99 protein-coding genes, 1 tRNA gene and 2 pseudogenes (1 of these 102 running past the window's edge) are annotated in these 115,343 nt (G+C 47.0%); 53 read left to right on the plus strand and 49 right to left on the minus strand.

All coding sequences use genetic code 11. The features are described 5' to 3' along the window. The 8 genes and pseudogenes from K7R11_RS05010 to K7R11_RS05045 all read left to right on the plus strand — a co-directional run. Positions 1 to 1,393: pseudogene (locus tag K7R11_RS05010) on the plus strand (hypothetical protein); the annotation flags it as partial. 78 nt (positions 1,394 to 1,471) lie between these two features. After that, on the plus strand, positions 1,472 to 3,451 hold the full coding sequence (locus tag K7R11_RS05015; RefSeq protein WP_224489149.1) for an Ig-like domain-containing protein: 1,980 nt from the start codon (positions 1,472 to 1,474) through the stop codon (positions 3,449 to 3,451). Between the two features lie 11 nt (positions 3,452 to 3,462). Beyond that, entirely contained in the window at positions 3,463 to 4,425 is a 963-nt protein-coding gene (locus tag K7R11_RS05020) for a PorP/SprF family type IX secretion system membrane protein (protein WP_224489151.1), read from the plus strand. Between the two features lie 144 nt (positions 4,426 to 4,569). Then, positions 4,570 to 5,100 carry an isopentenyl-diphosphate Delta-isomerase gene (gene idi / locus K7R11_RS05025; RefSeq protein ID WP_224489153.1) on the plus strand — a complete coding sequence of 177 codons (531 nt, stop codon included), beginning with the start codon at positions 4,570 to 4,572 and terminating at the stop codon, positions 5,098 to 5,100. After that, a complete protein-coding gene (locus K7R11_RS05030) occupies positions 5,097 to 5,507 on the plus strand; it encodes a 6-pyruvoyl trahydropterin synthase family protein (protein ID WP_224489156.1) in 411 nt (136 codons plus the stop codon). The genes idi and K7R11_RS05030 overlap by 4 nt, the downstream gene beginning before the upstream one ends. 42 nt (positions 5,508 to 5,549) lie before the next feature. Next, on the plus strand, positions 5,550 to 6,530 hold the full coding sequence (locus K7R11_RS05035; RefSeq protein WP_224489158.1) for a type I phosphomannose isomerase catalytic subunit: 981 nt from the start codon (positions 5,550 to 5,552) through the stop codon (positions 6,528 to 6,530). A gap of 31 nt (positions 6,531 to 6,561) precedes the next feature. Further along, on the plus strand, positions 6,562 to 6,831 hold the full coding sequence (locus K7R11_RS05040; protein WP_224489160.1) for a hypothetical protein: 270 nt from the start codon (positions 6,562 to 6,564) through the stop codon (positions 6,829 to 6,831). A gap of 56 nt (positions 6,832 to 6,887) precedes the next feature. Further along, positions 6,888 to 6,961, plus strand: a tRNA-Thr gene (locus K7R11_RS05045). 215 nt (positions 6,962 to 7,176) lie between these two features. Here the strand turns inward: K7R11_RS05045 and K7R11_RS05050 are convergent. The 5 genes from K7R11_RS05050 to K7R11_RS05070 form a co-directional block, all read right to left on the minus strand. Continuing rightward, entirely contained in the window at positions 7,177 to 7,941 is a 765-nt protein-coding gene (locus K7R11_RS05050; protein ID WP_224489162.1) for a DUF4369 domain-containing protein, read from the minus strand. A gap of 49 nt (positions 7,942 to 7,990) precedes the next feature. Next, entirely contained in the window at positions 7,991 to 9,256 is a 1,266-nt protein-coding gene (locus K7R11_RS05055; RefSeq protein ID WP_224489164.1) for a DUF819 family protein, read from the minus strand. An 86-nt stretch (positions 9,257 to 9,342) separates the two neighbouring features. Further along, positions 9,343 to 11,205: a M61 family metallopeptidase gene (locus K7R11_RS05060; RefSeq protein ID WP_224489166.1), complete on the minus strand. Its 1,863-nt coding sequence runs from the start codon at positions 11,203 to 11,205 to the stop codon at positions 9,343 to 9,345. Positions 11,206 to 11,244: 39 nt separating this feature from the next. Continuing rightward, a complete protein-coding gene (locus tag K7R11_RS05065) occupies positions 11,245 to 12,069 on the minus strand; it encodes an HAD family hydrolase (protein ID WP_224489168.1) in 825 nt (274 codons plus the stop codon). A 1-nt stretch (position 12,070) separates the two neighbouring features. Next, positions 12,071 to 13,393 (minus strand): serine hydrolase domain-containing protein, encoded by a 1,323-nt coding sequence (locus tag K7R11_RS05070; RefSeq protein ID WP_224489170.1) that lies wholly within the window; start codon positions 13,391 to 13,393, stop codon positions 12,071 to 12,073. 134 nt (positions 13,394 to 13,527) lie between these two features. Between K7R11_RS05070 and K7R11_RS05075 the strand changes: the two genes are divergently transcribed. Beyond that, entirely contained in the window at positions 13,528 to 14,313 is a 786-nt protein-coding gene (locus tag K7R11_RS05075) for a S1/P1 nuclease (RefSeq protein ID WP_224489172.1), read from the plus strand. A 32-nt stretch (positions 14,314 to 14,345) separates the two neighbouring features. Here K7R11_RS05075 and K7R11_RS05080 read toward each other — a convergent pair whose 3' ends face one another. Beyond that, a complete protein-coding gene (locus K7R11_RS05080) occupies positions 14,346 to 15,215 on the minus strand; it encodes an AraC family transcriptional regulator (protein ID WP_224489173.1) in 870 nt (289 codons plus the stop codon). A gap of 169 nt (positions 15,216 to 15,384) precedes the next feature. Here K7R11_RS05080 and K7R11_RS05085 point away from each other — a divergent pair, with 169 nt between their 5' ends. After that, positions 15,385 to 15,807 carry a hypothetical protein gene (locus tag K7R11_RS05085; RefSeq protein WP_224489174.1) on the plus strand — a complete coding sequence of 141 codons (423 nt, stop codon included), beginning with the start codon at positions 15,385 to 15,387 and terminating at the stop codon, positions 15,805 to 15,807. A gap of 1,405 nt (positions 15,808 to 17,212) precedes the next feature. Here K7R11_RS05085 and K7R11_RS05090 read toward each other — a convergent pair. Beyond that, positions 17,213 to 17,836, minus strand: coding sequence for an alpha-ketoglutarate-dependent dioxygenase AlkB family protein (locus K7R11_RS05090; RefSeq protein ID WP_224489175.1), 624 nt, complete (start codon positions 17,834 to 17,836; stop codon positions 17,213 to 17,215). Further along, positions 17,833 to 18,711, minus strand: a complete 879-nt coding sequence (locus tag K7R11_RS05095; RefSeq protein ID WP_224489176.1) for an AraC family transcriptional regulator — start codon at positions 18,709 to 18,711, stop codon at positions 17,833 to 17,835. Before K7R11_RS05095 ends, K7R11_RS05090 begins: the two co-directional genes overlap by 4 nt. Before the next feature lie 210 nt (positions 18,712 to 18,921). On the opposite strand from K7R11_RS05095, the gene K7R11_RS05100 reads away from it, so the two are divergent. Continuing rightward, positions 18,922 to 19,329, plus strand: a complete 408-nt coding sequence (locus tag K7R11_RS05100) for a T9SS type A sorting domain-containing protein (RefSeq protein WP_224489177.1) — start codon at positions 18,922 to 18,924, stop codon at positions 19,327 to 19,329. Positions 19,330 to 19,397: 68 nt separating this feature from the next. Here the strand turns inward: K7R11_RS05100 and K7R11_RS05105 are convergent, their stop codons facing one another. The 4 genes from K7R11_RS05105 to htpG all read right to left on the minus strand — a co-directional run bounded on the left by K7R11_RS05105 (position 19,398) and on the right by htpG (position 23,052). Then, positions 19,398 to 19,748 (minus strand): DoxX family protein, encoded by a 351-nt coding sequence (locus K7R11_RS05105; protein ID WP_224489178.1) that lies wholly within the window; start codon positions 19,746 to 19,748, stop codon positions 19,398 to 19,400. A 29-nt stretch (positions 19,749 to 19,777) separates the two neighbouring features. After that, on the minus strand, positions 19,778 to 20,218 hold the full coding sequence (locus K7R11_RS05110; protein ID WP_224489179.1) for a hypothetical protein: 441 nt from the start codon (positions 20,216 to 20,218) through the stop codon (positions 19,778 to 19,780). A 45-nt stretch (positions 20,219 to 20,263) separates the two neighbouring features. Next, positions 20,264 to 21,076, minus strand: a complete 813-nt coding sequence (locus K7R11_RS05115) for a hypothetical protein (protein WP_224489180.1) — start codon at positions 21,074 to 21,076, stop codon at positions 20,264 to 20,266. Between the two features lie 95 nt (positions 21,077 to 21,171). Further along, positions 21,172 to 23,052 carry a molecular chaperone HtpG gene (gene htpG, locus K7R11_RS05120; protein WP_224489182.1) on the minus strand — a complete coding sequence of 627 codons (1,881 nt, stop codon included), beginning with the start codon at positions 23,050 to 23,052 and terminating at the stop codon, positions 21,172 to 21,174. Positions 23,053 to 23,421: 369 nt separating this feature from the next. Here htpG and K7R11_RS05125 point away from each other — a divergent pair, with 369 nt between their 5' ends. Both K7R11_RS05125 and K7R11_RS05130 read left to right on the plus strand, forming a co-directional pair. Then, entirely contained in the window at positions 23,422 to 24,090 is a 669-nt protein-coding gene (locus K7R11_RS05125) for a TetR family transcriptional regulator C-terminal domain-containing protein (protein ID WP_224489183.1), read from the plus strand. Positions 24,091 to 24,107: 17 nt separating this feature from the next. Next, positions 24,108 to 25,418 (plus strand): annotated as a pseudogene (locus tag K7R11_RS05130) (ABC1 kinase family protein). A 75-nt stretch (positions 25,419 to 25,493) separates the two neighbouring features. On the opposite strand, the gene K7R11_RS05135 reads toward K7R11_RS05130, so the two are convergent. Next, the gene (locus tag K7R11_RS05135) at positions 25,494 to 27,935 is read right to left on the minus strand and encodes an alpha/beta hydrolase family protein (protein WP_224489185.1); all 2,442 of its coding nucleotides are present in this window, start codon (positions 27,933 to 27,935) and stop codon (positions 25,494 to 25,496) included. A gap of 195 nt (positions 27,936 to 28,130) precedes the next feature. Between K7R11_RS05135 and K7R11_RS05140 the strand changes: the two genes are divergently transcribed. Continuing rightward, complete coding sequence (locus tag K7R11_RS05140) at positions 28,131 to 29,144, plus strand: 3-oxoacyl-ACP synthase III family protein (RefSeq protein WP_224489187.1); 1,014 nt, start codon at positions 28,131 to 28,133, stop codon at positions 29,142 to 29,144. Positions 29,145 to 29,225: 81 nt separating this feature from the next. Here the strand turns inward: K7R11_RS05140 and K7R11_RS05145 are convergent, their stop codons facing one another. The 5 genes from K7R11_RS05145 to K7R11_RS05165 form a co-directional block, all read right to left on the minus strand. Further along, positions 29,226 to 29,573 carry a four helix bundle protein gene (locus tag K7R11_RS05145; RefSeq protein ID WP_224489188.1) on the minus strand — a complete coding sequence of 116 codons (348 nt, stop codon included), beginning with the start codon at positions 29,571 to 29,573 and terminating at the stop codon, positions 29,226 to 29,228. Between the two features lie 97 nt (positions 29,574 to 29,670). Continuing rightward, the gene (locus tag K7R11_RS05150; protein WP_224489190.1) at positions 29,671 to 30,726 is read right to left on the minus strand and encodes an HAD family hydrolase; all 1,056 of its coding nucleotides are present in this window, start codon (positions 30,724 to 30,726) and stop codon (positions 29,671 to 29,673) included. A gap of 81 nt (positions 30,727 to 30,807) precedes the next feature. Beyond that, positions 30,808 to 32,376 carry an arylsulfatase gene (locus K7R11_RS05155; RefSeq protein WP_224489192.1) on the minus strand — a complete coding sequence of 523 codons (1,569 nt, stop codon included), beginning with the start codon at positions 32,374 to 32,376 and terminating at the stop codon, positions 30,808 to 30,810. 719 nt (positions 32,377 to 33,095) lie between these two features. Beyond that, positions 33,096 to 34,673 (minus strand): arylsulfatase, encoded by a 1,578-nt coding sequence (locus K7R11_RS05160; RefSeq protein WP_224489194.1) that lies wholly within the window; start codon positions 34,671 to 34,673, stop codon positions 33,096 to 33,098. Positions 34,674 to 35,451: 778 nt separating this feature from the next. Next, on the minus strand, positions 35,452 to 37,935 hold the full coding sequence (locus K7R11_RS05165) for a TonB-dependent receptor domain-containing protein (protein ID WP_224489196.1): 2,484 nt from the start codon (positions 37,933 to 37,935) through the stop codon (positions 35,452 to 35,454). A gap of 111 nt (positions 37,936 to 38,046) precedes the next feature. Between K7R11_RS05165 and K7R11_RS05170 the strand changes: the two genes are divergently transcribed. Next, a complete protein-coding gene (locus tag K7R11_RS05170) occupies positions 38,047 to 38,406 on the plus strand; it encodes a CoA-binding protein (protein ID WP_224489198.1) in 360 nt (119 codons plus the stop codon). Here the strand turns inward: K7R11_RS05170 and K7R11_RS05175 are convergent. Next, positions 38,400 to 39,857, minus strand: coding sequence for a sodium:solute symporter (locus K7R11_RS05175; protein ID WP_224489200.1), 1,458 nt, complete (start codon positions 39,855 to 39,857; stop codon positions 38,400 to 38,402). The genes K7R11_RS05170 and K7R11_RS05175 overlap by 7 nt on opposite strands. Before the next feature lie 84 nt (positions 39,858 to 39,941). Between K7R11_RS05175 and recR the strand changes: the two genes are divergently transcribed. The 10 genes from recR to ftsY all read left to right on the plus strand — a co-directional run bounded on the left by recR (position 39,942) and on the right by ftsY (position 46,920). Beyond that, on the plus strand, positions 39,942 to 40,559 hold the full coding sequence (gene recR / locus K7R11_RS05180) for a recombination mediator RecR (RefSeq protein ID WP_224489202.1): 618 nt from the start codon (positions 39,942 to 39,944) through the stop codon (positions 40,557 to 40,559). A gap of 105 nt (positions 40,560 to 40,664) precedes the next feature. Next, entirely contained in the window at positions 40,665 to 42,011 is a 1,347-nt protein-coding gene (locus tag K7R11_RS05185; protein WP_224489204.1) for a dihydrolipoamide acetyltransferase family protein, read from the plus strand. A 98-nt stretch (positions 42,012 to 42,109) separates the two neighbouring features. Continuing rightward, positions 42,110 to 42,886 (plus strand): 3'-5' exonuclease, encoded by a 777-nt coding sequence (locus K7R11_RS05190; RefSeq protein ID WP_224489206.1) that lies wholly within the window; start codon positions 42,110 to 42,112, stop codon positions 42,884 to 42,886. A 12-nt stretch (positions 42,887 to 42,898) separates the two neighbouring features. Then, positions 42,899 to 43,510, plus strand: coding sequence for a fumarylacetoacetate hydrolase family protein (locus tag K7R11_RS05195; RefSeq protein WP_224489208.1), 612 nt, complete (start codon positions 42,899 to 42,901; stop codon positions 43,508 to 43,510). 2 nt (positions 43,511 to 43,512) lie between these two features. After that, a complete protein-coding gene (locus tag K7R11_RS05200) occupies positions 43,513 to 43,848 on the plus strand; it encodes an Hpt domain-containing protein (protein WP_224489210.1) in 336 nt (111 codons plus the stop codon). A gap of 3 nt (positions 43,849 to 43,851) precedes the next feature. After that, complete coding sequence (locus K7R11_RS05205; protein ID WP_224489212.1) at positions 43,852 to 45,090, plus strand: competence/damage-inducible protein A; 1,239 nt, start codon at positions 43,852 to 43,854, stop codon at positions 45,088 to 45,090. Between the two features lie 84 nt (positions 45,091 to 45,174). Then, positions 45,175 to 45,411 carry a 50S ribosomal protein L28 gene (gene rpmB, locus K7R11_RS05210; RefSeq protein WP_136336969.1) on the plus strand — a complete coding sequence of 79 codons (237 nt, stop codon included), beginning with the start codon at positions 45,175 to 45,177 and terminating at the stop codon, positions 45,409 to 45,411. 28 nt (positions 45,412 to 45,439) lie between these two features. Continuing rightward, the gene (gene rpmG / locus K7R11_RS05215; protein ID WP_224489214.1) at positions 45,440 to 45,622 is read left to right on the plus strand and encodes a 50S ribosomal protein L33; all 183 of its coding nucleotides are present in this window, start codon (positions 45,440 to 45,442) and stop codon (positions 45,620 to 45,622) included. A 30-nt stretch (positions 45,623 to 45,652) separates the two neighbouring features. Further along, positions 45,653 to 45,805 (plus strand): DUF4295 domain-containing protein, encoded by a 153-nt coding sequence (locus K7R11_RS05220; protein ID WP_224489216.1) that lies wholly within the window; start codon positions 45,653 to 45,655, stop codon positions 45,803 to 45,805. A gap of 161 nt (positions 45,806 to 45,966) precedes the next feature. Beyond that, positions 45,967 to 46,920: a signal recognition particle-docking protein FtsY gene (gene ftsY / locus K7R11_RS05225; RefSeq protein WP_224489218.1), complete on the plus strand. Its 954-nt coding sequence runs from the start codon at positions 45,967 to 45,969 to the stop codon at positions 46,918 to 46,920. Positions 46,921 to 47,637: 717 nt separating this feature from the next. Here the strand turns inward: ftsY and K7R11_RS05230 are convergent. The 3 genes from K7R11_RS05230 to K7R11_RS05240 all read right to left on the minus strand — a co-directional run bounded on the left by K7R11_RS05230 (position 47,638) and on the right by K7R11_RS05240 (position 53,675). Next, complete coding sequence (locus K7R11_RS05230) at positions 47,638 to 48,456, minus strand: hypothetical protein (RefSeq protein ID WP_224489220.1); 819 nt, start codon at positions 48,454 to 48,456, stop codon at positions 47,638 to 47,640. 674 nt (positions 48,457 to 49,130) lie between these two features. Continuing rightward, positions 49,131 to 51,011, minus strand: a complete 1,881-nt coding sequence (locus K7R11_RS05235; protein WP_224489222.1) for a DUF3604 domain-containing protein — start codon at positions 51,009 to 51,011, stop codon at positions 49,131 to 49,133. 777 nt (positions 51,012 to 51,788) lie between these two features. Beyond that, positions 51,789 to 53,675, minus strand: a complete 1,887-nt coding sequence (locus K7R11_RS05240; RefSeq protein ID WP_224489224.1) for a DUF3604 domain-containing protein — start codon at positions 53,673 to 53,675, stop codon at positions 51,789 to 51,791. 110 nt (positions 53,676 to 53,785) lie between these two features. Between K7R11_RS05240 and K7R11_RS05245 the strand changes: the two genes are divergently transcribed. Next, on the plus strand, positions 53,786 to 53,989 hold the full coding sequence (locus K7R11_RS05245; protein ID WP_224489226.1) for a hypothetical protein: 204 nt from the start codon (positions 53,786 to 53,788) through the stop codon (positions 53,987 to 53,989). Between the two features lie 261 nt (positions 53,990 to 54,250). Here K7R11_RS05245 and K7R11_RS05250 read toward each other — a convergent pair whose 3' ends face one another. The 3 genes from K7R11_RS05250 to K7R11_RS05260 are packed head-to-tail and all read right to left on the minus strand — an operon-like array spanning position 54,251 to position 56,734. Further along, on the minus strand, positions 54,251 to 54,970 hold the full coding sequence (locus K7R11_RS05250; RefSeq protein ID WP_224489228.1) for an outer membrane beta-barrel protein: 720 nt from the start codon (positions 54,968 to 54,970) through the stop codon (positions 54,251 to 54,253). A gap of 24 nt (positions 54,971 to 54,994) precedes the next feature. Continuing rightward, entirely contained in the window at positions 54,995 to 55,666 is a 672-nt protein-coding gene (locus K7R11_RS05255) for a hypothetical protein (RefSeq protein WP_224489230.1), read from the minus strand. A 24-nt stretch (positions 55,667 to 55,690) separates the two neighbouring features. Continuing rightward, on the minus strand, positions 55,691 to 56,734 hold the full coding sequence (locus K7R11_RS05260; RefSeq protein ID WP_224489232.1) for a hypothetical protein: 1,044 nt from the start codon (positions 56,732 to 56,734) through the stop codon (positions 55,691 to 55,693). A 55-nt stretch (positions 56,735 to 56,789) separates the two neighbouring features. On the opposite strand from K7R11_RS05260, the gene K7R11_RS05265 reads away from it, so the two are divergent. Then, positions 56,790 to 56,936 carry a hypothetical protein gene (locus K7R11_RS05265; RefSeq protein ID WP_224489233.1) on the plus strand — a complete coding sequence of 49 codons (147 nt, stop codon included), beginning with the start codon at positions 56,790 to 56,792 and terminating at the stop codon, positions 56,934 to 56,936. A gap of 401 nt (positions 56,937 to 57,337) precedes the next feature. Here K7R11_RS05265 and K7R11_RS05270 read toward each other — a convergent pair whose 3' ends face one another. The 5 genes from K7R11_RS05270 to K7R11_RS05290 all read right to left on the minus strand — a co-directional run bounded on the left by K7R11_RS05270 (position 57,338) and on the right by K7R11_RS05290 (position 63,117). Further along, entirely contained in the window at positions 57,338 to 58,183 is an 846-nt protein-coding gene (locus K7R11_RS05270) for a metal ABC transporter substrate-binding protein (protein ID WP_224489234.1), read from the minus strand. A gap of 88 nt (positions 58,184 to 58,271) precedes the next feature. Next, on the minus strand, positions 58,272 to 59,450 hold the full coding sequence (locus tag K7R11_RS05275; RefSeq protein ID WP_224489235.1) for an ABC transporter permease: 1,179 nt from the start codon (positions 59,448 to 59,450) through the stop codon (positions 58,272 to 58,274). After that, a complete protein-coding gene (locus K7R11_RS05280) occupies positions 59,440 to 60,183 on the minus strand; it encodes an ABC transporter ATP-binding protein (RefSeq protein WP_224489236.1) in 744 nt (247 codons plus the stop codon). Before K7R11_RS05280 ends, K7R11_RS05275 begins: the two co-directional genes overlap by 11 nt. Continuing rightward, the gene (locus tag K7R11_RS05285; protein WP_224489237.1) at positions 60,117 to 62,273 is read right to left on the minus strand and encodes a hypothetical protein; all 2,157 of its coding nucleotides are present in this window, start codon (positions 62,271 to 62,273) and stop codon (positions 60,117 to 60,119) included. The genes K7R11_RS05280 and K7R11_RS05285 overlap by 67 nt, the downstream gene beginning before the upstream one ends. Then, positions 62,266 to 63,117, minus strand: a complete 852-nt coding sequence (locus K7R11_RS05290; protein ID WP_224489238.1) for a peptidyl-prolyl cis-trans isomerase — start codon at positions 63,115 to 63,117, stop codon at positions 62,266 to 62,268. The genes K7R11_RS05285 and K7R11_RS05290 overlap by 8 nt, the downstream gene beginning before the upstream one ends. A 220-nt stretch (positions 63,118 to 63,337) precedes the next feature. Here K7R11_RS05290 and K7R11_RS05295 point away from each other — a divergent pair, with 220 nt between their 5' ends. Then, complete coding sequence (locus K7R11_RS05295) at positions 63,338 to 63,913, plus strand: hypothetical protein (protein ID WP_224489239.1); 576 nt, start codon at positions 63,338 to 63,340, stop codon at positions 63,911 to 63,913. Here the strand turns inward: K7R11_RS05295 and K7R11_RS05300 are convergent. The 7 genes from K7R11_RS05300 to K7R11_RS05330 all read right to left on the minus strand — a co-directional run bounded on the left by K7R11_RS05300 (position 63,910) and on the right by K7R11_RS05330 (position 75,027). Next, a complete protein-coding gene (locus K7R11_RS05300) occupies positions 63,910 to 65,442 on the minus strand; it encodes a GH3 family acyl-acid amido synthetase (protein ID WP_224489241.1) in 1,533 nt (510 codons plus the stop codon). The two genes, K7R11_RS05295 and K7R11_RS05300, sit on opposite strands and share 4 nt — an antisense overlap. Positions 65,443 to 65,643: 201 nt before the next feature. Further along, positions 65,644 to 67,224 (minus strand): glycoside hydrolase family 3 protein, encoded by a 1,581-nt coding sequence (locus K7R11_RS05305; protein WP_224489243.1) that lies wholly within the window; start codon positions 67,222 to 67,224, stop codon positions 65,644 to 65,646. Beyond that, positions 67,214 to 68,518, minus strand: coding sequence for an MFS transporter (locus K7R11_RS05310; RefSeq protein WP_224489246.1), 1,305 nt, complete (start codon positions 68,516 to 68,518; stop codon positions 67,214 to 67,216). The genes K7R11_RS05305 and K7R11_RS05310 overlap by 11 nt, the downstream gene beginning before the upstream one ends. Then, entirely contained in the window at positions 68,490 to 68,969 is a 480-nt protein-coding gene (locus tag K7R11_RS05315; RefSeq protein WP_224489249.1) for a GNAT family N-acetyltransferase, read from the minus strand. Before K7R11_RS05315 ends, K7R11_RS05310 begins: the two co-directional genes overlap by 29 nt. 10 nt (positions 68,970 to 68,979) lie before the next feature. Then, positions 68,980 to 70,491: a glycoside hydrolase family 10 protein gene (locus tag K7R11_RS05320; protein ID WP_224489251.1), complete on the minus strand. Its 1,512-nt coding sequence runs from the start codon at positions 70,489 to 70,491 to the stop codon at positions 68,980 to 68,982. A gap of 67 nt (positions 70,492 to 70,558) precedes the next feature. Beyond that, the gene (locus K7R11_RS05325) at positions 70,559 to 71,845 is read right to left on the minus strand and encodes a RagB/SusD family nutrient uptake outer membrane protein (RefSeq protein ID WP_224489252.1); all 1,287 of its coding nucleotides are present in this window, start codon (positions 71,843 to 71,845) and stop codon (positions 70,559 to 70,561) included. Between the two features lie 11 nt (positions 71,846 to 71,856). Next, a complete protein-coding gene (locus K7R11_RS05330) occupies positions 71,857 to 75,027 on the minus strand; it encodes a SusC/RagA family TonB-linked outer membrane protein (protein WP_224489253.1) in 3,171 nt (1,056 codons plus the stop codon). A gap of 297 nt (positions 75,028 to 75,324) precedes the next feature. Here K7R11_RS05330 and K7R11_RS05335 point away from each other — a divergent pair, with 297 nt between their 5' ends. Together K7R11_RS05335 and murQ are read left to right on the plus strand one after the other, a co-directional pair. After that, entirely contained in the window at positions 75,325 to 76,074 is a 750-nt protein-coding gene (locus K7R11_RS05335; RefSeq protein ID WP_224489254.1) for a DeoR/GlpR family DNA-binding transcription regulator, read from the plus strand. Positions 76,075 to 76,087: 13 nt separating this feature from the next. Further along, on the plus strand, positions 76,088 to 76,906 hold the full coding sequence (murQ, locus tag K7R11_RS05340; protein ID WP_224489255.1) for an N-acetylmuramic acid 6-phosphate etherase: 819 nt from the start codon (positions 76,088 to 76,090) through the stop codon (positions 76,904 to 76,906). Between the two features lie 270 nt (positions 76,907 to 77,176). On the opposite strand, the gene K7R11_RS05345 is transcribed toward murQ, so the two are convergent. Next, positions 77,177 to 77,320, minus strand: coding sequence for a hypothetical protein (locus K7R11_RS05345; protein ID WP_224489256.1), 144 nt, complete (start codon positions 77,318 to 77,320; stop codon positions 77,177 to 77,179). 324 nt (positions 77,321 to 77,644) lie between these two features. Between K7R11_RS05345 and K7R11_RS05350 the strand changes: the two genes are divergently transcribed. From K7R11_RS05350 to rimO, 3 genes are all read left to right on the plus strand, one after another. Continuing rightward, on the plus strand, positions 77,645 to 79,294 hold the full coding sequence (locus tag K7R11_RS05350; RefSeq protein WP_224489257.1) for an amidase family protein: 1,650 nt from the start codon (positions 77,645 to 77,647) through the stop codon (positions 79,292 to 79,294). Positions 79,295 to 79,300: 6 nt separating this feature from the next. Continuing rightward, positions 79,301 to 79,597: a hypothetical protein gene (locus tag K7R11_RS05355; protein WP_224489258.1), complete on the plus strand. Its 297-nt coding sequence runs from the start codon at positions 79,301 to 79,303 to the stop codon at positions 79,595 to 79,597. A 177-nt stretch (positions 79,598 to 79,774) separates the two neighbouring features. Continuing rightward, positions 79,775 to 81,097 carry a 30S ribosomal protein S12 methylthiotransferase RimO gene (gene rimO / locus K7R11_RS05360; protein ID WP_224489260.1) on the plus strand — a complete coding sequence of 441 codons (1,323 nt, stop codon included), beginning with the start codon at positions 79,775 to 79,777 and terminating at the stop codon, positions 81,095 to 81,097. Positions 81,098 to 81,131: 34 nt separating this feature from the next. Here rimO and K7R11_RS05365 read toward each other — a convergent pair whose 3' ends face one another. Further along, complete coding sequence (locus K7R11_RS05365; protein WP_224489262.1) at positions 81,132 to 82,745, minus strand: tetratricopeptide repeat protein; 1,614 nt, start codon at positions 82,743 to 82,745, stop codon at positions 81,132 to 81,134. A gap of 218 nt (positions 82,746 to 82,963) precedes the next feature. On the opposite strand from K7R11_RS05365, the gene K7R11_RS05370 reads away from it, so the two are divergent. After that, positions 82,964 to 84,262: a DUF418 domain-containing protein gene (locus K7R11_RS05370; RefSeq protein WP_224489264.1), complete on the plus strand. Its 1,299-nt coding sequence runs from the start codon at positions 82,964 to 82,966 to the stop codon at positions 84,260 to 84,262. A 27-nt stretch (positions 84,263 to 84,289) separates the two neighbouring features. Here K7R11_RS05370 and K7R11_RS05375 read toward each other — a convergent pair whose 3' ends face one another. Both K7R11_RS05375 and K7R11_RS05380 read right to left on the minus strand, forming a co-directional pair. Next, positions 84,290 to 84,832 (minus strand): DUF4136 domain-containing protein, encoded by a 543-nt coding sequence (locus tag K7R11_RS05375; protein ID WP_224489266.1) that lies wholly within the window; start codon positions 84,830 to 84,832, stop codon positions 84,290 to 84,292. Positions 84,833 to 84,843: 11 nt separating this feature from the next. Then, positions 84,844 to 85,866: a hypothetical protein gene (locus tag K7R11_RS05380; protein ID WP_224489268.1), complete on the minus strand. Its 1,023-nt coding sequence runs from the start codon at positions 85,864 to 85,866 to the stop codon at positions 84,844 to 84,846. A gap of 172 nt (positions 85,867 to 86,038) precedes the next feature. Here K7R11_RS05380 and K7R11_RS05385 point away from each other — a divergent pair, with 172 nt between their 5' ends. The 6 genes from K7R11_RS05385 (at position 86,039) to K7R11_RS05410 (ending at position 90,154) form a co-directional block, all read left to right on the plus strand. Next, on the plus strand, positions 86,039 to 87,205 hold the full coding sequence (locus K7R11_RS05385) for a hypothetical protein (RefSeq protein WP_224489270.1): 1,167 nt from the start codon (positions 86,039 to 86,041) through the stop codon (positions 87,203 to 87,205). Between the two features lie 73 nt (positions 87,206 to 87,278). Beyond that, the gene (locus tag K7R11_RS05390) at positions 87,279 to 87,824 is read left to right on the plus strand and encodes a hypothetical protein (RefSeq protein WP_224489272.1); all 546 of its coding nucleotides are present in this window, start codon (positions 87,279 to 87,281) and stop codon (positions 87,822 to 87,824) included. After that, positions 87,821 to 88,678, plus strand: a complete 858-nt coding sequence (locus K7R11_RS05395) for an ABC transporter ATP-binding protein (RefSeq protein WP_224489273.1) — start codon at positions 87,821 to 87,823, stop codon at positions 88,676 to 88,678. The genes K7R11_RS05390 and K7R11_RS05395 overlap by 4 nt, the downstream gene beginning before the upstream one ends. Next, on the plus strand, positions 88,662 to 89,504 hold the full coding sequence (locus K7R11_RS05400; protein ID WP_224489274.1) for an ABC transporter permease: 843 nt from the start codon (positions 88,662 to 88,664) through the stop codon (positions 89,502 to 89,504). The genes K7R11_RS05395 and K7R11_RS05400 overlap by 17 nt, the downstream gene beginning before the upstream one ends. Then, entirely contained in the window at positions 89,501 to 89,773 is a 273-nt protein-coding gene (locus K7R11_RS05405; RefSeq protein ID WP_224489275.1) for a hypothetical protein, read from the plus strand. The genes K7R11_RS05400 and K7R11_RS05405 overlap by 4 nt, the downstream gene beginning before the upstream one ends. Positions 89,774 to 89,830: 57 nt before the next feature. Further along, positions 89,831 to 90,154, plus strand: coding sequence for a hypothetical protein (locus tag K7R11_RS05410; protein ID WP_224489276.1), 324 nt, complete (start codon positions 89,831 to 89,833; stop codon positions 90,152 to 90,154). Between the two features lie 46 nt (positions 90,155 to 90,200). Here K7R11_RS05410 and K7R11_RS05415 read toward each other — a convergent pair whose 3' ends face one another. Next, the gene (locus K7R11_RS05415) at positions 90,201 to 92,639 is read right to left on the minus strand and encodes a M14 family metallopeptidase (protein WP_224489277.1); all 2,439 of its coding nucleotides are present in this window, start codon (positions 92,637 to 92,639) and stop codon (positions 90,201 to 90,203) included. A 209-nt stretch (positions 92,640 to 92,848) separates the two neighbouring features. Between K7R11_RS05415 and bshC the strand changes: the two genes are divergently transcribed. After that, positions 92,849 to 94,459: a bacillithiol biosynthesis cysteine-adding enzyme BshC gene (bshC, locus tag K7R11_RS05420; RefSeq protein ID WP_224489279.1), complete on the plus strand. Its 1,611-nt coding sequence runs from the start codon at positions 92,849 to 92,851 to the stop codon at positions 94,457 to 94,459. Between the two features lie 22 nt (positions 94,460 to 94,481). On the opposite strand, the gene K7R11_RS05425 is transcribed toward bshC, so the two are convergent. After that, complete coding sequence (locus K7R11_RS05425; protein ID WP_224489282.1) at positions 94,482 to 95,030, minus strand: pyridoxamine 5'-phosphate oxidase family protein; 549 nt, start codon at positions 95,028 to 95,030, stop codon at positions 94,482 to 94,484. 76 nt (positions 95,031 to 95,106) lie between these two features. Between K7R11_RS05425 and K7R11_RS05430 the strand changes: the two genes are divergently transcribed. Further along, complete coding sequence (locus K7R11_RS05430; protein WP_224489284.1) at positions 95,107 to 96,477, plus strand: pyridoxal phosphate-dependent decarboxylase family protein; 1,371 nt, start codon at positions 95,107 to 95,109, stop codon at positions 96,475 to 96,477. A 56-nt stretch (positions 96,478 to 96,533) separates the two neighbouring features. Here K7R11_RS05430 and K7R11_RS05435 read toward each other — a convergent pair whose 3' ends face one another. After that, positions 96,534 to 97,952 (minus strand): hypothetical protein, encoded by a 1,419-nt coding sequence (locus K7R11_RS05435; RefSeq protein ID WP_224489286.1) that lies wholly within the window; start codon positions 97,950 to 97,952, stop codon positions 96,534 to 96,536. Positions 97,953 to 98,137: 185 nt separating this feature from the next. Beyond that, on the minus strand, positions 98,138 to 98,479 hold the full coding sequence (locus tag K7R11_RS05440) for a hypothetical protein (protein ID WP_224489288.1): 342 nt from the start codon (positions 98,477 to 98,479) through the stop codon (positions 98,138 to 98,140). Between the two features lie 196 nt (positions 98,480 to 98,675). On the opposite strand from K7R11_RS05440, the gene guaA reads away from it, so the two are divergent. From guaA to yidC, 7 genes are all read left to right on the plus strand, one after another. Then, complete coding sequence (gene guaA, locus K7R11_RS05445) at positions 98,676 to 100,205, plus strand: glutamine-hydrolyzing GMP synthase (RefSeq protein WP_224489290.1); 1,530 nt, start codon at positions 98,676 to 98,678, stop codon at positions 100,203 to 100,205. Positions 100,206 to 100,218: 13 nt separating this feature from the next. Beyond that, positions 100,219 to 102,201 carry a LysM peptidoglycan-binding domain-containing protein gene (locus K7R11_RS05450; protein ID WP_224489292.1) on the plus strand — a complete coding sequence of 661 codons (1,983 nt, stop codon included), beginning with the start codon at positions 100,219 to 100,221 and terminating at the stop codon, positions 102,199 to 102,201. Further along, entirely contained in the window at positions 102,158 to 102,565 is a 408-nt protein-coding gene (locus K7R11_RS05455; protein ID WP_224489294.1) for an OsmC family protein, read from the plus strand. Before K7R11_RS05450 ends, K7R11_RS05455 begins: the two co-directional genes overlap by 44 nt. A gap of 10 nt (positions 102,566 to 102,575) precedes the next feature. Next, complete coding sequence (locus K7R11_RS05460) at positions 102,576 to 103,100, plus strand: DUF922 domain-containing protein (protein ID WP_224489296.1); 525 nt, start codon at positions 102,576 to 102,578, stop codon at positions 103,098 to 103,100. Positions 103,101 to 103,113: 13 nt separating this feature from the next. Next, on the plus strand, positions 103,114 to 103,320 hold the full coding sequence (locus K7R11_RS05465) for a DUF3820 family protein (protein ID WP_317196469.1): 207 nt from the start codon (positions 103,114 to 103,116) through the stop codon (positions 103,318 to 103,320). Positions 103,321 to 103,509: 189 nt separating this feature from the next. Next, on the plus strand, positions 103,510 to 105,144 hold the full coding sequence (locus K7R11_RS05470; protein ID WP_224489298.1) for a CTP synthase: 1,635 nt from the start codon (positions 103,510 to 103,512) through the stop codon (positions 105,142 to 105,144). 104 nt (positions 105,145 to 105,248) lie between these two features. Beyond that, complete coding sequence (gene yidC, locus K7R11_RS05475) at positions 105,249 to 107,129, plus strand: membrane protein insertase YidC (RefSeq protein WP_224489299.1); 1,881 nt, start codon at positions 105,249 to 105,251, stop codon at positions 107,127 to 107,129. A gap of 75 nt (positions 107,130 to 107,204) precedes the next feature. Here the strand turns inward: yidC and K7R11_RS05480 are convergent, their stop codons facing one another. After that, the gene (locus K7R11_RS05480; RefSeq protein WP_224489300.1) at positions 107,205 to 109,067 is read right to left on the minus strand and encodes a fasciclin domain-containing protein; all 1,863 of its coding nucleotides are present in this window, start codon (positions 109,065 to 109,067) and stop codon (positions 107,205 to 107,207) included. Positions 109,068 to 109,278: 211 nt separating this feature from the next. Continuing rightward, positions 109,279 to 111,174 carry a fasciclin domain-containing protein gene (locus K7R11_RS05485; RefSeq protein WP_224489301.1) on the minus strand — a complete coding sequence of 632 codons (1,896 nt, stop codon included), beginning with the start codon at positions 111,172 to 111,174 and terminating at the stop codon, positions 109,279 to 109,281. Positions 111,175 to 111,546: 372 nt separating this feature from the next. Between K7R11_RS05485 and mnmA the strand changes: the two genes are divergently transcribed. After that, positions 111,547 to 112,734, plus strand: coding sequence for a tRNA 2-thiouridine(34) synthase MnmA (gene mnmA, locus K7R11_RS05490; protein WP_410528191.1), 1,188 nt, complete (start codon positions 111,547 to 111,549; stop codon positions 112,732 to 112,734). Positions 112,735 to 112,747: 13 nt separating this feature from the next. Next, a complete protein-coding gene (locus K7R11_RS05495) occupies positions 112,748 to 113,689 on the plus strand; it encodes an NAD(P)H-dependent flavin oxidoreductase (RefSeq protein ID WP_224489306.1) in 942 nt (313 codons plus the stop codon). Here K7R11_RS05495 and K7R11_RS05500 read toward each other — a convergent pair. Together K7R11_RS05500 and K7R11_RS05505 are read right to left on the minus strand one after the other, a co-directional pair. Next, positions 113,686 to 114,264, minus strand: a complete 579-nt coding sequence (locus tag K7R11_RS05500; RefSeq protein ID WP_224489309.1) for an NUDIX domain-containing protein — start codon at positions 114,262 to 114,264, stop codon at positions 113,686 to 113,688. The genes K7R11_RS05495 and K7R11_RS05500 overlap by 4 nt on opposite strands. Beyond that, positions 114,261 to 114,704 carry a VOC family protein gene (locus tag K7R11_RS05505; RefSeq protein ID WP_224489312.1) on the minus strand — a complete coding sequence of 148 codons (444 nt, stop codon included), beginning with the start codon at positions 114,702 to 114,704 and terminating at the stop codon, positions 114,261 to 114,263. The genes K7R11_RS05500 and K7R11_RS05505 overlap by 4 nt, the downstream gene beginning before the upstream one ends. 62 nt (positions 114,705 to 114,766) lie before the next feature. On the opposite strand from K7R11_RS05505, the gene K7R11_RS05510 reads away from it, so the two are divergent. Beyond that, positions 114,767 to 115,138, plus strand: coding sequence for a glyoxalase superfamily protein (locus tag K7R11_RS05510; RefSeq protein ID WP_224489314.1), 372 nt, complete (start codon positions 114,767 to 114,769; stop codon positions 115,136 to 115,138). Between the two features lie 60 nt (positions 115,139 to 115,198). Then, positions 115,199 to 115,343 carry the 5' end (the start) of a hypothetical protein gene (locus K7R11_RS05515; protein ID WP_224489316.1) on the plus strand. The gene runs 437 nt beyond the window's last position, so the window shows 145 of its 582 coding nt (coding positions 1-145); the start codon lies at positions 115,199 to 115,201; its stop codon lies beyond the right edge, outside the window.

The raw sequence follows: 115,343 nt of genomic DNA on the forward strand, positions 1-115,343 counted from the left end.
TGCAGCTGATGGTACAGAAACACTAGTGCAGTCCGGCAATGCCAATGTTACTGTAAGCGGTGATGGTTCATCTGCCACCCCATATTTAATTAGTTCTGTAGACACAGATGATCAGGTTGCCTCCGAGGTGGGTATTACAGCGATAACAGGTATAACTGCAGCAGACGTACAGGGGGCCCTGGAAGAACTGAATACTAACAGTACCGACGACCAGACTGCTGCGGAAGTAACTTATGACAACACGGCTTCGGGTCTTACAGCAACTGAGGTACAAGATGCGATTGATGAAGTAGCTGCCGGAAGTACCGATGACCAAACTGCTGCCGAGGTTAGTTTTGATGATACCACAGCCGTTTTAGGAGTAGCTGATACCCAGGCTGCGATCGAGGCTCTGGCTGCAAGTAATGCAGCGGATGGGGATACCAATTCCTCAAATGAATTGAATACTGGCTTTGCAGTAAATGGAACAAACCTAGAGATCACCGATGCTGGAGGTACCCTTCAGGTAGCACTGAATGATATTGGAACCGACGACCAGACTGCTGCCGAAGTAACTTATGATAATACTGCTTCAGGTCTTACAGCAACTGAGGTACAGGCTGCGATTGACGAAGTAGCTGCCGGAAGTACCGACGATCAGACTGCTGCCGAAGTAACTTATGACAACACGGCTTCAGGTCTTACAGCAACAGAGGTACAGGCTGCGATTGATGAAGTAGCCGCAGGAAGTACAGACGACCAGACTGCTGCTGAAGTGACTTATGACAATACTGCTTCAGGTCTTACAGCGACAGAGGTACAGGCTGCGATTGATGAAGTAGCTGCCGGAAGTACGGATGATCAAACGGCTGCTGAAGTGACTTATGACAATACTGTTTCAGGTCTTACAGCAACAGATGTAAAGGCCGCAATTGATGAAGTAGCTGCCAACAGTACCGACAACCAGGCCACCAATGAGGTGTTTATCTCTGATGGGACCGACGCCGATACCGACGGGGAGCCGGATTCCACCGGACTTGATGTGGATGGGGATAACGTTCTTGAGAATACCGTACAGGAGGCTCTGGTGGATATGACCAAGGTTACATCAATGGCAGGGAGGATTTTCTATCCGCCTTCCATTGCTATCAATGCTGCGTCTATTGGGCCAGGCCCGCAGATCGACTTGTACCAACTATACGTTGATGAGTTCTCCAATCCTGCAGTAAGAAGTGCAGGGGCGCCAGCTCTTCCGGTGTACGCAGCGAATGAACTTTATTATTACGTTACCAGGTATGATACCACTGTATTCAGTGGGGTGACAATCTCCGATGACGGGAAGTTGAATTATAATGTTATTGACACTCCCCGCAATTACAATGCGATTATCAATGTAGTGTTCATGGTAAAGTAAATACTCTGATATGAAGTAACAGGGGGATACTGTGAAAAGCGCAATCATAAAATATTTAACAAGCAGGTCAACTAAGAATTGAAATTATTACAAAAACATATCTGTATCTGGTTCACCCTGGGTCTTCTGGCCCTGGGTGTTCCCGTTCATGCCCAGTTCATCCTGCAGGCGCCTAACGGTACCGATGAGACCAACTACCGGTGGTATGAGGCTCAGGACCCGGCAACGGTTCTGGGAACCGACGCCACCTATGAGGTATTTACTCCGGGAGTGTATTTCGCTACCTACGACGGTACCCTCTGCGGGAAGAATGCCACCAGTTACTTTATTGTTACCTGGTGCGGTACCCCCGACGATCAGGTGACTCTGGACATCTCTCAGAGTGTGCCCTCTGCGGCCACTGTGAGCTGGAGCCCCGCTGTAGCCGGTGATCCGCTCAGGCCTACGGTTACGGCCCTGTACGGACAGAATAATATTGAGAAATATACCCCGACGGTAAGTATTCTGGGTAATGCAAAGGCATTGCCGTCCTTCACGGTGATCTGTCTTCAGAAGCCCTTTGTACTTGTTGATGATGTCGTAACCACCGATGAGGATGTTCCTGTAAACATCAATATGCTGGCCAATGATATCGATATTCCAAACGTAGGGGTGATCAGTTTTACCAATCCTTCAAATGGTCAGGTGGTCCTCAATGATGGGGGTACCCCTTCTGATCCGAGTGACGACACCTTTACCTACACGCCCAATCCCGATTATTTTGGTCCGGACAGCTTTACCTACAGCCTCACCATGATTAATTCAGACGGGACAACGGTAACCGAAACTGCTACGGTAAATATTACTGTAAATAATGTTAATGATACTCCCGTGGCTGTGGATGACTTCGTTTCCACTGAGGCCGGGATTCCGGTTACCATCAATATGCTGGCCAACGATTACGATCCTGATGGAGATGTGTTAACCGTTATCAATCTCACCCAGCCCGGCAACGGTACCCTGGTGAGTGACGGAAACGGAAACTTTATCTATACGCCAGCCCCCGGGTTCTCCGGAAGTGACGTGTTTACTTATACCATTTCCGACGGAAACGGTGGTACGGATTCTGCCTATGTAACCATCGTGGTAACGCCACCGGATGTGGTGATCAGGGATTACGCTGTAGACGATGAGGCCATAATAGAAGAAGATACCTCGGTTACTTTGGCGGTGCTGGATAACGATAATGTTCCTGCGAATGCTACAGTAGTCCTTATTTCTGATGTAGAGCAACCTCTTACGGCCACCGTAATAGTGAATGCAGATAATACCATAACGGTGATCCCTGAGCCTGATTTTGTAGGGACACTGATCATCGGATACGAGATCATGGTTACGACTCCGGACGAGGTGTCGGTAAGCCAGGCAGTAATGATCATTGAGGTAACTCCTGTTCGGGATGTGGTTACCGATATGGTTACCATCAATTCGTTCGACCCCCAGCCAGTGGTCATCAATGTATTCGATAACGATAGTTTTGATCCGAATTCCACCCTGGTAATTATAAGCACTTCGGAGCCCTTGAATGGTACCGTGACGGTGAATGCCGATGGTACTATCACCTATCTCATTAACCAGGGCTTTGAGGGTACGGATATATTTACCTATACGGTGAGTGTGATCCACTCTGACGGTACGTATAACAATGAACAGGGTACAGTACAGATCAATGCCTTCAGTGAAGGAGAGATCGTGGATCCTCCGGAGGAGGAAGAAGAAGATGTTTACGTGCATCAGTTGGTAACGCCCAACGGGGATGGCGAGAATGATTTCCTTCGAATATACGGGCTTGAGACCTATCCGGATAATACGGTAAGGATCTTTAACCGCTGGGGGGTAATGGTTTTTGAAACCAACGGATACGATAATAACGCCAATGTTTTCCGGGGCATGTCGGAAGGGCGTATGACCATTGGACAAAGTAATATGCTGCCTTCGGGCACCTATTATTATACCATTGATTATACGGGTAACGGAATCAAGAAACACATGGCAGGGTTTTTCTATATAAACAATTAAAGACCGGAGGAATGAGAATGCGATATCTGAGTTGTTTTATCCTGGTGCTTTTAGGCCTCACCTTCTCCATGGAGATGAGGGCGCAACAGGATGCGCAGTATACCCAGTATATGTTCAATACCATGAGTGTGAATCCGGCCTATGCCGGAAGTCGCGGACTGATGAGTATGACCGGTTTGTACAGAAATCAATGGCTTGGCCTGGACGGAGCTCCGGAGAGTCAGACCCTGAACGTTCATACTCCCCTGAAGCGGAGCAAGGTAGGATTGGGACTGTCGGTGATCAATGATAAGATCGGAAATGGGGTAAACCAGCAAACGTATTTCGACGGGGCGGTTTCCTATACCATACAAACTTCTTATGAAGGCAAATTATCTTTCGGACTGAAGCTGGGGGCTAGTTTGCTTAATATCGATTTTACCCGGCTGAACCAGTATGAGGATGTGGAATTTACGGCTGCCGAGAATATAGAGAATAAGTTTTCGCCTAATATTGGTGCCGGATTGTACTATCGCACCAACCAGTATTATGTGGGCTTTTCGGTGCCGAACCTTCTGGAAACAGAACATTTCACAGATTCTGATAACAGTAATACCGAGGTCTCGTCTTATGTGTCCAAGGAGCGCATTTCCTATTATCTGATCGGGGGCTATGTTTGGGATATTGATTACCGCTGGAAATTTAAACCGGCCTTCTTGACCAAGGTGGTTGCCGGAGCACCTCTTCAACTGGATCTCTCAGCTAATTTTATGTATGATGAAACGGTGACTATGGGACTGGGCTATCGTCTTGATGCGGCCTTTACGGCTATGGTAGGATTCCAGCTCAACAGGGCGCTAAATATCGGACTGGCTTATGACCGGGAAATTACCAGGCTTGGCGGTACGGCCTTTAACAGCGGAACCTTTGAGTTTTTCCTCAGGTATGAGCTTAGCCGGAATTACAGCCGGGTACAGACACCGCGATTTTTTTAAAAAAGCACTAGCCTCCCTGCCGTACCCTCGTACCTCTGTACCTCTGTACCTCCGTACCCACGTCCCCCCGTACCTCCGTACCTCATAACCAATTTATGATTTCCTTAATTCATTATTCATCCTGAACTCGTATTTTTACTTTCTATGAAAGAAGAAAAAGTTATACTGGTAAACGAACGCGATGAGCCCGTTGGTACCATGGAAAAGATCGAGGCTCATGAAAAGGCATTGCTGCACAGGGCCTTCTCTGTATTCGTCTTCAACGAAAAGGGAGAAACCATGATTCAGCAAAGAGCACTTCACAAGTATCACTCTCCCGGACTGTGGACCAATACCTGCTGCAGTCACCAAAGGGAAGGGGAGTCTAATATTGAAGCCGGGAAACGGAGGCTCATGGAAGAGATGGGCTTCACCACTGAATTAAAGGAGGTGTTCTCTTTTATTTACAAAGCTCCTTTTGATAACGGCTTAACCGAACATGAGTTCGACCATGTTATGGTGGGTAAATATGAGGGTGAGCCGGAGATCAACCCGGATGAAGTTGCGGCATGGCAATGGATGTCACTGGAGGATATCAAAGCGGATATGGAGGAACATCCCGAAAAGTATACGGCATGGTTTCGTATTATCTTCGAAAAGTTCTATTCGCACATCAGTAAATCAGAAGTGCTATGAGGGTTAAGGTAAGCAGAAAAGCTCATTTTAATGCGGCCCACCGTTTGTTCCGTAAAGACTGGTCCTTTGAAAAGAACCAGGAGGTCTTTGGGAAGTGTAATAACCCGAAGTATCACGGTCATAATTACGAGCTTGAAGTTAGCGTAACCGGAGCGATAGATCCTGAAACAGGTTTTGTTATTGACATGAAAGTGCTGAAGGACCTGATCCGGGAAAATGTGGAAGAGTATATGGACCACAAGAATCTCAACGAGGAAGTGGCTGAGTTCAGGGATCTTAATCCGACAGCCGAAAATATCGCAGTGGTGATCTATAACCGACTGCGGCCTGCCCTCAAAAATGATCTGGAACTGGAGGTAGTGCTCTATGAAACCCCCAGGAATTTTGTCACTTATTCCGGGGAGTAGTATCTTGCAACAGATTTAATTGATTTCTCAAACACTATTTTCTTGAAAGAGAACGATGCGCTTTATCCCTTGAGGTTCAGCCCCGTGCTAAAGGACTATCTCTGGGGAGGAACCAGGCTGAAGGAAATTCTGAACAAAAAGGTTTCTACGGAAACGGCTGCCGAGAGTTGGGAACTTTCCGGGGTGGAGGATAGTATTTCCGTAGTTCAGGAGGGGCCGTTAAAAGGGCGCAGTCTTCAGGAGCTCATCGATATCTACAAGGAAGAAATCCTCGGAGTACATGTACTGAAACAATTCGGAGAAGAGTTTCCGGTACTCATCAAATTCATCGATGCCGAAAAGGATCTTTCCGTCCAGCTGCATCCGGATGAGCAGTTGGCCAGGCAGCGTCATAATGCTCATGGGAAAACCGAGATGTGGTATGTGATGCAGGCCAGAAACCAAGCTGAGCTTATTATTGGATTCCGGGAGGATACAAATAAGGAAGCCTTTCGTCGCAGCCTGGATGGGGGAAGGGTGTTGGACCTCCTGCATAAAGAGAAGGTGCAGCCCGGAGATGCCTTTTTTATTCCTCCTGGTAAAGTACATGCTATCGGGGCGGGTATTCTCCTGTGCGAGATCCAGCAAACCTCTAATATCACCTACCGGGTTTATGACTACGACCGCAGGGATAAGGAAGGAAAAACCCGGGAGCTGCATATCGACCTGGCCGAGGATGCTATTGATTATTCCTGTAAACACGATTTTAAGATCGCCTATTCCCGCGAAAGCAATACGACAAATGCTCTGGTGAAGAGTCCGTATTTCAAGGTTAATTTCCTGAACCTTGACCAAACAATGGAAATAGACGTGAGCCGGAGAGATTCATTTCATGTATATGTGTGTACGGAGGGCGAGGCCCGTCTTATCTGGCAGGAAGAGTCTTATGAGCTTAAGATGGGACAAACGCTTCTGATACCTGCCTGCATACATCGGTACAGGATTGAAACCACCGGGGCAAAAATATTAGAGGTGCATCTTTAATTTAATTAACTTTGCTGCTAAAATCACTACCATGGCAAGTATAAGAGACCTGAAAAAAGATATTAATTATGTTCTTGGAGATATTATCGAAGCGGTGTATATCTGGGAAATGACAGCTGATAAGAAAGAAACCGGAAAGGGAGATGAGATCATCGATGAAACCATTGAGCATTTTGACCGGCTTATAGCCAAAGTCAATGACCATAGTGTTGAGCATCGTGCAGCCCACCTTAAAGAGGTGAACAAGGAGCTGGAGGAAGTGGCCAATACCTTGGTGGACAAGATCAATAAACTTTCCTGAAAAATTATTTGCAAATTTCGGATGCAATAGTATTTTTGCATCCGAAATTTAAAGTTGCCGATGTAGCTCAGCTGGCTAGAGCAGCTGATTTGTAATCAGCAGGTCGTGGGTTCGAGTCCCTCTATCGGCTCTTGGAACCTCCCTTTTTTGGGGAGGTTTTTTTATGCACTTCAGTTACAACCTTGGTTATACGCAGCCATAGGATACATCCTGGTTGAGAACCACAGATCCCCTCCATTTGCCTATGGGGTAGGGCAAGAGACCGGCATAGCAGTCCTGGATTAGAAATGATTGGATACAAAAAAGCACCCCGAAGGAGTGCTTTAATAATGTATAAATGGTTCTTTAAGATGCTGAATCTGCTTCAGAAATGTTTTCTGACTCCACAGACTTGGCCTCTTCAGTATTCCCGGTCTTTTTGATTTCTTCTACGAACTCGGCGAGTTGTTTCCCGTATTTCGACTGTGCTACCTCCGGGGCGATGCTGTTATTGATCGAGTCGAGGTATTTTTCGTTTAAGGCGCTGAGTTCTGAAAGCACCAGGTAAGGGGTCACGAAAGATTCCCTGTTGTTAAATACGAAGTTTACCGTATACAGATATCCTCTTTGGTTGTTCTTTTCAATGGCCGAATTTAAAGAATCCAGCAACGCCTGGTTTCCTTCTTTTTGGGCTTCCAGGCTCTCTTTTATAAGATTGAGATTCTTGCCTGAAAACTGCCCCATCATCGTGCGGTACTCCTTCAGTTTCTTATGCGAATCAGATCCTTCAACCCGGGCCTCATGTGCAAAGAAGTCGTGGGTGGTATGAATGGTGATTTCCCCGGGCTCTCCAAAGAACTCCAGTTGATCGTTCATATCATTCCCATCTGCCTTATCCAGGTAGAGGTAAAACATTTCCGGGGATTCAATGTCGGTTGAAAAGCTGAAGTCAGGATTCCCGTTAATTTCAATAGAATCCAGGGTAACCAGGGCAGTGTCTTCCACTTTTTGAAAATAAAGCGTCCCTTTTTTCAATCCTTCAATGGTTCCCTTCACGACCATGTTGTCGTTCGTATCGGCACAGGAAACCAGTAACAATCCGCATAAAAGCGAGGCAAAAAGTCTAGGCATAATTTGAGTTTTTAAATCGGGCAAATATCAAAAAATCTTTCATTAATAACTACACATGGGATGCGATTTCCATGAGATAGGCACAAAACAGGGCGGCATAGGTACCCACCACATAGCCAAATACAGCCAGCAGAACTCCTACCGTGGCCAATGACGGGTGAAAGGCAGCTGCTACCACAGGAGCAGAGGCGGCTCCTCCCACATTGGCCTGGCTGCCAACTGCAAGGAAAAAGAATGGTGCTTTAATTAGTTTGGCTACCCCAATGAGCAACAGGGCGTGGATGGTGATCCAAACCAATCCGATAACGATTAGTCCCGGATTTTCCAAAACCTTGGAGAGGTCCATTTTCATACCGATGGTAGCCACAAGGATATAGATAAATACAGATCCGATCTTGCTTGCGCCGGCTCCTTCGAATTCCCTCGCTTTGGTAAAGCTCAGCAAGATGCCCAGAAAGGTGGCGATAGAGATCATCCAGAAGAACTGAGATCCGAAAGAGGCCAGGGCACTGGTCTTATCCTGTACCGCTGCCACATTGGTGGTGAGGTAATCGGAGATGTTGTTGGCACCCCAGTGCGCAATTCCTACAGTAACAAAGGCTATAGAGAGCATGATCATCAGGTCTGAAAGGCTGGGGTTTCGTGTTACGCCTTCTGTAAATTTGATCACTTTATTTTTCAGGGATTCAATGGCCGAATCGTCTGCCCGGAACCATTTATCGATCGATTTATTCTTTCCTATTCCCAGTAAGATAACCGCCATCCATATATTGGCCACTACAATATCTACCAGGACCATGCCTCCGTATTTATCCGGATTGTATTTAAAGATCTCCAGCATGGCAGCCTGGTTGGCACCTCCGCCGATCCAACTCCCTGCTATGGTGGCAAGACCTCTCCAGATAGCATCAAAACCAACGCCTCCCACGGTTTCCGGAGAAACCGCTGATACGATCAGGATCGCAACGGGCCCGCCAATTACGATACCAAGGGTACCCGTGAGAAACATAATAAGGGCTTTGGGACCCAGGTTAAAAACGGCTTTCAGGTCCAGGCTAAGGGTCATGAGCACCAGGGATGCAGGTAACAGGTACCGGCTGGCCATAAAATAAAGACTGGAGGTTTCATCCGCGATCACCCCTGCGGAAGTAAAGATGGCCGGCAGCATATAGCACATAAGCAGCGCAGGAACGAATTTATAAAAGGACTTCCAGAAGCCGGAGGTTTTGGAAGAGGTGTAAAAAACGAATCCCAGGCACAGTGCCAGAATACCAAATGCAATAGTGTCGTCGGTAATTAGGGGTGTTTGCTCCATCATGTATTTTTTAGGTCGGGGGAAAATACAAAAACCATAAAAAAAAACAGGAGGGGAGCCTCCTGTTTTTTAGAAAAAGATAGATTCTAGCCTTTGAGCCAGGCTTCTCTGAACTCGTCCTTTTTTGGGTCCGGTTCCCCGGTGGGAATTATCATCTGCGTTTGCATCAGCGGAGCCACAACCTCTCCACGAAGGCGTATGTTTTTATCTTCACGCATCACTTCCATGTTCAGGGTTTCTCCCTCCTGCCACTGAAAAGAGGTCATGATCAGGTCCTGGGCATTATCGAGGTTATAGGAGACTCCATTGATCTTTTTGATGATATCTCCCGGTTCGAGTCCCATGGAGGTGAAAAAGCTGTTCAGGGTCATCTCCCGAACAAAGATGTCTCCATCTAAGCTGGCATCTATAAACGGGTCTTCCTCGGTTCTGAAAAAGTAGGATGGTGTGCTGATCTCAACCGAGGTAAGGGTGAGTCCGACTTTATTCAGAAAAACTTCATAAGGAATGGGAGTGGTACCCTTAACATAGGTGTCAATAAATTGCCCTATCTCAGGATATGTTTTTTCAACGATAATGTCAAATAACTCCTGGTCTTCAAAGGGCTTTTCGGTCCCGTATGCTGCGGCCAGATCCTTCATCAGGGACAGGATGCCCCGTTCGCCCTGGCTCTGCTCCCTGATAATGATATCCATGCACATAGCTATAAGCGCCCCTTTCTCGTAGACATTGGCGTAATTATTCTTGTAAGGGTCTTCGAGAATATTGGTGCTCATTTCCGTAAACGACATGGTGTCGTCAAAACGCTTTGAATTCTCTATTTTTTCCAGCAGCCGTGCATAAAATTCTTCCTCCTGTATTAATCCCTGGTTAATCTGGAACAATTGAGCAAAATATTCGGTCACCCCTTCGTACATCCAGAGATGTTGAGACATTTCCGGTTCATTATAATTGAAATAGTGCACCTCTTTTGAATGAATGGACAAGGGGGTTACAATATGAAAGAATTCATGGGAAACCACATCAACCATGGTCTCTACCAGCATGGGTTTAGGCATGGATTCCGGAAGTACCACGGTGGTGGAGGTGTGGTGCTCCAGGGCACCGAATCCCGTTGGGGCGTCCTGCTCCAGGTCGCTTAAAAAAAGCAAAATGTTATATTTTTTGGTAGCATCCAGGTCTCCAAGGAATTGTTTCTGTGCCTGCATCATGGCCTCCATATCTCCGCGAAGACTAAAGGCAGAGTATACCTTGCTGGGAGAATATACAGAAAGGGTTACCTCAATATCGTTTACCATAAACCGCTCTGTATCGGGTCTGGCATACATGACCGGGTTGTCGGTTACCTCGAAATATCGGGAGGCATAAAACGTATCTGTACCTGGAGTGTTTGAATTACCCGCCATCCTTGTCAGGGAGGTAGCGGCGGTAAAACCTTCCGGTTTCAGGAATTCTATTTCATAAGGCCGGCGGTCATACCCTTTAAAATAACCGATAATCATGTGAAGATTCAGAAAGTAATTCTGGTCTTGTTCGATATTCGTTCCTGCAGGAGAAAAAACCGGATCGTCCTTTTCCTGTTCGGTATCAAAGGTGTCGTTGGCATAGTATACCAGTTTGTCTAAGTCTTTGCCCGAGGAGATCATCCAGCGGTTTTCCCCCTCATGGATCACCTCGAGTTCGCGTCCGCTATAATCCAGGGCGCGCAGGTCTTCGATATACTGGCCGTAGTTGTCTATGGAGTAGGTGCCGGGTACGGTTTTAGGGATCAAAAACACAACGGTATCCATGGCGAATCTCCCGGGATCAATTTCAACCTTTACCCGGTCTTCGTTCGTATGTACAAGATCTACATGTGCTTTAACAGGCAGGTCGTCTGCCATGTCGTTAAATTTCGGGGTGCAGGATAATACCAGCAGTCCTGACACCAACCCCAGGAATTTGTTCATAGTATTGTTGAATTTAGGTTTTAAGCGGTTTTGGGCTAATTAACGTAACTGTGGGTAAATTTCCCGTAGAAATCGTCCTACCCCGTCTTCTTTATGATGAGCGGTAATGTGTTTTGCCACCGCTTTTAATTCTTCACGGGCGTTTTCCACGGCAACGCCCATCCCCACTGCTTTGATCATTTCGATATCGTTATAATTATCGCCAAAGGCGATGGCCTCACTCAGGCTAATATCGCCTCCCATGGCATTTAGGAGGGAGTTGATACCGGTGAGTTTGGAAACTTTCCTGTCGGCAATTTCAATATAGGTGTCCTTGGAACGGTAAAGGTGAAGGTGGTCCCCGAAATGCTGTTGCATGAAATCAAAGATCCTGTCGATCAGTGGAGCTTCCCCCATACACATCACCTTATGAGCCCCTTTCTTTTCGGTACTCCAACGGTCAAGGGTTTCCCGGTTAGAGCGTACCTCAGGGGTAACCCGGGTGTTGTGCTGTTCGCGCTGGGCCCAAAAATCCATTTCTTCCACGGTCCATTCATCCCCGTGGTAGAGACTCAGGTGAACTGAATTTTCCTGAGCTTCATTGAAGTCGACCAGGGATTTCAGGTGTTCCAGTGAAATCTCCGTCGAATCGATCACCTTATTTTCATGTAAAACCAGGGCCCCGTTATAGGCTATCATAGATTGGCCGATGTCATCAAGCTGTTCCTGGAAGTAAGTCATTTGCCGTGGCATGCGTGAAGAAACAAGGATAAAAGGGGTGTCTCCCTTGATGTTTTTTATTTGTTCCTCTGTGAATGCCGAAATCCCCCTGTTAGCGTCCAGCAGGGTTCCGTCTATATCAGTAAAGATGATCCTGTACTTCATATCAATCCATTTTTATAAACATCACTTTTTTACCATTCTTATCCAGGAGCACACCCACTACCTGATCGTTCTCATCCGTTTCAAAGCTTAGGTGCGCTTTTTGCCCCTGGTAGTAAAACCGGTCTTGTCCCATGTAATGCAAAGATAAGGTATCCGCTTCGCTAATGCTCTGCAGCGCAGCTCCCTCCGCGCTTAGCTCCAGTTCAAGCCCCATGGCATCGTTAATGTAATGCCCGGTGTACTTAAGAAGATCATCCTGCTTGACAGGGATTTCTATATAGGGGTAAATTGGGTTCATTTTCTCATTCAGCAGGTACAACCCGATATCAGTAATATCGGCAGTTCCGGTATTGGTTGCAAGGGCTATCACCCTGCCATTTTTCCGATCGATGGCCATAAATACGTTATACCCCCGGTAATGCCCGGCATGATAGAGATTGTCTTCCTGATCTTTAAACCACCCCATGGCGCAAAGCACTCCATTCCCATCCCGCAGGTAGGTTCGGGTGGTAGTTTCTATAGTTGACTCCCATTGCGGTTGTGGATCGAGAAAGATCTTTCCATAGCTTACTAATGCTTCCATACTTCCGGCCCAAAGTTGAGACGAACCCTCCTGATGAGTACCTGCGTCTTTATCTGGCTGCACATCCCCGGTAGTCGCCAAAGCAGCATTGGGCGTATTCTTTTTTATGTAATGAAATGCCAGCTCCAGAGGGGTAAAGAGTTCCTGTCGGATGAGATCGGGATAAGGTACCCCCGAATTTTCAGACAGGCCTTCTCCCAGCAGGGCCATAGCCCAGTCGGAGTACATAAAGGTTTTCCCGGTCTTATACGGGCGGATACGTTTCAGGTTGTTCTCTTCATAGAGCGAATCCCATGTAGCCCGGGGTGAAATGTTGTAAGCTTCCCCGTCTTTGATGCCGCTCTGATAGGTAACTACATCCAGGATGGTGATCTCCCTTCCCTGCTTGTCTTTTAATGAAAGCGGTGGATAAACCAGGGTGCCTAATGGCGTTTCTTCTTTGATATGGCCTTCGTGAATCAACTTCCCGGTTAACAGCCCGGTAAAGGTGTTCCCAAGGGAACCTAAGGGATACAGGGTTTTGGAAGTAGCTTTCCCGATTTTTCCCGGGTGTTTCGTGCCTGTGGAAAAATAATGTTCCCCATGGTCGTCATAGATCCCTAATACAATAGAAGGGTTCAATCCCATATCGGTTCTTCTCTGAATTTCTTCTTTTACGAAATCCGGGATCTGAGCCGATGCCTGTACCGAAAATAAAATAACCATGACCCGGGTCAGGATGGTTCTTGTATGCGTTTTCAATGGGGTATGTATCCTTTTTTTATTCAGCCCTTAAAGGTAACAAACTTGAAGGAAATCATCCCGGGATTCTATTTGATTAAAAACGCCGGTATTTTGGTAAAAGGATTGATTATTTTTATAAAAAATATTGATCTATGCGATTCATTTGTTTTCTAATCTGCTTCTTCCCTCTATGGGTCACAGCGGGAAACTTTCCCGACGACTGGGGAAAAACCGGACACCGCACTACGGCCGAGGTCGCTTCCTACTACCTTACGCCGGTAGCCCGGGAGCGTATAAATAGTTTGCTGCAAGGCAAATCCCTGGCTTTGGTATCCAATTTTGCAGACGATATAAAGTCTGATGAACGCTACCGGGCACTTGATCCGTGGCATTATGTGAACTTCCCTTTAGATAAAGGCTATAAGGATCAGTCCCCTTCTGCTTCCGGAGATATTGCACAGGCCATAGGGAAGTGTATCCGGGTACTGAAGGATCCCGCATCAGACAGAGAGGAAAAGGAGTTTCATCTTAAATTGCTGATTCATTTTATCGGGGATTTGCATCAGCCACTTCACATTGGCCGGGCAGAGGATAAAGGAGGGAACGATATTCAGGTGAGATGGTTCTCCCGCGGAACGAACCTCCATCGCGTGTGGGACACCGAAATGATCGAGTCGTTTGATATGAGTTTTACGGAACTCAGCCAGAACCTGCCGGTGGTGACTCCGGAAGAGGTGATTGAGATCGCTAAAGGCGATTACATGGACTGGATGCAGGATACCAGGAAAATCACCAGTGAAGTATACAATTCTGCCAGGGTGGGAGAAAAGTTGGGGTATCGCTATATGTATGATCATTTTGATACCGTGAGATGGCAATTGCTCAAAGGAGGCATACGCCTGGCTGCCTTGCTCAATGAAATTTTTAATGAACCTTAATGGGATTCGTTGGAAAAAATAGCTTTTCTCCGCTATTTATGGAGTAAATGTCCGTGGGTATCCCGGTACTCTTTTGGGGTTACCTGATGTTTCTTCTTAAACGTCTTTGTGAAATGACTTTCGTCGTTAAACCCTAATTGATGAGCGATTTCGGAAATGGGTGCCGAGGTGTTTCTGAGCCTGAATTCTGAGATCAGTAATTTGTAGTTAAGAATGTACTGCCGGATACTTTCCCCGGTTTCCTTCTTAAAGAAATTGTTGATGTAATTGGGAGACATATGAAAGGTCTTCGCCAGGTTTTCTATTTTCATCTTATCAGAATCGTAAACATTGAGCCTGATGTAATGGAGGATCTCATCAGATCGGTTGATGTAAACAGTTGGGGTAGGGCTGCCAGCGATCTTGTATTTCTGGATGATGTTCCGTGCAAGAATGCTCAAAATGGTGGAAACCCCATTGGTTAAGATACTGAGGTAAAATTCCCGTTCCGCTTCATATTCCAGAACGATCATTTCTTTAGCCAGCCAGACGATCTTTCGGTCCAGATCATTGGCAATGGCGTCACCGGGTATAATATTCGGGTGGTGTAAAATGGGTTCAATGCGCTGAAGCCAGTCGGTCCGGTCAGGCAAACGGGTTTTGGAAGAAAAGAAGAGTTCGGTAAACCGGATATTGGTAAACCTCGTCTTGGTTTCTATCTCAAAACTGTGTTCATCATTGGGCGCTAATAGAAAAACAGCACCTTTTTGATAGGGCACTTCTATTTCGTTAATGGTGTGAATCCCCTTTCCCTCTTCAATAAAAACGAGTTCGAAATAGTTCTGCTTATGAGGGCTAACATCCCAGGTATCCGTTTCCCATTGATTTACGATAAATGCGTTATGTAAATTAATTCTCGCCATAAAGCTGTTTATGATCTTTTGAGTTAAGAGTTGTGTTATTTAGATAGCCGGGTTAAGCTGCTGAAATTCAACAGGTTTAGAAGGGTAAATGCAAAAATATCGTGTTTTTTTACAAGTTAATGATTACAGATAGGATTTATTTTTGCAATCCTGAAAATCAGACAGATAGATGTTTAAAGAAGTTTGGTGTATTACCCCATATTGGAAAAGGATTTTTATTTCAATTTTACTGCTGCATGGGGTCTATAATATCCTGTTCTTTGATGATTATCTGGACTTGTACAATATGGGAGCATCGGGTGTTCGGTTTTTCGATGATGTCTGGTTTTATTATTTCATAAGTTATTTGCCACTGCTGGAATTGGGAATAGGTTTATTACTTGTTTTTGGGTTCAGGAAAAAACTGATGCTTGGTACGATCTTTTATCTTCTATTGCTGGCGGGCTATTATGCCCTTGATAGCAATTACCTGACGGGATTTCTGGTATTTTTCGCTTTGGCATTTTTTAGTTTGTTTATCCTTTTCGGGCAATATCATATGCATTGCCGTGAAGAAAATAAGAATACTAAGGTACCTACGGGAGGTATGTAATGCAGCCTGGCCCTAAACGGCTGTTTACAAAATCCTGCTATGTTCATTTGATTTTTTAAGTTGATGGAACGGGGGTGAGCATCTTGCCCCCGTTTTTTTTAAAACAGCACGTTATGATAATTCTTACAGGAAAAAACGAAATCACTGTAATAACAGGAGAGATTAATATAACCTTCTCATTAACAAACGGTTACATTTGTTAAAATATAGCGCATTTAATCGAAAAAACTTGTCGCTTCGTCTATCCAGCCTATATTTGCATGCAGTTCTAAAGATCAACGCCTAATGATCTGATTTTGATCTTTTTATGACGAAGCGTTCCGTAAAATAATGATAATATATGGCCTTAACCTAATGGAACAGGAAACAGATCGTTGCCCCCAAATACGATCCTTTCCTGTTCAACCATGCTATAGAAGGAGTAAGATCAAGGCCGTTAATAAGATAACGGCCTTTTTCTTTTCCAAACCATCGGATGGTTTGCGGGAATGTCTCCCCCTCAGGATGTAAAATGGCTTTGAAGATAAAGACTTTGTTTGCCGAATGTCGGTTTGAAAGTGAGGTTTCGAAGGAAGTTTCACAAACATGGTTTTGATTGTTTATATTTTAAGTTAGTTATTCCTGAAAAGGCCATAGATTCTATGGCCTTTTTTATTTACTGTAAGGTTAAATACCTGTTGATCAGGGTTTAATGGGTTGGAAAACGACATTATATGCTCGCTTTTTACCTGAATGGAAACGTGGCTTCCTCTTATATTTGCAGTGTTGATAATGAGACAGATGGTCCGGTAAAGGACCAGGGATCTTATCTCCTGATTTACAGGGATAGATTTAAAGTTTTCATAATTGATTTTTAAGTTGGTTGGTTGATGATTAAGGGGCTGCATTTGCGGCCCCTTTCCTTTTTTATCCAGGGTTGCAGTTGTGTCATTATTAGGTTAACAAGTTGAAAAGCAATGCATTAGGCTGTGCGTTTTGAAAATAAAAGCCCGGATTTTACAATTTAAAAGCGGCAGTGATGCCGTACTTTTGTACCGTTCAATACTCAGGAAACAAAATCCTGAAAAATACGGGTTAAAGCGTAAAAGAACATAGTTTTCATAATTGATTTTTAAGTTGGTTGGTTGATGATTTTAGGGACTGCATTCGCGGTCCCTTTTTTTATGAGATAACCCGGGTTGTCTGATATCCGCGATATGAAGTTAAAATATAGTATTTGGTCTTTTGAGGGTATTATTTGCTTGTTTTCTACAAGAAGCGAGGCAAGGGTCAATTTTATATTTGTGATGTAAGATGAAAGGAAGATCGAGAGGATCCTTCTGAATGGTGGACGACAGATTTTTTCACAGCAGTGATTTTTCACAGGTTATTAGTGTTTAAAAAGGGGGCCGGGAAACTGGTCCCTTTATTTTTGGAGTTCTGTCTGCCCTGTGGGGAGAATATTCCGGAAGGTGAGGTTAATCCTGGGCTTCAGTACCTTTTTACTTTTTGGAAGCTGATGCTGCCAGGAGTGCTGTGTTTCTCCTTTCATCAGTAACATACTGCCATTCTCGAGAACGATCTTTTTTTTCAATGACTTGTCTTTTTTATGTCTGAAATGAAAACTCCGGTCCTGCCCAAAGCTCACCGAGGCGATAAGCGGATTTCTCCCGAGTTCCTTTTCATCATCGGCATGCCAGCCATTGGAGTCGCTACCGTTTCTGTAAAGGTTGAGGAGGCAACTGCTGAAGCTGCAGTGGGTATGGTTTTCTACCCGTTGTCGAATTTCCTGAAGGAGGGGGGTGTAGCGTTGGGGGTGAAGGGTGAGACCGGAATAGGTATACGCATGATCGTTGGAAGCGTACAGGGCAGTTAACCTGGGCTGATCATACCATTTGCCAAAGACTCTGACCCGGTCTGACCTCCATTGGATCTCCTCCAGTAAGCGTTTAAAAAATATGTTGCTTTCGGCTGCGCTGAAAAATCCAGGAGCATACCAAACCTCGGCCTCCGGCATCTCGAGACGATATGGACTGCTGGTGCTTTTCATGATGAGGATATCACCTGTTTAAGTGCGTTTCTGTATGCTGAAGGCGATTTACCGGTGAACTTTCTGAAGGACTTATTGAAATAGGAGAAATTATTAAAGCCACTCTCATAACAGATCTCGGTAATACTCATGGCATTCTCGGAAAGTAACTTCGAAGCGTGAACCAACCGGTATTCGTTAACAAATTGCGTAAAGGTCTTTCCGGACACTTTTTTAAAATATCGGCAAAATGAAGGTGTGGTCATTCCTGCCATCTCCGCCATGCTGTCCAGGGCTATGGATTCCTGGAAGTGCGTTTTGACATAGTTGAATATGCGGTTGATGCGCTCGTTGTCTTCAACGTTGGCCTGCATGGAATATCCCGAGGCATTGAGCAGTTGATATTCTTCGGAAAGCTGCAGGTCATGTAAAACAGAGAGGAGCCCCAGGAACCTTTCGAACCCCTGTTCCTGTACCAGGTTTTGTATTCTCGTACCAATTGCCTTTTTGGTCTTACCTGTAAATGCGATTCCGGTCTTACTGCGCTCAATGAGTAGCCGGATATGCTGCATTTCAGGTTTGTCTGTGGTAAGACTATCGATAAACTCCGGCTGAAACTGAATGACGATCTCACTTTTGTTTCCGGTGAATTTATCGGTAAATCCGCAATGCGGAAGATTAGAACCTATCAGGATCAGATCTCCCTGGGTATAGTAAGAGATATGACTCCCGATCTGTCTTTTCCCGGAACCTCCGTTCACGTAAACCAGTTCAATCTCCGGGTGATAATGCCAGTAGTTGGTATTGTTGTTCTTGTTCTTGTCATACCTGACAAGAGTAAAGGAACTCCCGAAAGAGGGGTTGATACGTTCTAATGCAGGTTTTATGATGCTCATCACAGATCTTTTTATCTAAAATACAACCGCAAAAAGGGATTAAGATAGAGAATATTAACCAAAACATGTTTTATTTTAACTCTGTTAACGGATTTTAACAGGGTGAATGGTAAAATAGTGTAGATATCAGAAAAGATGGCAGTAGTGCCCCCCGTATTATCGCACTAGTTTTGGAATATCACTGAAGTTCAACCTTTTAAAATCAGAAAGATGAAAAAAGCATTTAAAATCAGTATGATCCTCCTGTTGTTTGGAATAACAGGATCGGCACAGGTGGCCGCCGTTGATTACGAATATCATAAACCCAATAGAGATATAGTAGTATTCGCAAAAGACGGGGATAAGAAAAAGACAATTAAGGAAACCCGGCCTGAGGCTGGCGAACCTTTTTTCAGAACAGATCAGACTACGGTTAGTATGAACCTTTTAAATCTGGATGCAGGCCCGGTAGAGGTGAAGATCTATGACGAAGAGGATCGTGTATTGTATAAGGAGATCATTACCGGAGAATCTTCTGTAGGGAAACGCTTTGATTTCTCTGAGGTTTCTGATGGAATTTATACCATTGCGGTAAAAGACCAGAAGGGACAGTTTTTTAAGAAGATCGATAAGTATTGATCTGTCCGGGGAGTTATAACCAGGATATTAATAGTAATCACAGGGGGGCAGATATGCCCTCCTTTTTTTTACATATAACTGTAAGCCCAGTACATCAGCAGGAATTGCAGGGAAATTCGGCTCAGAAGAGCCCATGCGGGGAATTTCTTCCGGAATCCCGGATGTTTCAGCATATAAATATGGACGGGTAAAAATGCAAGCAGCATTAAAATGATTCCTGAAAGGGCCAGTAGCTTCCAGGAGGGTAGAAAAAGCATGATACCCAGGTAAATCTCAGCAATACCACTTAGATAGACTAACAGCAGTTTAGCGGGAAATTTCTCAGGGATCACCGCGATATACCATTTACTTTTAATAAAATGCAGTATTCCGGCCAGGATATATAGTATGGCCATCAGATAATAATGCCAGGCTTCCATAGGGTGGTATTTAAGGATTGGACTCCGGGTTAGTGCTCTGAACCCGTATTTTTTTTGGAGGATGTGGTTTTTAACCTTTTTACATATTCGAGTTTTCTGAACCGCACGGCTTCCCAGTCATCATTAACCTTCAGGTTTTTAACCGCTTCAAAGCAATTGCGGTTTAATGGCGTCCAGGTATAGGCATCGGTAATGTCTGTCTCAAATCGTTCCGATCTTTTTCTGGGGTGTGCGATCCATAGTATGGCATCTTCCTTTAGTTTGTGCAGTACCGTAGGCAGCTGATTTTCCAGCTCGGCTATGGTAGTTACAAAGATAAGTGCGAATTCTATCTTACTGATCTGCACCACCGACTGGTAGATCTCAATATCGACCAGAGAAGCCAGTTCCTCGCTAAACCCTTCCGGCTCATTAATAACCAGAATAGCATCCTGTTTTTCAAGTTTCAGTTTTTGGAACAAGGTTTTCATGCCTTAAAGTTACGAAAAAAGCAGGTCAGTCTCCGGGCAAATATGCTACATATCAATGGTTTTGCTGTTTTCTTCGGGAACGAAAACGGGTGGAGATGGATCGCTAAATTGAATAGCTTCCAGGAATGCTTCGCCGATCTGTTCGCCCAGGCCTGTCTCCAGGCTCCAGTTGTGAAAGGTCCATCGGGTAGCAATGGGAATGCCACTAACCTCCTGGTAATCGTGATATTGAATGGCGTGCGCATTGGCTTCAGCCTCTTCGGGGTTTTTACCTCCGTAGGTTACAATATAACCTGCGGCGGCAATATGTCCTGTTGCAGGTTCGTAATACACCACATACCAATCGTCGGGAGCGTCTCCGGTGCCTGGGTCAAAACTGAGTTTAGCAGCCGGTAATTTCAGGGAATCCTTTAGGTTCCTGGAGCCCAGGTCTTGCCATTGGGTGCCGGGGTCATTCAGTTTATAGGGCAAGGCAAAAAAATAGGGCCAGGTAAAGATATCGAACCTCGCCCTGGGGTCTTCGGCTTCGCCGGGCTGCATATAAGCCTTTTTGCCATCAAAGATCAGGGTGGTTCCGGTATTCTTTTCTATACGTATCCCAGAGGAATTGGTTTTTAACCATACCCTGGCATCCATTCGATCCTTACCGCCAAAATTGAGGTCGAGATCGAACTGAACAATTTCCTTGCTGAGAAAATCTTCGGTACGGTGGCCTTTTATGATGGGCAGGGTAAAAGGGGCTGCGGCATTTTGGGTGGTCGCGGTTTTATCGGGATGCTGATCCGGGGATGTAGGGGGCTCTTTACAGGAAGTCAAAAGCAAAGTCAGGCAAAGACAGCGGAGTACAAAATTTTTCATCAAACGAGTTTTTTGTTTAAACGGCAGCACTTCTAAAATTTACGAAAAAAAAGCCGCTTCAGAGCGAAGCGGCTTTTTTTGAAGTACGTCCTGATCTATTTGATCAGATCGTAGCTGCGTTTCACAAAATTCGTCAGTTCTTCCCCTTTGAGTAATCCCTGGGAAAGGCGGGCCAGGTCAAGCGACTGTTTGATAAGTCGCTCTTTCTTTGCCTTCGTTTTTGTAGAGAGGATCTTTCCAACCAACTCATGGTTGGTGTTTACCACCAGGTTATACATTTCCGGCATATTTCCCATGCCGAACATTCCGCCTCCGGTAGCGCTCATTTCTTTCATACGCCGCATGAACTCCGGTTGGGTGATCACAAATGGAGAGGCGTTGCTGTCCAGGGCTTCCAGTTGCACAGTGAACTTTTCTGTTGGAATCACTTCTTCCAGCTCTTTCTTAAGCTCTTCTTTTTCATCGTCGTTCAACTTGGAAACCTGTTCCTCATCCTTTTTGATCAGGTTGTCCAGAGAATCTGCATCTACACGAGCAAAACTGATGTTATCCTTTGAGGTCTCCAGTTTTTGCATCAGGTGAGAAACGATAGGTGAGTCCAGAAGTAATACGTCATAGCCTCGCTCCTTAGCTTCGGTGATGTAGGGGTGTTGTGCCTCCTTGTCTGAAGCATATAGAATAACCAGCTTATTGTCTTTGTCGGTTTGTTTTTCCTTTAGTCGTTCCTGTAATTCATCAAAGGTGAAATATTCGCCATCCACGGTCGGGTAAAGCGCAAATTTTTCAGCCTTTTCGAAGAATTTATCTTCAGATAACATCCCGTATTCGATCACTACTTTGATATCGTCCCATTTCTTTTCGAACTCTTCACGGTTCTCGTTGAAAAGGGATTTTAACTTGTCTGCAACCTTTCGGGTAATGTAGTTGGAGATCTTTTTAACGTTACTGTCTGCCTGCAGGTAGGAACGCGATACGTTCAGGGGAATATCCGGGGAATCGATAACCCCTCGGAGCATGGTGAGGAATTCAGGAACGATGCCCTCCACATTATCAGTAACAAAAACCTGGTTCTGGTACAGCTGTATCTTATCTTTCTGCAGATTCAGGTCATTCGAAAGCTTTGGAAAATACAGAATTCCGGTAAGATGGAATGGATAATCCACGTTGAGGTGAATGTGGAACAGGGGTTCTTCGAACTGCATGGGGTAAAGCTCCCTGTAGAAGCTTTTGTAATCTTCATCCTTAAGATCAGCCGGTTGTCTGGTCCAGGCCGGCTCTGGATTGTTGATAATATTATCCACAGTGACCTTTTCCTCTTTGGCCTCTTCTCCCTCTCCGGAGGTTTTGGTTTCTTCCCTGGTTCCGAACTTGATCGGTACCGGCATGAATTTATTGTATTTTACCAATAATTCACGGATCCTGGACTCTTCCAAAAATTCTTCCGATTCCCCGTTAATATGGAGAATGATCTCGGTACCCCTTTCTTTTCGGTCTGCTTCTTCAAGCGTATACTGAGGAGACCCGTCACAAGTCCAGTGCGCCGCCGGAGCATCCAGGTAGGATTTCGTGATGATCTCAACCTTGTCTGCAACCATGAAAGCCGAATAAAATCCTAATCCGAAGTGACCGATGATACCACTGTCTTTGGCAGAATCCTTGTATTTTTCCAAAAACTCTTCTGCCCCGGAAAAGGCAACCTCATTGATGTATTTTTGCACTTCCTCGGCGGTCATTCCCACCCCCTGATCGAGGATATGGAGTTTTTTTCCTTCCTTATCAATTTTTACCTCGATCAGCGGATTCCCGTATTCTACTCCCTTGGCCTCCCCGATGTTGGTAAGGTGTTTAAGTTTGAGCGTAGCATCTGTGGCATTCGAGATCAGTTCCCTGAGGAATATCTCATGATCGCTGTAAAGGAACTTCTTGATCAGTGGAAAAATATTTTCAACCGACACATTAATATTTCCGGTAGTCATAACAACTTAATTTTAAAATTAGTTCTGCACTGGGGGAACAAAAAAAATACCAGAGGAGTTCCTGGTGACAACATGGCAGAAGGTATGCCGATTTGCAGTTAATAAATAATTAACATTAAATAATGTTTAATTAATTTGCATATATGTTAAACATGGTGTACTTTAGCATCAACATTATGGGAAACATTGCTATGAAAACATAATTTGAAAATATTCCTGTAATTGGTTTGTTTATTTATTGGTTAGGTTGTTTGGGAAACGCACTTGTCACTCAGGTGCGTTTTCTGCTTTATAGTGAGCACTGTTAATATTGTTTAAAGTTTTAGGAATAATAGTAAACAAAGATTATATTTGATTAAAACATCCTCCATGACAGCGAAGAAGACAGAAAAGAAAGAACAATTGAGTGCCGGTGATATTCTGAATCACTATATGACCTGGATTCTTGAAAACAATCGTAAACCTGAATCTGTTTACCATTTTTGCAAGGAGCTGGGAATAACAGAACCGGAATTTTATAAGCATTATGCCTCCATCTCGGCCCTCGACCGTGGGGTGTGGAATGGCTTTTACGACCACGCCATGTCCATGCTGGAAAAGGACCATTCGTTCCAGGAGTATGGAAACAGGGAAAAATTACTGAGCTTTTACTATACCTTCATGGAACTCCTCAATCTGAACAGAAGCTATGTACTCTACGTTACTCGCGAGGGAGGCGCAAGCCTTAAGGAGCTCGAGCAGTTGCAGGGGTTAAGGAAACGTGTAAAGGATTTTGCCAAAGAACTTATAGAGCAGGCTAACGAGGACAAGAAATTGCGTTTAAACAAACGTTCCCCCGAACTTTTTTCAGAAGGCGCATGGGTTCAATTGTTGGTTATCATCAGATTCTGGATTGCCGATGAATCGCCGGGATTTGAAAAAACAGATGTCTTTATTGAAAAATCGGTTAATACGGTTTTCGATCTTTTCGAGTCGACACCTATAGAGAAGGTTCTTGACCTCGGGAAATTTCTGTGGCAGGAACGTATGAGCCGATAATCCAAAAAGACAAAACGATGAAGACATTAGATCATATTCCCACCGGGAAAATAGAACGTGCCGGAAAATTGGTAACTACCGGTGCCAGGGTGGGAGGAAATTACCTGAAATATTACGCCGGAAAACTGGTGAATCCAGATTTAAGTAAGGACAGGTTGAATGAAGAGAATGCAGAAGATATCTATAACGGATTGAAATCCCTTAAAGGAAGTGCCCTCTAAGTAGCCCAAATGCTCAGTATGGAGAAGAACCTGCTCCCCCGGGCTTATGTAGAGAAATTTTCTCTGGCTCAATTCTCGGTTCCCCCGCTCTCTGCGCCTCTCGTGCGCAAGACCTTTAAAAGATACCAGGGGAAATATCCAGAAGAGATCTTCGATTCCTTTGGCAGGGAATCTGTGAATGCGGCGAGTATCGGACAGGTGCACAAAGCGACCCTGAATGGGAAGACCCTGGCGGTGAAAATTCAATATCCGGGGGTGGCAGACAGTGTACGCAGCGACCTGGCCCTGGTAAAACCATTTGCCATTAAAATGTTTAACCTGCAGGGAAAGGATTCTGAGAAGTACTTCAAAGAGGTGGAGCATAAATTATTGGAAGAGACCAATTACATTCTGGAAGTCGAACAAAGCGAGGAGATCACCAAAGCCTGTGCCCATATTGATGGAATGCGTTTCCCCGGTTACTATAAAGAGCTGTCCAGTGAGCGTATCATTACCATGGATTGGATGCACGGCACCCATCTCAGCGAATTTACTGCCAAGCCTTTTAGCCGGGAACTGGGGGATCGTCTCGGACAGGCCCTTTGGGACTTCTATATGTTCCAGATGCACGGTCTTAGAAAAGTACATGCCGATCCGCATCCGGGGAATTTTCTGGTGAGCAGTGATCAGGAACTTATCGCCATCGATTTTGGTTGTATCAAAGAAGTGCCTGAAGATTTCTATGTTCCTTATTTTGAGTTGGCTAAGAAGGAGGTTTTCGAAAATGAAGAGGTTTTTAATGCGAAGTTGTATGAGCTCGAAATTCTCACTCCAACCGATTCAAAGGAAGAATTGGAGTTCTTTAAGGCACTTTTTAAAGAAATGCTCTCCATTTTTACATCGCCGTTTAATGCTGAGGTGTTTGACTTTTCAGATGACGCGTTCTGGAACAGCATTGCCGATCTTAGTGACCGGTATTCCAATGACCCCCAGATTCGTAAAATGAACGGAAACAGGGGCTCTAAACACTTTCTGTATATTAACAGAACATTTTTCGGGTTGTACAACCTGCTGCACGACCTTAAAGCCCGGGTGAAGGTGAATAATTACACCCGCTTTCTGTCATAATTTTTTCGCTAATTCAATAAAAAAGGGAGTCACCGGTTAGAGTGCTCCCTTTTTTTATCAGGTGTAATTCAGTTCTTATTTACTGTCTTCTTCAACGGCAGAGGCTGTTTTGTTCATCACATGGGTTTCCAGCCATTGATCCTGTTCCCAGAGCATATGGAGAATACTTTCTTTCGCTCTGTATCCATGACTTTCTTTAGGCAGCATTACCAGTCTTACGGTTGCTCCGAGTCCCTTCAGGGCATTGAAATACCTTTCGCTTTGCATAGGGTAGGTGCCACTATTGTTATCGGCTTCCCCATGAATGAGTAGCAATGGTGTTTTCATTTTATCGGCATGCATAAAGGGAGACATGGTGTAATATACCTCAGGGGCTTCCCAGTAGGAACGCTGTTCACTTTGAAATCCGAATGGGGTCAGGGTTCTGTTGTAGGCCCCGCTGCGCGCAATACCTGCAGCAAACAGATCAGAGTGAGACAACAGGTTGGCCACCATGAATGCGCCATAGCTGTGGCCTCCAACGGCTACGCGATCCCTGTCGATATACCCCATCTTATCTACGGCATCGATGGCCGCTTTCGCATTAGCCACGAGCTGACTTCGGAAGCTGTCGTTGGGTTCTTCGTTACCCTCCCCGATGATAGGGAATGCGGCATCATCAAGAACGGCATATCCTTTGGTTACCCAGAATACAGGCGATGCCCAGCTCGGATAGGTGAATTCATTCGGGTTCTGTGTGTTCTGTGAAGCCGAATTCTTGTCTTTATATTCCCTGGGGTAGGCCCAGAGGATCATCGGTAATTTATCGTCACTTTCCTTGTCATACCCGGAAGGCAGGTAGAGGGTTCCGCTCAGTTCCAGTCCGTCTTCCCGGGTATAGGTGATCACTTCCTTATGGACATCGGCCAGGCTTTGGAACGGATTGTCAAATTGGGTTAGGGCCCTCGGGGCCATTCTTTTCTTCAGGGTTCTGAAATAATAGTTGGGGTATTCGTTTTTCGATTCGATGCGAACCAGAAGCTGATCTTTCCCCGGTTTATAGTCGAGCAGGTTCTCTTTTTTGTACTGTAGTTTCGAGGTATAAACCCTTTCCTTTTTCATGTTCTCCAGGTTGACACGGTCTACAAACGGAAATTGGCCTTCAGGGGTATAACCCTCCCCGATCATATAGACGTATTTGCCTTTTTCCAGGTACAGGGTTTGACGGGAAAATGCATTTCTTTCGGTAACGGGACTTCCCGGGTCACTGTAGTTATCCTGGTAATTTCTGTCAATAATGATCCTGGCGTCACCGGGAGTGGAAGGGTCAAAGAGGTATACCTTCGAATTCCTGGTGTCAAACCACCGGTCAAAGGCCATGGCAGTATGGTCGTCTCCCCATATCACCCCGGCAAACCGGTTTTTAACCTGGAGTAGGGGTTCTGGCTGACCGTTAAACGGTGCCTTGAGCTGGTACAATGCATCGCGGTATTCGGCTTCTTTTGCCGGATCGCCACCGTCAAGGGCTTCCACAAAGTACAGGGTGGCCTCGCGATCGGCCCGCCAATTGATGTTTCGTTTCCCGGTGTGGGTGGCCATAAAACCTTTTGGAAGCTCCTCGGTAAGGGGCATCTCAGAAACGGTTGCCACCATTTCCCCTTCGCTGCTCACTATGAAGGTTGTACTAGGGAATCGGTAATAGGGTACGATGTAGGAGAAAGGTTTTTTAATTTCAGATACCATTACATACTCCCCGTTGGGAGAAACGGAAATATCATCGTACATAGCTGCTGCTCTCCACGGTGCGATATCACCATTTAGGCCAACGCGGTAGATAGCCGAGCGGGCCAGCTGTTCAAAGTTAAACTCGTCTGTCGGATTTTTAAGCAGATCCTGGTAAGTGCGGTTCTGGGCTTTCTTTCCGTTGTTCGAGGATATGGTTGGACCTGTAGGGATACTTTCCTTTGTGTCGATCAGGGCTTTTCTGTCTTCGGGGAGTATTTTAACCAGCATGGATTTGCCATCGGCCATCCAGTTGATCACATCCCCCATATTGGCATTAAGGCGGGCTTCGGTAAGTTTAGAAGCCTTTCTCTCCTCCAGGTTCAGTACCCATAGTTCTACTCCATTCGCAGTAGTGTTGGTAAATGCTACATGGGATTGATCGGGAGAGAAGGAGAAGTTCGCCAGTCGGGCATTTTCAGGATGTCCCTCAATCTCAAAGATCTCATTTCCCATCGGGGTTTTCATTTTCACCTGGTTGGTGTACCTGGTGCGACTTCCAATATTGGTGGCCGGATTGATCCGTAATCCTGCCAGTCGCATCTCTTCTTCAGAAAGCGTTGCGATATCGCTGTAAGCATCTCTAAAGAGCAATAACATGTGCTTGTTATCGTCGGTAAGGATGACCTGGGGTGCAGGTTTGGCGTCGGCCAGTTCCAGGATCTCTTCCGAAGGTTGCTGGTATTGCAGGTTCTCCTGCGCCCTGGTGCTGGTAATGAAACCAATCAGCAGCAGGCTGAGGAATAATGTTCTCATGAGCGATTTTTTTTATTCGTTTTAATTAAAATGATTATTAGCGGGAAGATATGAAAATTTTTACCCTGAATATTGCTTTTTCTCAGGAACGGGGGTGTTCTTTTTGTGTATCCGCAAGGAAATAGATACTTTTTTATGTAATTTTAATTTTTAGATTTGCCCCTCCAAAACAGATATCAACAAAACTAAATACATATGTACAATTCACGTATTTCCGGTTTGGGTTATTACGTACCTGAAAATGTGGTTACCAATGATGATCTTTCGAAGGTGATGGATACGAATGATGAGTGGATTCAGGAACGCACCGGGATCAGGGAGCGACGCCATGTCGTAAAAGGGGATGGAGACACCACTATGAGCATGGGAGTCAAAGCGGCAAAAAGTGCTATTGAGCGCGCAGGTATTGATAAGGATGAAATTGACTTTATCGTGTTTGCCACCCTGAGTCCGGATTATTATTTCCCCGGTCCCGGGGTTCTGGTGCAGAAGGAGCTCGGATTAAAACGTACCGTGGGTGCACTGGATGTGAGGAACCAGTGTTCCGGATTTGTCTATGCGATCTCTGTGGCCGACCAGTATATCAAAACCGGGATGTACAAAAATGTGCTGGTAATTGGGGCTGAAACCCATTCTCCCGGTCTGGATATGACCACTCGTGGACGTGGCGTGTCAGTAATCTTCGGAGATGGGGCAGGTGCCGCTGTGGTAACCAGGGAAGAAGATAATGAAAAAGGGATCCTCTCCACCCATTTGCACTCAGAGGGGGAGCACGCCGAGCAACTGGCACTTATTGCGCCGGGCATGGGGAAACGCTGGGTTTCCGATATCCTTGAAGACAATGATCCCGATGATATGTCCTATTGGCCCTATATGAACGGACAGTATGTCTTTAAACATGCAGTAGTGCGTTTTAGCGAAGTGATCATGGAAGGGCTTCAGGCGAATCAACTCACTCCGGCAGATATTGATATGCTGATCCCGCACCAGGCCAACCTCCGGATTTCTCAGTTCATACAGGGGAAATTCAAATTGTCTGATGACCAGGTCTATAATAACATCATGAAATACGGCAATACCACCGCCGCCTCGATTCCGATCGCACTTACCGAAGCATGGGAACTCGGAAAGATCAAAGAGGGCGACCTCGTGGTCCTGGCTGCCTTTGGCAGCGGATTCACCTGGGGAAGCGTGATCATGAGATGGTAATAACAAAAAACCGGCGGAAGCCGGTTTTTTGTTTAATGATGGATTATGAATTATGGATGATGAATGTTGGATGGTGCTGAACTATAACCTGGTTTTAGAAGTAAGAATAATACTTGAAATTAATTTGCGAAGAGATATATTCTCGCTTTTAAGGTTCTCATACTGATCTTGGTCTAGAAAACCTGAGGTATTTAAAAGATCTATCCAATAAAGAGTTTCATTCGCCTCTTTTTGAGCGATTGCCATTTTATGAATGAAGTCAGCCTTGGATTCAGCATGTTCAGCTTCTCTGTATAAAGCTCCAATGGCTGTTCCCGACTTCAGCATTTGTTTACTCATTACATATTCCTTTTTTTCTTGGGTCAGTATTGTGTAACAGTTAATTATTTCGAGGGCGAAGGCATAACTTTTTTCTTTTATTGGATTCATTTTGAATTATTTAGGGAATACAATATAGATTATTTTCTATAAAATCCATAATCCATAATCCATAATCCATAATCCATAATCCATAATCCATAATCCATCATTCATCATTATTTGTCTCCGGAAAAACCGTCTTCCAGTCGTTGGCCATATCGATCACGGTCCATCCCCGGGCTAAAGCTTCATCCAGGCCTTTGTCCAGTTTCCCGATATGTGAATCCCTGTCATAGGCCCATTCTCTTATGGAGTCGGTATGGTGGAGGTAAAGTTGAAAACTGGGGTCTCTGGAATCGGAAAACAGGAGCATTTGCAGGTCGCCATCGGAGTTTCCGGAAGCAAAAACCGGGATTTTACCGATAAAGCGATTGATCCCTATGGGTTTTCCCTCCTTATCGTCTATGAATTCCATTTCCGGCAGCCGTTTTATAACAGCCTGCCCGTTTTCTATCACGAATTCAGTTTTTATACTGCTTCCCACCACCTGGTAGGGAGGGATACCGTAGGTGACCTCGGCCCATGCCCGCATGAATTCCACCCCGCCACCGGAAACGATAAAGGTTTTAAACTCGTGGTCCCGGAGGTAGTTTAATAACTCCAGCATGGGTTCATAGATCATCTGATTATAGGGTTTGCCCGTTTTGGGATGGGTGGCGAAGGCCATCCAGTCCTGCACGATCTTCCGGAACTCCTGCGGACTCATGCCGGCATGGGTGGTCATGACCAGTTTTACAATGCCCTGCATCCCCTGGGCCTCAATGTTTTTCAGGTTGCCTTCCAATATGGATTTATAGGGCTCCTCATTTTTCCATTCCGGATGCTGCTCTGCCATAAGTTTAATGCGATCAATGGCAAAGAGCAATTGAAAATATACCGGTTGTTCGGCCCAGAGATTTCCGTCGTTGTCAAAGGTGGCAATACGGTCTTTTACCGGTATGAATCCGTCACTTCCTTCTGTAGTGGCTGCCGTTACAAATTCGATAATGGCCGATTTTGCCGCTCCTTCGTTCCAGGAGGGCAGCGGGTCTGCAGATGCCACTGTGGCTTCTTCATTGGAGCCCTCTAAGGCTGCATCGCCTGATTCCTGTTTGCAGGATAAAACCATTAATACCAAGGCCGGAAGCAGGTGTTTCCAAGTCCGTAAAATCTTCTTACTCATCTCAATAATATTGGATTTTTAATAAAAGCGGCAGGTATTTTAGGTTACCTGCCACTTTATCATTTGGTTTTAGAAGGAAAACTAATTGCTTCCCAGGTTTTTCATTTTCTCTTCAATTGTGCTTAGATTAAATGATCCGGGACTTTGGCTTGGGGGATAGTCCTTCATCGTCATGAGAAATTGTGCAGCCAGTTGCTGTATGGGCACGATTACGAAAACCCTGTCCAGCAGCCAGTCGTAATAGGTGTTCGAATTGTGTTGTGCTTTTTCAAAGGGGTCTCTTCTTAAGTTAAAGATCGAAGGCACCCGAAGTTCTACAAAGGGTTCTCGCCACACCCCAAACTGTTGCCCTCGGTTTTCCAGGAATACAATTTTCCAGTCGTCGTAACGGGCGGCGACCACCTGTCCGTCATCATTCACATACCAGAATTCACTACGTGGACTTTCCTCGGTTTCTCCTTTGAGATAGGGATTGAGGTCATACCCATCTACATAATTCCGGTATTTTCGGCCATTCAGGGTAACCCCGTTCTTTAACTTGTCTTTTATGTCTGGTGCTCCGGCAATGGTAGCAAATGTAGGGAGCCAGTCTTCGTGAGCTACGATCCCGTTCAGGGTTACTCCGGCAGGATATACCCCGGGCCATCTTACAAAGGCAGGTACCCTGTAGGCGCCTTCCCAGTTAGAATTTTTCTCACCTCTGAAGGGGGTAGTACCGGCATCGGGCCAGGTGTTGTAATGCGGACCGTTGTCGGTGGAGTACATCACTACCGTATTTTCGGCAATGCCCAGTTCGTCCAGCAGGTCGAGCAATTCACCTACATGCATATCGTGTTCCACCATCCCGTCGGAGTATTCATCCTGGCCGCTGATACCCCGGTGTTCTTCCTTGACATGGGTACGGAAGTGCATCCGGGTACCGTTCCACCATACAAACCAAGGCGTTCCGGCCTCATGCTGTTTTTTGATAAATTCCTTGGCCGCGGCAACAGTTTCATCGTCGATGGTTTCCATTCGTTTTTTGTTAAGTGGCCCGGTATCTTCAATACGCTGGTTCCCGTTACCTGTAGCCCAGGAATGGATAACGCCTCTGGGGCCGTAGGTCTCCAGAAAGGTTTTCCCGTTCCTTAACTTCATATCTGCGGGGTAATCCTCATTCTCCGGTTCCTCCTGAGCATTGAGGTGGTAGAGGTTGCCAAGGAATTCGTCAAAACCGTGATTGGTAGGCAGGTGGGTGTCGAGGTCCCCCTGGTGGTTCTTGCCGAACTGCCCGGTGGCATACCCCTGGCTTTTCATCACAGTAGCCATGGTGACATCGCTTTCCTGCCAGCCCTGCTCAGCGCCGGGTAAACCTACTTTGGTCATTCCCGAACGAACGGGTACGGAACCGCTTATAAAGGCCGCCCTTCCGGCAGTACAACTCTGCTGGGCGTAGTAATCGGTAAAGGCTACCCCTTCTTTTGCGATCCGGTCGATATTCGGAGTCTTGTACCCCATCATACCTCTGTTGTTGTGGCTGATGTTCCAGGTGCCGATGTCATCACCCCAGATCACCAGGACATTGGGTTTTTTAGTTTGTGCGTGCCCTTCTGAGGGAGAAAAAAAGAGTATCCCTACTGAAAGGAATAGAGCCATTGCCAAATGTTTCATAATGTGTTAAATAAAATTAGTAATCAGAATATCAGCAAAGGAAGTTATGTTGGCTCTTCAAGGTTGGGGGGGTACATGTTGGGTCTTGCGGAGGCAGAGCAGTGGGGTGTGCTAAAATCCAAACATACTTAAAATATTGTAAATCAGCAATATGGCTGTGTTATTTTTAGGTTAGTGGTTAGTTGTTAGTGGTTAGTTGTTAGTGGTTAGTGGTTAGTCGGGAGTCGGGAGAAGGAGTCGGAGTGGGAGTCGGGATGATCAGGTTTAGATTTTAATTTTTGATTGTCAGGAATGGAAATCTTTATCTGAAATTCACAATTCACAATTCACCATTTACTACCCTCGTAACCCGTCACTTAAACTGGGAGATTGCCACGTCGCTTCGCTCCCTGCCTTTGGCAGGTAAACTCGCAAAGACGAGCTGTTTTGTAATATGTATGGCAGCGGGTACCTTCGTACCTCCATACCCCTGCCTTTGGCAGGTAAACTCGCAAAGACGAGATGTTTTGTAATACGTACCGCAGGCGGTACCTTCGTACCTCCGTACCTCCGTACCTTCGTACCTCCATACCTCCGTACCATCATCAATGAGATTGCCACGCCCCGCAAGGCGGGACTCGTAAAGTCGAATAGTTTCAACATTTGTGCTCCGTACCCTCATCACCAAAAAAAATCCCGGAGATTTCTCCGGGATTTTGAATCTGGTTGTTTAGATACAATTATTGCCTTGCTTTATTGATGAATTCTTCCACCACGTTGGACATGTCAAACGATTTTCCTCCCTGTACCGGGGGGTATTCTGCTAAAGTTTTCAGGTGGGCGGCCATAAGTTCTCCCATGGGCTGGATGAGCCAGGAGACCTTTTGCATCAGGTGGCCGTATGAGTCGGTACTGTCATAACTCTCGTAAGGGTCCATTCGGATATTGAATACCAAAGGAACGGTTCGCGGAACCATATTCGCATAATAATCCTCCTTGGTGGAGAAATGGAATTTCCATGGGCCCATTCGCACTGCTGTAAGCTTGCTCTCATAATAGTGGAAAATATGATTCCTGTTAGAGTGATCCTGTTGCCCCATCCAGTAATCGAGGTTATTCACCCCGTCGATATACTGATTTTTCTCCTTCATTATTCGGTCGGCAACATCATCGATCCCGGCAGCTGCGGCAAGGGTGGTAAACAGGTCCTGATGAGCCTGAATGCCATTCAATGCAGTTCCCGGAGGAATTTTACCGGGCCACCGCACCATGCAGGGTACCCGTACGCCTCCCTCATAGGTGGTCATCTTTTCTCCGCGGAAGGGGGTAGTACCTCCATGTGGCCAGGACGCGTGTTCCGGACCATTATCGGTAGAGTATAATACGATGGTATTTTCTGCCAATCCCATTTCGTCCAGCCAATCCAAAACGAATCCAATATCGTCATCATGCTGTAGCATTCCCGCTCCGTAATAATCGGCTTCACTGGTATACTTTTCTACTTTTTTCAGCCATTCCTCGTGCACACGGGTATACAAGTGCATTCTGGAAGTGTTAAGCCAAACGAAAAAGGGTTCGTCAGAATCTTTAGCGTTCTTCATGAAATCGATCGCTTTAGGGATCACTTCCTCCCGGTCGAATTCTTTCATGCGCTCCTGGGTCAGCGGGCCGGTGTCGGTAATGCGTTGTTTGCCAACCACCCCAAAGCGTGGGTCTTCCGTATTGTCCATTTCGTTGGTAGCGAAGGAATGGATCACTCCCCTGGTGCCGAACTTCTTTTCATAGGCTTCCAGGTCTCCGGAATAGGCTTTTCCGAAATTCTGGTAATCACGTTGCTCTGCCTCCTCCTGGGTATTCAGGTGATAAAGGTTGCCGAAGAACTCGTCAAAACCATGAGCGGTAGGAAGGTGTTCGTTCCGGTCGCCCAGGTGATTTTTCCCGAAGTGTCCTGTGGCATACCCTTCGGATTTAAATACCTCTGCCAGGCTGGGAGAGGCGGCTTGCAGTCCCAGAGCATCGCCGGGCTGCCCCACCGTGGTCATTCCCGAACGTATCGGGTATTGCCCGGTAATAAAGGCTGCTCTACCGGCTGTACAGGAAGGCTGGGCATAATGGTCGGTGAATAATACCCCCTCATTGGCGATGCGGTCAATATTAGGAGTGGTATAGGCCATAACGCCATGCTCATAGCAGCTCAGATTAGTCCACCCAATATCATCCCCCCATATTACCAGGATATTGGGTTTGTCCTGTGCAAATACCCCGACCCCAAAGGCCATAAGGGTGAGCATCATTAAAAATGATCTGAAATTTCTCATAAAATACTTAAGATGTTGATTAACAATTTTTTCTTACCAGCATAAAAAAGGGAGTGAATGGAAATAAGGTAAGGGGCAATGAACTGAAATACAGAGTTTTAAATGTATAAAAAAAACAGGGTATAGTAAAAAAAATCTTGCCTGTGCGAAGCGCGGGAGGTCGTTAGTCGTTAGTCGGGAGTCGTTAGTTGTTAGTGGTTGGTCGGGAGTAGGGAGAAGGGATGATCAGGTTGGTTTTAAATTTTTGATTGTCAGGAATGGAAATCTTTATCTGAAATTCACAATTCACAATTCAGAATTCACCATTTACTACCCTCGTAACCCGTACCTTAATTAGGGAGATTGCCACGGCCACTGCATGGCCTCGCAAAGACGAGATGTTTTGTAATACGTACCGCAGGCGGTACCTTCGTGCCTCCGTACCTTCGTACCTTCGTACCTCCATACCTCCATACCTCCGTACCCCTGCCTGCGGCAGGCAGGTCCGTACCATCATCAATGAGATTGCCACATCGCTTCGCTCCCTGCCTTTGGCAGGTAAACTCGCAAAGACGAACTGCATCATATTACACATCCCGTAACGCGTACCTCGTAACCCGTACCTTTATCAGGGAGATTGCCGCGGCCACTGCATGGCCTCGCAAAGACGAATTGTTTCACAACATCCATCCCGTCTAAAAATGCGAAATCCCGGGTGGTACTGCATGAACCCGGGATCTCTGTTAATAACTATCAATTAACACTAACCATCAACTATAAAACTAATAGTTATTAAGTATTATAAAATACCGCCACCACCGCCTTTGGTACGGTCATCACGTTGCTTGCGTTGCAGAGCGCGGTTCTTACCGCTGCCAAACTGGTAGGACAGCCCGACAAATACAGTATTGCTTTCCCAGTTAAACTGGCCTCTTTGGGCAAACGGCCTGTCGGTCTCAAAGCCCCATTGGGCAGTATTGAAGATGTCGTTGTAATTCAGGCTTACACTTCCTTTCCCCTGGGCAAAGGTGTAACGTGCCCCCGCATTAATAAAATACATGGGGTTTTGATCTACCTGGAGGGTTTCCACCCCGCCTCTGTATAGCCCGAAAAGGTTAAAGGAAAGCTTTTCAGTTACCTTAAAACTATTGTTCATTCTCAGGTTGAGAATATTGTTCTCTACCTCTATCGCATCGATGGTGATATCATCGGGAGTCGGGTCCGGGATCGACGGATCCAGGCGTTCTGTTAGTCCCCGCTGGGTCTGAGCAAAAAATTCGGCACTCATGTTCACACTCCACCATTTCGCCAGGTTCAGGTTGGTATTGAGCTCCACCCCATAGGCTTCCGTGTCGTTAAAATTATCCCAGGTCAGGATCTGCTTGGTCAGGTCCCTGCGGTCTATGTAAACAGCCCTGTTGATCTCATCCTGTATCTGCCTGAAAAATCCACCGAAGGTGATACTACCCAGTTTTTCCATACGGTGGGTGTAGTTCAGCTCAAGGGAATTGGTGAATTGCGGTAACAGGTTCTGATTCCCGAAGGAGGAGAGTTGCGGAGTACTCCATTCCCGTATAGGATTTACCTGCTGCAGCCCCGGACGGTCTACCCTGCGGCTGTAACTGATCTGGTACTGATTCTTTTCGCTGGGTGCATACCTTAAAAACGCAGAGGGATACAGCTGGAAATAGTCGTCTGTAAAGGAGCGCTCTCCGTTGGTGACTGCGGTAACCGATACATCTTCGACCCTGGCGCCGACCTGGTAGCTCCACTTTTCAAAATTTTGCCCGAAGGTGGCATAGGCCGAATAGATGTCCATTCCGTAGATAAAATTAGTGTTCGGGGTAGGAACCAGGTTCCCGTTCTCATCAAAGTTTAATCCGGTGGAAGCATAGTCTACATCGGTTTCGAACAGCCGGGATTCCAATCCGAGTTCCAGTTTGGATTTTTCGCTCAGCGGATTCACATAATCCAGGTTTACGATGCTTTGGTCTCTATGGGTATTCACAAAGTCCATATAATCGGGGATCTGGGAGAATCCTGAAAAGTCGAAAAGGGCATCCTGGTTGTTGTCAAAGGTACTGTAATCGGCCTCCAGGCCAATGTTATGCCCTTCTTTGGCAAAATCCAGTTTGTATACAAAATTATATTGTTCGGTATGGTTGTAGTCGTCGAATACCGTGCTCTGGGTACCGTTAAGGGATGGGTCTCCAAGGTAAATGATATCGGTATCTCCCGTTCCCAGGCCATCAAAGAAGTTCTGGTTGGTAAAAAAGGACACCGTATTTTTTTCATTCAAATAGAAGTCGAGCCCCAGTTTGTACAGGTTCGATTTATTATTGTTGAAGAAATAAAATTTCTGGAATTGTTTTTCATTGAAGTCCGAGGCAGGGTCATCCAGTCGTTCTATAAAACCGTCGTTTACATTCTTACTGGTGTTATTCCCGTAACTGCCGTAAAAGTTGAATTTTCCCTGCCGGTAGTTCAAGTCGAGGGATCCGTTGAATTTCGCTTCGATTTCATATCCGAGTCCCATATTCAGGTTCCCGTTAAACCCGATATTGGCATTTTTATGCAAAACAATATTGATAAGTCCGCTCATTCCTTCCGGATTGTATTTTGCTGAAGGATTGGTAATGAGTTCGATCTTTTTAATGGAGGTTGAAGGGATCTGGCGCAACAGCTGGGCTACGGGTACGTTCGAGAGTTTACCGTCAACCATTACCCGCACATTGCTGTTTCCTCTCAGGGAAATATCCCCCGATTGCTGGTCGACATTCACAGACGGGATGTTGTTCATGATCTCTGCGGCAGTAGCTCCCTGGGTGGTCAGGTCTTTCCCTACATTGATCACTTTCCTGTCGATCTTCTGTTCTATGGTAGAACGTTCAGCCACCACATCGACACCCTCGAGTTCGGTCACGTTCTCTTCCAGGGCGATGGTGCCCATATCTACACGCCGGTTGCTTCGGGAAATGGTTATGGTTTTGGTGAAATTCTTGTATCCTATAAACTGGATTTCGAGGATATGTTCGCCTTCTTCTACTTTTTCGATCTCAAAACTCCCGTCTTCTGCGGTAATACCTCCGGTTACGGCACTTCCATCTGCGGTAGATTTAATTACCACAGAGGCATAAGGCACGGGTTGTTTCAGGTTTTGGTCTATAACCTTTCCGGTAACGGTGCCTATCTTTGCAGGGAGGTCTGAAGGTTCTTCCGGGGCAGGTTGCGCAGTACTCAGTACGCCAACTAGAAGGGCGCACATCAGAAAAAATGATTTCATTGGTTCGTCTTTTTGATTGATGATTGATGATTCCGGAAGATCCGGATACATAAATGACGAACTTGCATTATGTTTGTTACAGGAAAAGAAAGCTTTAACACTAATTAACACATGAAAAAGACCCTGGTTTTAGGAGCCTCTGCAAAGGCCGACAGGTACAGTTATATCGCCATTAAAAGACTTACTGCCGCCCATATTGATACGGTGGCCGTGGGCAGGCGTAAGGGTACTGCCTGCGGAATTGAGATTCACGACGAACCTGTACCCTTTACCGGGGTGCACACGGTTACCCTCTACCTTAATCCAGAAAATCAAAAACCGTTTTACGAGTATATTCTTTCACTGGCGCCTCAAAGGGTGATCTTTAATCCCGGTACTGAGAATCCGGAACTCTATGCGATCCTTAAGAAAAACGGCATCACCATTGAGGTGGCTTGTACCCTTGTCATGCTTTCGGTAAAAACCTACTGAGCCATTACGGGGCCTTCTTTTCTGCTAATCAGCAATAATCCGATAAAGGTCAGGGCTCCGTTGAGGATAAGAATAAAGAATCCGAAGTCAAAGCCGTACACTCTGAAACAATAATCGCTTATAAAGTAAGACAGCACCGGAGACAGTACCGCCAGGAACGGTACCAGTTTGTCTTTGACCTTCAGGGAGGTGAAAAGTCCGAAACTGTAAAGTCCCAGAAGGGGGCCATAGGTATATCCGGCAAAGGTGAACAGCTTCGCGATCACGCTCTCGTTCTTAATAATGTATTTAAAAGTGATGATCACCAGGATAAGCAGGATGGAAAAGAGGATGTGGATCCTTTTTCGAATCCGTATCCGGTCTTCTTCCGGGTATCTTTTTTCCAGGTCCACAATATCCACGCTAAAAGATGTGGTCATAGAGGTCAGGGCGCTGTCGGCACTGCTGTAAGCTGCCGCAATCAGGCCAATAAGGAAAAATACAAAAACCGCTGTACCCAGGTATTCTGAGGATAGCACCGCAAAGAGGTCATCCCTGTGGGCATCAATTCCAAACTGTCGGGCATATTCGGTAAGGAGTAAGCCGAGAACAAGAAAAACGAGGTTTACGATGGTAAGTACTATGGTGAACCAGAACATGTTTTTCTGGGCATCCTTCAGGCTGCGACAGGTTAGGTTCTTTTGCATCATATCCTGGTCGAGCCCTGTCATAACCACTGCAATAAAGGCTCCTGATAAAAATTGTTTCCAGAAGTATTCCCCGCTTTTCACGTCGTCGAAGAAAAATATACGGGAGAGGTCACTGCCCGAGATATAACTGATGAGTCCGGTCTCGGCCAGGTCAAGTTCGTTATATACACTAACCGTGGCTACCCCAACGGCTATAAGCATGAACAGGGTCTGAAGGGTGTCTGTGTAAACAATGGTTTTGATACCGCTCTTAAAGGTATACAGCCAGATCAGGACAATGGTAAGGGTTACCGTTACCCAGAAGGGGATTCCGAGGGCATTGAAAAGGATCACCTGCAAGACATTCGCCACCAAAAACAGCCTGAAGCTGGCCCCCACGATTCGGGAAACCAAAAAAAGTGAGGCTCCGGTTTTGTAACTCGCGTTGCCGAAGCGGTGCTCGAGGTAGGTGTATATGGAGGTTAGGTTTAACCTGTAGTAAAGGGGGAGCAATACGGTACCGATAATGAGGTATCCCAGGATATAACCCAAAACCATCTGCATATAACTGAAGCTGGAGGCTTCCACCCATCCGGGGACTGAAATAAAGGTTACTCCACTCAGAGTGGCCCCGATCATCCCAAAGGCGACAACATACCACGGAGACTGCCGGTTTGCTTTAAAAAAACTTTCATTACTTTCTTCCTTTCCGGTGAGAAAAGAGATCAGGATAAGAAGCAGGAAGTAGGCCGCAATAAGGGAAATGATAAAGATGGGTTGCATGTAGGTTTTGGTTTTTGAAGAGCCAAAATACAAAACTTCATATAATCCTGTTTTGTGGTTTTAGAAAATCGTAAATTCGCCACGATGGATTTTTCTTCTAAACTACTGGAAAATGCTGTTTACGAGGTGTCTCAGCTTCCCGGGATCGGGAAGCGAACGGCCTTGCGGCTGGTGCTGCACCTGTTGAGGCAACCTAAGGAGCAAACCGAAGATCTTTCCAGGGCCCTGCTGGCCCTGCGCATGGACATCAGGTACTGCAGCAATTGCCATAATATTTCAGATACAGAGCTTTGTCAGATCTGTGCCAATCCTAAAAGAGAGCGAAAGCTGGTTTGTGTGGTGGAGGATATCCGTGATGTTATGGCCATTGAAAACACAGGCCAGTATAACGGATTGTACCATGTGCTGGGAGGAAAGATCTCTCCCATGGATGGGGTTGGCCCCCAGGAGCTTACCATCGAATCTCTGGTGGAGAAAGCCAGGCAGGGAGAGGTGGAAGAAGTGATCTTTGCTCTGAGCTCTACCATGGAAGGAGATACCACGAACTTTTATATTTTTAAGCAGCTCGAACCTTTAGGGATCAGGACTTCGGCTATTGCCCGTGGAATTTCGGTGGGAGATGAGCTGGAATATGCCGATGAGGTTACTCTGGGGCGCAGTATCATGAACAGGGTGCCTTTTGAAAATTCGTTAAAAAGCTAACAAACAAGAGGTTGCTGTTCATTCATTAAAAATAGTATAACGAAATATTGTTTTTTTAATTATTTTCGCAAAACAAACACATAAAAACAGCTATAAATTATAAATATGGCAAAATTTGAACTAAAACTTCCTCAGATGGGTGAGAGTGTTGCAGAGGCAACGCTTACTGCTTGGTTGAAAGATGTAGGAGACACCATAGAAGCTGATGAGGCCGTGGTAGAGGTGGCTACCGATAAAGTAGACTCTGAAGTGCCCAGCGAAGTAGAAGGGGTGCTCGTAGAAAAGTTCTTTGATGTGGATGATGTGGTTAAGGTGGGCGAGGTCATCGCTGTTATCGAAACCGAAGGAGAGGGTGAAGCTTCCGAAACACAGGAGCGCACGACAACAGAAGTGCAGGAGCCGGTAACGGAAGAAAAGGCTGCTGCCAACCTGGAAACCCAGATGAAAGAGGTGAAGTCTTCCGTTTCTGCAGAAGAGCAAACGGATTTCTCCGCTTCGGAACGTTTTTATTCTCCACTGGTGAAGAATATCGCAAGGGAAGAAAATGTAAGCCTTGAGGAATTAGAAAAGATACAGGGTAGTGGCAAGGATGGCCGCGTTACCAAGGATGATATTTTATCCTATATTGAAGGGCGTGGTGAACAGCCGGTACAGGCAACCCAGGTTGCCCCTGCTGCAAGTGCGCCAAAGCCGCAGGCTGCTCCTGCACCCAAACCAGCTCCAACGCCGGTTTCCGTGAGCGGAGAAGATGAGATCATCGAAATGAGCCGTATGGGGAAACTTATTGCCCACCATATGGTAGAGAGTGTGCAGACTTCGGCTCACGTACAGAGCTTTATAGAAGTGGATGTTACCGCCATCGTAAAATGGAGGAATAAGGTAAAGAACACCTTCCAGGATCGCGAAGGTGAAAAGCTTACTTTTACCCCTATTTTCATGGAGGCCGTTGCCAAGGCTATCAAGGATTTCCCGATGATCAACATATCAGTAGATGGCGATAAGATCATTAAGCGTAAAAATATTAACCTGGGAATGGCAGCTGCCCTTCCTGACGGTAACCTGATCGTTCCGGTCATTAAAAATGCCGACCAGCTTAACCTGGTAGGAATGGCTAAGAAAGTCAATGATCTCGCCAACAGGGCGCGTCATAATAAGTTAAAGCCGGATGAGATCCAGGGTGGTACCTATACAGTTACCAATGTGGGAACCTTTGGCAGTGTTATGGGTACGCCCATTATTAATCAGCCCCAGGTAGCAATACTGGCTTTGGGTGCCATTCGCAAGGTGCCGGCTGTTATCGAAACTCCTGAAGGTGATCTTATCGGAATACGCCATAAGATGTTCCTTTCTCACAGTTACGATCACAGGGTAGTCAACGGTGCTCTGGGAGGCCAGTTCGTAAAGCGGGTGGCCGATTACCTGGAGTCATGGGATATTAACAGGGAAATTTAAAACCTTGTTTTCAAGTTATTAAAACCCCGGCAGAGACCGGGGTTTTTTATTGCCCATTGGTTATCTTTGTGCGAAACGATAACGAAAAAGACCCTGCAATGGAGCTGAATTTAACGAAACCTATCTGCTTTTTCGACCTGGAAACCACAGGGGTGGAAGTGGCTAAAGACCGGATCGTAGAGATCTCAATATTGAAAGTATTTCCCAATGGCAACCGGGAGAGTCGTACCTGGCTGGTGAACCCGGAAATGCCCATACCCCCGGAATCTTCCGCTATTCACGGGATCACCGATGAGAAAGTAGCCGCTGAGCCTACATTTAAGGAGCTCTCCAAAACCATTTATACCATGATCAAGGACAGTGATCTGGCCGGCTATAATTCAGATCGTTTTGATATTCCTTTACTGGCCGAAGAATTACTTCGGGCAGGGATCGATTTTGACCTTGGGAATAAGGTCACCGTTGATGTGCAGACCATTTTTCACAAAATGGAAAAACGAACCCTGGAGGCGGCTTATAAGTTTTACTGCGATAAGACCCTGGTTGATGCGCATAGTGCCGAAGCCGATACCCTGGCTACCTATGAGATCCTGAAAGCCCAGCTGGAGCGTTATGAAGAGCTGGAGAACGACATGAAGTTTCTCGGAGAATTCACCCAGCGCAAACGCAATGCCGACTTCGCCGGGTTTATAGCCTATGACGAGGAAGGGATTGAGGTTTTTTCTTTCGGGAAACACAAAGGCAAGCCTGTGGAACAGGTGTTGGATGAAGAACCCGGATATTTTGGGTGGATGCTCAATGCCGACTTCCCGCTCTACACCAAAAAAGTGCTTACCGCAGTGAAGCTGCGCAAACTAAATACCAAACTAAATTAGGTTTTTCCACATATGAAGATCATTTGTATAGGAAGAAATTACACGGAACATATCGAGGAGCTGGAGAACGAAAAACCTTCCTCCCCGGTAATTTTCATGAAGCCGGATTCGGCTGTGCTACCCAAACAACAGGACTTTTATATCCCTGAATTTTCCAAAGATGTGCACCACGAGGTGGAAGTGCTGGTCAAGATCAAAAAAGTAGGGAAACACATTAATGAACGGTTCGCTCATAAATATTATGACGAGGTTAGCCTTGGTATTGATTTCACAGCCCGTGACCTGCAGTCGCAGTTAAAGGCCAAGGGCCTGCCCTGGGAGAAAGCCAAGGGGTTTGACGGAGCCGCTGTTATCGGGAAATGGCATCCCAAGGAGGAGTTTGGAGACCTTGATAACCTGGACTTCAGGTTACTCCGGAACGGCGACCCCGTTCAACATGGGAATACCAGTCTTATGCTCTGGAAGATCGACGAATTAATTGCATACGTGTCTACTTTTTTTACCTTAAAAAAGGGAGATGTCATCTTTACAGGGACCCCTGCAGGAGTAGGCCGCGTGCAGGCCGAAGACCGGTTAACCGGGTATATACAGGAGAAACAGATTTTTGATATAAACATAAAATAACCATGAGTTATAATCTTGATAAGTTAAACGAATTGTCTGGCGGGGATAAGGATTTCAATGTGTCTATCATTGAAGTGTTCCTGTCAGAAACCCCGGCTGATATGGAAAGCCTCGAAGGTGCAGTAAATGCCGGAGATCACGAGAAGATCTACCAGCACGCCCATAAGATCAAGCCCAACGCAGATCTTTTAGGGATGAATGATGCCCTTGAGGCCGTGCTGGCTATCGAAGGACATGCCAGGGGCGATAAGGATATGGATGCCATCCGTTCGCTGACCCAAACCGTAAAAGCTGAACTGGATAAGGCCTATCCCTTTTTTAAAGACTATATCGGGTAGTTTATGCAGGCGGAGATCATAACCATTGGAGATGAGATCCTGATCGGACAGATCATCGATTCCAATTCTGCTTTTATTGCAAAGGCACTGAACAGGATCGGGATCAGTGTGTATCAGATCACCTCGGTACAGGACGACCGGCAGCATATCCTGCAAGCCTTTTCTGATGCCGAAAGCCGGGTGGATGTGGTGATCGTTACCGGCGGACTTGGTCCTACCAAAGACGATATTACCAAGCATACCCTTTGTGAATATTTTGAAGACGAGCTGGTGCAGGACCGCGAAGTCCTGGAGCATGTGGAATGGCTTTTTAAGCAGTATATCTCCTCTCCCATCTCAGAGATCAACCGAAGACAGGCCCTGGTACCATCTAGGTGCCGGGTTTTAAAGAATCACTTCGGTACGGCTCCGGGGATGTGGATGGAGCGCAATGGGAAAGTGTTTGTTTCCTTGCCGGGAGTGCCTTATGAAATGAAAGCCCTCATCGAAAATGCGGTGCTTCCTTTGTTGCAGGATACCTACCACCGTCCGTTTATTCTTCACAAGACCATGATTACCTATGGACTGGGAGAAAGTGCCATTGCCAATAAAATAGAAGCCTGGGAGGATGCCTTACCCCATCACATAAAACTGGCTTACCTGCCTAACCTGGGCAAGGTCAGGCTGAGGTTAACGGCCCGGGGCGAGGATAATGAGGCGCTTACTGAGGAAGTAGACAGGCTCTTTAAAGCCCTGTACCCCATGATAGGGGATTATATTGTTGGTTTCGAGGAGGAAGGACTTGTGGAGGCTGCCATAGGAGCGCTTCTGGCAGAAAAGAAAGAAACCCTGGCGGTGGCCGAAAGTTGTACCGGAGGTGCGCTGGCTGCCAGGATCACCTCTGTTCCGGGAGCCTCCCGGTATTTTAACGGGGGCATTGTGAGTTATGCCACCAAAGTAAAGGAGGAGGTCCTGGGGGTGTCTGCAGACCTCATTAAAACCCATTCGGTAGTCAGTGCAGTGGTGGCAGAGGCCATGGCTCTCGGAGTACGCCAACACCTTGGTGCAACCTATGGGGTGGCTACTACCGGAAATGCCGGCCCGGAGAAAGGGGAGTCGGATGCTGAGGTGGGAACGGTTTTTATTGCCATTGCCACGGAAGATGGAGTTTTCAGTGAAAAATTCAACTTCGGAAACCACCGGGAAAAGGTTGTAAACAGGGCTGTAAACAAGGCTCTGGAAATGTTGCGGAAGGAAATTTAAAAAAAATAGCAAAGCAGCTTGGCTAAAAGGCAAATAATTCGTTAATTTGCACCCTGTTTTGAAATAATACTAAAGTATATAAGAATGTCAAGAGTTTGTGAACTTACAGGAAAGAAGGCGATGGTGGGAAATAACGTTTCTCACGCGATGAACAAAACCAAGCGTAAATTCAACGCTAACCTTGTAAAGAAGCGTTTTTATCTTCCGGAAGAAGACCGTTGGATAACTCTTAAAGTATCTACATCAGCGCTGAAAGATATCAATAAGAAGGGTATTACCGCTGTATTGAAAGAGGCAAAAGCAAAAGGATTTATCAAATAATCAGGATCAATCCAGAAAATAAAGAACGATGGCAAAGAAAGGAAATAGAATTCAGGTTATTTTAGAGTGTACCGAGCATAAGGCTTCCGGAAAACCAGGAACTTCTCGTTACATCACGACAAAGAATAAGAAGAATACTCCGGATAGGATGGAAATCAAAAAATTCAATCCTATTCTGAACAGAATGACTGTTCACAAAGAGATCAAGTAAGAAATTAGCCATAATTAAATACGAAGCGTCATGGCAAAGAAGACAGTAGCAACATTACAATCAAATTCGAAGAGATTAACCAAAGCGGTTAAAATGGTAAAGTCTCCTAAATCCGGAGCTTATACTTTTGTGGAAGCTGTTATGGCTCCAGAAGCGGTTAACGATTGGTTAAGCAAAAAGTAAGCATTCACAACTTTTAGTATATCAAGCTACTTTCTTCCCGAAAGTAGCTTTTTGTTTTTTTATATTTACAAAGGCGATCACACCACCTCCCCCGGGAAAGATCTGCAGCACCGGGTTGATTCCCCCGGTAAAATTGGGAATCGTTAATATTCTTTCGGAATATGAGCTTTTTTAAAAAGATATTTTCATCAGAGAAAAAGGAGACCCTCGATAAGGGACTCGAAAAATCCAAGACCAGTTTTTTTAATAAACTCGGAAAAGCCGTTGCCGGTAAGTCTAAGGTAGACGATGAGGTACTGGACAACCTGGAAGAGGTGTTGGTAAGCAGTGATGTCGGGGTGAATACCACCCTTAAGATCATAGAGCGTATCGAAGAACGCGTTGCCAAAGACAAATACCTCGGTACAGACGAACTCAATCAGATCCTCAGGGAAGAGATCGCCTCCCTGCTCTCTGAGACCAATATTGGTGAAGAGACAGAATTTACCATTCCTTCAGATAAAAAGCCGTATGTGATCATGGTGGTAGGGGTTAACGGGGTTGGTAAAACCACCACCATCGGAAAACTTGCCTATCAGTTCAAAAAGAAGGGAAAAAAGGTAGTACTGGGTGCTGCCGATACCTTCCGTGCTGCAGCCATAGACCAGTTACAGGTGTGGGCAGACCGGGTAGATGTGCCTATCGTAAAACAAAGCATGGGGAGCGACCCTGCTTCTGTAGCTTTCGACACCCTGAAATCGGCCATGGCCCAGGAAGCCGATGTGGTGATCATAGATACCGCAGGACGTCTGCACAATAAGGTAAACCTGATGAACGAACTTACCAAGGTAAAGCGCGTGATGCAAAAAGTAGTGGGCGATGCTCCTCACGATGTGCTGTTAGTACTCGATGGTTCCACCGGACAAAATGCCTTTGAACAGGCAAAGCAATTCACAAAAGCCACGGAAGTGACCTCCCTGGCAGTTACCAAACTCGACGGTACCGCCAAAGGAGGCGTGGTGATCGGTATTTCAGACCAGTTTAAGATCCCGGTAAAATATATCGGGGTAGGTGAGGGTATCGAAGATCTTCAGGTTTTTAATAAGTTCGAATTCGTGGATTCGTTTTTTAAGTGATGAGTGATGAGTGACGGGTGACGCGTGACCTGTTACATCTTCTAAAACATCTCGTCTTTGCGAGGAGCGAAGCGACGTGGCAATCTCCCAGTTTAAGTGACGGGTTACGGGTGACAAGTTACAGGTTACAAGGGGATGTAAATTGTAGCATCCGTCTTTGCGAGGCCATGTTAATGGCCGTGGCAATCTCCCTAATTAAGGTACAGAGGTACGGAGGTATGGAGGTACGAAGGTACCGGCTGCCATACATATTACAAAACATCTAGTCTTTGCGAGGAGCGAAGCGACGTGGCAATCTCCTTAATGAGGGTACGAGGGTACGGAGGTATGGAGGTACGAAGGTACCGGCTGCCATACATATTACAAAACATCTCGTCTTTGCGAGGAGCGAAGCGACGTGGCAATCTCCTTAATGAGGGTAAAGAGGTACAGGGGTACGAAGGTACGATGGTAGTTATGGATGAATTGTGAATTTTGAATTCTGAATTTTAGATGAAGACTTACAATATTAATAATTAAAAACCAACCTGACCATCTCAATTTCCCACTAACCACTAACAACTCCCGACTAACCACTAACAACTCACAACTCCCGACTCCCTACTAACGACCTACCGTGCTTCGTACAGGCAGGATTTCCTACCGGAAGGGATGGCAAGCTCCCGACTCCCGACTAACGACTCCCTACTAACGACTCCCGACTAACCATTACCTCCCTTACTTAGGAAACAGCAATGCAATACCGAAACGTACCCCAAAGTCGGCACGGTTGGCATTCCCGTAAGGAATCCGGGGTCCTATAAAAACTGAGGCCATCTGAGAGCCAAGGGAAACAACTTTTGAACCCGTTAAATTGATGGTTCCAAGGGTCAGGTCATTTTCCCAATCCTGGGCTAATTCTGTATTAAAGGACAGGGCATATCCGCCTGGAAAATTTTTTGCTATAAAAGGCTGGACAAAGGTGGCGTTCACATCGCTGCGGTTATCATCGCCGGCTATCGACCAGGTGTGATTTACCAAGGCTCCTATAGTCAGGCTTCCGGCCTGTTGCAGGGCTACAACCGTTGGGCCAATCCCAAATTTTTCTCCTCCAAGTAAGGCCTTGGTGGCTGTTGGTACGAGAAGTACGGGCCCCACTCCCCAGGTGAGTCCGCCTGCAGTGGGTTTTTTAGGCGAAAAGAAGGTGCTTAACACGGCATCCCCTAACCCGAATTGACTATTGGTATTGACTACATCGTTTTGCCAGATCACCGGCAGGATCACCCTGGCAATTAGGTTCCAGTCTTCCGAAATGCTCAGAGGCACTACCGGCTGTATATTTAAGAGCATCCGGCTGCCGTTATAAGGATCAAACCCCCAATCGTAATTAAACTGGAAAGGCACACTGATCAGGCTGGCTACCGGGTTCTGTAATTCCTTGGCCAGGAGATCGGCTTCTGAGATCTGCTGTTCTTCCTGTGCCAACAGGGAAATAGAGGTCAGGAAAAGACAAAATAACAGAAGGCCATATCTGTACAAGGTAGAAGTTGATTTCATTTGTAGTGGTTTTATTGTAAAGTTATGAAAATTAACCAGTTATATGGTTAAGGAGTTAAAACGTTATATAGGGAAGCAGGGAAACAGGGAGGCAGGGAGGAAGCCCCCCCATCCGCTTTGGCTTTGCCAAAGCACCTTCCCCCCTCGGGGGAAGGATAGTGTTGTTCTTTAAAAGTTGCCGAAAATAAAAAGGAACATGATCCCCTCCTTTCCAAGGAGGGGTGCCCGAAGGGCGGGGTGGTTATTCCAAGGAAGGGGTGTGCTGAAATAATAAATCTTACCATAATTTAACAGATCGCCGCGCTCTCTGTGTTCGCTTGCGAAGACATCCATCTCACAGGCTACGTACCTCCGTACCTTTGTACTTCCGTACCCTGATAAAGCAGATCGCCGCGCTTTCTGGGTTCGCTCGCGAAGACAAAGGTTGGGTTATAGTGAATCGTTAGTCGGGAATAGGGAGATTTTCGCTATCCCTCGTACCTGGGTAGACTGATTAGGGTGATTGACATTCCTCGCTTTAGTGGGACTCGCGAAGCCACCTATCAATAATTCATAATCTATCATCAATAATCAAGCGTATGCCTCTCGATACACCACGCATTTGGCGTGGCACTCGAGGTGACTCAATCTCAAACCTCTTTCTCTTTCTGTTTCTGTTTCTGTTTCTCTTTCTTTTACTCCGGAGTGTACCATATCGGACTCGTATAAGCGCGGTCCTGAACGGTCATTTTTGTTTCACTTGGCATTTTTACTCCGTAGAACTTGGTGTCGTATGCGGTCCATCGCGGACGGGGTATTTCAATAACTCTTATGTAGTAGAAAGCACGCTGACCGGGATCAAAATCCGGATCCTTCCAGAAAGCGGTTAACAGGGGTTCTCCAATCGAGTTGGTCCAGGTGGCATTTTTTACATCTACGGTGTTCCCTACTGGGTCGGCTTTTCCGTTTGATTTTACTTTTCTTCCATCACTGAGGGCTACGTTGTAGATCTTTTCTTTGGCTTCGCCATTTTCCACAAAACCTTTTACTACCTGGATACGATCCAAGTTGGCCCCGTCAGGATCTCTGAGTGCCCTGATCAGGAAGGTGGGTGCCTTTCCTGAGGAAGCAGCTTTTAGATCACCTCCCATAGGGACCCCTCTTTTATAGCCTTCTTCGGCAAAATTGGGCAGGTGTTCTTCCCCTTCTTTAAAGTCCCATCCTGCAAATACCCTTACCTTGATCCTTGAACCGGTTGTACCATATACCTCCCGACGCCTGAACGCATCCCAAATGGCCTCCCGGGTATTCTCCCGGGCCCAGGCTGCTGCCAGTCCGGAAGCACCGAGGTCAATAGCCTTTATATCGAGGTCTTCACTAACAGGAGATTTGATTAAAACATCTTCAAAACGTTCCGGGCTGGGTTCTACAATGTTGGCCTTACCCCACCAGTTCTCCTCGGAGGTAGAGGCCAGTCCCCCGTGGGCATCAGTAGATCCTACCATTCCAAATTTGAAAGGATTGGCACCGAGTTTATTCTCAAGAACCAAACCGTCCATTAAAGCTCTTCGTGCATATTCAGTTCGAATCATTTCAGGAGTTTTCGGTTCTCTTCCGGAGAGATTTCCTTTATCAATAATCTCGAAGTCGGCAAATTCATCGTCGGGAGACAACAGGGGGTGGGCTTCTCCGGTACCTTTAGGCTGGGTAACCTCAAGTACGGGCTCGTAACGGGCTCGCATTTTGGCGTAATTGGCATCAAAGGGCTGCCCATCCATGGTTTCCAGCATAAACATCATCCCGTTAGACAGGTTCCCGTTATGGGGAATCGCCAGGGCCCTGCCCCCGGTCTTTTCCTCGTAATTTTTCATGTATTCCCAAAGGTCTTCAGGGTCTTCAGAGTCGTATAGAGACATGGGTACAACCTGTTTTACCCGGTCGGCCCCGTCGCGGAAGAGTACATTACGGTGAAGGTTATTCCCGTTAGGGGCCGAAGTCCACTCAAATCCGTGGATGGTGGTGAATACACCGGGATTATTGTATTGCTCTGCAAAACCGATGATCTGTTCCCAGGCGGTACGTTGCATATCCGGGTTGTCTATCAGGTCTTCTCCATCGTTCATCATGGCTACCCATTCGATGAAGGCATCATATCCGTTACCAGCCTGCATCATATCATACCATTTTTTTCCCTGTTCCGTAGCCAGTACTGTGGGGTCTCCTTCATTGAGAAAAGGAGCAAGCCCAAGGTTTTCAGCATGATCTGCAACAACCAGGAAATCCAAGGGACGTTTTAACCGGGCTTTTTGTCCGGTACTTGTTGTAATCGTATGGCCCATAGCAAATCTGTATGCATCTTCGGGCCCAACCGTATTACCGGCCATTCCGGCATCGGTAGAATAGGAGGTGTGCAGGTGGGTATCGCCCCAAAAAATTTCTGTTGGAAAATGCTGATCGACATAAGGAGAGTAATTCTTATCCTTTTCAGGCATTTCCTCCTTGGTAGGACGAATCTCCTGTCCAGTAAGCATTAAAGGACATAGTGCGATTACTAATGCAACATAAAAAATTTTCATACTGATCTATTTAATAAAATTGTTCATTAAAAATGTTCTGCCAAATGCATAGAATAAGGGAGTTCCAATCCTGATCTTTAATGGGGAAGTATCTCTTAGCTCGGGATAAATTCTCTGGCAAGCAGGGAGTTTCGTAAAATTATAAATTTTTTTAAAATACTGATATACAGAGTGTTGAAATTTAATTAGGTGTGAGTTTTTACAGTTATGCGCTAATGGTATAATAGAGAGAGAAGGGGAGGCAGGTAGACGGGGAAACGGGTAGGTAGGTAGATAGGCAGGTCTCCTTCAGGCTTCCAAATTAGTTGCTTATTGTCTTCTATTTATGATCTTATAAGATTGGACATACCCCTTCCGTCTTCAGGCTGTGGCCTGAATCCACCTTCCTAATTTAAAGAGGGCTAACTTTAGCACACCCCTTCCGGTCACGCTGAAAGCGTGACCGGAAGGGGTGTGCTCAATTATACAAAACTTACTTTAATCCGGCAGATCGCAGCGCTCTCTGGGTTCGCTCGCGAAGACAAAGGTTGGGTTATAGTGAATCGTTAGTCTGGAATAGGGAGATTTTGGCTATCCCTCGTACCTGGGTAGACTGATTAGGGTGATTGACATTCCTCGCTTTAGTGGGACTCGCGAAGCCACCTATCAATAATTCATAATCTATCATCAATAATCAAGCGTATGCCTCTCGATACACCACACATTTGGCGTTGCACTCGAGGTTACTCAATCTCAAACCTCTTTCTCTTTCTGTTTCTCTTTCTGTTTCTCTTTCTATTACTCCGGAGTATACCAGATCGGACTGCTCACCCCTCGTTCCTGGTGCACCAGTGGAACCTCATCCGGGAGGTCGAGATCATGCCTGATCTTATCAAAGAGTGTCCATCTCGGGGTGGGAATTTCCAGTACCCTCACATAATAGAAGGCCTGCAGGGAGGGGTCAAAATCGGGATCGCTCCAAAATGTGGTGAGTTCGGCCGCTCCGATATCATTTGTATATGCTGCAGTTTCCATGTTTACTGTATTTCCCACAGCGGGTAATTTGCCGTTCCCATCGAGCTCCCGGTCTCCGGCCCAGGCTGCCTCGTATATTTTTTCCTGAGTCTTGCCGTTGGCATCCACCCATCCTTTAATCACCTGTACGCGGTCCAGATTAGCTCCGTCGGGATCCTTTACCACATGGATCAGAAATCCCGGCGACTGGTCGCCCTGTCCTCCGTTCAGCACACTGCCCATGGGTACACCTTTGTCGTACCCTGCTTTCGCCATTTCGGGGCCCATATCACCTTCGGTAATTCCGAAACCACCGAAGAACCGCATTTTTAGTCTTGGCCCGGTAGTAGAAAAGGTCTCCCGGTTATACATGGCTTCCCAAAGGGCTTCCCGGGTATTGGATTCGGCCCAAACCCCCATAGTACCGGAGGCGGCCATTTCCCATCCCTGGTAGGCATCATTGTTGCCCTCTACCAGGGGGAACTTCCAGCGTTCGGCATTGGAAGGTTCTACCGTCTTGAATTTTCCGTAGAATTCAGATTCATCCAATGAGGAGAGTGCCGTATGGGTGTCGCTGGCACTGTTGGAACCGTACATAAATGGATTGGCTCCCAGTTCCTGTTCGATACGCATCCCGGATTTTAATCCTTCCCGGTAATATTCGGTTTTCCAGGCTTCTTTAGAAGTTTTAGGCTTTAAAACCAGGTTCCCCCGGTCCCAGAGCTCGTAATCGGCAAACTCGTCTTCAGGCGATAGCCACGGATGGGCTTCGCTTTGTCCTTTATACTGGAAGAGCTCCATCAGCCTTTCATATTTCTGTCGGGTTTCTGCCCATTCCTTGGTCATGGGGGTGCCATCGAATTGTTGTTCTTCATACATACGTCCGTTCGACATATTTCCATTGTGAGGAATGGCAAATACCCGGTCCCCGGTTTGTTGTTCGTAGTTGGCCATCCAGGCCCAGAGTTTTTTAGGCTCTTCGGTTTCAAAGGTGGTCAGTGGAAGTACTCCCCGGGCTTTATCGCCTCCATCCCTGTATATGATATTGCGATGCAGGTTGTCTCCGCCTCCGGCATTTACCGTCCATTCATAGGCTGTAAAGGTGGTGAATTTGCCCGGCTGATTGAATTTCTCTGCCGCATCTATGGTCTTATTCCAGGCGGTTTTCATCCATTTGGGATCCATGACTTGCTCAGGGAGTTGGCCATTGGACTGCAGGTTGATCACCTCGCTTTTTGCGGCCGCCGCCGCCGACTCCTCTCCGGAAGCAAAAGCCTCGTTCCAGCCTTTGAGAATATCGCTTTCCATCATTTCAGGGTTTCCGTCGATCACCTCATTTATGGTGCCCATGCCATCGGAGTGGTCAGAGATCAGGAACCAGTCATAAGGTTTTTTGATCCGGGTTTTGATCCCCGAATTAGAGGTGACTTCTTCCCCCATGGCGTAGCGATAGGCATCTTCCGGGGTTAAAGTGGCTCCGTCCAGTCCGGCATCAAAAGACCAGCCGGTATGTACGTGGGTATCGCCAAAATAGGCCTCTTTCAGAGGATTTACAGCAATATCCACCGCAGTGGAATCTGCTGCGGTATCTGTAGTATCTTCATTTTTTGTTTCGGTTTTGCAGGAAATTATAAGGATCAGGGCAAGAAGGAAGGTTGTGATCCGTAACATCTTATCAGATTTTAAGATTTATGCAGTAAATATACTGAAAATCAATTCGTTATGTAAAAAACAGTTATTGTTTACGTGATAAGGGAAGATAGTGCTAAAGTGATGAGGAGATGAAGTTATTGGAAAGATTAGTGGGGAGGGGGAGGCAGGGAAACGGGGAGGCAGCAAGGGTCATTAGGAGGCCTGTGCAGATGGCCGTGGCAAACTGTTATAGGTTTATAATTGGCTTTATTGGGCCTTCTATTTATGATCTAATAAGGTTTGAAAAACCCCTACCGTCAATGCCTGTGGCATTGACACCTTCCCCTTACTAAGGGGAAGGAGAATTTTAAATTATATGTAATCAGATTATTCGATTTCTGAACTATTATTTAGCAGTCTTCCAATGGAAAACCTTCCCTTTCCCTTCAATAGTGGAAGATTTCTTCAGCTGAGCTGATAACGGAAGGGGAATGAAGAACTGTGTACAGCCTTCTTATTCGATCTCGAACTCCAACTCAAACTCCAACTCCAACTCCAACTCCAACTCCAACTCAAACTCAAACTCAAACTCCAACTCCAACTCAAACTCCAACTCACTTCTCTCCTCCCGATTCACTATCTCTTTTCATCTTCCCCCTTCCAATGGGGATCTGTGCAAAAATGGCCCATTGCATATTGGTCTGGTTCCCGGTTTCATTTTTGAGCACGTCTGAAAATCCTCCGTGATAGCGGAACCCAATGGCTGTTAATTTTTCCTTCCCCAGGTAATACCCGATGCCGGCCAGCCAACCAAAATCCCATCGGGCTACCTCGTCATCGATGCGGTTAATGTATACCAGGGTATTTTCTTCATAATTGGTCTTAAAGATATCCCGGGCACGGGTACGGAAGGAGACCTGTGGGCCTAATTCCATAAAACCTCCGAAATTCAGCACGTATTGCATGGTTATCGGAATACTCAGATAGTTGATCTCCCTCGCTACCTGAGCTTCGGCAAAGGAGATGTCTAGGGCAGCATCGTTCAGGGAGTAGGGGGCTAATTCGGAAGTCCCTCTTTTATATTTGGCCAGCATGGCCAGGTTGCCCCGCCAGTGGCCCCCAAATTTTCGGGTAAAAAACAACCCCAGGTTAAAGGAGCGCAGGGGTTTCCCTTCGTCAATATGGGAGTAATCGTTCCAGGACTGGTCGAGGTGGATCCCAAAGGCCATTTTGTCGGAGTTCAGGTCATCCCCGAAGATCAGGCTCATTAAAACCTGCCCGTGTAAAGGCGAAAAGAGCAGGAGCAGGAGTACGGTGGTAATGACAGTTTTCATAGGTGGTTTTTTATTTGGCGTCAGTTATTTTCTCCCGGCCAGATTTATGATATAAGCAAGGATAAAAATAACGAAACATAACAGGGTTATTGGCGGAAGTCCTCCATGCCAATCCTGAGGTCGTCCCCAGCCCTGATACCCCATCATGAACAGGTGCAAGGCAGTAAAAAGAAAAGAGGTAAGGAGGGTTCTCCGGGAATTCATAAATCTCATAAAGGCCTGGTCTTCCTTTAAAAAGGTGTGGAATGAAGCATTGTAAAGCCATAAGAACAGAAATGCGGCGATCCCTGCTACCATGCTTATCCCTGCCTGGGTGGTATAGCCTCCATCCGCATCAAAGAATTTTCCAAAGATCTCCGGTTTAAGCAGGATCAGGCTAAGGAAGAGATGGAACAGGATAAGGAAAAATCCACTGATACCCAGGGTTTGCCTGGCATTAAGCCATCCCTGACCTACCCGGATGCCGATATTGCCCATAGGTCCCAGCGTATAATTCAGGGCAAGACAAAGAAACCCGGCAAAGCAAACAACCTTATTGAATACATAGGTGGGGAACATATGCCAGGGAACGGGACCAAAGATATGATACCTTAAAATGGCATATCCGCCAGTGAGCACGAGAACTCCTGCAAGAATGCGAAATCCCGGATGCCGGAACCCGGAAGCTTCTTCTCTGGATAACGGATCTACATCCATGGAGATAGTTTTATTATTTGTTCTTTAATATTTCTTTTTCAACCCCTGGAAGCGGTAATTCAGGTTGAGCAGGAACTGGCTTCGTTTTCCGAACACCCCCAGTTCTGTTCGCAGCATCCAGTGTTTGTTGAATTGGTACTGGGCCCCCAGGATCATGTTAAAAGGGGCTGCGACCTTTTTATCCAGATAGTAATCGATGGTGGTATTATCGAAATCAATACCGCTTACTCCCTCCTCCAGGCGGTTAATGATCTGGTTGGCCACCAGCCGCTGTGGGGGAGCAAGGCCTTCTGCCCAGTTTCGCAGATTCGCTATCGTTTGACCGGACCCTGCACTGGGGAAAATGTTTTTAAACGGAATGCTCCCTTCCGTATCACTCTGAATGCTCTGGTAGAATACTCCCGCCCAGACCGACAAACTGCGCTCCGGGTTAACCGGGGATGCAATGGTATGCCCTAAACGCAAGCTGGAATTAAAAGCGGGAACCGGTTCCACCACCGCCTCTACATCGACCCAATTATAATTGTTATCCCAGGCGATCCATACAGGGCCAACAGCACCGGTGAGAGTAGCACCCACACCGAAAGACCCGGCACTCAGCTCCTGGGTGGTTTGCAGGCCGATGGGTTCCAGGAGATTTACATCCGTTTCTGTGGTTCCACCACCAAATATGGCATAGATATTTAAAAAGGGCAGTACCCATAAGTCCGGGCGAAAGGTATAGGCATAGGTGGTGGCTATGGTGGGCCCAAAGACGATATAATCGCTGAAATCTACCAGCTCACCGCCATTGATCCCAAGTAAAATTCGGTCGATGCTGATCTCCTGCCGCTGGGTGAAGAACACAAAACTGGCACCCCAGGGATAGGGGATGTCGTAGCCCCTTTCATATGCCTTATCGCCCCAGATAGGGAAGGTGTAATTGTACTGCATCCGGGTGATGCTGTCGCGGTATTCCTGATAGGCTTCGTTATCAAATTTCAGGACACCCTGAGCCGATAGGGAAATGGTGTATAAGAAAAGGAAACACCACAAGGTGTTACGGAGAGTGCTATATCTGTGCCCCATAGTAGTGAATTTCTTACCCCGGGGCGAAGGGATTTAGTTTAGATGATGTAAATATATGAAAATCAACGAAATAAGTTGTAAGGGATTTCGGGATGTGGGGATACAGGGAGATGGGGAGATGGGGATGCAGGGAGGCAGGGATGCAGATCGCCACGGGATGCTACGCGCCCTGCCTTTGACAGGAAAACTCGCAAAGACGTGAGTATTAAAATTCATCTTCATGTCCAAACTCAAACTCGAACTCGTACCTGCGTTGGGGAGATTGCCACGTCCCGCCTTGCGGGACTCGCAAAGACGAGATGTACCATATTAAATATTCCGTACCACGTACCTCGTAACCTGTACCTTAATTAGGGAGATTGCCACGTCCCGTCTTGCGGGACTCGCAAAGACGAGATCTGACAAGTACTACCTAACCTTCTCAAATTACTACCCTCGTACCTCCGTACCTCCGTACCCCTGCCTGCGGCAGGCAGGTCCGTACCTTAATTAGGGAGATTGCCACGTCCCGCCTTGCGGGACTCGCAAAGACGAGCTGATTTGTAATACGTACCCCTGCCTTTAGCAGGTAAACTCGCCAAGACGAATTCTGACATTCACAACTCACAACTTATCACGGGTGCCATAGATCTTCTTGATCGCCTCCAGGTTCTTCTCCATCCCTTTCAAAAAGTCGGTATCCCCGGGTTGCCCTCCCATGGGAGTGATTACCACACTTTTGATACCCATCCTGGAGAGTTTTTCCACATTCTCAGGTAATGGCTCGCCTTCCCAGATGATCCAGGTTACGCCTTCATCCTTCATTAAATGTTCGATCTCATGTTCCATGTCGTGGTTGATGGGAGTTTCCGGTTCCCAATGCAGGCTTTTCCCTTCGATGCCATAAGCCTCAGTCAGGTATTGGTATACCGGATGGGAAAAGGCAACGGTGGTAGTGTTTCCTTCCGGAACGCTGTGCTGGAAGGCTTCGTGCAGGGTGTTCAGGTCGCTGGTAAGTTCTGTGTAATTTTTTTCGAATACTTCTTTTTGCTCCGGTTGCAGTTGCACCAGGGCACTTTTAACCTGTTCTGCCTGTTTGGCTGCCAGTTCCAGGTTGAGCCAGGTGGTAAAGGCGGTGCCTTCATGGGCGTGCTCGCCTTCGTCTCCGTGACTATGGGTAAAAGTGGCGCCACTGGACAGGAGTTGGTTTTTAAACGATTCACTTGTACTCACTACTTTTTCTTCAGGCAGGCTTACGTTCATCATCCAGTTCTCAAAGGAGGCGCCGTTCACCAGGATGAGGTCGGCCGATTGCATGGCTGCAATAGTATCGGCTACCGGCGTCCACCCGGAAGGATCGGAAAGTGACCCGGCAGGGAACCGGAGGTCGATGGCGTTTCCTCCGATACGATCGGCAAAATAGTAGACCGGGTAATTACTCACATAGACCACGGGTTTGAGCGCTGTCACAGCGGCGGTATTTTGAGGGGTTTCTTTTTGTTTGCAGCCTGAAAAGGTTGCGACTGTAATCATAATTAAAATTGCCTTTTTCATTGTTTTAGTGTATTAATTTTTCCAATAAGGGGATTCCTAAAATAGCGATCACAAGCAGGTAGGTCAGGGTGAGGAGCAGGCTCAGGGCAAATACCAGTAGGATCTCCAGGGAAAGGACAGCCGTAATTCTACCCCTTGCGGCCCCGATATAACGGAGGGTCTGTATTTCTTTTTTTCTGAGTCTTATGGAAAGGGAGAAGACCAGCAGGGTAATTACCAGGGTTGCCAATCCAATGGAAACGGCAGCCAGGGTAAGGATCTCTTTAATGGAAACCACCGTTTCCAGGAGTTCTTCCACCACCAGTTCCGGTACAACGATCTGGACGTTGTCTCCCTGGGTCTCGTATCTTCCACGCAGGATAAGCTCCGATTTCTTATCCTTGGGCACGGCAATAACCGCATTAACCGGGTAGCTGTCCGGGTTGCCGTGAAAGTGAAAGGAATTGATGTTCTCCGGGGTGATCTCAGTATAGGAAAGTACAGCTTTACTGGCAACAGCAATGCTGTCGGTACGCGACAATAGCAAACTGTCGGAGGTTACGGTGGTCAGGTCGTCATGACCATGAGCTTTCCCCGATATCACCCAGGTGGTTTTGATATCGGTGAATACAGCATCGTCATCAGGGGTATTCGTTTGTTCTAAAACACCCACAACGGTCATCTTCAAAGGAAAACTTCCTGCCACGTCAAAGGCTCCGGCAGGAGAGGAGATCACCGCATCGCCCACCTCGGCCCCAAGAACTTCGGCGGCAACAGCTCCCAGGACACATTCGCCTAAAACGGCCATAGGTCGGCCTTCCCGGAATTGCGTATTTCGAAATCCAAAATACTGGTTGGAGGTACCAATTATGGGTTGGGTCTTGACCCTGTAATTTATGTGGAGAGGGATTGCTGTGGCCAGCCCTTCCTGTTCGATGGCTTTAACCTCATGGTATTCGAGAGGGGGTATTCCCGGGTCCCTGAAATAAAGGGAGCTCAGGGTCAGGTCGGTGGCACTGCCTTTGCTGCCTGCCAGCAGTGGGGTGGTTACCGCCCTGGCCATCATCCGTTCCGATCCCCGGTTGGCAAAAAGATTCAGGGCCGTGGGGATAAAGATCACCATGCTGATAGCAAAGACCAGCAGCAGGGTTTTTCCCCAATGGTATTTCAGGTAATTCCATGCCAGGTAGATACTATGATTCATCTGTTTTGGAATTTCGGTTGAAACTATAGGTGCTCAGATCAATCTGCTGGTCAAATGCAGAAACGATTTCCCGGTCATGGGTAACCAGCACCAGGGTGGCCTTAAAGGTATCGCAATAGTCGAAGATGAGCCTGAGAATGGCATCGCGGTTTTTGGCATCCAGGTTGGCCGTAGGTTCATCGCAAAGCAGGATTTCCGGGGTGGCGATCATCGACCGGCAAACAGCAACCCGTTGCCTTTCTCCCTGGGATAATTGTCCCGGGTACCGTTTGGATTTATCCCGGAGGCCTACAGCATCCAGTAATTCCAGGGCGCGCTGTCTATGCTCTTGTCCGAATTTTAAAACAGGATTAATGCGCAGGGGAAGGGTCACATTGTCGATCACCCTCAGGTAATCGAGGAGCTCGAACTCCTGGAAGACCAGGCCTGTTTTTACAATTCGCAGATCCTGGAGTTCTGCCATGCTGTACGTGGTCATATCCAGGTCGTTCAGGAAGATCTTCCCGGAATCGGGACGAAGGATGCCGGCCAGCAGTTTTATAAAGGTGGTTTTTCCACAACCACTGGCCCCGGTAACAGCTACCCGGTTCCCTTTGCCAATTTCGAGGTGGTCGATCTCCAGCGAGAAATCCGCTGTATAGGAGAATCGGACATCCCGGCAGCTGATCACAGGGTAGCCGACGGGATCACTTCCCGGTCTTCGGAGTCGAGTATGATCTTTGAGATCTTCCATGTATCGTTGTCAGTTTTCATTTCTATGGTACCGGTATACCGGTTACGTCGATAGTGAATATGTTTCAGGTGTTTTACCCGGGCGGTTACTGTCCATGAGGCCGGATAACTTAAGCTGCTTTGCCCGGAAGGGGTTTCCGCATCGCCTAAAAGGTCGACCTGAACATCTTCCACAGTTACCTCCGAGCCCTCTCTGAGTCCCATGGTGAGCCGTCTTCGGCTGTCGAGGTAGATGTTGTCCAGCAGCTGCTCATCTACATTGGAGGAAAGTGCCTCAAAAAGGGCCTCTTCATCCTCAATATTAAAGGCGGAATAGGTGTTCGATAACACCTGTTGCATTACGGCCTGAACCTGGCGTTGATCCATATCGGCTGAACTGAACCAAGGGTTGATTATACCTGTCTTTAGCGGTAAGCAGCAAAGTGCCAGTCCCATAAGCAGCAGGGATGCCACAGGCTTGCGTTTACCAATACCCATATCCCTGTGCACCTTTTTCTGTCTTGGCCAGAACAAGATGCCGGCCAAAAGCAGCCCAAGGCTCAGGAGGGGAGCCTGTAATTGGGGATGCAGGCGAAGCGTTCCCGGGGAGAATCCTGCCCTGGCGATGACAATCACCCCGATCATTATCACGGACAATGCAGCAAGTACCCCGAATATTGTGATTCTTGAATTGCCGGTTTTTTGTCTTAGGGATATCCACCTGATCAGAGGAAATATTACAGAGGCTGTAAAAGTTACGATGAGTCCAAATTCCAGCGATCGGGCAACGGGATAAGACAGGTGCCGGTCTGTGTATTGGGCGAGAACGATGCCGCTCCCCAATCCAATGACAGTTGATAGCAGGGCTGAGATCCAACCCGGATTTGTTTTTCGGTAATACACTGCAAATAATAAAAGAACTCCCGATGCAAGGGTAAACTCTGTAGTAAAAGGTGTTTGGAATCCGGAAAATCCGAGTACGATACCTATTAGAAAGGGTATTAAAAGAAAAAGCGTCCGGGATTGGCGTTGTGTTTCTTCCATCAGCATAAATCCCGTTACCACCACCAGGGCAACAGTCCAGAGGACTAATGGAATGGTGGGGAAAAGTGATGGAGTGTCCCAGAGCAAAGTGGCATGATAAAAGAGCAATCCGAAGGAAACTGTTCCCAGGAGGATATGGGTCTCCCGGAAGTTGGCTAAATCCTTATTTGAGATCAGGGGAACGAGCGATAATCCCTGCCTGAACAACAGGTATAACAGCCCAACTCCCAGTATGATTCCCGTTAGCGTCCAGAACATAAGAAGCATGGTTTCGGAGGAGGTGTAACCGGAAATGGTATTTAATTCGGGATATTGAGCTCCGAGAAATATCATGGATACCATCAGCGGGAGGAGCAATGCCTTAGCATTAAAAAGTTCTTTTCGGGAGGTATAATTTTCCAACACCAGGAGCAGGGATAACAAAAGAGCGGTGAGGCCGAAGATCCATCCGGGTGTCCTCAGCAATTCAAAATAAGAAAGCAGATGCCCTGCGATGATCCCCAGGGAAAGCAGGAAAATTGTTTTTAATGCAGAAAGGTCGCTTTTGAGGATCAGGATGAACAACAGCAGTGCAAACAGGTAATTGCTAACGGGGATACGCATGCCCTTATAGATGCCTTCAGTAAGGTTCTGCCAAGGCGAAGGTGGATACGGAACTTCGAACCATGCTGCTGCCGGGTTCAGGGTAGTGCTGTAAACTCTGCCCTCCAGGGTCCCGATCTTAAGGATGATGTTGATCTGACTCCCCAGCAATCCGCTGATCCCGATGTTTTGCCCGTAGAGTTCCTGTGGGTCGCATTTTATGGTCCATCGTATTTCCTTGACATAGGCATTCCCGGTTACCTTTGGGGTTTCCAGGTTCTTACAAAACTCCGGAAAAACCGGGGCGGCTTTAAGCACTTTTCCCTGGATCACGGGCAATACAAAATACACTTCGAATACCCCGGGTTCGACTTCCTGGAGTTCCAGGCGGGCGGGGTAAACGATATCAGCTTTTATGCTGAAGGGCAAAAGCAGCATGCACCATAAAAGGGATCGGAATATATTTTTTATTAAAAATCTATTCATCGATCAGATCTTTAGCCATGCCCTGGTAAATAACTTCATATTGCTGAAGGAGTTCTGTGTAGAATTGTTCTTTAGCAGCTTGTTTCTCTTCGTACTGCAGCATATTAGCAATTTCATTCTTTACCTTATCCAGGGGTAAGGGTTCAGCAGGAACAAGTGAATCCAGGTAGATCAAATGTAATCCGAATCCGGATCGAACGGGACCTGACCATTGCCCGACAGGCAGCTCCATTAGCGAGGCTGCAAATCCGTTACCGAATTCCCGGTCGATGGCATCGGTGGTTTGCAGGTTCATCCTGGGGGGTAAAAGCGAAGGGGAAGCCATTTCCATCCCTTCTTGAGGAGACAGGTTTTCCCGGTTCCAGGCAGATGAAAGTTCAGTCAGCCTGGTACTGTCTTTTTCATCCTTAAGGTATACCTGGTGAAATTTAAGCAGTGCCGGGGCGATGAATTGCTCTTTACGGAGATCGTAATACGCTTTGATGTCTTCTTCAGTAATGTCCCGTTCACTTCCCTGTCCTTCTGCCAGCATATCCATTTGAGAGATCAGGGCACGTTTTACTGTGGCATTGTTACGGTCCATCTCCTGGTTCAAGGCCTCCCGGTACACCACCTCGTCCTGTATGTATGAACCCATAATTCCCTGTAACTCATCACGCGTAGGCATGCGTTTCCAGGTGCGCTGCCAACCGGCGATCATATGCGCCAGCTCGGCATCGCCAATAACAACCTTACGGTCTTGCAGCTCCGGTTGCCGGGGCCCATAGATCAATAATAGGGTTATACCCAGCAATAGTCCGAATATGAAAATACGTGTCACCGGAAGGTTTAAAAAAGTACGCATTGATGTAAATTTTCTATTAATGTATTGAAAAATAGTGATTTAACATGTGCTTTTGGACCAAGTGTATGATATGAAATGATGAAAGGATTTTAAAAATAAACGAATTACAGAGAGAGCAGGTATCAGGGAGGAACAGTAATGGCATCCCGTCGCACTGCTACTACCCCCTTAAGGGCATGGCCTCTTTGGTAATTCGATTGAAAACCATTATACTATTACTATGCAAAGAATAAATGATGAGGTCCTCACCAACAAAGTAATCCCTGATCCCATAGCCTCGGCAGCCCAATGCGCCCTGGAACACTTTCCGGAGTTAAAGAATACCCCGATCACGTTCAGATTCAATGAAAAAGCCGGGAAATCGGTGATGAAGGCACAGCCGGAATTCAGGAGTTTCTTTCGGAAACGAAGTCAGCGCAGGTATTATATCTTTATCAGTAGGACCTTTAACCTCGGGGGGCAGGTTTTTAATACCAAACAGATTCCGGAGGAGGTAATGATCGGCTGGCTGGGACACGAACTTGGGCACATTATGGATTATGAGACCAGAAGTAAATGGAACCTGTTCTGGTTTGGGCTACGATACCTGTTTCAGCCGTCGTATACACGTAAGGCAGAGCGTGTTGCGGATACCTTTGCTGTGGAAAACGGGATGGAAGCCTATATCCTTAAAACTAAAAACTTCATCCTCGAACACGCCGACCTTCCCGAACGCTATAAGGCCAGGATACGCAGGTACTACCTTTCGCCTGAGGCCATTGTGGAATTGGTTCAGGAGCGCGACCGGATATCTTAATCCGTATCAGCTTCACCGTTCACGAAACGCTCCCACTCCTCGAATTTTTCTTCATTCATGACCCGTTCCATCTTTACCTGACCTCCTTTTTTCTTACTGCGTTCATTCCAGCGATAGAAAACCTCCGGAGACACCACTTTTACCTTGACGCCTTTAAGGGCTTTATTCCGGGCTACACCGTAATTTTTATTGGCCTGCTGTAAATGGGAATCCAGGATCTCCGCCAGGGTGCCCTCGTCCTCAGTGGTTTCCGATCCGAGGTACCAGCAATGATAAAAGCCATCTTCAAATTCCTTTGCACAAATGGTATACTCAAGAATGCCTTTATCCAGGGTCTCTTCCAGGTGTTGTATTGCCTGGTCCAGTTTATTGACCGATAACTGGGAGCCTACCACATTGAGGAAGAATTTGGTACGGCCGGTAATTCGGATCTCCTTTCTTTTCAGATCGGTAAATTTGATGGTATCGCCAATGGAATAGCGCCAAAGCCCGGAGACTGTGCTTATGATGAGAATGTATTCGGTTTGGGCTTCCACCTCTGCGATGTTCAATGCCGGAGCGTCCTGGGATACCGAACCATCTTCTTTTATGTATTCGGGTAGGAAGGGTACAAATTCGAAGTATATCCCATTGTCGGTAAGTAACTTCATGGCGGTGGTTTCCGGCCGTTCCTGCAGGGCGATGAATCCCTCAGAGGCCAGGTAGGTGTCGATCACCTCCACAGGTTTTCCCATAAGAGATTCAAAGTTTTTCCGGTAGGGTTCAAAAGCCACCCCTCCTGAGGTATACACCTGCAGGTTTGGCCATATGTCATGGATGTTGTCGAGACCGTTATGGTCGATCACTTTTTCCAGCATTAACTGTATCCAGGAAGGGATGCCACTAATAGCTCCGATGTCCCATTCCTTTGCTTTTTCTGCGATCCTTTTTACACGTTCATCCCAATCGTCAATGGAAGCGATCGCTTCCCCCGGTTTATAAAATCCCCTGAACCAAAATGGAATATTATCTGCGCTGATCCCACTGATTTCTCCCTCTTTATGTCCGTCTCTGGTATCGAGATTGGTGGAGCTTCCCAGCATCAGGATCTCCTTTTCAAAAAAGTCCGGAGACATCTCAAAATGGGTCATGGCATACACCTGCTGCTTACCGGCTTCGGTAATGGCATCGAGCATTTCACGGGTAACAGGAATCCGCTTGCTTTCATTACCCGTTGTTCCGGAACTCAGGGCGTAGTATTCCGGAGCCCCCGGCCAGGTAATGTTTTCCTCCCCCTCATGGAGCCTGTACCACCACTCCTGATGAATCATGTTATAATCAAAATAGGGCAGGGCTTCCGAAAACGCAGCCTGCATGTCATCGGCCTCCAGAATTTCTCCGAAACCATAGGCCTTTCCGAAAGCGGTGTCCCTTGCCGTATCCAACAGCATTTTTAAGACTTTTCTCTGTTCCTCAACGGGATCAGGTAACGCAGTCACCTGCTCCCTGAGTTCCAGATATCCTTTGATAATGTGTCCGAGAATGGCCATAATGCGAATGATGTGAAATTATTATAATGCTCTGAAGTTACGAATTTACCAGGACCGGGCCAGGAAACGCGTGAGGTTCGGCGATTGGGAGGTGCTGTTGTAATGGAATGGGTATAGCCGGAGCGCTGAAATCGTCCCCCTTTTAAAGGGCGGCATCATTAAAGCGGCAGCCCCCGGGAAGGAGGGGGCTTATCCGGTTATTTATAAATGAAAGGGCATCTGGCCTTTTGCCTGCAGGTCTCCTTTCAGGACCCTGGCAGCAGTAGTTTGAAATTCAGGAAGGTCCTGGCCCGAGACGATCACATCATAGGCCTTATGAAGGGAAGTTATCACCCGGATGGCATAAGGGTTACCAAACAACAGCAAAGTGACCCGATGGCGGTTCAGGAGTTGTTCTATAAGTTCCAGGTTGTCCGGGCTTATCCCAAAATTGGAATGGGGCTTTATATTGGGAGGATATAAAGCAATAGCTATAGGATCTCTGGTGCTGAGCTTCAGGGATCCCGTATTTTCTTCCACCCTTATGGTGGTTATTCTTTTTGTTTTCCGAAGTTCTTCCAGAAAGCCGTTCTCTTTTTCGTGTGCTCCGATACATACGAAGGTATCCGGGATGTCTGTGGCCGAAGGCTGTTCACTGAGCCTGATCATGCTGAGGGCCGCAATTTCACGGTTTATCTTCGAGGCCCTGACCAGGTCCGGGGCACCTTGTCTTTCCTTTTTCTGCAGCAATCCCACCTTTTCCTTCATGGCGAGAATTCGCGCAACCGAATCCTTTATTGCTGATTCCCCGCAATGGTCCAGGATCTTATTCTTGCCTTCTGCAATGTGTTCGGAAAAACAGAGAATATCGTTCCCGGCCTCGAAGGCTTTTTGTTCAAGGATTCCCTTTTCGGAGTATATTTTGCATACACTGTGCATATTGAGGGCATCCGAGATCACCACCCCATCAAAACCGAATTCTTCCCGAAGCAGGCCTTTAATGATCTTTTCTGAAAGGGTTGCAGGAAGCGTCTCGTGACCGCTAAGTGCGGGGACGGCGAGATGACCCACCATAACAGAATCTACTCCCCGGTCGATAAGAGCTCTGAAAGGGGCGAGGTCTTCCTTCAGCATCTCTGCTCTGGATCGTTTGATCACTGGCAGTCCCAGGTGGGAATCCACGGCCGTGTCTCCATGCCCGGGAAAGTGTTTAAGACTGTTCAGGATACCGGCATCTGCAAGGCCACGGCAGAATGCCGCAGCTTTTCGGGTAACGTTTTCCCGGGATTCACCGAAAGAGCGGTAGCCAATAACCGGATTGTCCGGATTGCTGTTAATATCCACCACGGGGGCAAGATTATAGTCGATACCTACAGACTTCAGGTCTTTCCCCATTTGAAGCGCGGCTTGGTAAATAAGGTCGTCTCCCTCCTCGGGCATAGCACCCAGGGTAATGGCGTAAGGATAACAGGGGGTGTTTTCCACGCGCATGGCAAGTCCCCATTCCGCATCAATACTTATCAGCAGGGGGATCTCAGAAAGCGATTGGTAATGCGCGATCAGGGATTTAAGTTTCTCCAGGCTGTCCCGATAGGCGATCACCTCTTTTTTCTCGTAATTCGTGGCCGCACTGGCCCGGCTGTGAAAAAAGGTGAGTCCTCCGATCTTGTGTTCCCGGATCAGGGTTTCGATCTGGCGGATGCCTTCTGCATCGTCATTGATAAACGCCGCAGGACAGAACAATTGCCCCGCCAGGTCATCCAGGGAGGAGTTGCTGAGTATTTTTGTGATGCTAGTCTTCATTTCTTTCCTGATCTTTTTTACCATAATCCTGTGGGAATTTTAAATAGCGAACAACGAGGATACCCGGAATAGCTGCGATGACCACCCAGACAAAAAAACCGGTGTATCCCAGTAATTCCTGGACATATCCGCTGATCATCCCCGGAACCATCATCCCGAGAGCCATAAACCCTGTGGCAATGGCATAATGCGAGGTTTTGGATATCCCTTCTGCGATATAGATGAGGTACATGAGATAGGCGGCAAATCCAAACCCGTACCCGAATTGCTCTATCACGACAACAACAGAAGCATACACCACGGACTCCGGGGTAAAAATGCTCAGCAGGACATAAAAGAGATTCGGCACGTTAAGGGCCAGGATCATGGGCAGCATCCATTTGCCCAGGCCATCCCTGGAGATAACGAACCCTCCAAGAATACCGCCCAGGGATAGGGCAATGATGCCCAGGGTTCCGTAAATGGTTCCTACTTCGGTGGTACTGAGCGCCAGGCCGCCTGTTCCCCGTTCATCCAGGAGGAAAGGGGAGGCCATTTTAACCAGTTGGGATTCGCCCAGACGATACAGGAGAATAAAGGCCAGGGCAAGACCAATCTGTTCTTTCTGGAAAAAGGACTTAAAAACACCCACGAAATCCAGGTGTTGTTTCGGGGCTTCGGTATCCTGGTATTCCACCTCCGGGGTGGTAAAGAAATTGATCAGGGTGAGTACTACCATAAGAAGCCCGGTGATAAGCATGGTATAGGACCACGCCCGGGTGTTGTCTCCATAATGCTCTTCGAGAAAACCGGCAACCACCACAATAAGTCCCTGTCCGGTGATCATGGCCAGGCGGTAAAAAGTACTTCTTACCCCGAGAAAAAAGGACTGCTTCTTTTCTGTGAGGGCGATCATATAATACCCATCAGAAGCAATATCATTGGTAGCAGAGGCAAATGCCGCCATCCAGAAACACGCCAGGGAAACCATAAAGAATGCTGAGGTTCCCAGGCTGAACCCGGTGAGGAGGAAGGCCAGAGCCACCAGGAGCTGCATACCAAGAAACCATTTGCGCTTGGTCCCCTTCAGGTCTACTATAGGGCTCCATATGGGCTTGATCACCCATGGAAGGTAGAGTAAACTGGTGTAGAGTCCGATATCGGCATTGCTGACGCCAAGTTTCTTATACATGATGACAGATACGGTAATCACGATCACATAGGGGATCCCTTCAGTAAAATAGAGGGAGGGTACCCACCACCAGGGGTTCTTGCTGTTTGCGGCTTCAGCCATTTCTTCTGAGTAGGTTTTCATATACACTTTTTTCGGAGCCTTCTATAACGACGGCATTGACATTCTTTTTATAGTATTCTTCAGGGCCAACCCCACCTATGATCCCGTAGGCATACCCCATTTCTCTAAGTGCCTGCAGGGCTTTTATCAGCAGTACCTTCCCGATCCCTTTTCCACGTGCTGCTTCCAGGGTGCCCGTGGGGCCAAAAAAGGCCTTTGCCGTGGTTTCGTAACATGCAAATCCCAGAATTTCATTGCCTTTCTGGGCGACAAAGCAGCTCACAGGTTGGCGGCTGAAGGCCACTTCTACCTCGTTGGCCCAGAATTCACTGAAATGGGTTCCTGCCCATTGACTCACCAGGCTTTTCTCCGGGGCAATAGGCCTGCGGATAACAATGCCTTCAGCAGCAAGTGCGTTTTCTTTGTCAGAAATATCCGGGAGTTCCGTTAGGCGAACAAGCATGTCTTTCATAAGCTGGTTTTTATAGTTTCAGGGTTTTCAATGCACTTTCGTTACCATAGCGATCGACCAGAGAAAAGATCAGGACACGACCTGCAGGGTTGGGAATGTCCACAGAGATCTTCTGATCGCTGCTGTACACCGGTACCACCGCTTTAATGGAGGCAGCGCGTTCGGCCTTTCGTTTGCTGGGACGTTTCAGGTCATAGACCACTACTTCCTTAATGGGGGCCGGAGCAGCAAGTTGTATCCCAAGGGTCAGGGTATCTTTTGTGTTGGCTTCCCCGGTAACCTCTGCTATTACAGGAGCAGACCCGGAACCCTTCATTGACGGAGCTATTGCCTTGTATTTGTAGGTTTCCCTGAGAAGTTCCACGATCTCATCACGATCCTTCATGAGCGACTTGGCACTAAAATAAATATTCCCGCCTACATTTTCGGCCTCCCTGGCAAGTTTTACCTGTTGAATGAGCTGGGTTTTATCTTTCCAGTCGGGGTCGTTGTCGGTCAGGGCCCTGTAGGCACCATTTCCTACGTACAGGTTGGCGTTTTCCGTATTTTGATCCCACCAGTTGAGGATGGTGCGGTGGGATGCCAGTTTGTGGTCCAGGGTCCAGTAGATCTGGGGAGCCAGGTAATCGATCCATCCGTTGCGCAACCAGGAAAGCGGATCGGCATACAGGTCGTCGTAGTTGGTTTGTCCGGCCTGGGTATCTGAGCCACGGGGATCAACAGACTTGTTTCTCCATACCCCAAACGGACTGATTCCGAATTGTACCCAGGGCTTTCTGGATTTAATGTTGTGATGGAGCTGACGGATAAGGCTGTCTACATTGGCGCGACGCCAGTCGTCGATCTCCTGCTCGCCATTGCGGTACCTGAGATAGGAGGTACTGTCTTTAAAAGTTTCGCCCTTGATCTTATACGGATAGAAATAATCGTCAAAATGAATGGCATCAATATCGTAGTTTTCCACCAGTTCATTGGTGATACTGGTGAGGTGGTCCTTCACCTCCGGAAGGCCCGGATCGTAATAGTATTTTTCTCCGTACCTGATCATCCATTCCGGGTGCTTGAAGAAGTCGTGATCTTTGCTAAGGCTTGCGGTGTCGAGATTGAAAGTAGCCCGGTAAGGATTCATCCAGGCGTGAAATTCCATCCCTCTTTGGTGGGTTTCCTCGATCATCCAGCGGAGGAGTTCATCATAGCCAGGTTCGGCCTGACCTTGCTGACCGGTCAGGTAGGCTGACCATGGCGATAGGGAAGAAGGGTAGAAGGCATCGCCGGCGGTACGGACCTGGACAATGGCGGTATTAAAGTGGAGTTCCTCGTAAAAATCCAGGATCTCCAGGTAATCTTGTTTTTTCTTTTGCAGGGCATCGGTACCGTTTTTAGGCCAGTCGATATTGACCACGGTGGCGACCCATGCGCCGCGGAGTTCGCGTTTAGGGGGTTGGTTCCTGTGGCTTCCGCAGGAAACCAGAAATGGAATTATAAGGAGATAGCGTAAGAGAGAAATCAGGTGTCTGTTCATGGCTTAATGAAGAAAAAGGCCCGCCCACAATTGGGCGGACCTTTTCCGATTAGGAATTCTAACTAATTCAAACTTGAGGGTCTGTTGGTGTATTGGTATTTTTATCGCGCTCCACGTTCGGGTAAGGATACCAGTTACGGTTACGTTCCGCATTGGCATCACCGGGTCCGGGACGTCCGAAACGACGGCTGTCTTCAAGTTTTAAGCCGCTCATGTACATTTCGATACAACGATTTTTATAGATCTCCGTCAGTAAGCTCGCCTGATCAGTTGCGCCGGTATAGGCCGATAATCCGGCTCCTAATCCAAAAGCGTCCTCAGCGCCAGTCTTGGTTCTAACGACATCAAGAGCGGTTACGGCCTGAGCGGCTTGACCTTCACGGGCATGGGCCTCAGCTATGATCAGGTCCATTTCTCCTGGCACATAGATTGGGATCGAGGCTTCATCAGCGGTAAAAAAGCCTTTCCCGTTAGCCTCATTGCCTTCCAGGTAAAAAGCAATTCTGCCATCGGCAGGGTCGGGAGCCAGAGCTCCTGTTAAGCCAAAATCTGGTAGCACATCGTAAACGTTGTTCGTAGTAAGCGAAGAACGGAATACCGGGTTCTGGGCTACGTTGTCGTAGATGAACACTGAGGTACTTCCGCGGTCTACTACGCTGGCGGCTGCAATGGCTTCAGAATGATTGCCCAGCATAAGCTGGTATCTTGCGATAAGAGCCTGTATAGCATTAGGCAGGTCGATATGATTTCCTACAGTATTTAATACGTTAGCAGGTACCTGGGTCCCTATTAATGAAGCCGCTTCCTGAAGACTGGAAACTGCAACCTGAAGTCCTTGTTCACGGGAAACAAATTCCTGATTAACTCCGGTTTCTACGGTTACATTTTCCCAGAACTGAGTCATGGTACCTATAGAAAGCGCTTTATAGAATAAGCCGTAAGCGCGAATGGCATCGGCTGTTTCGGCCGGAGCTGCATTCTGAGCATTATCAATCACCTTTTGTGCATTACTTCGCACTAAGTTCAGGTTGGTCCATAAATTGGTTACCACAGAGTTGCTTGGGGCCACACTGCTACCCCCGTTAAGCAAGGCGGCTAACTCGGCATTACCTGCATTAAGAAGGGTAAGCTCCATGGCGCTAAATCCTGCTCCGGAGATCGAGGTATATACGGAACTGGCGCCACCTACGCTATATTGGTATTCAAGGCCAACAATGGACCCCAGTAAACCGTTAGTTTCCTGCAGCACCAAATCTGAATTCGGTGCATTCGGGTTGTCAAAATCAGTCTCACAAGATGGCATGGAAACCATGATTCCCAGTGAGAGTAGTGAGGTATATATTATTTTCTTCATAGTTGTCATTTTTAGAATGAAGCGTTGAGTCTTAGTTGGAATGAAGCCGGTATTGGCACGTTACCAAAGTCATCTCCACGAACAACATTACTGTTTCCTGCAGAGTTAGTTTCTGGGTCATATCCAGAGTAGTCATCGAATGAGATCAGGTTTCTTCCGATCAAACTCACACTGAAATTTTCCATAGACCCCAGTTTTCCGAAGTCGTAGGATAATTGCAATTCTCTCAGCTTAATGAAAGAACCATCTTCCACGTGGAATTCCTGGATACGAGGTCCGCGGAACCCTCCAATGGCAGCTACCCAGCCACGAGGTACTTCTCCACGAAGTTCTGCCTCCGCCAGCTGCCCGGATCCTACGTTATTTCCGGTGATGGAGTTCCAGTTGTAAACTTCGAAACCACCCATGGCATCAAACTGCATTCTGAAGCTAAGGTTTTTATACGTGAATTCATTGATAAAACTCGCAGTATAATCTGGAATTGGGTCCCCCAGAACCTTACGGATCGGAGTGCCGGTTGGTTGACCATTTGCATCTCGCATCGGTTCTCCTGTAATATCATCTCCTCGCTCTACCTGCGGAAGTCCGTCGGCATCCAGGAGATAAGAACCATCGGGGTTACGCGCAAAATAAGTACCTACATAACTACTCAATTCTTCTCCGATCACAGCACTTTGTGTACCACCACCACCTCTCAGTGCTTCACCTGTACGTGCAGATGAGGTTATCGAGGTTACCTCGTTGTTGAGGGTACTTAAGTTAAAGGATGTATTCCAGGTGAAATTTTCATTTTTAACCGGAATGGCATTAACTAACATCTCGATACCACTATTGGTCATTGTTCCAATATTCGTAGTTGTGATACGCCCCCCCTGCGATGGAGCAAGAAAGACCGGTAAGATAAGGTCGGTGATATCCTGATTGAAATAAGTTCCCTGGAATGCAAGACGTCCTCCCAGGAAGGCCATATCAGCTCCCACCTCAAGTTCGCTCATTCGTTCCGGCTCAATCTCTTCATCACCAAGTCTGGTTGAAGGCACAAATCCTCCTAAAGATCCCAGAAGAATAGGACTGGACAATGTAAATCGGTCATAGGCTCCGATGGCGGTAAGGTTACCGGCATCCCCGTAGGAAGCGCGAAGCTTTAAGGTATTAAAGAACCCTTCCTTATTCCAAAAATCAAAGTCAGATAAGACAACAGATGTGCTCACTTTTGGATAAAACTGATTTCTTTGGTCCTTTCCGAAACTGGAGGCGCCATCAAATCGTCCTGCCAAGGTCAGGTATATCTTGTTGTCAAAACTTATGTTTTCCTGTAAATATCCACCCCAGATTGAAAGTTCACTTCTGGATTCACTTGGATTAGAGAAGTAGTTTTTTGCTGCACCGATGGTTTCAACAAAATCCAGAAGATCTCTACCTTCCGCACTGGACCGTTCTGAACGTCTGTAAAGGTAGTTTCCACCTACCGTACTGGTCAGTGAGAACATGTCGCTGATGTCCAGCTTATAACTGGCGGTAAAGTCGCTGGTACGGCTGAAGAAATTCAAGGTAGCAGTACTTACATATCCGTCAGGAAAGAAAGAGGCACTAACCGGTCCATAAGGGATTCTGGGCTGGAAGGTGTTTCCTTCCAGACTGTAGGTATCTATACCAAACGTGTACTTCAGGTTCAGATTCTCAATTGGAGTATAGTTAATGGTACTGTTGGCAATCATCCTGTTTGTTTCCTGAGTAATGTCGAAATCCTCAATTACCGTCAAAGGGTTCACCCTTTGTTGTTCTACGGGTAAAAGGTTTCCATCGGCATCACGCTCGGTGTAGTTCCATACATTATCAGTAATAAACATGGTGCTTATAGGGCTAAAGAAGTTGTTCCCATTAGGCTTGTCTTCACTACTTGAGTTGGTGTAGATGATTCCTGCATTGATGTTTAGCTTGTCACCAATTTTCTGATTTGCCGTAAGGCGAGCCCCGTACTTCTGGAAACTGGTGTTATCAATAATCCCCTGGTTACGACTGTAGTTGGTAGAGAAGTAATAATTACTTTTATCATTCCCTGAAGACATGGAAAAATTGTTATCTGTTCCATAGGCGATATCTCTGAAAACACCATCCTGGAAATCGTAGCGGGTCACAGCATAGGTGGTTTCATCAAGAGGTCCCCCCAGTCCGTTTGGTCCTGTTCCAGGGTTGGTTCCGCGATCGCCTCTAAGATTGGCGATCATCGTAAGACGATCTCCCGTGGTGGTAAGCCGTTCGTCTCCTGGAATACCAAAACGCTCCGGGAAATCATTAAAATCAAGACGCTTCCTTACATAGCTAACAGAAGCTGCCGTTGAAAATGAAATTTTAGGTTCTCCGGATTTTCCTTTTTTAGTGATGATTTGTACAACCCCATTCGATGCCAGAGACCCGTATATTGCTGCGGCCGAGGCCCCGCTTAATACCTCAATACTCTCAATGTCGTTTGGGTTGATGTCTACAAGTCTGTTTTGTCCCGCCTGGAAAGATGTTCCCATAGCATCAGCGTTCAGATTGATCACATTAGAGGTGCTGTTATCGACGATCACTCCGTCGATCACGTATAGCGGTTCTGATGATCCGGTAATTGTACTTGGACCTCTCAATCGCACTGAGAAACTACCTGCCGGATCCCCGGAGTTCTGGGTGATCTGTGCTCCGAGTGTTTTTCCTGAAAGTGCTGACAGAGCGTTATTTGATCCGGTGTTTGCGATGGATTCTGCCTTGATGGTGTTAATGGCATTTCCCAATTGTCTACGGTTGGTGCTTACTGCACTACCGGTTACCACCACTTCGTCAAGAGAGAGAAGGTCTTCAGAGAGTTGGAAATCGATGGTGTAATCGGTCTGACTTCCAACGTCTAAGGTGGCCCTGCTTGAGGTGAATCCAAGATAGGTGGCTTCAAGAACATAGGATCCTGACTCCAGGCCGACATTCAATTGATAATTTCCGTCGAAATCCGTGGTGGTACCTAAATTAGTTCCTGATACCGCAACAGATACCCCTACCAGCGGTGTGCCGCTGCTTGCATCTGTTACTTTCCCCGAAATGGAGACGATGTTGGCCTGAGCGATCATGGCCAACGGCAGCAACAGGAAGCCCAGAAACATCAGGGCTCTTGTTGTCCTACTGTTTTTAAGTAAGAATGTGTTGTTCATAATTTGAATTAGTTAATGAGTTATCGTTCTGTACTAATTGACAAAAGGCTGACTGGTGGTTGTTTTGGTTACGAAAACGTTTGAGAATCTGGGGCTTATCCCACTCAGGTCTCGTGTATGTGCAGCATTTTTGTACTATTAGCCTCTCAAATAAAGCAAAAAAAAACATATTGTGCAAGATATTGCAGTTTTTTGTAAGATAAATAAACATTTAACAGACAGTGTAGGAAAAATAAACTGCAAAAAGCTGCAGAAATAGAAATTTTGCTATATTTGTTAAAATCTCATTAAAAAAGCATGTTAAAAGCCGAACGCCATCAGCACATTCTGAACGAGGTGAGTATTCGAAGCCGGATACAGCTCTCGGATATTGCAGAATCCCTGGGAGTATCCATAGATACCATTCGCCGGGATGTCAAGGAACTCGATGATAAGAACAAGCTCAAGAAAGTGCACGGTGGGGCCCTTTCCCTGGGGTATAATGTATTTCCCTTTAGTAACAGTGAGGTTTTTAACAAGGAAATGAAGGCGCATATTGCCCAGAAGGCCATTGGCCTTATCAAGGAAAATGCAGTCATCCTGATGAGTGGGGGAACCACCAACCTGGAATTGGCGCGACTTTTACCGACCAATCTCGATATCACCGTGTTTACCCCCAGTTTACCCATTGCCATGCAATTGCTGGCACATCCCAAGGCGGATGTCATTCTTATCGGGGGGAAGATCTCCAAGAATGCCCAGCTGGCCATCGGAGCCCAGGTGGTCCAGGAACTGTCGAATATAAAAGCCGACCTGTGTTTCCTGGGAACCGGGTATCTCGACCTGGAGCATGGGCTCACGGAATTCGATTATGAGGTGGTGCAGGTGAAAAAGGCCATGATACAAAGTGCCAGGCGTACGGTGTCACTCTGTATTTCGGAAAAGCTTAATTCCGTACAGCGTTTTAAGACCTGTGATATCCAGGATATTGACGTGCTCATCACAGAATTACCCCCGGAAGCAGACATGCTTATGCCGTATAAGTCTTTTAACGTTAATCTAATTTAACCCGGTACAAAGAATGACAAAGATCACAGAACAATCCTCCTTATATGACCACCTTGAAGAAATGTCGACAAGGGATATATTGACCCATATTAACGAGGAAGATAAAAAAGTGGCAATTGCCGTAGAAAAGGTGATCCCACAGATCAAGAAACTGGTGGAGGAACTCACCGGACGTTTCCTCGACGGGGGACGCCTGTTTTATATCGGGGCCGGGACCAGTGGCCGCCTGGGGATACTCGACGCTTCGGAAATTCCCCCCACTTTCGGAATGCCCTTTGACCGCGTGGTTGGAATTATCGCCGGCGGAGACGGAGCCATACGAAAGGCGGTCGAATTTGCGGAAGACGATACAGAACAAGCCTGGAAAGACCTGAAGGCATTCGATATTAATGAAAATGATGTGGTGGTGGGTATCGCAGCATCCGGAACCACACCATACGTTCTCGGGGGTATAAAAGCCGCCCGCGAACACGGAATTCTCACTGCGGGCATTACCAATAACCCGGACTCTCCCCTGGCCGTAGAGGCGCAGATCCCGATTGAGATCAATGTGGGCCCTGAATTTGTAACCGGAAGTACCCGTATGAAAAGCGGTACCTCTCAGAAACTGGTCCTCAATATGATCAGTACTGCTCTTATGATCCGGATCGGAAGGGTGGAAGGGAACAAGATGGTGAACATGCAGCTTACCAATAAAAAACTCGTGGAACGGGGGATCCGCTTCCTGATGGAGGAAGAGGATGTGGATAAGGAAACTGCAGCAGCCTACCTGGAACGATTCGGTTCGGTTAAAAAAGCGATCTCTGCCCTTAGGGAAAACCGCGGATATTAGCGTCAGGCAAGTATTTTGAGCCGAGCAGTTTACACCAAAATCTAAAAATGACGTTTGCGCATGCCGTTGCAGCTTACGCGAAAATTCACAGGACTTTGAGGTTTGCAGCCCTGGTGTTGCCGGAGGTTCTTCCTAAGCATCTGTGAATGCAGACGGACATAGGAAGTTGAAAAAGCACCTTTTTAGCCTCCCGAAACACCACCTGCTTATTACTCTGATTTTAGTTCGCGGATGTATGTCCGCTGTGGATTCTAATCCGTAAAAGGCGGATTAGACCCGGGCTTCCCGGGTCCTGTCCACTTCAGGGATCGTGTCGGATAGTCTTACCCTTCTGTACCAGGCGCTATACCTAATGGCAAAGCCCATAGCGATCAGCATGACGGGCAATACAAAATACAGGAACCTTTTTAACATGTCATTATTTCTTAAAGTATTGAAAAGGCGTTAATATAGGTACGTCAGCAGGTAGTGAAGTAATAAAGTTATTGGCTTCTTTCAGGAATACTTGTATCCTTAATCCTTAATTTCACTGAAGATGTCGTTAGCATACGGTGGCTTTGCCCGGAAATCGGTTGCGTACATATATTTCAGATGGAATAGGAATAACCCGAACGAACTTCATACTTTATTTTTTTCCCATCCCTACATCCCCACCTCCCCACATCCCCACCTCCCTAACTCCCCACATCCCTTCATCACCTCACTACTTTGTTATATCTTTAAGGAAAAAATATCTCTATGCGTAATACTTTACTGCTATGTCTGATGTGTTCCCTGTTCTGGGCATGTAAACAGGAAGCCCGTCAGCAGGACGATGTTCTGGTTTATAACGAGGAGCATCTCCTCGAGGAACAACAGCAACATGAAAACCCGAGAATGCGTTTCAAGCTCATCACTTCCAGGGTAGACCGTGAAGATCTTTTTGCTTCCTTCGAAAAGGAGCTCAATGCCTTTGGAGAAGCGCGCTATATAAATATGAAGCCTCTGGTTCTGGAGCGTACCATACCTGAACTTCAGTCATCTGTGGCAGCAGGGGAGTTTACCTATCGCGAATTATGCCTGTTCTATCTGTGGCGTATCCAAAAATTTGAAAGCGATCCGGAAACCGCTCTGCACACCATTATCAGCCTGAATCCTGATATTCTGCAAAAGGCAGAAGAGCGCGACCTCAAACGAACGGAGGTCCCGGACCGCCATCCGCTGTACGGGATGCCGGTGCTTCTCAAGGATAATATCGGGGCTTCAGGAATGCCCACAACCGCCGGGGCAGTAGCTTTGATAGACAACCATCCGGAAGATGCTTTTATTACAAAGCAGCTTAAAAAGCACGGGGCTTTGATCCTTGGAAAGGTAAATCTTAGTGAATGGGCTTATTATTTTTGCCAGGGGTGCCCTGTAGGGTATTCGGCCGTGGGCGGGCAAACCCTCAATCCTTACGGACCCCGAAAATTTGAAACCGGAGGATCGAGCTCCGGCAGTGGAGTAGCGGTGGCTGCAAATTATGCGGTAGCTGCCGTAGGTACGGAAACTGCGGGATCTATCCTTTCTCCTTCCGGTCAGAATGCGGTAGTGGGGTTAAAGCCTACGGTGGGTGTGCTCGGTAGAACGGGAATCGTCCCGATCTCCAGTACCCTGGATACTCCCGGGCCAATGACCCGAAGCGTGGTAGATAATGCTATAATGATGGATGCCATGTCGGGAGAAGATCCTGATGATGCGGCTTCGGTGGTGGAATCCTTTGATTACCTAAAGGGCCTGGATACCCTGACTCTTGCGGGAAAGACCTTTGGGGTGTATCAGCCGTATATGGAAAGGGATACCCTGTATTCGCAAACCGTCAGGACTCTGGAAGAAGCCGGAGCTCAACTGCAGTATTATGAAGAGCAGGAAGGTACGGAATTACAGGGGTTTCTTACCCTGCTTAATATCGACATGAAATACGACCTTCCCCAATACCTCGATACCCAGGCATCCAGAAATATTATGGTTCACGATGTGGCCGATGTGGTCGAATTCAACCTTCAGGATTCCCTGGTGCGAATGCCTTACGGGCAGGCCTTATTCGAGGGGATCCTGAAAGACAGTACAACCACTACCGAACTGGAGGCTATTAAGGAGCGTCTCAGGATTGCCGGGCAGCGGGTATTCGATCCTGCGCTGAAGGCCGGAAATGTAGATGCATTCCTGTCGGTCAATAATTATTCTGCGGCTCATGCGGCGGTGGCGAAATATCCTGCTCTATGTTTACCCATGGGCTATCGCAATGATGGAGAGCCCGCCGGGATTACCCTTATCGGACTGCCGTATTCGGAGCCGGAGTTGCTGCAGCTGGGGTATGCGATCGAACAGGTGCTTAAAGCGAGAAAGAGTCCATCTAAATATAATTAAGAACTCATGACGGAGAAAAACCTGGATATCATTACCAAGATCATCGCCTATTACTCTGCATTCTATATGGGGGTTAAGCTGTATTATGTGCTTAGTGGGGTGCCGGATGGGAATGCACAGCTTACCCTGGCTATGATACTTTTTCTAATAGCCTTTACAGGATTTTATTTATTGCACAAGGGGAGGCAAAACTGGATTTATGCCATTTTCGGGATCCTTGCAGTGAGCCTGCTCCGGTATTTCGAGGCCGACCTTGTGGTGATATTGCAGGATTTTTGGGCAAACCTTTTGGCCGGGAAATGATGGCCATTCGCTGATAAATCAGGGGGTGGTGGCGAAAACGGCTGTTTTTGCCACCTTCCTCTTCTCAATCTTCACTGCCTCCCGATTTTCGTTTGCCGACTCCGGAAAAATACCTTTTAAATACTTCGCGAAATACCGCATCTTATCGTAATTTTGCCCACTTAGAAATTCAGAGGCATGAGAACGAGGTCATTAAAGAAGAATAAGATCAATGTAGTTACCCTGGGATGTTCCAAGAACGTTTACGACAGTGAAGTGTTGATGGGGCAGTTAAAAGCCAGTGGTAAGGAAGTTGTACATGAAGAAGAAGGCAATGTCGTGGTCATCAATACCTGTGGCTTTATTAACAATGCCAAGGAAGAGAGTGTGAACACCATCCTGGAATACCTGCAGAAGAAAGAGGCGGGGGAAGTGGATAAGGTATTTGTTACCGGATGCCTTAGCGAGCGCTATAAACCGGACCTGGAAAAGGAGATTCCGGATGTGGATCAGTATTTTGGTACCTCAGACCTTCCGATATTGCTTAAGGCACTTGGGGCCGACTACAAGCATGAACTGATAGGAGAACGACTAACTACCACCCCGAAAAATTATGCCTACCTGAAGATCGCCGAAGGATGCGATCGTCCCTGTAGTTTCTGCGCTATCCCGCTCATGCGGGGGAAACACCGTTCCACCCCCATCGAAGACCTCGTTACCGAGGCTGAAAAGCTGGCTGCAAATGGGGTAAAGGAATTGATTTTGATCGCTCAGGACCTCACCTATTACGGGTTAGACCTGTATAAAAAACGTGCACTTGCTGAGCTTTTAAAAGCTTTGGTTAAGATCGATGGGATCGAATGGATCCGTTTACACTACGCTTTCCCGACTGGGTTCCCTGTAGATGTTCTCGAGGTGATCCGGGAAGAACCTAAGGTGTGTAATTATATCGATATTCCTTTGCAGCATATTTCAGACAAGATCCTGAAATCCATGCGAAGAGGTACTACCTATGAGAAAACGACCTCGCTGTTAAAGGACTTCAGAAAAGCGGTTCCGAATATGGCCATCCGAACTACGCTTATCGTGGGGTATCCCGGAGAGACGGAAGAAGATTTCCAGATCCTGAAAGACTGGGTTAAGGAGATGCGATTCGAACGTCTGGGATGCTTTACTTACAGCCATGAAGAGAATACCCATGCCTATAACCTCGAGGATGATGTACCGGAGGAAGTGAAAGAGCAGAGGGCATCGGAGATCATGGATATCCAGTCGCAGATCTCCTGGGAACTCAACCAGGAGAAAGTGGGTCACACCTACAGGTGTATCATAGACCGCAAGGAAGGAAATTACTTCGTGGGAAGAACCGAGTTCGATTCTCCGGATGTGGATAACGAAGTGCTTATCGATGCCGCCGAGCACTATGTGAGGATAGGGGAGTTCGTCGAGGTGGAGATCACCGATGCGGGCGACTTTGACCTTTACGGAGTGCCTGTCAATGCAGAAGATTCCGGGAAATAGGTTAAAAACTTTTTTAACACCTCTTGTTCCTGCATCAGGATCGCTGATCATTCGGTCCTGGGGAGCTTACCAGGTTGTCTTGCAGATCGCTGTTGAATTTTAATGCCAGTTCATCATTTTCAAGGCTGATAGCAGCTTCCATGGCACCCTTTAGCGACCGGGATCGTTTTGGTGCTTTCTTCAGGGTGTGTTTATATTCCTGAAGTGCTTCTCCATTTCGGTTTTGTGCCAGAAGCCAGTCGGCGTAGAGTTCATGAGCCGGCTTTTGGATAACCGGAGGGCCATAACTGTAGCTTATCTGGTCTTCCAGGGTAACAGCCTGTCTTAAGAAAGATTCAGTTTTTGGGGTGTCCTCGCTAAGCCATGCCTGCAGGGCTTTTAGTTGCCATATCATGACCTGTGTTAATTGGAGGTCGGTCTTATTGGCAGTTTCCCTGTCTAAATTGGTGCACCCCGAATAACCTTTAGCCAGGTTGTCTACTAAAACAGCTTCCCGGTTTAAGGATTTTTCCAGGTCTGCTATCGTGGATGCAAGCTTTTCCTTGTTTTTTTCTGAAAAGGCCTGCATTCCCTCTGTAAAGGCATATTGTCCGCGAACGACAATGTTCAGGTCTTCAACTTCAACCGGGATCTCAGCTACAGGATGTTGCCAGTCACCGGATTCCACCAGGTAAGTGCCTTTGAGAAAAACCAAATGGCTGCGCCCGCGTTTAGACGGTGTTTCCTTTATATAGTCATTCAGGTTTAATGCCATGGTTGCAGCCTCCGCTGCCCGGCCCTGCTGCAGGTAACCGTATTGAAGCCAGTGGAAGGAGTGGTACCCTCTGGCATCGTTAGATAGTTTTTTGCGTTCCATTCTGTTCAGGCTGGCGCCATAGGAGTCTTCATTGGAGGCAACCACCTTATCCCACATACCCATGGCCACATAAATATGCGATGGCATATGAAGGGCGTGCGCAGCATCGGGAGCTACTATGGCATAGGCATCGGCAGCCTCAAGTGCCAGGCGGGCATGGTCAGGGTCATCATAAGAATGGATCAGGTAATGAAGGGCGCCCGGATGTTCCGGATTGGATTTCAGTACTTTTTTCGCCATTTCAGCGGCTTTCCCATAGATCTCATAATCCCGTCCTTCAGAAACAGTACCTAAGAGGGACAGGGCGTAAAATGCGGTTATTTCCTGATTTTCCGGGAATTGCTCGTGAAGATCTCCTAGATATGCTGAATATTCCAGGTCTCTCTGCGGTTTGGGCTTTTCTTTTTGGTAGAGCAGCTCTACAGCATTGATCAGGCTTTTTTCCAGGTCAGAATCCGCTTTTAACCCGGCTCTGTTATGCATACGATCAAGACAGGCCGTTGCCTGCTCAAAATCCTGTTCAAACCAGATGCTGTGATTAAAGGTCATGGCCTGCCCCCAGTAAGCCATGGCCATATCGGGATCTGCAGTTTCAGCAGCTTCAAACGCTTCCCGGGCATCCGTATACTCAAAACTGTGTAGAAGCAATAAGCCTTTTTTAAAATGGGCTTTTGCCGCTTCATTCCCACTCACCTCCAGGTTGACCACCCCTAATTGATGTGCACGGTTTTCATTTTTTTGATTGCAGGACAACATCAGGCCCAGGCAAAGGAAGGTTAAAAAATATTTCATCGTCTACGTTTTATCAGTTAGATCCATGGTTGCAGCTGTAAACCTGCAAGATGGTCTGTTAAAGTTACGCATATTTATGTATCGTTTTGAAAATGAAGCGTGTTGAGTGCCTCAAACCTGATAGAGTAAAAACCTGGCAAGCGGACGGAATTACATTTTCTTGCCAAAAAGGCAGGTAAATAAATTACCTTTACACTACCAACCAATAACTTATTTCATTGTATACAACATCCAAACCATTAGCTGCCCCTGTTACCGGGATTCAGCGCATCCAGGCCCTCGATGTGATCAGGGGAGTGGCCTTGCTGGGAATTCTGTTAATGAACATCACCGGTTTCGGCCTTCCTTTTGCCTATGAAGACCCATCCTTGGCAGGTGGGGATGAAGGACTGAACCTTTTGGTTTTTCAAATCACATCCTTGTTTTTTGAAGGTACTATGCGCGGATTGTTTACCATGCTCTTCGGAGCGGGATTTATCCTGCTAACCGCCAGGCTGGAAAACAAGGGACTGGGAATAACCACGGCAGATGTGTATTACCGGAGGGTTTTGTGGCTTTTGCTGTTTGGAGTGATTCATTCTTATGTGCTGTTATGGCCGGGAGATATCCTGTATCATTACGGATTGTTCGGGCTTTTTTTGTTTCCGCTGAGAAACACCAAAGCACGGTATTTGTGCATGGCAGGACTCCTGATCATGGGAATAGCCGTTTGGGAAGCCTGGGGTTCGTATAAGGATACGAAAGAAGAGGAGGTGACGGCCTCTGAATATATGGCCCTGAGGGATCAGGGCGTCATACTCAATGCAGAGCAGGAGGAGGCTGTGGAAGCCTGGGGAATGATGGCTGAAAAACAGTCGCCTGAACGGGTTGCTGAAGAAACTGAGGTGATGCGTCAGGGCTATGTCGATATTTTTAAACACCTGGCTCCTTACTCCAGGTTTTGGGAGTCTAAGGCCACTTATAAATTTATTATCTGGGATATTCTGAGTTTCTTATTGTTGGGAATGGCGCTTTTTAAATGGAGGGTTCTCACCGGAGAGCGGTCTCTGAAATTTTATGCAGCCCTGCTCCTCATCGGGTATGGGGTTGGCCTGGCCATTAATTATTACGAGCTGCAATTGATACAATCCCGTGATTTTTTCGTGATAGACATGGTAAAGGCAGGACTTACCTATGAACCCGGGCGTCTTTTTATGACCCTTGGACATATTGGTGCGGTGATGCTTTTTGTGAAGAGTGAATTCTTTGTTTTACTGAAAAAGGGACTGGCAGCGGTAGGCAGAATGGCGCTTACCAATTACCTGATGCATACGGTTGTCTGCATTTTTTTCTTTTACGGATTCGGATTCGGATTTTTTGGAAAACTGCAGCGTTATGAGCTGTACTATGTGGTGTTCGCTGTGTGGGCATTTCAGTTGATCCTGAGTCCGGTGTGGTTGAAGTATTTTAAATACGGACCCATAGAGTGGCTTTGGAGGAGTCTCACTTATAAAAAAGTTCAGGATTTCAGGAGGTAATTCTCCGGTGGGTATGGTAATACCCGCTTACCATTCAGAAAATGCCTGCCTTAGGGCTTCATCCAGTTTTTTGGATTTGCTCTTCTCCGATTCCGGAATAACACCTGAGATGGCGCATTGCCACAACAGATTTTGATTTTTGGCATCTACCAGGTGAATGTCCAGGGTACCTTCCCTATAGGTTCTCACCACCACCTCCTCGCTCTTCCAGCTGTAATTGCGCTGCCCGATATATCTTGGGGCGTCAGTTCGGAAATCGGTCTCCCTGGTTTGTACTTTTTTCTCGACAACAATCCCCAGGTTGATCAGAATATCGGGAGTTCGCTCATCAGGAATCAATCCTTTAGTTCTTAACTGCAAGGAAATGGCTTCTTTGAGGTTTTCGAGGTTGTCATCATATTGCTCCGGAATGGTATCGCCTTTGGAGGTGACTTCATAAAATCCAAAACTCCGGTATTCCGAGGGCTGAAAGGAATCATCTTTTACCCTGGTGATCACCTCAGGAGCAGCACACCCCAGCAAACATATGGCTGCAAGCGTGGCGATGAGCGTGTATTTTTTAGGTATCATAGTATTTAAAATTAATGTCCTCCGCGGCCCCGGCGCATCATGGTTCTTCCCGGAATGGATGTGGGGCGGGTGGCACCGGGGGGGCGGGTTGCCGGTTGTCGGGAGTAATTTCTTGTATTTCCACGGGGAGAATTTCCCAGGTTGGAAGGACGGTTCCCGGTCCAGGCTCCGGATGGAATTCCGGACCTGTTGGATGTCTTTTTCCAATCGGGATCAACTTTTCTGGGATTGTTCCGAGGAACGGCGGGCGACACATTTCTGTTCAGGTCGCGGGTAGCCGGCGTTGCATTGGCCGGCCTGGAACGGTTTAACTCCTGCCTGTTCCGAACCCCCTCATTACGCCCCTGGAAAGACCGGTCAGGATACCGGGTGGCTAGGTCCCGCCGGCTGATATTATTCTGAATATTTACCGCGGTATTACTCCGGCGAACATTGGTATACCGGTAGGTGTTGCTGATGTTAATATGGAGATGAACATTGCTCCTGTATGTATATGGAGGGTACGGACGCCATGGCCTGAAGTAGGGAGGGTAATACCCCCAGTACCAGGGGGAGACCCATGGCCGGTACAATGGCCCCCAAAACCAGGTAAAGATAACTGGCGGTCTGACATATACGGGTTCAATAATATACTGCGGTCCATAGATATAGGTGTTGCCAATCACCTGAACAGAAGTGTCCTTTCCGTCTTTTCTTTCCACATCAATGGTGGCCACATCCTGATACCGATCTTCCCCGAGCACCGACTGTATGGTAACCACATGAGTGTTGCCCTTTGTGCTGCTTACCACCCTTAGGTAGTCCACATTTCCGTCTTCATTCAGGTCCAGGTTGGATAACTTCAGGTCCGGGTCATTCAATTTCCTTTCAAATTCTTCCAGGTCCTTGCATTCTCCAAATACCGAGGCAACAGCCTCCAGGTCAAGATTGTCGCTTATGTCGCTACTACTGGCACTAACCCGGTTCTTTTCCTGGCTGAATCCGGCCTGGAAAAGCAAAAACAGGAACAGTACCATACGGGTGGAATACGTCATTTACGGTAAAATTTATTTCGACCTCTTAAAGTTAGGTAATCTCTTGAAATTCAGCAATGTTGTCCCGGTGCTGTAATTCGAACGTTCCCCAATTATTTTGGATAGTTAATCGAAACAGGATGACCCTAAATATAAATATTGTGTTAAATTTATAAGACGTAAAAAGCTGACCTTGAGTTGTTTGTATTCTAAATATCTGCTGCGAGCCTCGTTCTTGTTGTTCCTTGTAATTAGTCTGAATTCCTGTTCTCTGCTCAGGATTGAGAGTGCCCAGGAACCCTTAAGCCGGACAGCTCTGAACACTCGGATCGTCACCCAAAGCTTTGCCCAAACGGCATCCTCCAGGGTCGAGAAAATGGCGGATAGTATTCTGGAGCTTCCCCATACTTTCGAAACGGAGAAGGCCGCCTATCTCTGGAAGATCAAAACCTTAAAGACCTATGCCAGCAGTGCATTTCAGACCTCCCCTGAGGTAGGTCTGCTCGATACCTGGGTAATTACCCGGCAGCTGGACGATTTCATGCATTCGGAGCAGGCCCGGACCATTTTTATGGAGCATACCCCCCTGGTCAGGGAAACTACCAGCTTGAATCTCGGGGATATTTCACAACGGGCCAGCCAGGTACTGCCTGCAGCGACCTTTTCGGAGTACCGGAACCTTGTGGATACCTATGCCCAGGCACATCCGCTGACCGATCTCGACTTTGCCGAACAATCGCTCAGAGATGTGTATTACCAGTATAAGGGCATTCCGGACTCTTTAGCCATTCAGACTGTCGGAACCTTAAGTGAGGTAGTGGCCGATTTGTCTAACCGGTTCTCTTATGGCACCAGTGCCGCCAGCAAGAATCTCAGGTGGGGTACTCAGTTATTTCTTGCAGAGCGTGGCTGGGATTCCATGAACCTTCAGCAGCGCATGCAGGTTATCGATTCCCAGCTGGACCGCCTTATTGCCACCGTAGAGGTGGCGCCGGATAAATTTCAGGTCTCCCTCCGCGAATTACAGGGAAACCTGAGGGTGCTCTTTACCGGGCTGGATACCACCCTGAGCGAGTCCATGGTATACATGGACAGGCAGCGGGAGGCTGTAGACAGTATGATCATGAGGGAACGGATGGCCCTGGACACCATAGTGGCCAGGGAGCGGGCTGCCATCGCAGATGAACTGATCGAACTCACCGATACCTTTATGGAGGAAGTCGGGGATATTGTAAAAAATATCCTGATCTATGCTATTATTCTGGTGGTCATTATTCTCGTATTCCCTTTTGCTGCAGGTTTTTATTTGGGAAAGGTATATAAACGTAAAAAAGCACTAGAAGAACGTAATAGTACCTGAGAATAAGTTAATTAATTACTAAATTTATGAGACAGTAGATCCTATTGGGATCATTATGTAAGATTTTATAACTATGATAAATCATCCCATCCCAAAACAGCCGCATCCCGTTATTTCCTATTTCCGGGTAGGGAAACTATTATATTATTCCCTGTTTTTATTCATCCTGGAATCTTTGTTCTTTTTCGTTTTATTAACCAGGTCTTTAGAAAGAGAAGCGGCTTGGTGGGTTTCTGCCATCTGGCTGGTCTGTTTTATTTTTGCTTTCATACATATTTTCCTGGTCATGGCCGACGGCTGGTCAAGGTATCAGAATTATAAACGCGCCAAAGACCTGTTCTATGAGCACGGCTACAGAGACCGGATCGCACGATTGTATATAGAATCGAAATGCCAGCGCAACGCGGCCCTGGTTGCAGCCGAAGAATTAGGGGTTCGTATGGAAGTGGAAGAATATTACAGGAAAAGAGGGGTTAAATGGCACCACTTTATCCCTTATTTTATGGTGAGAGACCCTCTATTCTTCTTTAGAAAACAATTCTGGAACCGGACCTTCCTGGAAAAGAGTTACACCCCCAAATACGACTACAAACAACTTGAACTGCAGCCTGTTGCATGAATATATCTGCCAGAGAAATTCAAAAAACATACGGGAAAACCACTGTCCTCAACCAGGTCAGCATTACCTGTCAGGCGGGGGAAGTGGTGGGTTTACTAGGACTAAATGGAGCAGGGAAATCCACCCTGTTTAAGATCCTGATGGGCTTGGTAAGCCCCGACCATGGGGAAGTGGTCACCTCCAATCCCCATAAAAAACAGTTGGGAGGAATTATCGAAAAGCCTGCGCTTTATGAGTATCTCAACGCACGGGATAATCTAAGGATCTTTGCAGAGATCCAGGGGGCAGCTTCGGATTCGGAGGCCTTAAACGCCGGTTTAAGAAGGGTGGGTCTCGATGTACACCGGGAAGATAAGGTAGGGAATTATTCCATGGGAATGAAACAACGACTGGCTATTGCTATCGCCCTGCTCAACGACCCTCCTTTTCTGGTGCTGGATGAACCTTTTTCAGGGCTCGACCCCATGGGGGTGATCCGGCTAAGGAACCTGATCCTGGAACTGGCCAAGGAAAAAGGAATCGGGGTGTTGGTCTCCTCTCATTTGGTCGATGAAATGATCAGAACCTGCGACCGCATTTATGTGATCAACCGGGGAGAGATCATCCGGGAAGACAGTCCCCGTGTACTGGTGGACCAGGCTACCCGGTCCTATGTGCTTACAGGGGAATCTCTTGATCAATCTGAAGTTTTAAAGGGTTCTGGGGCTCATTTTCAGGGAAACAGTGCCCGGATAACCGATCCTCATCCAAATATTGGTGCCCTTTTAAAAGAATTGGGAGCAGAAGGAACCACATTGTATTCCTGTGTTCCGGAAACCGATATTAAAATGTTATTGCATGCAGGGAATGACTAACGCTATCATCCGGGCCGAATGGTTTAAACTCTTCCGGCAAAGCAGAACCTGGTATGCCCTGGGGGCCTTGTTGCTGCTGCAGGTAGTACTGCTCCTCAATGCCTGGTATCAGGGCGGTTCCATTCTCGATATGTTGCTGGACAACCTCAAGCAAAGTTTTCATTTCCAGGGAGAACTGCTCAATGGGCATCTTCTGGTTTATATCGTATTGAACACCATGTGGTTTCACCTGCCTTTGATCCTGATGATTGTGGTATCCGGGATGCTTACCACAGAGGCGGAGACAGGTACCTTGCGCACCGTGATGATGACCGGGATATCAAAGCGGAGGTATATTGCTTCCAAATTTCGGGTGGCCATTAGTTTTACCGCTCTTACCGTTGTACTTGTGGCCCTGACCTCAGGATCCTTATCATATCTGTTTTTCGGGACCGGAGATCTCTTTGTGTTTCACGGGGCATTAAACTTTTTTGAGTCTCCCGATGCCTTCTTTCGATTGGGTATGGCATTTATAGCCGGGATCTTTTCCATGGTTTTTTTCTCGGTATCCAGCCTGCTGCTTGCCGTGATCTTCCGGGAAACGGTAAAAACCTGGATCGTGGCAGCGTTCTTCCTGATCGTTTCTAATTTGCTTTTACAGATGCAGATCGGACAGGGATGGACCAGGAAATTGTTTTTTGCCAACCTGAACGATACCTGGCAGTTGTTTTTCGAATACCATATCAACTGGGCAGAGATAGGTGTCAGCCTTTTGATCTTAACGATCTATATTGCAGCCATAGTGGTTGCGGGAATCTGGTGGTTTGATAAAAAAGATATAGCATGAGAATATTTTTAATGTGTTTAGGCTTGTTGCTGAGTATGAATGTTCATGCACAGGCAGAACTCTCCCTGGATAAATTTCGTTCCAGGCTGGATGGTATAGAAGCTTTCAAAGCCAATGTAAAACTCGAGACCGACATTGATTTTATTCAGATGCCTGTTAAGACAGCCGTCATGTATTACGAGCGGAATCAGCCTGTGAAGGTGGAATCGGAAGATTTTGTTCTTGTACCAAAAAGGGGGGTAGACCTGCTCCTTTCGGAGATCTTTTAATACGATTTCCTGGCCGTACCCAGGGGGGAGGAAAATAAGAACGGGGTGGTTTGCACCATGCTCAATATTATACCTGAGGACCAACGCGCCAATTATGCCATTGCAACCCTGTATCTGGATAAGGCCAATAACCGTCTTGTGGAGGCCCAGATCCAGACCAGGAAAGAAGGGGCATATACCTTGGATATGTTTTATGAAAGTGAAGGGGATATATTGCCTGACCAGGTGGTGGTTTCCTTTGAAGTGGAAAAGGTGAAGATACCGGTGCGCTACCTGGCCAGGGAAGGCGAGGTAGACCGCGAAGCATACAAGGCAGACGGGGTGAAAACCGGGAAGGTGATCCTTTATCTAACGGATTATGAAATTGCGATGAGAGAATAAAAAAATCCCGGGAGTACCGGGATTCTTTCCTTGGAATGGATGCTATTTAGTCTGCCATAAATAGGGCGTTGACAAAGAAAAGTTTTCCATTTTCCCAAAATCCTCTGAACAAGGGGTTGTCGACCATATAGATCACGGTTCCCCTTCCCATATTTTCTGAACCAAAGATGAGGCTTTCGCCTTGTTTCTTAAGGGCTTCACTACCTGCGAATCCCGCTACCGGACGCGTGGTTTCCGGAAGGTAGGCTGCAGTGCCTTCATGAAGCCATTTAAAAGCCATGTCACTTAGCTTAAGGGTGTGATAGGTGGGGCCGTAACCATAACCCAGCGGATGGGTGTTGTCTACTGTGGCTTTAAACACAGCTCCCGTGATAAGTTGTTTGATTTCTTCCCGTTCCCTGTTGTTAAAAGGTGCCGGAGTATTTGAGGTCTTCTCCTTAGTTTCGTCAGCGATCTCGATGGCCTCCAGGGAAAAATCATCATCTCCGTCCAGGGTATTCAGGGTGTTTCCGATGGCAATGAGCTTTCCGCCATCACGAACCCACTTTTTGATCTTTTCAAGAGTATTGGTTTCCAGGCTCCTGAGTTCCGGAAGTACCAGAATATCATAGGCTCCCAGATCTACCCGGTTAAAATAGGAGTCGTCCAGAACGCTCACCGGATAATTCAGCTGCTGTTCAAAGAAGTGCCATATTTCCCCGAAATTCAGGGTCGATGTACTGCCTCCTGAATATACAGCCACCTTGGGTTTCTCGATCATTTTCACGTGTGACGATCCGAAATCGTACCCTTTGTCTACCATTCCGGTGGAGGTAGCATAGATACTCTTATTGTACGTTTCTCCGGCACTCACGATCATATTTTGGATGTCGATACCCGGATTATCTCCGCGGGTAATGATCAGGCTTCCACGGTCGAAGGAGCGGTTGTTTAATGTGAAAGGCTCGTCATTGAACCGAACCTTAATATTGTTTTTGAGCAGATGCGCCAGGAATCGCGCATCTTTCATGCTATTCCAGTCGGTGATCCAGGCGTAAGCATTTTCGGCATCCTCCAAACTAAATTGCTGTTGAGGAGCAGAAGCATCGGCAGAAATAATGTTTTTTGCAGCTACCGCCTTCAATCCGTAGGCATACGGCAGCGACCATGCTGTAATGTCATAGGTAAGGGAATCGTTTAACCTGGTTTTCGGCTCAAACAGGACCTTGACCATTTTACCTTTGAGTTGGTCGGTGCTTACCACCAGTTTTGAGGTGGAGTTATCCATGGATTTTCCTTCTTCATATGTATACCCCTTAACCGTCTTATCTGTAAAACCATACCGGATCTCATGGGCATCGAGCAACCCGGTCAGGGCTTCGATCTTATCAGGATCTCCCTGGAGTACGTAGCTTTTGTATTGGAAATTATCGGCCCGGTAAAATTCACGGAATTCCTTGTTGAGTCGGTCAGCATTGGCAGCGGAGATCTCCACGGTAGATAATCCGGTGGTATGGTGATGGGCGATTCTGTCCTTCAGGGTTAGCGTGTCTCCAACGGCAGTGATGATGCCTAATCCCGCTCTTCCGCTACCGCCCTGCTCATAGGTCATTCCTACCGCGCCGTTGTAGGTAGGGTAGGTGTCTCCATAACTGGGGTAGAGCAGGTCAAATCGCTCTTTAGTGAAATAGAACCATCCTTCCTTATCGAAATATTTTGCGTGGTTCTTTCCTATGGTATGCTGAAATTCTTTTTGCCAATCGGTGATCACCTCATGCAGAGGCTCGGCCGCAGGTGCAAAATAATAAGGGCTGTTTACACTTTGTTCGTGAAAATCCACGTGGATATGCGGAAGCCATTGTGTGAACAATTTAATGCGTTGCTGACTTTCCTTTTGTGTTAACCAGGCCCAGTCCCTGTTGAGGTCAAACATATAATGGTTGGGACGTCCCGAGACCCAGGGCTCATGATGCTCCTTAGAATTCGGATCGGTCTGATAAGGCGTATTTTTAAATTGATTGTACCAATTTACATACCGGTCCCTTCCGTCGGGATTGATGCAGGGGTCAATAATAACCACGGTATTCTCCAGCAATGCAGATCTGGAGGTCAATAATTCATAAATGGTTTGCATGGATGCCTCCGTACTCACGCTTTCATTTCCGTGTACGTTATAACTCATCCATACAATGGCTTTCTCCGGAGACCCTTCGCCTTTGGCATTGTTCAGGTGATCCTGCCTGATGTTGTCCAGGTTGGACAGGTTTTCCGGGCTGGAAATATAGGCTATCATAAGGGGCCTCCCTTCATAGGTTTCCCCGTATCGGTAGAGTTTGACACGATCGGGGGCAGCCGCTTCCAGGTGTTCGTAATACGAAATGACCTGGTGGTGTCTGGAAAACCTGCTGCCCAGCTCATACCCGAGGAATTCTGAAGGAGATTGCACATCCTGTGCTCCTGCAAGGTGCAGGAAAAGAAAGAAAATAATAATCTGGTTGATCTTCATAGAGTAATTTGGTTTTGGCTCAAAACTACGATATTCTCCCCTTTTTTATTAACTCTTTTTTAGTATCTCATCGGGTAAAGAATGTTATTTTTACGTTTTGTAAACATGTTACTGTGTAAACTTCGGTCCGATGAATGATGATAGGGAGCGTAAGGGACGAAGATGCATCCGCATGTGTTGAATAACGTGCAGAAACCTTTAAACCGCATATGACCCTGGAGACCGTAGATTTTAAAAGCACCGGCTATTTTTCCGATCTCATTTGTGACTACCTTTCCAAGAAGGAAGCATTGTCTTCTTTTTATAACCGGTATCCTGATGTAAATGCCTTTAAAGCCCAGATCGAAGAAAAGGAAGGGTTCACGGATTCGCACAGAAAGGTCCTCAGCGAGCAGTTAAGCGACCAGTATACGCATTTGGAGACTTCCGGTGCAACCCTGTCGAATATTGCGGCCCTTGCAAAGCCGAATACCTATACCATTACTACCGGGCACCAGCTCAACCTGTTTACCGGCCCTTTGTATTTTCTCTACAAGATTGTTTCGGTGATCAACCTGTGTAAGACTTTAAAAGAGGCTTATCCTCAGCATCATTTTGTGCCGGTATACTGGATGGCCACGGAAGATCATGACTTTGAGGAGATCAATTTCTTTAATTTCAATGGAAAAAAATTTCAGTGGCAGGGTCCGGAGGATGAAACCCAGGGAGGGGCTGTAGGAAGGATGTCAACCCACCACCTGGAAGAGGTTGCCGCTCTTTTTACTGCAGAACTGGGGCCGGGTAAATTCGCCGAAGAGCTCAGAGATCTTTTTAAGGAGGCCTACCTGAAGCATCCTGATCTTACCAGTGCAACCAGGTTTCTTGCAAATGCCTTGTTCGCCGGTCAGGGTCTGGTGATCGTTGACGGAGATGACCCCGGCCTGAAAAGGGAATTTATCCCCTACATAAAGGAGGATCTTCTCAAGAATACGGCTTATCACCAGGTGCAGGGTGCCATTGAGAAATTACAGGCGCTTCCTGCAAATTATAATGTACAGGTAAACCCGAGAGAGATTAACCTCTTTTATCTGGAAAAAGGCAGCAGGGATCGGATCATCTTTGACGGAGATTATTTTGGCCTGGCCGAAGGAACGAGAAAATGGTCGGAATCTTCGCTTATGGAAGAAGTGGAAAGTCATCCTGAGCGGTTTTCTCCCAATGTACTGCTGCGCCCCCTTTACCAGGAGGTGATTCTTCCGAACCTCTGTTATATTGGAGGAGGTGGAGAGTTGGCCTATTGGCTGGAGCTGCGCGATTTCTTTGAGGCCTCAGAAGTACCCATGCCCATGTTGCTGTTGAGGGATTCTGTATTAATGATCACCTCTAAACAGAAAGGGAAGCTTGATCGGCTGCATGTTTCCGTGAATCAGTTGTTTACAGACAGGCATGCGCTCATCAACCGTAAGGTCAGAGAGATCAGTGACATCCCCATCGACTTCAGTCCGGAAAGGGAGCACCTCATAGAACAGTTTAAAAGACTATACGAACTGGCAGAGAAAACGGATAAGTCTTTTCTCAATGCCGTGAAGGCGCAGGAGGTAAAACAGATAAAGGGATTGAACAAGCTTGAGAAACGATTGCTGAAAGCGCAAAAGCGAAAACTGGAAGATCATGTAGAGCGTTTAACAGCACTGCATAACGAACTCTTTCCGAATGGCAGTCTGCAGGAACGTTCTTCAAACTTCTCACAGTGGTATCATCAATACGGCTCAGGTTTTATTGAATTGCTGTTGCAGAATCTCGACCCTCTTGATGCCAGATTCAAGGTGATTACGGTGTAGTTTTTATACAAGCAGACCATCCTCAGGGAACCAAAAAGCTGCTTTCCCATTTGTTGCCATCCGTCAGACTGTATTGTACCCGGATATGATTGGGCCTTTTGAGTTTGAGGTATTCTATTTTATAAGGTTCGATATGCATAACTGAAAAATGCTGAGAGGTGTCCAGGTATTCGATCTGTTCCAGGTGACTGATCTTTGTTCCCGGTTCCTTGGCCGTGAGGTAATCCTTCTTTTTTGGGGCGTCCATGGAGTCCCAGATCTTCTGAAGCTTCTTTTGGTCCGATTCCATATAAGCCACCCCGTCTATCTTTAGCTGTAAAAGTTTTTCAGGATGGTAGAACAGCACACATACTTTATTGTGCTCTTTGATATGGGTAACCTTTCTGGATCTTTTATCGGTAAAAATGGTAAGGGTAAGGTCCTTGCTTACTTTGCGCAAAACCACGGTTCGCAACCTGGGAACCTGATTGATTCCCGTTGTGGCGAGGGTGAAAAAATGAAAGGGATGTCCCGCATCTTTCGCCCCTTCCTGCAGCTCGGTTCTGGCTATGTCGAAATATTGCTCATTCACCTTTTCCGGGTTTTTTATAAAGTTACGAATACCCTATAACTTTAACAAAGTTATACCTTTGTCAAAAACGTATTTCATGCATAATATAGATATTGATCTGGTGGAGATGACCCTGGATGTGATGAAGTATGCCATCAACAGGATCACCAAAACCAATCCTGATCTCGGGGTACCCAAAAAAGCAGAAGAATTAAAGGCGCAGGTAGGGGAAACCGTTACCAGTAAGGGAATAGGAGGAGAGAAGGCTTTTGAATTGTTTCGCGATGTATTGGTGAAGGCCACAGTGCCTATCGATCATCCGAGACACCTGGCCTTTGTTCCTGCGGCTCCTACCCGGGCAGCGGTGATGTTTGACCTGGTAACATCGGCTTCCAGTATCCATGGCGCTTACTGGATGGAGGGTGCAGGAGGGATCTTTTGCGAAAATGAGGCCATGCAATGGTTGGTGTCGCTTACCGGACTGCCCGAAGGTGCCTTTGGGGTATTTACCAGTGGAGGTACAGCGGCTAACTTGTCGGCTATCGTAACCGCACGGGAAAACTGGCGTTTGCAGGAAGCTAACCGACGAAAACGGGGCATGGTGATCACCTCGGTAGGGGCGCATTCTTCGATCAAGGCTATGGCCAAGGTGGCTGACGTCGATGTTCACCTGGTAGATACCGAAGACCGTCTGAGTGGCGCTCAGTTGGAGCAGTCTATCGCAGCGCTGGATCCTGAAGACCGGTCCCGGCTATTTGCTGTAGTGGCTACCGGGGGTACCACTAATGCAGGGATCATTGACGACCTGGAGGCAATTGCCGGTATTTGTGAAAAGGAATCCCTCTGGTTTCATGTAGACGCAGCCTATGGTGGAGGTGCCCTGGTGGCCGATTCCGTAAGACATCTATTTCAGGGAATAGAACGTGCAGACAGCATCACCATCGATCCGCATAAATGGTTATTCTCTCCCTACGATTGCGGGGCGGTGATTTACAAACAGCCGGAACTTGCCAGGAATGCCCACAGCCAGGAAGGTTCTTATCTCGATATTTTTAAAGACGAAGGTGCACACGGATTTAATCCCGCCGATTACCAGATACAGCTCACCCGGAGGGTAAGAGGTTTACCGTTGTGGTTCTCTCTTGCCATGCACGGTACAGATAAATATAAGTGGGCAGTGGAAGAAGGAATCTCCCTGGCAAATAAGGCCGGAGAGATGATCGAAAGGGAGGACCATGTGGAACTGGTAAGAACACCCAGCCTGTCCTGTGTGCTTTTCCGTAGAAAGGGCTGGAGTCCGGAGGATTACCGGGAGTGGACCTATAAGAATCACCGGGAAGGTATTGCCCTGGTTACGCCGACCAAATGGAAGGCCGGAGATACTTTTGAGACCGTGGCGAGGTTTTGTTTTATCAATCCGCATACCACGAAAAACGATATTCAGATCGTCCTGGATACTATGAAATAAAACCTGCAGCAGTAAGATGCCTGTTTCCAGGTTTCTTACTGCTGTTCTTTCTTTAATCAGGAGTCATCATCATCTTCGGCTCCGAAGAGTTGCCGGAGACTTAGGTTGAGCCCCAATAGAAATCGCCACCTTGAAATACCGATCTTGAAGTTGTCCTTGGTGGGGATAAATTCGTTTATTGGGCGGTCTCTCACAAATCCAAATTCTTGTACCCCCGTCGTGTAAATGGCGCCAAATACCAGGTCGGCCTTTCTGAACTTCCAGTTAAATCCGCCCCCGAAATGGTAATTGTCGAACGCCAGAAGATTGGAGGTTCCGATCCCGTTCGAAGTCCCAAGAACTTCATCGGCTTCCTTTAAGGGAGAGAAATCTGTGGTGAAGCTTAAATAGGAGATAAATTTAGGGGATATCTGAAATTCTCCACCTCCTCCGAAATTAAAGATTGTGCGCCTTTTCTCCTGGAAAAGCAGTACGGCCTCCTCCCCGGTTGAACCGCCCAATTCCGGAATGGAGATCCTGTCGTACACCCCGGTTGGGCCATACCAGCTGACATTCAGATGGATCTTGTGCCCATTGATAGGGATTCCGGCCCCTACGTTGACCCCCATCGGCGTTTTATGTTTACTATCCAGTCCGTTAAGCTTCTCGAGAATGAAAAAGTCCTGGGAGGTATCCCCGGTGGCCAGGATCTCATCGAAATTGAAATCGCTATCATTCAGGATCTCTATGTAAGGTATGTCAATATTGACCCCCAGTTCCCATTTTGGGAAGATCCATGCAGCAGCGATCTTGAAATACAAGCCGTAAGATGTTTGTGAGAAGTTAAGGTTCGATTCGTAGATGCTAACCTGGTTATTGCTCTCCTCCAGGGTGAGCCTGGATGTATCGCCCCCACTGTAGCTTAAATAAGAGCCAAACATGGATACGCCCAGGGCAAAGCCCTCGTGAATTTTATAGGCCCAGGTAAGCCCGAACCAGTCTTCCCGTAATTTGTTGTTAAGGCTTAGTTTTAAGTTTGCCTGGTTTCCCGGGGAGATTCCTTCGTAGTCTTCGTTTCCCAGCACTCCGGTGTTGTATCCCAGAGAAATGTTGAGTCGGTTTCGGGATATGGAAGAATAAAAGAATCGTGTGCCAAAAAGATCAAAACTACCGGCGAGCATGCCGGGAATTCCTGCAAAGTTCGAGGATCGAAAGCGTTCGCCCGGAACTACATCGTCTATGGTGATTCGGTTCCATTCGTAAGCCTTTCCCTGAATCAGAAAGCCGGGGTTATCAATTAGTGCCAGGCGAGCCGGGTTGTAGTAAACTGCCCCCAGGTCGTCCACACTTCCGGTGACATTACCGTTAAGTAATACAGATCGGTTTCCGAAGTTTTCATATTCATACCCCCGTTGCGTCCACCCTGTGAAGCAGATGGAAAACAGGAGCAGGGTCCAGATGCCCTTTGTGTGTAATGGTTGGTTGTTTGAGATCATGAGTTGCGATAAATACTCATGGTTTCTTTTGGGAGCGGTATAAGTTTGTTATTTACTTAAAATTACAATCTTTTTTCTTTAATTAATTCATTTTCAATCACAAATGGCCTGTAAGGGTTTGCTTTGTCGTTTAATTCCCTGTTCCCGGTATGTTAAAGCCAGTGAGAAGCCTCGATCGACCCACTTTAATATTCAGGTACTGGTCTTCCGGGTTGTCGACCCCGATTGGCAAGGACCAGCAGTCCTGGCAGGCCGTTAATTTGTTTGTTTTCAATGTTGACGCCTGCGCCCAAAAAGTCATCAACATATACCTGGGTGCTTTCATAGAACCGGCCTTCCACAGAAAATTGAGGGTTCCTGACCATGGCAAGCCTTGCCGGATTGTAAAATACGCCTCCAAGATCGGTTACACCCCCGGTCACTTTTCCGTTGAGGAGTACCGAGTGGTTTCCAAAGTTTTCATACCGGTAGCTTCGCTGGGCTTTTACAGGTAGAGATGCGATAAAAAAAGGGGGCAGATGGTGCATAGGAATGACTCTTTAGCAACAGGAAGGATCATTACATTTTGTTTTTTATGCATTCCTCTCCCGATTCTGTCGGGAAGGGTTGGGGCATGTCCAGGGGAGTTGGGGAAGGAGTGGAGTTTAGGGGGCAGCAAAAATCGAATTCTAAATATACTTTAAAAGACCCTTTTCAGAACAGCACAATTTGTTATTTTTGCGCATGCAAAACAATGTACTCATTCTAGATTTCGGTTCGCAGTACACCCAGCTTATTGCAAGAAGGGTGAGAGAGCTTAATATTTACTGCGAGATTCATCCATACAATAACGCACCTGAGGACCTGACCCAATTCAAGGCCGTGATCCTTTCCGGAAGTCCTTTTTCGGTACGCGCAGAAGATGCGCCTCACCCGGACCTTTCGGCGATTAAAGGGAAACTTCCGCTGCTGGCTGTTTGCTACGGAGCCCAGTATCTCGCGCACTTTAACGGGGGGAATGTAGCGCCTTCGAATATCAGGGAATACGGAAGGGCCAACCTGTCCTTTATCAAGCAGGAGGAGCCCTTTTTTAAAGGGATCGATGAGGGAAGCCAGGTTTGGATGAGTCACAGTGATACGATCAAGGAGCTCCCACAAGGAGGTGTTTGTCTCGCAAGTACTTCAGATGTGGCCAATGCAGCGTACAGAATTGACGGAGAAGAGACTTATGCTATCCAATTTCATCCCGAGGTATACCACACCACCGACGGACGTCAGTTGCTGGAGAATTTCCTGGTAAAGATCGCTGGGGTTCAGCAAACCTGGACTCCCGATAATTTTGTGGAAATGACCGTAGCCGATCTGAAAGCGAAGGTCGGTAATGGTAAGGTGGTACTCGGACTTTCGGGAGGGGTAGACTCTACCGTAGCTGCAGTGTTGCTGAATAAGGCCATTGGTGATAATCTCTATTGTATTTTTGTAAATAACGGCCTCCTTCGTAAGAATGAGTTTGAGAGTGTGCTCAAGCAATACGAGGGGATGGGGCTTAATGTGAAGGGTGTCGATGCTTCGGCACGCTTTTTGGACGCCTTAAAAGACGTGGAAGATCCTGAGTTAAAGCGTAAGGCAATCGGACGTGTGTTCATTGAGGTGTTTGATGATGAGGCGCATCTCCTGGAAGATGTGGAATGGCTGGGGCAGGGAACTATTTACCCGGATGTGATCGAATCCATCTCGGTTAAAGGCCCTTCGGCTACCATTAAAAGTCACCACAATGTAGGTGGACTTCCTGATTTCATGAAACTGAAGGTTGTGGAACCCCTGAATATGTTGTTTAAGGATGAGGTAAGACGCGTAGGTGCAAGTATGGGCATTGATGCGGAACTTCTTGGAAGACATCCGTTTCCGGGGCCCGGACTGGCCATTAGGATCCTGGGTGATATCACTGCCGAAAAAGTTCGTATTTTGCAGGAAGTGGATCATATCTTTATTGAAGGTCTCAAGAACTGGGGGCTTTACGATAAGGTATGGCAGGCCGGAGCCATATTGCTTCCGGTAAATTCGGTAGGGGTTATGGGAGATGAGCGTACCTATGAGAAATGCGTTGCCCTTCGTGCAGTGGAAAGTACTGATGGAATGACGGCAGACTGGGTGCACCTTCCCTATGATTTTCTGCAAAAAATATCCAATGATATAATAAATAAGGTCAAAGGCGTTAATAGAGTAGTATACGATATCAGTTCGAAACCCCCGGCGACCATAGAATGGGAATAACCTAATATTATCCATGAAGAAAAACATACTTGTAATACTGGCCCTGGTATTCATTTCAATTTCTTATGCTCAGCAGCAGTTTAAAACCCATGCCGTAAAGGAGGGTGAAACTATTGAGCAAATTGCAAGGAAATACCAGGTAACACCGTACAACATCCTCAAGTACAATCCTGAAGCCAAAAAGGGACTGGAACCCAACACGGTATTGGTTATTCCGGTGCGTACCGGGGAGCGGCCTGATGTGGTGGTTTCCGGAAACCAGGCTTCAGGCGAAATCCAGGAACGGGAAGTGGAGCGCTTTATCAAACACCGGGTAAAACGAAAGGAAACCCTGTACAGCCTCGCCCAGAAATACAATATTACAGAAGCCGATATCAAGCGATATAACAAAGAGCTCTACGGCCGTATGCCCAGAAAGGGCGAACGCCTGGAGATCCCTGTGTTTAAGCCCATGGAAACCGCCGAAGGATGGAAGGTTCCTGAAGATGGGATGATCCCTTATATTGTGAGGCCGGCCGAAGGGAAATGGCGCATTGCCTATGAGCATGGCATTACCCAGGAGGAACTGGAGCGAATGAATCCGGAGATGAAATCGATCCTGCAGGAAGGAGATACCCTTATGGTGCCCTTTGTGCCCGGTAATGAGAAGGAAGTTGTGGTAGACAGTCTTTACAATTACTATGTGGTAAAACCGGCAGAAGGATTCTACCGGCTGAAGGTGAAACTGGGATTAAGTAAGGAAGAACTGGAGGCTTTGAATCCGGCCCTTAAAGAGTCGGGACTGCAGAAAGGGATGATTCTGAAACTTCCCAAAAATTCCGGAAGCGACCTGGTACTTAACAATGGAATGCTCATCGAGAAATTTGCCCTTAAGGATAGTATCCGGGTTCCGGTTACCAATAAAGTAGGCTTGATATTACCGTTTGATCTGAAGACGGTTAATTTCGATTCGCTTAGCGGAACCAAGCAGGATATTCAGACGTCCCCCTTACTGGGAATTTCACTTGATTTTTATACCGGAGCCATGGTGGCGCTCGATTCGGTAAGAGATATGGGGATATCTGTAGACCTTACCGTTTATGACAGTGGCGATAAGGATAACTTTGTGCTTCAGCTCATGAATCAGAAGGAGCTGTTTCAAATGGATGCCATCGTTGGTCCTGTGCGACCTTCGGTGATCAATGACCTGAGTAAATACCTGGAAACTGCAGGGGTTCCGGTGTTCGCGCCGTTTGCCAATAAGGGCCTTGAAATGCGTTCGAACGTATACCAGACCCTTCCGCCGGACATTCTGATGCGGGCCGAAATGATGAGGTACCTGGAAAACCACGGCCAGGATAAAAATGTTATCATTATAGCAGATGCAGATAATGCTGCGGCCAAGGCCAGGCTAAAGACCATCTTTCCCGGTGCCAAGATCGTAGACCCTTTACAGGATAAATTCCTGAGACTGGAAGACCTTAATCCTTTTCTCTCTGCAGAGAAGGAGAATTGGGTGATCCTCGAAAGCGGTTCCTTTAACCTGATCGGGAATGTGACCGCTGTGGTGAATTCGGCACAGACCGAAGAATATAAGATCACTTTGCTTACCACCCTGAGGGGGAACGTGTATGACAATAAGAACATCTCGAACCTCCACTTGTCCAATCTGAAATTTCATTACCCTACATTTTACAAGCCGCTAACAGCGCCTTCCGTATTTCACAAGCAATACGAGCGACGGTTTGGGGTGCCTCCGAACCGGTATGCTACCAGGGGTTTTGACCTAATGTTCGATGTTTTGTTAAGGCTTGCCTATAATAAGGATCTGGAGTTTGTGGCAAACAAGGTGGGAGAAACCCAGTATGTGGAGAATAAATTTAACTACCAGCGCGGGAAGCAGGGCGGCTACATCAACAGTGCCCTGTACATTGTGCAATATGAAAACCTTACCATAAAAGAAGTTATACCTGATGCCGACCTCTACAGTAAAGTATCTGGGAGCACTCCGGACTGAGTGCGTCCATTTGAAAAGCGGAAATAGTTTTATTACCGATGCACCCGTCGATAACAATGGGAAGGGCGAAGCCTTTTCTCCTACCGACACCGTGGCTACCGCCCTGGGGAGTTGCATGCTCACCGTAATGGGAATCAAGGCCAGGGATATGGGGGTGGCTCTTGAAGGTGCCGTGGCGACCATTGAAAAGGTGATGAGTGCAGATCCGAGAAGGATCGCTCAGATCCGGGTCGATCTTAAAATTCCCGGGAATCCTTCGGAAAAAGAGAGGAAGATACTGGAACATACCGGGAGAACCTGCCCCGTGCTTTTGAGTCTTCATCCGGAAATAAGTAAGGATATACATTTCCATTGGGGAAGCTGAGGCAGTTTGGATGAAATTTATTCTTGCTCTGTTGTCCTTTTCTGTAATGTTCCTGTTTCAGGGCGATGCTCCCATCCTGTGGGATGGGGTTGGGCATTTGACCTGGGATGACTTCAGAGGAGCCCCTGAAATGGATACCGATGCTGCAGCCACTACGGTATCTGCGCTATCCTATAATTTTCAGGGTTATATACAGGGTAATGAACTGGTATATGTCTACGATGTAAAGGCATATTTCTTTCCCGATAAAAGTTGGGTAAGGCCGGGGATGCAGGATGAGGAGCTTCTGCTTCATGAACAACTGCATTTCGATATTACGGCCTGGTACGCATCTAAACTTCGCAAGGCATTTGATACCATAACACCTTCTGCCGATCCTGAAGAAAAAGTTCGTGCGGTGTACAAGCAGATACAAGGCGAATTGGATTCTGTACAGCTGCGGTATGATAAACAAACAGATTACTCCAGGAATACCAGGGAACAATTGCTCTGGCAATCGAGAATTAAAGCGTACCTGAACCGGGCCTATGATTGATCAAAGGGAATACTTGAAAAAACTGGCTTTTATGCGAATGCCTTACGGGAAATACAAGGGCTGGCTCCTGGTGGATATTCCGGAGCCCTATTATACCTGGTATCGTCAAAAAGGGTTTCCGGAAGGATCCATGGGCATGTATCTCCAGTCGATGTATGAGATCAAGCTCAACGGATTGGAATACCTGATAAGGAAGATCATTTCCGAGTATCGGCGCTAAGGTTTGATGTGAATTTTCGGAGTTCGTGGGTTTGCGAATTTTTCTGTTGTTGGAAGCCCTGATTAAAAGCTCTTTAAAAAAGTTTCACAATCGTTTTTAATTCTTAAAATTAGCGGTAAGCTCGGGAGTTTTTTAATTCTTATTTGTATTTTTGGCGCGAATTTTTCAGCAATACTACAAGCGTTTTTCATGGCAGATACTAAGTACATTTTTGTTACAGGAGGGGTTTCTTCTTCTTTGGGTAAGGGAATAATTGCAGCCTCTCTGGCCAAGCTTTTGCAGGCCAGGGGCTATAAGACCACTATCCAGAAACTGGACCCTTATATCAATGTAGACCCGGGTACCCTGAACCCATATGAACACGGGGAGTGTTACGTAACCGATGACGGAGCTGAAACCGACCTCGACCTGGGCCACTATGAGCGATTTCTGAACGTGAATACTTCCCAGGCCAATAATGTGACTACAGGGAGGATTTACCAAAGCGTGATCGAAAAGGAAAGGCGAGGTGAATTCTTAGGGAAAACCGTACAGGTGGTTCCGCATATCACCAATGAAATAAAAGAGCGCATTCAGATCCTGGGGAAATCCGGGGAGTTCGATATCGTGATTACCGAGATCGGGGGAACCGTCGGGGATATAGAGTCCTTGCCCTATATAGAAGCCGTAAGGCAATTGTTATGGGAGCTGGGAGACAATAATGCTATTGTCATCCACCTTACTCTTGTACCGTACCTTTCTGCTGCAGGTGAATTGAAGACCAAGCCTACCCAGCACTCGGTTAAAACCCTGATGGAGAGCGGAATAAAAGCAGATATTCTGGTGTGTCGTACCGAACACGACCTGTCGGATGACCTGAGAGATAAGTTAGCGCTATTTTGTAATGTTAAGCGGGAGGCTGTAATTCAATCTATAGATGCTTCCACCATTTACGATGTGCCTAACATGATGCTGGAAGAAGGACTCGACCGGGTGACGCTTCAAAAGCTGGCATTACCGAACGAAACCGAACCTGAGCTTACCAACTGGAATCAGTTTATTCAGCGCCATAAGAACCCGAAACATGAGATCCATATCGGGCTGGTGGGGAAATATGTTGAACTCCAGGACAGCTATAAATCGATCCTGGAATCTTTTATTCACGCCGGAGCAGAGAACGAAGTGAAGGTAAACGTAGAGTATATTCATTCAGAGCACATTACTGAAAAGATCCTCAAGGAAAAAATTGCAGGTTTGGATGGTATTCTGGTTGCTCCCGGTTTCGGAGAAAGAGGGATCGAGGGTAAGATCAGGACCATACAGTATGTGAGGGAAAACAATATCCCTTTCCTCGGAATCTGTCTGGGAATGCAGATGGCAGTTATAGAATTTTCACGTAACGTGCTGGGACTCCAAAATGCCAACTCCACGGAAATGGACGATAATACGCCTTATCCGGTGATCGACCTTATGGAGGAGCAGAAGGATATTACGCATATGGGAGGAACTATGCGACTGGGAGCCTGGAAGTGCAGTCTGGAAGAGAACAGTATCGTATACCGTGTATACGGGGAGAAGGAGATCTCTGAGCGCCATCGTCACAGGTATGAGTTTAACAATAAGTTCAAGGAAGAAATTGAGGCCGCCGGTATGAAAGCCACCGGGTACAACCCTGATACCGGATTGGTGGAGGTAGTGGAGCTTCCTGAGCATCCCTGGTTTGTAGGGGTGCAATACCATCCTGAATATAAAAGTACGGTAGCCAATCCACATCCGTTATTTGTGGCCTTTGTAAAGGCAGCCCTGAATCATTATAAGGAGAAAAACAGTGCCACATTGGCATAAAAGTCGTGAATGGGGAGGTTTTTGCTCCCTGCTCAGGCAAGATAGCATATGCAAGGCAGCAGGTCTCCGGATCCTGACCTTGATTAGCCTTTTAAATTTAAACTATGGAAGAAAAGAAATTTGATGTTAACTCCCTGATTGGGTTCCTTCTGATTGGAGCGATCCTGATCTGGGTAATGTATAACAACCAGCCTGCAGAAGAAGCTGCCAACCAGGAGACCACCACAGAAGAGGTCGTTTCTCCTGCCTCGGCCACCCCGGAAAAAGGGACGCTTCCCCTGGCCGGAGTAGATTCGGTACAAACCGATTCCCTGGCCCTGGAACGCTATAAAAGCAGTCTTGGTGCATTTGCCTATGGTGCTGCAACAGGCGTAGGGGAAGGGACTACCATCCTGGAGAACGAGAAGGTGAAGCTCACCATAAGCAATAAAGGAGGGCAGGTTACAGAAGCGGTTCTTAAAGGGTTTAGAACCTACGATTCTGTTCCCGTTTACCTGGTTAAGGATGGGAATGCCCGTTTTAATCTTACGTTTGCCACTACAGATAATCGCACCCTGAATACTGAGGAGTTGTATTTTGAGCCTGTGGTATCTTCCAACGGTGCTAATCAGGTGTTGAGCATGCGTCTCAAAGCTGGCGAAGATAAATTTTTGGAATACCGATACGAACTTAAGCCGGATGAATATATGGTGGATTTTGCCGTGCGTTCACAGGGTCTTAACGGGGTGCTTAACGGCAGCCAGCCGGTAAACCTGAACTGGGATGTTAAAGGAATACGCCACAGCAAGAGCATCGAATATGAAAATCGTTACACCAGGCTTACCTATAACCATGACGGCGATGTGAGTAAACTTGGGCAGATGGGAGAAGATTCGGAAACCGAAGAGGAATTGAAGTGGATCTCTTATCGACAGCACTTTTTCAGTACCATCCTGGCTACATCAGCTCCATTCAGATCAGCAACCCTGAGTTCTGAGAACCTGGTAGAGGAAGAGTCTGATACGGCTCAGTATACCAAATACTACAAGACGGCAATCCCTCTTGAGGTGCAGGGGGGAGAACTGGCGCATAATATGCACTGGTACTATGGTCCTACAGACCTGAAGGTCTTTAAGCAGTATGAAGATTTTAATTTTGGCGAATCCATACCTTTTGGCTGGGGAATATTCGGGTTTATCAATAAGCACGTATTTACGCCACTTTACGATATATTGAGCTCATTCCTGCCTTATGGTATTGCGATTATCATTATGACTATCCTGGTGAGGCTGGTGCTTTCGCCTGTTACCTATAAGTCATACCTGTCCCAGGCCAAGATGAAGGTGTTGCGTCCGGAGATCACAGAGATCAACGAAAAATTCAAGGATAACGCCATGAAGCGTCAGCAGGAAACCATGAAGCTGTATGGTAAGGCCGGGGTAAGCCCGATGAGTGGGTGTATACCGGCACTGTTGCAATTGCCGATCTTCTATGCCCTGTTCATGTTTTTCCCAACAGCCATCATGCTGCGGCAAAAACCATTTCTGTGGGCAGACGACCTGTCTTCTTATGATGTGGTCGCCGAGTTGCCATTTAAGATCCCGTTCTACGGAGATCATGTGAGTTTATTTCCGATACTGGCCTCTGTAGCAATTTTCTTCTATATGCGAATGACCACGGGGCAGCAGCAAATGATGCAGCAACCCACCCAGGAAGGGATGCCGGATATGGGGAAACTGATGAAGATGATGCTTTACATTTCTCCGCTGTTAATGTTGTTCTTCTTTAACAACTATGCGAGTGGACTGAGTTTGTATTACTTTATCTCTAACCTGATTACCATTGTGATCATGCTGGTGATCAAGAATTACATTATCGATGAGGATAAGATCCACGAGCAGATCCAGGAGAATAAGAAGAAGCCTAAGAAAGAAGGTAAGTTCCAGCGTAAGATGCGCGAAATGATGGAGCAGGCCGAGGAGCAGCAAAAAAAGGGAAAACGCTAATTTTTGATTGGCGTGTCAGTATAAAAAAAGGAGGTCGTTAAGGCCTCCTTTTTTTTATGGATTCTGTTTTTATGGTTAAAACTCTATTAAGGGCAGGATCACAGCGTCGATCACATGGATCACCCCATTATAGGCCTGTACGTTTGCCGCAGTGACATTGGAAACACGGCCGTTGGCATCGGTAATGCTTACCCCGGCTCCGGCGGTTACCGTTACTTCCCCTCCAAGGGTTTCGAGCGGACCGGAGGAAATGTCATCAGCCCGGGCATTGGTTCCTGCAACTACGTGATATGCGAGCGTTTCCGCTACCAAATCAGGATCAATATCATTGAGGCTGTCAGCTCCCAGGTCTGCAAGCAGGTCTGCAAAGGCTGCATTATCCGGTGCAAATACCGTAAATGGAGCCGGATCGGTGCCCCATGGGGTCTGGAGGGTTTCCACATACCCTGCGGAATTTTCTACTTTCTCCAACGCATCTGCAAGACTGGAGAAGTCAGGATCTGCCGTGGCAAATGTGACCACGGTAGGCAGGTCTATAATGGCATCCACCAGGTGAACAGTACCATTACTTACCACAAAATCGGGAAATACTACCTTGGAGGTGCCGTTTAGTGTGACCCCTCCATCCTCAACCCGAATGTAGAGGCTTAAATAGTCATTATCTCCGTCGGGTGTAGTGGCTAGGGTGTTGTTATAGCCCGTTCCGGCGGCCACGATCTCGCTTGACGAAAATTGGCCCTGTACCAGGTGATTTAACAGGAGGTTGGCCAGGTCTTCCTCTGAAATATCCTCCAGGGAATCGATGCCTTCAAAATTAGAGAGGTAGGTCGCGAAAGCTGCATCATTAGGAGCGAAAACGGTGAGGTCGGCCTGTGGGTTACTCAAGAGGTCAACCAGGCCAGCCTGCTCGATCGCGGTCGCAAGCAGGGAGTACCCTGGAGTAAGTTTGGCTAACTGGTAAATATTGGCCTCCCCCACGGTGCTGTTTACAATGGAGGGAGGTAATAAGACCCGGTCTATTTCATGAATAACTCCATTGGAGCCCTGGATATCCGAGGTTAGAATGCTTACACCGTCTCCTCCCGTACCATCGATCAGTTTAGTTCCTTCTTCAGAGTCCATATACAGCAGTTCTTCATTGGCAGTGGTCATTTCAAGGCCGGCAGTGAGGTTGTCTGATTGTAAATTCTGACCCGCTACCACATGATAGAGCAGGATGGTGCGCAGGGTTTCCGGGTCTACTGTCTCGGTACCCAAAACATCCGCCAGATTCGCAAATGCTTCGTTAGACGGCGCAAATATGGTGAATGGACCTTCCCCTGTTAAAATATCGGTAAGCTCATTCTCAAAGGCAAGTACGGCATCTTCCAACGATTGAAAATCCGGATTGGCCACCACATGGTTCACTACATTCGGTATACTCAAAGGAGTGTCCACAAGGTGAATGACGCCGTTGGAAGCGTTTATGTCAAGCCCGTCTGAGAGGGGAGAGGAAACACCATTAAATTCCACTCCACCTTCTGTATTTACAAAAAGACTGATGCTATTTTCTCCCGGTCCTGTGGCCAGGGTGTTCACGTATCCCGTAGAAAGGGACGAGGACAATACTGTAGTTCCCAGCACATGGTTAAGTAAAAGATTCGTCAGCTCTTCATTGGTAAAGTCTTCAAGAGAAACTCCTGCAGTTGTGAATGCTTCGTCGGTAGGAGCAAAAACGGTGTAGGTACCCGGGTCATCCAGGGTGGTGTCAAGGCCGGTGCGTTCCAGGGCTTCCACCAAAATGGTCAGATTTTCTGAAGCTACCGCAGTTTCGTAGATCGTTAGATCGGCTACCGGAGGTTCAGGAGTCCCCCCGTTATTGTTGTCATCATCATCATTGTTGCAGGATGCAAATACCAGTAGTAGGGAAAAGAATAGCCCCAGTTTAATTGCCTTCATAGTGTTTTCGTTTAATCATCATTAGTTTTTTCGCTATTTTCATTTGGTTCAACCTCTTTCAGGTTTGAATTAAATATAGCCCAAAGTTCTAAAAAGCTGATAATAAACGAGTTGAGTGGTGATTTTTATCTGTGTAAGGCTTTCCTTAAAGGATAAAAAAAAGGAACCCATTAGCGGGTTCCTTTAAAGATATTCTAAATGATTTTCAGGATTACTCGGCAGGAGCTGCTGGTGGAAGCAAAACAGTGTTTATTGCGTGTATCACACCATTATATGCCTGAACATCTGTTGCGATCACAGTAGATTCTCTTCCTCTTGCGTCGGTAATTACCACGTCATCTCCCAGGGCTATAGTGATAGGACCGCCCAGGGTTGAAACTTCTCCTGCAACCAGGTCGTCGCTTCGCACGTTGTTATTTCCGATAACATGATAGGCGAGAGTTTCAATTACAGTTGAAGATGGGATGTCTTCAAGGCTTCCCGCTCCTAACTCTGTAAGGAGGTCTGCGAACGCATCATTAGTAGGTGCGAACACCGTAAATGGTGCAGAAGAACCATCTCCTCCCCATGGTTTAATAAGGGTTGCTATATATCCTGCCTGGTCTTCTACAGAAACCAGTGCGTCTACCAGGGTAGAGAAATTAGGGTCTGCCTGTGCAAAGTCAACAACGGTAGGGAATCCGATCACGGCATCAACCACATGTATCACCCCGTTATCGGTTTCGATATCAAAGGTCTCTCCGGCTGCTGAGGTGTTTACATTAGAGACTCCGTTGATGGTTACTCCGGCCGCAGTGCTAACGTAAAGGCTTAGATTATCCATATCCTCGTTCGGAACTGTTGCCAAAGAGGTGGTATAGCCGGTAGTTAGATCAGTGGAAAGTACTCTCCCTGATACAGCGTGATTTAACAAGAGGTTTTGTAAAACCGGTACGGGTACATCATCAACACTGGCAAAGCCATTTGCACTTAAAAATGCAGCAAACGCATCATTGGTCGGAGCAAAAACTGTGATGTCAGTGGCAGGGTCGTCCAATACTTCGGAAAGTTCAGCGCGCTCGGCAGCGGCCAAAAGTGAAGTGAAGCCGGCAGCCTGGGCTACGTCCGCAATGGTCATACGACCTAATCCCACAGCGTCTGCAATGGCTTCAGGCAGCAATACTTTGTCTATGGCATGAATTACTCCGTTACCTGCCTGTACATCGGCTACGACAACGTTAGCCGGGGTGGCAGTACCGTCGATAACCTGAACACCGTCTTCAGTAGTAAACGAAAGCGTTTCTCCGTTTGCAGTTGCTACATCGGTATCAACAGGGATTCCTGAAGATTGAACATTAGCCATCAGGATCACGTGATACGTTAAAACGGCCTCTAGAGTTTCATTATCGATATCATCCAGGGAACTTGCTCCCAAGGCGGTTAACAGATCCTGGAAAGCCTGGTTGGTAGGTGCGAAAATAGTATATGGCGAGGCAGTATCCGAATCTAAAAGACCGGTATACTGATCTTCAAAGCGGGATAGCGCAGCTACAAGGGTTGTAAATTCAGGATTTGCAAGAGCATGGTCTACAACAGATGGGATGGCCAGGGGCGCATCGATCAGGTGAATAATACCATTGCTGGCCTCGATGTCCAGTCCGTCGGCAACCGGAGATGCCGCCCCGTTGAAGGTAACTCCCCCATCTGTATTCACAAACAGGCTGATCTCGTTTTCTTCTGGGCCGCTAGCCAGAGTGTTTACATAGGTAGTGGTCAGATCTCCTGACATTACTTCTGTTCCTAAAACATGGTTTAGCAGCAAATTGGTTAATTCCTCATTGGTGAAGTCATCAAGAGAAACTCCCGCTGCAGTGAACGCGTCATTAGTTGGCGCAAACACAGTAAAGGTTCCCGGGTTATTAAGCGTTTGATCCAGACCGGTACGTTCCAGAGCCTCGACCAGAATGGTTAAGTCTGCAGAAGCTACAGCAGTCTCATAGATGGAAAGATCTTCTACAGGAGGATCCGTAGGCCCGCCATTATCGTCATCATCGTTGTTACATCCAACGGCGAAAAGCACGAACATGGCAACGAAGCTTAGTTGAAGGGTTTTAAGTAGCGTTTTCATTGCTTATTGATTTTTTTAAATGTGTTATTGAAATTGTTTTGTTTAGCTAATTTACAATTAAAGTTAAACAAAGATAGCGGTTTATTAATTTTTTAACATTTCAGGTTTAAACAGGAGGCAGATCTTGTTTAAGTATATTCAATTGAAATATAATTAGATATGTTTACATTTCTAGCCAAAGTAGGAAAAGTTTGCTCACTTTTACATTATAGTTTAAAGTTGTTTATTTTTTGTTTAAAGTTTGTTCAACAATTAAAAGTGTGTTGCTACGGTAAGCTGAAGCGCGTGGAATCGACTAAGACCATCTGAGTTAATTTTGTAATTTTGTCGCGTTTTCATCCGCAGGGATGTAAGCGTTTAAAAAAGAGTGTAATGAAGCGTGTTGTAGTTGGTTTATCCGGAGGTGTAGACTCCAGTGTAGCGGCCTGTTTGCTGAAAGAGCAGGGGTACGAGGTCATTGGCTTGTTTATGAAGAACTGGCATGATGACTCCGTGACCATTTCAAATGAATGTCCGTGGCTGGAAGACAGCAATGATGCCATGATCGTGGCCGAAAAGCTGGGTATTCCTTTTCAGACCGTCGATCTTAGCGAACAGTATAAGGAGCGTATCGTTGACTATATGTTCAATGAATATGAAAGGGGAAGAACGCCCAATCCGGATGTATTGTGCAATCGGGAGATCAAATTCGACGTTTTTATGAAGATAGCTATGGACCTGGGGGCCGATTATGTAGCCACCGGGCACTATTGCCGTAAAGAGGTGGTCGAGAAGGATGGTACTGAGGTGTACCGGTTAATGGCCGGGGCAGATCAAAATAAGGATCAGTCTTATTTTCTTTGTCAGTTATCCCAGGAGCAGTTGTCTAAAGCGCTGTTTCCTGTCGGGGAACTTACCAAGCCTGAAGTGCGCAGGATCGCTGCTGAACACGATCTTATCACTGCTGAGAAAAAGGATTCCCAGGGGCTTTGCTTTATTGGGAAGGTACGTTTACCAGAATTTCTGCAACAGAAACTCCAGCCTAAGGAAGGGGTCATTGTAGAAATAGCTCCTCAGGAGGTACTTCAGAAAAAGCAGGACCGGAATTTTGATACTAAGGAACAGGAGTTGTCCTGGAAAGCGGAAAAAATCCACTATGACCTGACCGACGGAAGGGTGGTGGGCAAACACCAGGGTGCCCATTATTTTACCATTGGCCAGCGAAAAGGACTTGGGGTTGGTGGTACTGCAGAACCCTTGTTTGTAATTGAGACCGACGTGGATAAAAATGTGATCTACACCGGGCAGGGGAAGGATCATCCGGGATTATACCGGAAGGCACTGTTTATTGGCGAGGATGAGCTGCATTGGGTGCGGGAAGACCTGGCCATGCCGGAGGGAGAAACCAGGGCATTAAAGGTGCGGATCCGATATCGACAGCCATTGCAGGAAGCCCTTCTTCATAAGGTTTCCGGTGGGTTATATGTAGAGTTCCAGCAGCCTCAAAGCGCCATTACTGAAGGTCAGTTTGCAGCATTTTATGAAAATGATGAACTTGTAGGCTCAGGAGTTATCGCCTAAAGACCGAAATACCATGGAAAACCGAATTACCTCTTTGTTTCAAATCGAATATCCCATTATTCAAGCCGGAATGATCTGGGCAAGCGGATGGCGACTGGCCTCAGCTGCCTCCAACGCGGGAGCGCTGGGCCTTCTTGGTGCCGGGTCGATGTACCCTGAGATCCTGAGGGAGCATATCCGGAAGTGCAAAGCAGCTACTTCAAAACCTTTTGGTGTGAATGTTCCCATGTTATACCCGGATATAGACAAGATCATGGAGATTATCGTTGAGGAGGGGGTTAAGATCGTTTTCACCTCAGCTGGAAACCCCAAAACCTGGACCCCTTTTTTAAAGGAACACGGTATTACAGTGGTCCATGTGGTAAGCAGCGTGAAGTTTGCGCTCAAGGCTCAGGAGGCAGGGGTAGACGCCGTAGTTGCCGAAGGATTTGAGGCCGGGGGGCATAATGGGAGAGAGGAGACCACTACCTTTACCCTGATTCCGATGGTAAGGGAAAAGCTGAATATCCCGCTTATTGCTGCAGGAGGTATAGCCACCGGAAGAGGCATGCTTGCTGCGATGGTATTAGGGGCAGACGGGGTACAAGTAGGCAGCAGGTTCGTTGCCAGTGAAGAAGCTTCTTCCCATCTGGCTTTTAAGCAAATGGTGGTGGAGGCCGGAGACGGTGCCACCCGTCTCACGCTCAAGGAACTTGCCCCGGTTCGCCTATTAAAAAATAAATTTTTCGATGATATCCAGTCACTCTACGCAAAGGGTGCCACGAGGGAAGAGTTACAGAGCCTTCTTGGCCGGGCAAGGGCTAAAAGAGGGATGTTCGAAGGCGATCTTGAAGAGGGTGAGCTCGAGATCGGGCAGGTGGCCGGATTGATCCATGAAATAAAACCTGCGGCAAGGATCGTAGAGGAGATCGTCACCGATTTTAAGAAGGCGAAGCAGGAACTCCCTTCCTTCTAAATCAGCCCTTTCAGAAAACCGTATTGCAACAGTAACAGCGTCTTGGCGTCCTTGATCTCACTCCTGGTGAGCATGTTTTTTATCGCAGTAACGGGATATTCCTCCACGAGCAGATCTTCGGTTTCCTCAGTGCTGCCGCCGCCTTCATCTGTCTTCAGGGCTCCGGCATAATCACAGTAGAAAAAATGTAAATTTTCGGTAACCGCACCCGGCGAGGTATAGGCCTCAAAGAGCCTGGTGACTGTGGGTACCGTATACCCGGTTTCCTCCCGGATCTCCCGGATCATACACTCCTCGGGATTATCGGTGTCTAAAACGCCGGCTGGAACCTCCAGCAAAAGTCCGGTGGGATTTCCATTTATATAGGTAGGCATTCTGAATTGCCGGACCAGGAGAACTTTTCCCGTATGGCTGTTATGCATGAGTACGGCCACACCGTTTCCCCGGTCATAGACTTCCCTGCTTTGCCGTTGCCAGGCGCCTTTAAAGGTTTTCCAGGTAAAGGTATACCGCTTTAAGGTATACCAGGCATCCGAGAGGGTTTCTACGTTGACATCCTTAAGGCGAAGTATCATTTCCCGTTGATTTCGATCCAGTAGCCATCGGGATCCTGCACATAGATCTGCCGGACACCATCCGGTCGGGAGTTGGTAGTACCTGCTTCTCCCATCCAGTTCTCAAAAGGGATCTCCTTACTTTTCAGATGCTGCATCATGCCATCGAGATCAGCCGTGCTCAGGGCCATATGCACCCCCTTTACCGGGGCTTCGGGTGCTGAAGGATCCTCGATGAGATGGAGTTCCAGCTTTGATCCCATGGAAAACCATCGAATATGAGGTTGTTCTGTTTTGTCTTCAATCTCGGTCAGGCCCAGTACCTCCTGGTAAAAGGCAGCGCTTTCATCGAGGTTATGAACCTGCAGCGCCTGGTGGTTGAAGGTAAGTGCCGGGGCATGTTGTGCATGGGCAGCACTGATTAATAAGCCCAGGAATACGGTTATGAAGAAGTGTTTCATAGAAATGCGTTTCTATAAAAATAAGGGTTCTCAGGTTTAATTGATAACTTTATTTAAAAAGTATGGTATTGAACCTGAAAGAAATACATCCGGTGTTGCCTGTGAAAGATGTAAAACTGGCTTTAAATTTTTATACCAAACAACTGGGCTTTGAACTGTGTTTTATGGATTCAGAAAATGCCCCGGGCTATGCAGGGGTCAGGAAGGAGGGTGCAGAGATTCATTTGCAATGGCACCATTCATCAGAGTGGGTCGATGGCATCGACCGACCACAGCTCAGGATCCTGTGTGCCGATCCGGATATCCTTTTTAGGGCATGGAGGCACCTGGTGGGTAATGAAGAAGCCGGATTAAGGGATACTCCCTGGGGAACGCGGGAATTTGGAGTATACGATCCTGACGGGAATGGATTGATCTTTTATCGTAACATATGAAATGAATCGAAGGCGTAGTTAATTCACTCAAAATGAGTAAATTAGAACAAACTTTCAACTATGAGGATACTGATTTTTACACTGTTAACCCTAAGCCCGTTACTTTTTTATTCCCAGGAGCACCATCAGATGGAAGAGCATCAGGAGATGAGTTCACATCATGAGGAGCAGCATACCTATAAACATGCCATTGCATTGATGTTAG

It is taken from the genome of Robertkochia flava (assembly GCF_020166515.1).
Lineage (GTDB): Bacteria > Bacteroidota > Bacteroidia > Flavobacteriales > Flavobacteriaceae > Robertkochia > Robertkochia flava.

Bases quoted from the DNA above. Each gene is read 5' to 3' on its own strand.
- K7R11_RS05085 (WP_224489174.1), top strand. From the start codon at position 15,385: ATGTTTAAAGAAGTTTGGTGTATTACCCCATATTGGAAAAGGATTTTT.
- guaA (WP_224489290.1), top strand. From the start codon at position 98,676: ATGCAAAACAATGTACTCATTCTAGATTTCGGTTCGCAGTACACCCAG.
- K7R11_RS05145 (WP_224489188.1), bottom strand. From the start codon at position 29,573: ATGAATCCAATAAAAGAAAAAAGTTATGCCTTCGCCCTCGAAATAATT.
- K7R11_RS05155 (WP_224489192.1), bottom strand. From the start codon at position 32,376: ATGAAACATTTGGCAATGGCTCTATTCCTTTCAGTAGGGATACTCTTT.
- K7R11_RS05470 (WP_224489298.1), top strand. From the start codon at position 103,510: ATGGCAGATACTAAGTACATTTTTGTTACAGGAGGGGTTTCTTCTTCT.
- K7R11_RS05040 (WP_224489160.1), top strand. From the start codon at position 6,562: ATGGCAAGTATAAGAGACCTGAAAAAAGATATTAATTATGTTCTTGGA.
- K7R11_RS05345 (WP_224489256.1), bottom strand. From the start codon at position 77,320: ATGTTAAAAAGGTTCCTGTATTTTGTATTGCCCGTCATGCTGATCGCT.
- K7R11_RS05020 (WP_224489151.1), top strand. From the start codon at position 3,463: ATGAGAATGCGATATCTGAGTTGTTTTATCCTGGTGCTTTTAGGCCTC.
- K7R11_RS05480 (WP_224489300.1), bottom strand. From the start codon at position 109,067: ATGAAGGCAATTAAACTGGGGCTATTCTTTTCCCTACTACTGGTATTT.
- K7R11_RS05310 (WP_224489246.1), bottom strand. From the start codon at position 68,518: ATGAAAACCTACTCAGAAGAAATGGCTGAAGCCGCAAACAGCAAGAAC.
- K7R11_RS05435 (WP_224489286.1), bottom strand. From the start codon at position 97,952: ATGATCTCAAACAACCAACCATTACACACAAAGGGCATCTGGACCCTG.
- K7R11_RS05455 (WP_224489294.1), top strand. From the start codon at position 102,158: ATGCCGACCTCTACAGTAAAGTATCTGGGAGCACTCCGGACTGAGTGC.
- htpG (WP_224489182.1), bottom strand. From the start codon at position 23,052: ATGACTACCGGAAATATTAATGTGTCGGTTGAAAATATTTTTCCACTG.
- K7R11_RS05140 (WP_224489187.1), top strand. From the start codon at position 28,131: ATGTACAATTCACGTATTTCCGGTTTGGGTTATTACGTACCTGAAAAT.
- K7R11_RS05170 (WP_224489198.1), top strand. From the start codon at position 38,047: ATGAAAAAGACCCTGGTTTTAGGAGCCTCTGCAAAGGCCGACAGGTAC.
- K7R11_RS05380 (WP_224489268.1), bottom strand. From the start codon at position 85,866: ATGACGTATTCCACCCGTATGGTACTGTTCCTGTTTTTGCTTTTCCAG.
- K7R11_RS05350 (WP_224489257.1), top strand. From the start codon at position 77,645: ATGCGTAATACTTTACTGCTATGTCTGATGTGTTCCCTGTTCTGGGCA.
- K7R11_RS05335 (WP_224489254.1), top strand. From the start codon at position 75,325: ATGTTAAAAGCCGAACGCCATCAGCACATTCTGAACGAGGTGAGTATT.
- bshC (WP_224489279.1), top strand. From the start codon at position 92,849: ATGACCCTGGAGACCGTAGATTTTAAAAGCACCGGCTATTTTTCCGAT.
- K7R11_RS05190 (WP_224489206.1), top strand. From the start codon at position 42,110: ATGGAGCTGAATTTAACGAAACCTATCTGCTTTTTCGACCTGGAAACC.
- K7R11_RS05365 (WP_224489262.1), bottom strand. From the start codon at position 82,745: ATGAAATATTTTTTAACCTTCCTTTGCCTGGGCCTGATGTTGTCCTGC.
- K7R11_RS05030 (WP_224489156.1), top strand. From the start codon at position 5,097: ATGAGGGTTAAGGTAAGCAGAAAAGCTCATTTTAATGCGGCCCACCGT.
- yidC (WP_224489299.1), top strand. From the start codon at position 105,249: ATGGAAGAAAAGAAATTTGATGTTAACTCCCTGATTGGGTTCCTTCTG.
- K7R11_RS05160 (WP_224489194.1), bottom strand. From the start codon at position 34,673: ATGAGAAATTTCAGATCATTTTTAATGATGCTCACCCTTATGGCCTTT.
- K7R11_RS05200 (WP_224489210.1), top strand. From the start codon at position 43,513: ATGAGTTATAATCTTGATAAGTTAAACGAATTGTCTGGCGGGGATAAG.
- K7R11_RS05260 (WP_224489232.1), bottom strand. From the start codon at position 56,734: ATGGGGCACAGATATAGCACTCTCCGTAACACCTTGTGGTGTTTCCTT.
- K7R11_RS05285 (WP_224489237.1), bottom strand. From the start codon at position 62,273: ATGAATAGATTTTTAATAAAAAATATATTCCGATCCCTTTTATGGTGC.
- K7R11_RS05495 (WP_224489306.1), top strand. From the start codon at position 112,748: ATGGAAAACCGAATTACCTCTTTGTTTCAAATCGAATATCCCATTATT.
- rpmG (WP_224489214.1), top strand. From the start codon at position 45,440: ATGGCAAAGAAAGGAAATAGAATTCAGGTTATTTTAGAGTGTACCGAG.
- K7R11_RS05050 (WP_224489162.1), bottom strand. From the start codon at position 7,941: ATGCCTAGACTTTTTGCCTCGCTTTTATGCGGATTGTTACTGGTTTCC.
- K7R11_RS05275 (WP_224489235.1), bottom strand. From the start codon at position 59,450: ATGAATCATAGTATCTACCTGGCATGGAATTACCTGAAATACCATTGG.
- K7R11_RS05410 (WP_224489276.1), top strand. From the start codon at position 89,831: ATGCTCAATATTATACCTGAGGACCAACGCGCCAATTATGCCATTGCA.
- K7R11_RS05205 (WP_224489212.1), top strand. From the start codon at position 43,852: ATGCAGGCGGAGATCATAACCATTGGAGATGAGATCCTGATCGGACAG.
- K7R11_RS05055 (WP_224489164.1), bottom strand. From the start codon at position 9,256: ATGGAGCAAACACCCCTAATTACCGACGACACTATTGCATTTGGTATT.
- K7R11_RS05395 (WP_224489273.1), top strand. From the start codon at position 87,821: ATGAATATATCTGCCAGAGAAATTCAAAAAACATACGGGAAAACCACT.
- K7R11_RS05400 (WP_224489274.1), top strand. From the start codon at position 88,662: ATGCAGGGAATGACTAACGCTATCATCCGGGCCGAATGGTTTAAACTC.
- K7R11_RS05195 (WP_224489208.1), top strand. From the start codon at position 42,899: ATGAAGATCATTTGTATAGGAAGAAATTACACGGAACATATCGAGGAG.
- K7R11_RS05305 (WP_224489243.1), bottom strand. From the start codon at position 67,224: ATGAAGACTAGCATCACAAAAATACTCAGCAACTCCTCCCTGGATGAC.
- K7R11_RS05415 (WP_224489277.1), bottom strand. From the start codon at position 92,639: ATGAAGATCAACCAGATTATTATTTTCTTTCTTTTCCTGCACCTTGCA.
- idi (WP_224489153.1), top strand. From the start codon at position 4,570: ATGAAAGAAGAAAAAGTTATACTGGTAAACGAACGCGATGAGCCCGTT.
- K7R11_RS05090 (WP_224489175.1), bottom strand. From the start codon at position 17,836: ATGAAAAGCACCAGCAGTCCATATCGTCTCGAGATGCCGGAGGCCGAG.
- K7R11_RS05250 (WP_224489228.1), bottom strand. From the start codon at position 54,970: ATGAAAACTGTCATTACCACCGTACTCCTGCTCCTGCTCTTTTCGCCT.
- K7R11_RS05080 (WP_224489173.1), bottom strand. From the start codon at position 15,215: ATGGCGAGAATTAATTTACATAACGCATTTATCGTAAATCAATGGGAA.
- K7R11_RS05230 (WP_224489220.1), bottom strand. From the start codon at position 48,456: ATGAAATCAACTTCTACCTTGTACAGATATGGCCTTCTGTTATTTTGT.
- K7R11_RS05390 (WP_224489272.1), top strand. From the start codon at position 87,279: ATGATAAATCATCCCATCCCAAAACAGCCGCATCCCGTTATTTCCTAT.
- K7R11_RS05265 (WP_224489233.1), top strand. From the start codon at position 56,790: ATGAAAATCAACGAAATAAGTTGTAAGGGATTTCGGGATGTGGGGATA.
- K7R11_RS05115 (WP_224489180.1), bottom strand. From the start codon at position 21,076: ATGAAAAATTTTGTACTCCGCTGTCTTTGCCTGACTTTGCTTTTGACT.
- K7R11_RS05320 (WP_224489251.1), bottom strand. From the start codon at position 70,491: ATGAACAGACACCTGATTTCTCTCTTACGCTATCTCCTTATAATTCCA.
- recR (WP_224489202.1), top strand. From the start codon at position 39,942: ATGGATTTTTCTTCTAAACTACTGGAAAATGCTGTTTACGAGGTGTCT.
- K7R11_RS05235 (WP_224489222.1), bottom strand. From the start codon at position 51,011: ATGAAAATTTTTTATGTTGCATTAGTAATCGCACTATGTCCTTTAATG.
- K7R11_RS05125 (WP_224489183.1), top strand. From the start codon at position 23,422: ATGACAGCGAAGAAGACAGAAAAGAAAGAACAATTGAGTGCCGGTGAT.
- K7R11_RS05165 (WP_224489196.1), bottom strand. From the start codon at position 37,935: ATGAAATCATTTTTTCTGATGTGCGCCCTTCTAGTTGGCGTACTGAGT.
- K7R11_RS05280 (WP_224489236.1), bottom strand. From the start codon at position 60,183: ATGGAAGATCTCAAAGATCATACTCGACTCCGAAGACCGGGAAGTGAT.
- K7R11_RS05500 (WP_224489309.1), bottom strand. From the start codon at position 114,264: ATGATACTTCGCCTTAAGGATGTCAACGTAGAAACCCTCTCGGATGCC.
- K7R11_RS05060 (WP_224489166.1), bottom strand. From the start codon at position 11,205: ATGAACAAATTCCTGGGGTTGGTGTCAGGACTGCTGGTATTATCCTGC.
- K7R11_RS05355 (WP_224489258.1), top strand. From the start codon at position 79,301: ATGACGGAGAAAAACCTGGATATCATTACCAAGATCATCGCCTATTAC.
- K7R11_RS05175 (WP_224489200.1), bottom strand. From the start codon at position 39,857: ATGCAACCCATCTTTATCATTTCCCTTATTGCGGCCTACTTCCTGCTT.
- K7R11_RS05095 (WP_224489176.1), bottom strand. From the start codon at position 18,711: ATGAGCATCATAAAACCTGCATTAGAACGTATCAACCCCTCTTTCGGG.
- rimO (WP_224489260.1), top strand. From the start codon at position 79,775: ATGAGAACGAGGTCATTAAAGAAGAATAAGATCAATGTAGTTACCCTG.
- K7R11_RS05440 (WP_224489288.1), bottom strand. From the start codon at position 98,479: ATGCACCATCTGCCCCCTTTTTTTATCGCATCTCTACCTGTAAAAGCC.
- K7R11_RS05110 (WP_224489179.1), bottom strand. From the start codon at position 20,218: ATGAAAACCTTGTTCCAAAAACTGAAACTTGAAAAACAGGATGCTATT.
- K7R11_RS05315 (WP_224489249.1), bottom strand. From the start codon at position 68,969: ATGAAAGACATGCTTGTTCGCCTAACGGAACTCCCGGATATTTCTGAC.
- K7R11_RS05325 (WP_224489252.1), bottom strand. From the start codon at position 71,845: ATGAAGAAAATAATATATACCTCACTACTCTCACTGGGAATCATGGTT.
- K7R11_RS05375 (WP_224489266.1), bottom strand. From the start codon at position 84,832: ATGATACCTAAAAAATACACGCTCATCGCCACGCTTGCAGCCATATGT.
- K7R11_RS05100 (WP_224489177.1), top strand. From the start codon at position 18,922: ATGAAAAAAGCATTTAAAATCAGTATGATCCTCCTGTTGTTTGGAATA.
- ftsY (WP_224489218.1), top strand. From the start codon at position 45,967: ATGAGCTTTTTTAAAAAGATATTTTCATCAGAGAAAAAGGAGACCCTC.
- K7R11_RS05460 (WP_224489296.1), top strand. From the start codon at position 102,576: ATGAAATTTATTCTTGCTCTGTTGTCCTTTTCTGTAATGTTCCTGTTT.
- K7R11_RS05510 (WP_224489314.1), top strand. From the start codon at position 114,767: ATGGTATTGAACCTGAAAGAAATACATCCGGTGTTGCCTGTGAAAGAT.
- murQ (WP_224489255.1), top strand. From the start codon at position 76,088: ATGACAAAGATCACAGAACAATCCTCCTTATATGACCACCTTGAAGAA.
- K7R11_RS05505 (WP_224489312.1), bottom strand. From the start codon at position 114,704: ATGAAACACTTCTTCATAACCGTATTCCTGGGCTTATTAATCAGTGCT.
- K7R11_RS05245 (WP_224489226.1), top strand. From the start codon at position 53,786: ATGAAGTTATTGGAAAGATTAGTGGGGAGGGGGAGGCAGGGAAACGGG.
- K7R11_RS05255 (WP_224489230.1), bottom strand. From the start codon at position 55,666: ATGGATGTAGATCCGTTATCCAGAGAAGAAGCTTCCGGGTTCCGGCAT.
- K7R11_RS05075 (WP_224489172.1), top strand. From the start codon at position 13,528: ATGCGATTCATTTGTTTTCTAATCTGCTTCTTCCCTCTATGGGTCACA.
- K7R11_RS05295 (WP_224489239.1), top strand. From the start codon at position 63,338: ATGCAAAGAATAAATGATGAGGTCCTCACCAACAAAGTAATCCCTGAT.
- K7R11_RS05220 (WP_224489216.1), top strand. From the start codon at position 45,653: ATGGCAAAGAAGACAGTAGCAACATTACAATCAAATTCGAAGAGATTA.
- K7R11_RS05135 (WP_224489185.1), bottom strand. From the start codon at position 27,935: ATGAGAACATTATTCCTCAGCCTGCTGCTGATTGGTTTCATTACCAGC.
- K7R11_RS05485 (WP_224489301.1), bottom strand. From the start codon at position 111,174: ATGAAAACGCTACTTAAAACCCTTCAACTAAGCTTCGTTGCCATGTTC.
- K7R11_RS05430 (WP_224489284.1), top strand. From the start codon at position 95,107: ATGCATAATATAGATATTGATCTGGTGGAGATGACCCTGGATGTGATG.
- K7R11_RS05330 (WP_224489253.1), bottom strand. From the start codon at position 75,027: ATGAACAACACATTCTTACTTAAAAACAGTAGGACAACAAGAGCCCTG.
- K7R11_RS05450 (WP_224489292.1), top strand. From the start codon at position 100,219: ATGAAGAAAAACATACTTGTAATACTGGCCCTGGTATTCATTTCAATT.
- K7R11_RS05300 (WP_224489241.1), bottom strand. From the start codon at position 65,442: ATGGCCATTCTCGGACACATTATCAAAGGATATCTGGAACTCAGGGAG.
- K7R11_RS05065 (WP_224489168.1), bottom strand. From the start codon at position 12,069: ATGAAGTACAGGATCATCTTTACTGATATAGACGGAACCCTGCTGGAC.
- K7R11_RS05185 (WP_224489204.1), top strand. From the start codon at position 40,665: ATGGCAAAATTTGAACTAAAACTTCCTCAGATGGGTGAGAGTGTTGCA.
- mnmA (WP_410528191.1), top strand. From the start codon at position 111,547: ATGAAGCGTGTTGTAGTTGGTTTATCCGGAGGTGTAGACTCCAGTGTA.
- rpmB (WP_136336969.1), top strand. From the start codon at position 45,175: ATGTCAAGAGTTTGTGAACTTACAGGAAAGAAGGCGATGGTGGGAAAT.
- K7R11_RS05290 (WP_224489238.1), bottom strand. From the start codon at position 63,117: ATGCGTACTTTTTTAAACCTTCCGGTGACACGTATTTTCATATTCGGA.
- K7R11_RS05150 (WP_224489190.1), bottom strand. From the start codon at position 30,726: ATGAGTAAGAAGATTTTACGGACTTGGAAACACCTGCTTCCGGCCTTG.
- K7R11_RS05405 (WP_224489275.1), top strand. From the start codon at position 89,501: ATGAGAATATTTTTAATGTGTTTAGGCTTGTTGCTGAGTATGAATGTT.
- K7R11_RS05105 (WP_224489178.1), bottom strand. From the start codon at position 19,748: ATGGAAGCCTGGCATTATTATCTGATGGCCATACTATATATCCTGGCC.
- K7R11_RS05240 (WP_224489224.1), bottom strand. From the start codon at position 53,675: ATGTTACGGATCACAACCTTCCTTCTTGCCCTGATCCTTATAATTTCC.